Source organism: Variovorax raffinosi (assembly GCF_051216615.1).
Classification (GTDB): Bacteria; Pseudomonadota; Gammaproteobacteria; order Burkholderiales; family Burkholderiaceae_C; genus Variovorax.
The window spans coordinates 280,489-395,831 of the sequence record NZ_JBPJZR010000006.1 but is presented as its reverse complement, the minus strand read 5'-3'; the positions used below and the strand labels follow the sequence as shown (position 1 = coordinate 395,831).

The following is a 115,343-nucleotide window of genomic DNA, read 5'->3' as shown; positions in this document are numbered from 1 at the left end:
AGACCGCAAGCACTTCGGCCTTGCCACCGGCATGGACGTCGAAACCAACATCGCGCTGCCCAGCATGAAGCGCTTTGTGTCGATGGGCGTCTTTCTCGACCAGGCGGCCATCGAGGCGGCCGGCCAGCGCTATGTGAAGCAGCTCAACATCAAGACGCCTTCGGTGCACCAGCAGGTGCGGCTGCTCTCGGGCGGCAACCAGCAGAAGATCGTGATTGCCAAGTGGCTGCTGCGCGACTGCAGCGTGCTCTTCTTCGATGAGCCCACGCGCGGCATCGACGTGGGGGCCAAGGCAGAAATCTATCGCCTGCTCAACGCGCTGGCCGAGCAGGGCAAGGCCATCGTGATCATCTCGTCGGAGCTGCCCGAGATATTGCGCATGAGCCACCGCGTGCTGGTGATGTGCGAAGGCCGCATCACCGGCGAGCTGACGGGGCGCGAAGCCTCGCAGGAAAAGATCATGCAGCTCGCCACCCGTCGCGAAGCCGCCGCCGCCACCGCCCCCTGATGACGACTGGAGACACCCTTTGACGACCCCCACCGCCACCACCACCGCTGCATCGCCCGGCTTCTCGCTGAAGGCGCGGCTCTTTCGCCCGGCCACGCGACAGAAGATGCTGGCCTTTGCCAGCCTGATCGTGCTGATGGTGTTCTTCAGCCTCGCGTCACCACAGTTCCTGCAGGCCGACAACCTCGTGAGCATTCTTCAATCGACCGCAGTGAACGGCGTGCTGGCCATTGCCTGCACCTTCGTCATCATCACGGCGGGCATCGACCTGTCGGTGGGCACGCTGATGACCTTCTGCGCCGTCATGGCCGGCGTGGTGCTTACCTACATGGGCATGCCGCTCGCGCTCGGCATTGCGGCCGCGATTCTTTTCGGCGCGCTGGCCGGCTTCGTGTCGGGCGTGCTGATTGCCAAGCTGAAGATTCCGCCCTTCATCGCCACGCTCGGCATGATGATGTTGCTCAAGGGCCTGTCGCTGGTGATCTCGGGCACCAAGCCGATCTACTTCAACGACACGCCCAACTTTTCCGCCATCTCGCAAGAATCGCTGATCGGCTACTTCATTCCGTCGCTGCCGATTCCGAACGCGGTGCTCATCCTGTTCGTGGTGGCGATTGTGGCGAGCATCGTCCTCAACAAGACCATCCTCGGGCGCTACACCTTCGCGCTTGGCAGCAACGAAGAAGCGGTGCGCTTGTCGGGCGTCAACACCGACTTCTGGAAAGTCGTGGTCTACACGGTGAGCGGCGGCATCTGCGGCATTGCAGGTTTGCTCATCGCGTCGCGCCTGAACTCGGCGCAGCCCGCATTGGGGCAGGGCTACGAACTCGATGCGATTGCGGCGGTGGTCATCGGCGGCACCTCGCTCAGCGGCGGCACCGGCACCATCGTCGGCACGATCATCGGCGCCTTCATCATGAGCGTGCTCACCAACGGCCTGCGCATTCTCTCGGTGGCGCAGGAGTGGCAGACCGTGATCACCGGCGTGATCATCATTCTTGCCGTGTACGCAGACATCCTGCGCCGCCGCGGCAACAGCAAGCACTGAACCGATTTCCATAACCACAGGAGACATCGCATGATCCAGAGAAGAGCAGTCACCACCACCTTGGGTGCGGCCCTCATCGGCCTGTCGGGCTTTGCGGCGCACGCGCAGCAGGCGCAAGAGATCTACATTCCGCTCGTGTCCAAGGGCTTCCAGCATCAGTTCTGGCAGGCCGTGAAGTCGGGCGCCGAGCAGGCTGCCAAAGACTTCAAGGTCAAGGTCACCTTCGAAGGCCCCGAGACCGAAGCGATGGTCGACAAGCAGATCGACATGCTCTCCGCTGCGTTGGCCAAGAAGCCGCAGGCCATCGGCTTCGCGGCGCTCGACAGCCAGGCCGCCATTCCGCTGCTGAAGAAGGCGCAGGCCGCGAAGATTCCCGTGGTGGCGTTCGACTCGGGTGTGGACAGCGACATTCCCGTCACCACCACCACGACCGACAACAAGGCAGCCGCTGCACTGGCCGCCGACAAGATGGCCGAGCTGATCGGCAAGAGCGGCGAAGTCGCGCTGGTGGTGCACGACCAGACCAGCCGCACCGGCGTGGACCGGCGCGATGGTTTCGTCAACCGCATCAAGTCGACCTACCCGAACATCAAGATCGTGAGCGTGCAGTACGGCGGCGGCGACCAGCTCAAGTCGACCGAGATCACCAAGTCGATATTGCAGGCCTCGCCCAACCTCAAGGGCATCTTCGGTGCCAACGAAGGTTCCGCCATCGGCGTGGTCAACGGCGTGCGGGAGATGAAGCGCAACGGCAAGGTCGTGATCATCGGCTACGACTCTGGCAAGCAGCAGAAGAACGCGATTCTTGACGGCAGCATGGCCGGCGCCATCACGCAGAACCCCGTGGGCATGGGCTACAAGACCGTGGAGATGGCCGTGAAGGCGATCAAGGGCGAGAAGCTGCCCAAGATCGTCGACACCGGCTTCTTCTGGTACGACAAGACCAACATCGCCGACCCCAAGATCGCGGCCGTGCTGTACGACTGATTCTTTTCAGGAAGGCCCGAAGACCTCATGACCATCGTTCGATCGATGCGCGTCCTCGACGTGCGCTTTCCCACTTCGCAGCAGCTCGACGGCTCCGACGCGATGAACCCCGACCCGGATTACTCCGCGGCGTACGTCGTGCTCGAAACCGACCAGCCCGGCCTCGAAGGCCACGGCCTGACCTTCACCATCGGCCGTGGCAACGAGATCTGCTGCGCGGCCATCGAGGCCATGCGCCATCTGGTCGTGGGGCTCGATCTGCAATGGGTGGCGCAGGACATGGGCCGCTTCTGGCGACACATCACCTCCGACAGCCAGTTGCGATGGATCGGCCCCGACAAGGGCGCGATCCACCTGGCCACCGGTGCGGTCGTCAATGCGATGTGGGACCTGTGGGCCAAGTCCGAAAGCAAGCCCGTGTGGCAACTGGTGGCCGACATGAGCCCCGAAGCGCTGGTGCGCTGCATCGACTTTCGCTATATCACCGACTGCATCACGCCCGAAGAAGCGCTCGCGTTGTTGCGCGATGCGGCTGTCGGCAAGGCCGGGCGTGTTGCCACGCTGCAGGCCGAGGGCTACCCCTGCTACACCACCTCGGCCGGCTGGCTTGGCTACTCTGACGAGAAGCTGCGGCGGCTGGCGCAAGAAGCGGTCGATGCGGGCTTCAACCACATCAAGCTCAAGGTGGGGCGCGACCTGCAGGACGACATTCGCCGCCTGACCGTGGCGCGCGAAGTGCTCGGGCCCGATCGCCATTTGATGATCGATGCCAACCAGGTCTGGGAGGTCGACCAGGCCATCGACTGGGTGCGGCAACTGGCCTTTGCCAAGCCCTGGTTCATCGAAGAGCCGACCAGCCCCGATGACGTGGAAGGCCATCGCAAGATCCGCGAAGGCATTGCGCCCGTGGTGAAGGTGGCCACCGGCGAGATGTGCCAGAACCGCATCATGTTCAAGCAGTTCATCATGCGCGGCGCCATCGACGTGGTGCAGATCGATGCGTGCCGGCTCGGTGGGGTGAACGAGATTTTGGCGGTGATGCTCATGGCCGCGAAGTACAAGCTGCCCGTGTGCCCGCACGCCGGCGGCGTGGGCCTGTGCGAGTACGTGCAGCACCTGTCGATGATCGACTACCTCTGCATCAGCGGCACGCGCGAAGGCCGTGTGATCGAGTACGTCGATCACCTGCACGAACACTTCGTCGAGCCCTGCGAGATCCGCGGCGCGGCGTACATGCCGCCGAAGGGCGCGGGCTTTTCCATCACCATGAAACCCGAATCGCTCGAACGCTACCGCTTTCGGGGATGAACGGAACAGACAAAAAAAGGAAAGGCGCTGCGCAACCATGGACCTGCATCTGAAAGACAAGGTGGTGATCGTGACCGGCGGCGGCAGCGGCATCGGCGCGGCCATCTCGCTCACGCTGGCGCGCGAAGGGGCGGTGCCGGTGATCTTCGGCAAGAACCCGCTCGATGCGCCTTTTGAGGAAGAGCTGCGCGCACTGCAGCCGCGCGCGCTGTTCATCCAATTCGAGCTGATGGAAGAGGGCGCTTGCGCCAAGGCCATCGAAAATACCGTCGCCGAGTTCGGCCGCATCGACGGGCTCGTCAACAACGCGGGCGTGAACGACAGCGTGGGCCTCGAAGCGGGGCGCGAGGCTTTCGTCGCATCGCTCGAGCGCAACCTCGTGCATTGCTATGTGATGGCGCATTTCTGTTTGCCGCACCTGAAGGCCAGCAAGGGCGCCATCGTCAACATCTCGTCGAAGACCGCGGTGACGGGGCAGGGCAACACCAGCGGCTACACCGCCGCCAAGGGCGCGCAACTGTCGCTGACGCGCGAGTGGGCCGCGTCGCTGCTGGAAGATGGCGTGCGCGTCAACGCGGTGATTCCGGCCGAGGTGATGACGCCGCTGTACCAGCGCTGGATATCGGCTTTTGACGAACCCGACCGCAAGCTCGCAGCCATCACCGACAAGATTCCACTGGGGCGGCGGATGACGACGCCGCAGGAGATTGCGAACACGGTCGTGTTTCTGCTGTCGGAGCAGGCCTCGCATACGACGGGGCAGTGGGTGTTTGTCGATGGCGGGTACACGCATCTGGATCGGGCGTTGACCTGATCTTTCTTTTTCTTTTTCTTCTTCTTCTTCTTCTTCTTCTTCTTCTTCTTCTTCGCCCTTCTCACTGGAACGAACGAGCTGCCCATGCGCCACTGCCTTGCCCTGGACCTGAAGGATGACCCGAAGCTGATTGCGGAGTACGAGGCGTATCACCGCAACATCTGGCCCGAAGTGCGCGCGCATCTGCATGCGCATGGCGTGACGGGCATGGAGATCTATCGGCTCGGCACGCGGATGGTGATGCTGATGGAGACGGATGACGCGCGGTATGACGCGGAGGCGATGGCGCTTGCGTCACAGAGCGATCCGAAGATCCGGGAGTGGGAAGCGCTGATGTGGAAGTTTCAGGCGCCTACGCCTTGGACGCCTGAAGGGGAGAAGTGGGTGGCCATGGGGCGGATATTTGAGTTGTAGGTGTTGGTGGTTTTGACGGCTTGCTTGTGGCCGGCTGTGATCGCTGGACCTGCATGAAGGGTGATGCTTGGGCTGGGTGAGTTTCATCTCTGCAACGAATGCGCGGATGGAGCGCGTACTTCCCTACTCAGCTGCTCGTCGAAGTCTCTCTCGCCATTGATCTGGCGTTGTCTGTCCGCGGGCTTTCGGCTAATCTGAAACAACTTGTACGGAGTGCGCTGCTTGGCGGTGCGCGTCACCTGAGGGGGTGATTGGCTGATCAACTGGGGTGCTGCCGGAGGCGGCGGAGGAGAAAAGCATGGCGAAGTCGAACTTCAGGTTCGAGGTTCCGGATCGCGTGGCCTACTTTTATCGACTGGCTATCGCGTTCCGGTTGAAGCTCTCTAAGAGGGGGATTTTTTCCATTGCAAGAGTTCGGGGACTGTTCGAGCGAACAGCGTCCCTCCTCGGAATTGTCCTGTTGCTTGCGGGACCCTCGACGGCCGGAGCTACTGTTCCCCTAACTTATCAGTATCTAGGCTATTGGGAGCTTTTCAGCCGCTCTGAGCCCCGCTTCTCTAGCCCTGAGGAAGGCTGTCAGTGGTTGCAGAACCAATCGATTCCGGGAAGACCTTATGCATCTCTAACCCCGGTGGGCCCACTGCCTTGGCGCCCGTGGGCTCCAGGCATGAATTGTGGCCATTTCTTTTATGGTCCCGGGGGGCCGGCGGGTGGGCAGCTCATGATCGCCTACGAGACTCTGTATCCGGAGTATTCCGTCTTCTGCGCAGCGGGGACGACTCCCGTAGTTGGCGCTTGCGCTTGCAATCCTGGTTTCGTCGAGGACGCCTCCCGTACTTTCTGCACTTCAGCTCCGCCAGAGCCAATAGAGCCGCCCCTAACTCAGCCTGAGCAAATTTGTCGTTCAGACGGCGCGGCGGCCGCTAGTCCTGATGGATTGGAAACACCCAATCCTATTTTTCCGGCTACGGCTGAAAAACATCGTAGAGAGATAGATTGGGCCGATGATGGTCCTGCCGCGCTACGTCTGGTGCGCACGTACCGCAGCAATTGGGCGTATGACCTTACTCGATCTTCTCGGGGATTGGGTCAGAGTTGGAGCCACAACTACGGCACGGCACTCACCGCGTTTCCAAGCAGCGCTCCGCTATCTGTGACCATCGTGCTGTCGGATGGTTATCGCCGAACTTTCTCGAGGGCCAGCACGACCGTCCCGTGGAGTATTGAAGGCAGTGCCGACAAGCTTATATCCGCTGATGACGGTTCGTGGAGTTGGTCTCGCGCGGACGAAGGCCGAACATACAACTTCACTGCTGATGGAAAGCTACAGACCGCTGTAGCCCGCAACGGCTGGGCGGAGGCCTACACATACAACTCTTCGGGGCAACTGGCTACTGTCACCAATGCATTTGGTCGGGCACTCACTTTCGCCTACGCCAATGACAAGCTCGCTGCAGTCACGACACCCGACGGTCGAGTGATTGGCTATACCTACGACTCGTCTGGGCGCCTGTCGATGGTCATCTACCCCGACGGCAAGACGCGCAGTTTCCTCTACGAAAACCCTGGCTACACGCAGGCACTCACCGGCGTCGTCGATGAGACAGGAGGTCGATGGGGAACATTCAGTTATGACGATCAGGGCCGAGCCGTTGCCAGCGAACTGGCCGGCGGAGTCGCACGCTATCAGGTCACTTATCCGCGCAGTGGATGGCCAACTTATGGAGATCCTTCCGTCACGGATCCGCTGGGCACGGTTCGTACCTACCAATACTCCCGTATAGCAGAGAAGTTGGTGGTCATATCCAGTAGCCTACCTTCGGGTGAAGGTAAGCCAGATGCACGCGTCCGCGGGCAAGGCTCCGATGGCTCTCTCACGGACGAGACCGACTTCAAAGGCGTGATGACCAGAATAACCGTGGACACGGTTCGACATCTCCCGACTGTAGTTTGGCGCGGCGGTGGTGCCCCCGAGAGGCAATTCGTCACGACCCAGTGGCATCCCAGTTTTTCGCTGCCCATTCTCATCACTGAGGCCGGGCGTAGTACTGCTTACACCTACGACGCAGCTGGCAACGTATTGTCTAAGACCATCACCGACACCGCTGCCAACAAGGCACAGCTCTGGCAGTGGACCTACAACGCTCGGCAGCTCGTCGAGACTGCCACCGAGCCCAATGGCGCGATCACTAGCTACACCTACGACCCCCGAGGCAACGCTCTCACATCCACCAATGCCCTGGGCCACGTCACCAGCTACACCTATGACATCGCCAATCGCGTCGTCAGCACTACCGCTCCCAACGGCCTCCTCACCACCTACACCTACGATGCCCGTGATCGTCTGCTGACCCAGACCGTCGGCGGACAGACCACAACACTCACCTACAAGCCCTTCGGCACCGTCGAGACCGTGACGCTGCCCACTGGCCTTGTGCTGACCTACAACTACGACGCGGCCCACCGCCTAACAGGATGGAGCAACAACCGAGGTGAGAGCGACAGCTACACCCTCGACGGCATAGGCAACCGCACCGCTGAGCAGATCAAGGACAGCGCCGGCAATGTCGCCTGGAGTGTTGCTCGCACGGTCAACAACATTAATCGGTTGTCCTCCAAGACCGAAGGCCCGAATCGGACCAACAGCTTTGGCTACGACGCCAATGGCGACTTGATCACCCAGATCAACGGCCTCAACGAGAGCACTCAGTACGCTCTGGACGACCTGCGGCGGGTCAAGGCCGTGACCGATGCAGCCAACGCAACAGCCACGCTGAAGTACAACGCCCTGGACGCCGTCACCGAAGCCAAGGACTTCAAGGGCGTCACCACCGCCTACACCCGAGACGCCCAAGGCAACGCCACCACCGAAGCCAGTGCTGACGTGGGCAGCGCCAGCACCCAGTACGACAACCTGGGCCTGCCCAGCCAGATCACCGACGCCCTGGGCCAGGCCACGACCATCACCCGCGATGCACTGGGCCGCCCCACAAGCCTGGTCTTCGCCGACGGCAAGACCACCACCCTGCGCTACGACCTCGACGCCAACAGCAAGGGCTACCTCTCCGAGATCGTCGATCGCAGCGGCACCACCGAGTACTTGCGTGATACCTTCGGCCGCGTGATCCGCAAGCGCCAAACGCTGGCCAATGGCAGCGTGCAGCAGGTCAAGTACGAGTACAACGCCAACGGCACGATGGCGGCGCTCATCTACCCCAACGGCCCGACGCTCACTCATCAGTACGACAGCACGGGCCGACTCTCGGGCCTGAGCCTGAACGGCACGCCGCTCATCACCAACGTCGCCTGGAACCCGCTGGGCCAGCCCATCGCCTGGACTTGGGCCTTCGCGAGTCCGAGCCTCGCGGCCTATCGTGTCTACGACACCGCAGGTCGCCTGACCACCACCGAGTTCAGCAGCTACGTCTACGACGCCGCAGGCCGCATCACGAGCTTGACGCAGAACCTGTACCAGCCCGGAGACACCGACCCGACGCACAGCACCATCTCCCTGGCGCCGCAGACATGGAGCGTGGGCTACAACAACGTTGGGCGCATCACCAGCTTCAACGCCACGGGCAACACCGCAGGCTTCGGTTACGACACCAACGGCAACCGAAGCAGCAGCACCCGGGCCGTCAACGGACTGAGCACCAACCGCACGTACACGGTGGGCGCATCGAGCAACCAACTGACAGGCTTCACCCAGAGCATCAACGGCGCGAGCAACACCAGCGTCACCTACGGCTACAACGCCAACGGCGACCTCGTGAGCGATGGCCTGCGCAGCTACACCTACGACGCCGAAGGGCGCCTCGGTGCATCGACCACAGGCGCCACCGATGTCAGCCCAACCACGCGCTACGCGCACAACGCGCTGGGGCAGCGGGTGTTCAAGACCGAGCCACTGTATCCACCGAACCAGGGCAATACGGCCGATCCGGGGTTCATGCAGAGCCTGATTGCGTTCTTCACCAAGTTGTGGAGCCCGAGCACAAGCCAAGCTGAACAACTGGGCTACGCGTATGTGTACGACGAGCAGGGCACGTTGATCGCAGAGGTGGGCAGCGGGGGCACGAACAGTGCGGGGCAGAGCCAGTACATCTACCTGTCCACGGCCAACGGGCCGATGCCGATTGTGGCCATCGTCAACGGCAACACGTTTGCGGTGCACAGCGATCACCTGAACACGCCGCGCAAGCTGACGAATGCGGACGGGCAAGCGGTCTGGCAGTGGAGCTACAGCGCGTTCGGGGAAGACAAGCCGACGCTGGCGAGGAACCGGTTCGCAAATCCGGAGACGACACCGAATCCGGGCAGCACGAACCTATCGGAGGTGAAGTTCAACCTGAGGTATCCGGGGCAGTATGCGGATGAGGAGTCGGGGCTGTTCTACAACTACTTCCGTAGCTATGACGCGAGGACGGGGCGGTATAGCCAGCCGGATCCGATTGGGCTCGATGGAGGATGGAGTCGATTCGGGTATGTGAATGCAAATCCTCTCAGCCTTGCTGATTCCTATGGGCTTGCGACATTGACCCTGACTGGCGGGGGCTCACTGGTTCTAGGCGGAGGAGGTGAGGGCAGTTTGGGAATCTACGTTAGCAATAAGCCCTTCGATATTGGCATCGTGGTATCTGGTGGGATGGGAGCCGGTGCAAACGTCGGTCTGAGCGCTCAGTTGGGGTATGTGCCGGGGGATCTGTCCAACGTTTCTGGCAAGACCAAGAACTACAACGGCTCCTGCCTTATTGGGAGTGGGACCTGGATGACAGATCGCAAGACGGGAGAATTTTCTGGAGCTTCGGTTGGGCTTGCCGGCAGGCTTGGGGGCTCGCTGACTAATGCTCGGACGGGCACAGTGGGCCTTCGAGATGGGTTTGAGTGGTTGTTTAACAAAATCGGAGGAGTCAAGTGAGCTTGTCCCCGCGATCGAAGTTCGTCGTTGCGGCAACCGTTTTCGTCGCCGTCGGTTTGGGAATCGCCGTTGCCGCAGCTGAAACAAAATCTCAATTCCCGCTCATGATCTTGTTCTTCTTGTGGATCGTGATCGGGTCCTATGGACTTATGAAAATCTCTTGCCCTCGTTGCGGAACACCGGTGGTTTACCAAGGCAAGGTCGGGCGATTCTCGATCTATGCGGGATTCGTGCGACGCAGTTGCCAGAACTGCGGTCAGAATCTGAGTAGGGCTGAGTAACTCATCAACAGGCTGCAGCCTCTGAGATCTGAGGCCAAGCCGGAGGCCATGCTGTCCATCCAAGTTGACTGGGTCGCGACGGACGTCAATCCGGAGCAACACCGCCGTCACAGCGCAGCGTTCAAGGCGCAGGTTCTGACGACATGAGCCGAACCAGGCGCCTCGGTTCCGTTGTCGTTTGGGCTGAACGACAATCTCGTGCGTCAACGGCGTCGCCGCCGCAGGGCGAGGTTATTGCGAACGGTAGTATCGACGACAGTTGCCAAGCCTGTGACCTGCCCCCGATTTCTCCAAGACATTGATTTCTAGGAAGATGGCTCCCGCCCGAAGAAAGTCGGGGTCAGACTCTCGTTTGCTCCGACGACGGCAAAGAAGTCAAACCACTGATACAGAGAGAAAAAGCTGCTTCTGCCTTGGTCGTGATCGGTATGTCAGCCCTTCACGCGATACATGTGATGTCTATCCAGACTGGTTCCGTTCCGCTGGCGAGCACTGGGAGGCCGCTCAGCTGGAGCAGTCTGGATCGAATCACGGAATCAGGGGTTGCTGGCAAAAGTGCTGTCCTGGGAATCGATGCCCTCTTGATCGCGGTAGGAATCAAGCTTTTGATTGGGCGAAACACTCGTCGGCCAAAGTCGCTCAAGCGCTGAACAGAGATTCCCAAGATCGGGAAGAACGCGGCAGTGGCGGTATGCGCGTGGGGATGAGGAATAAGCGATGGCAATCATCTACCGCGCGTCTTCGCCCCTCTCAGTGCCCGCCAAACGCCGCGACCTTGCGAACGCCCTTTGAAACGCTCCACAAGGAAACACACCACCCATCACAGTCCTCCTCGACCAGCATGTCAGGCAAGTCCCCACCATCGAGATCGAAGTACTTCGCAGGCTTGGCCGGAATCATTCCCCGATAGGCGTACACCCCCTCTTCCTTCACAAAGACATAGTGGCGTTGCGCGTAGTACTGGCCGGGGTCATCCCGCACCACGTTGCCTGGCACGACGATGGTGGTTCGTCCTTCGTCCGAAGCAGAAACCGCCGTTGCCTCGGCAAGCTTCAACTGCTTCGCAGGCACGCGCAGGCGAGGCTTGTCCGCATCGATCAAGGCCTTCAGCGCCGCATGCTCTTCAGGCGTGATCGCTCTGGTGTTCCAGCGAGTGGTTCGCGTGGGCTTCAAGGAAAACACGCCGAACCGCAGTGCGTTCGACTTCGGGACCGGGCCTTTCACGGTGACTTCGGCCGTTCTCCAACTGTCCGGACTGTCGGCCGCAGGCGGCGCTACCTTGCAGGTGAACCGGGCGTTCTGCGGAAAGCTGTAGACGGGCAGCCCGCTCTTGCAATGCTCGGTCAACCGGCGAGCGTCTGCGCGCTTGTCGAAGTTGACGACGACCGGTTCGCTTTCGTCCGTGGACGAGAGCCATGCAAAGAACAGATCCGGGCGGCTGCTTGAACTCTCCATGGCGCCCCCGGCGATGGCTGACGCGGACGCGAGAACGAGCGCTGCACTGAGGGCATGGCGAAGAAGAGCTTTCATCGCAATAGTCTCCTTGGGCGCCAACGACTGGTCAACTCGTTCGAGCTGATTCGACGACTGCTCGCCCGCGTTTCATTGCGCACCGCTTTCACCAAGCACCACAAGCAACGACTGAATCGTGGCATCGACCATTTCGATCCGCCGCTGCAGTTCCTCATTCACCAGCCGCACCAGCGCACCGAGTTCAGTGCGCGTCGGGCAGACCTCTTCCGTGTCGTTCACGTGCTGCGGAGCGATGAGCTTTTCGAGGCACGCGTATGCACGCCGCACAACGTGAAGGCTGTCGATGTCATCGCAAGCCTGCAGCGCGAGCGATTCGGCGCTGGCGGCTTCAGAAGATTCGAGGAGCGAGGGGACGTGCGCGGACGCGCGAGCGGCTTTGGTCATGAATGACCTCCAAGGGTTTCGGTTTGCAGAAACCGCCGCACCCAACGCCAATTGAGGGCGGCAGCTCGACGGGTTGGCGTACCGGGAAACCACTTGCGTGAAACCGGCCGGGCTCGCGCCCGCCCATCGAGCCGCCAAAAAAATGGTGGCACGAACGACAAAGCCGCAGACCCTGCGGGGTGGCTGCGGCTTGCGTCGCAGTGATTTCAACGGGACGCCAATCCCGATCACGCGTTGGCGTGACGGGCGCAGTATAGCCACGCGGATACCTGCGATTCAACAAGCAGGCATGAGCACAGCACCGTCGCCTTCAATGATCGTGATGCAAGTAACTCGCCTGCCTCGGCAGCCGCAAGCTCACCAGGAACGCGATCACCATCATCCCGCTCACGTACCAGAAGAACACCGACTCGTGCCCCAGTGACTTGAGCCCCAGCGCCACGTATTCCGCCGAACCGCCGAAGATCGCATTCGCCACTGCGTACGCGAGGCCCACGCCCAGCGCGCGCACTTCGGGCGGAAACATCTCGGCCTTCACGATGCCGCTGATCGAGGTGTAGAAGCTCACGATGGCCAGCGCGACGATGATGAGCACGAAGGCCATCACCGGGCTCGTCGTGTACTGCAGCGCGGTCAAAATCGGCACGGTCGCCAGCGTGCCGAGCCCACCGAACAGCAGCATGTTGTTGCGCCGCCCGATGCGGTCCGACAGTGCGCCGAACACCGGCTGCATGCACATGTACACGAACAGCGCGCCGGTCATCACGTAGCTGGCGGTCTTGATCGGCAGGTGCACGGTGTTCACCAGGTACTTCTGCATGTAGGTGGTGAAGGTGTAGAAGATCAGCGAGCCGCCGGCGGTGTAGCCGAGCACCGTCAGAAAGGCGGGCGTGTGGTGCTTGAACAGGCCGGCCATGCTGCCGGCTTCTTTGTTGGCCTTGGCTTCGGCGCTTTGGGTTTCATGCAGCGTGCGGCGCAGCAGCAGCGCGACCACGGCGGCGATGGCGCCGATCACGAAGGGAATGCGCCAGCCCCAGGCCTTGAGTTCGGCCTCGGTAAGGAGCTGTTCGAGCGCCACGATGACGAGCACTGCGAGCAGTTGTCCGCCGATCAGCGTGACGTACTGGAACGACGAGAAGAAGCCGCGTTGGCCCTTCAGCGCCACCTCGCTCATGTAGGTGGCGGTGGTGCCGTATTCGCCACCGACCGACAGGCCCTGGAAGAGCCGGCACACCAGCAGCAAGAAGGGCGCCCACGCACCGATCTGCGCGTAGGTCGGCAGGCAGGCGATGACGAGGGAGCCGCCGCACATCATGGTGACGGAGATCAGCATCGAGGTCTTGCGCCCGAGCCGGTCGGCCACGCGGCCGAAGAGCCAGCCGCCGATGGGTCGCATGAGGAAGCCGGCCGCGAACACGCCGGCGGTGTTGAGCAGCTGCGCGGTGGGGTCCGACTTGGGAAAGAACGCCGGCGCGAAGTACAGCGCCGAGAAGGCATACACGTAGAAGTCGAACCACTCGACCAGGTTGCCTGAAGAGGCCGCCATGATCGCGAAGACACGGTGGCGCTTTTCTTCGGCCGTGTAGTGCGGTGGGGACGAAGAAGAGGAAGCCGTCGGGCCTCCATGGGTAGGCGTGACTGCGCTCATGGTGCCTTTGCCGCCGTGCAGGCGATGTTGTTGTTGCCAAAACATTCTGCGCCTGCACGTGGCCGCGCCGTGTCAGCCGGCGCCGCATCAGCCTACCCCCGAAGGGGCCTTGTCTGCCTGTGCCCGTTGGCTTAGAAGGTGCCCGGCAGCAGGATGCTCGAATCGACGGTGTCGATGTTCGTGTGGCCGCAGAAGGCCATCGTGATGTCCAGCTCTTTGTGGATGAGCTGCAGCGCGCGCGTCACGCCCTCTTGCCCGTGGGCGCCCAGGCCGTAGAGAAAGCTGCGGCCGATCATGGTGCCGCGTGCGCCCAGTGCGCGGGCCTTGAGCACGTCTTGCCCGCTGCGGATGCCGCCGTCCATCCACACTTCGATCTCGCTGCCGACGGCTTCGGCGATGGCGGGCAGGGCCGCGATGGAAGAGGGCGCGCCGTCGAGCTGGCGGCCGCCGTGGTTGGACACGATGAGCGCATCGGCACCGCTGGACGCGGCCAGGCGCGCGTCTTCCACGTCCATGATGCCCTTGAGGATGAGCTTGCCGCCCCAGAGCTTCTTGATCCATTCCACGTCGGCCCAGCTCAGGGCCGGGTCGAACTGCTCGGCCGTCCACGACGACAGCGACGACAGGTCTTTCACGCCTTTGGCATGGCCCGCGATGTTGCCGAAGGTGCGGCGCTTGGTGCCCAGCATGCCCATGCACCAGCGCGGCTTGGTCGCCAGGTTGATGAGGTTCTTCAGAGTGGGCTTGGGCGGCGCGGTCAGGCCGTTCTTGATGTCCTTGTGGCGCTGGCCAAGGATCTGCAGGTCGAGCGTGAGCTGCAGGGCGGTGACGTTGGCGGCCTTGGCGCGTTCGATCAGGCGCTCGATGAAGTCGCGGTCCTTCATCACGTAGAGCTGGAACCAGAAGGGGTGGCGGTCGGTGTTCTCGGCGATGTCTTCGAGCGAGCAGATGCTCATGGTCGAGAGCGTGAACGGAATGCCGAAGGCTTTGGCTGCGCGGGCGCCGAGGATCTCGCCGTCGGCGTGCTGCATGCCGGTGAGGCCCGTGGGCGCGATGGCCACGGGCATGGCGGTTTCCTGGCCGACCATGGTGGTGCGGGTGGAGCGGCCTTCCATGTTCACGGCCACGCGCTGGCGCAGCTTGATCTTCTGGAAGTCGCTCTCGTTGGCGCGGTAGGTGCCCTCGGTCCATGCGCCGGAGTCGGCGTAGTCGTAGAACATCTTGGGCACACGCCGCTTGGCGATCACCCGCAGGTCTTCGATGCTGGTGATCTTGGAAAGGTCGGACACGGGGAGTCTCCTTGGTTGTCTTTGTGGGTTGGCGCGGGGCAACCGGTCATTATCGGCAGGCGTTTCGCGGCGCGATCTGAAAAGACCTGCGCTCGCATCTGAAAATAATTCAGGCCGGGCGTGTGCGCCGCGTTCGGCTCAGTCGCGCAGGGCCAGGCGCAGCCACTCGACGAAGGTGGCGCATTCCCAGCGCTCCATCGCGCCCGGTCGCCAGCAAAGAAAGTAGGCGTTGGGCGAGGGCACGCTGCGCGGCGACAGCCGCACGAGGCGCCCGCTGTCCAGCCAGGCGCTGCCCAGCCGCAGGTGCATCAGCACCACGCCGAAGTCTTCGGCCGCCGCATCGAGCGCCAGCCCGAGGTCGTTGAACTGGTGGCCGGTGGCGGGTTCCGGCAGGCCCACGCCGCAGGCCTTGAACCAGGTGCGCCACGACTCCAGCGGCGTGCGCAGCAGTTGCGCGCGCGAGACCTCGGCGTCGGTGGCAAAGCCGTCGAAGGGGCCGTGGCGTTGCAGGTAGGCGGGGCTGCAGACGGGCGAGACCTCATCGGCCAGCAACTGGAAAGACTCGCGGTCGTGAAAGGGGCCGGTGCCGAAGCGCAGCTCGATGTCGGCCTCTTCGACCGTGGTGTTGCGCACCGGTGCGGTCACCTGCAGCATCAGCTCGATGTTCGGGTAGGCATCGCGAAAGCGGGCCAGCCGGGGCAGCAGCATCTGGCGCGAGAAGGTGGGTGTGACGGCTACGCGCAGCCGCCGCACCTGCGATTCGGGTTCGCGGCCGGGCACTTGCTGCAGTGCCGCAATGGCTTCGCGCACGCGGGCCAGGTAGGCCATGCCGTCGGTGCTCAGGCTGAAGTCGCTGCCGGTGAAGAACTTCAGCGCCAGTTGCGATTCGAGCTGGCGGATGCGGTGGCTGACCGCGCTGGGCGTCACGTTCAGCTCTTCGGCCGCAAGGTTCACGCTGCGCAGCCGAGCGACCGCCTCGAAGGCCTGCAGGCCCTGGGTCGAGGGGAGACGCGGAGAAACCATCTGTTGCTGTCGATGAAAGTAGCGGGGGTCGATGGTATCGAACGCTCCTGGTTGCTCTCTGCTGAATCCGAGCCGCTCAGGCTGACGGTCGTGAAGCGACGACGCTGGTGCCCAGCGCCTGAAGCAACCGGCGCAGGTCGTCGACGGCTTCGCGTGCCAGCGTTGCATCGCCCATCTGCGCCTTGACGATGGCGCCGTCGACGCCGAGCGCGGCCGTCTGTGCCAGCGCCATGCGGGCGGGTGTGGCGGCGGGCAGCAGGCCCGCGATGACTTCCACCATCTCGCGCTTGTGCTCGCGTGCGCGTTGCGCGGCGCCTTCCACGCTGGCACCGATCTCGGCTGTCGAGTTGATGAACGCGCAGCCGCGGAATGCAGGGTCGGCGAACCACTCGGCCATGACGTCGGCAAGCAGCAGCAGGGCGCTTTTGTCGCCGCTGCGTTCATGCGCGCCGCGACGTCCCAGCGCATCGACGAACCACGCCATCCACAGGCCGTGCCGATGGTCGAGGAAGGCACGCACCAGATCGTCCTTCGAGGGGAAGTGCCGGTAGAAGGTGACCTTGGTAACGCCCGATGCGGCGATCACGCGGTCGATGCCGGTGGCGCGGATGCCGTCGGCATAGAAGAGGTCGTGCGCGGTGAGCAGGATGCGCTCGCGTGCGGGCAATGCGGAGATGTCCATGCGGCGATTGTAGGCATGTAGACAGGTCTGTCTACTCGTGGCACATTGCGGGCCTTCACCACTTCATCCCTTGCAGAAAGACCGCCATGGAATCCCGCCCGCCGCTGCCGCCCTTCACCCTTGAATCCGCCACGAAGAAAGTCCAGGCGGCCGAAGATGCCTGGAACACGCGCGACCCGGTGCGCGTGAGCCTGGCCTACACGCCCGATACCGAATGGCGCAATCGTTCTGACTTCGTCAACGGCCGCGAGCAGGTGGTGGCGTTCCTTGCGCGCAAGTGGGAGCGCGAGCACGACTACCGGTTGAAGAAGCAGTTGTGGGCCTTCATGGGCAACCGCATCGCGGTGCGCTTCGAGTACGAATGGCACGACGCGGCGGGGCAGTGGTTTCGCAGCCATGGCAACGAGAACTGGGAGTTTGCGGAGAACGGGTTGATGCAGAAGCGGTTTGCGAGCATCAATGACCAGGCTATCGCGGAGGCCGAGCGCAAGTTCCGCTGGGAACGCTGACACCCTGTCTTGCTCCTTCCCCTTCCGGGGGAAGGCTGGGATGGGGGCACGCGGCCTTCGCAAAGCTGCTGCGGTTGATGCGCCGCTAGCCCCCACCCCAACCCTCCCCCAGAAGGGGAGGGAGCAATGCAACGGGCATGCCTGTTGCTTGCCCGTCTGCATCCATCCATCTCAAGGAATCCGCCGCATGAACCGCAACGACGTCACCGAAAAAATCATCACCGTGAAAGTGTCCAAGGGCATCCAGTGGGCCGACGTGGCCAAGAAGGTCGGCCTCTCCAAAGAATGGACCACCGCCGCCTGCCTGGGCCAGATGACGCTCGACGCGAAGCAGGCGAAGGTCATCGGCAAAATTTTCGACCTCACGCCCGAAGAGCAGAAGTGGCTGCAGGTCGTGCCCTACAAGGGCTCGCTGCCCACGCCGGTGCCGACCGATCCGCTCATCTACCGCTGGTACGAGGTGGTGAGCGTGTACGGCACCACCATCAAGGAGCTGATCCACGAAGAGTTCGGCGACGGGATCATGAGCGCCATCGACTTCAGCATGGACATCCAGCGCCAGCCCGACCCGAAGGGCGACCGCGTCAACGTGGTGCTGTCGGGCAAGTTCCTGCCCTACAGGAGCTACTGACGCGGCCGCGGGGCCGGAGACGCCGATCACCACGCGTGCGCGGTCGACCGTGGCCTTGCGGCGGGGCGCCGCGCCATTCCCGCAATGCCGTAGCCCTCGATCGCCCCGGCGATCGAACGTGCAACGGCGTCGGCAGGCTCCGCAAGGCGCCGCCGCGTGCGCATGCGCTCCATGGAGTAGCTGGCCGCGAGCCGCTCGGCCAGCGGGTCGCTGGCACCGGCCACGTCGGGGCTCACCACCGTGACATGCAGGCGCCCTTCGTGCTCTTGCCGCAGCCCTTCGGAGATCGCGTTCACCGCGTACTGCGTGCCGTGGTACACGGCCGAGTCCGCCGACAGGCCTTGCACTGCTACCGGCGCCACATTGACGATGTGGCCCCAGCCCTGCTCCTGCATCGCCGGCAGCACGGCCGCAATGCCGAGCAGCACGCCGCGCAGGTTCACGTCGATCATGAGTTCCCACTCTTCGATCTTGCGGTTCCACAGCGGCGACAGCGGCATCACGCCCGCGGCGTTGACCAGCACGTCGATGTGGTCGTGCGTCTCGAGTGCGAACTCGGCGAAGGCTTCCATGTCGGGCCGGTGCGTCACGTCGAGCCGCTGAAAGCTCGCTGTGCCGCCGGTGGCGTTGATCTCGGCCGCGAGTGCTTCGAGCCGGTCGGTGCGCCGCGCACCGAGCACCACGCTGGCGCCGCGCCGCGCCAGCAGCCGCGCGGTGGCTTCGCCGATGCCGCTGCTCGCGCCGGTGATGAGGACGACTGTTTCCTTGATTGCGTTCATACAAAACTCCTCGTGCGGGTCGGTGAACCATGGCGCAAGGGGCGCGCCGGGCATGGAGAGAAGTTTCGTGCCGATGGGGCTCGGGGCGGTATCCGGATCGAACAAGGTTCTTGCCTGATCCTGCGAATACGCGGAATCGATGGTCACGGGGTTGTCGTACTTTCGGGGTAGAGCGGGCGTGCTCGGGCCCGGCGGGCCGCAAAGTTTCTTGCCTGTTTCTGGGCGGGCCGTCCCCGTTTCGGTCCCAGGAAGAGGGGGCGGCAGGCCCCGTCTAGAATGCGAGTAATTCTCATCTTGCACTCAGGTTCCATGTCTCCCCCCGCTGCGGCTGCCCCGATCGACGCGCTTTACCGCGAGCACCGCGGCTGGCTGCAGGGCTGGTTGCGCCGCCGTCTCGGCGACGGCCACACGGCCGCGGACCTGACGCAGGACACCTTCGTGCGCGTCATCACCGGTGGCCAGGCCGAGGCCATCCAGGAGCCGCGTGCCTACCTGACCACGCTGGCGCAGCGCGTGCTCTACAACTTCTGGCGCCGGCGCGAGTTGGAGCGCGCGTGGCTCGATGCGCTCGCGGCCCAGCCGGATGAACTGGCGCCTTCCGCTGAAACCTACGCGCTGGTGCGCGAGGCCATCGAAACGCTCGACCGGTGGCTCGACGGCCTGCAGCCCAAGGTGCGCGAAGCCTTCCTGCTGCGGCGCCTCGAAGGGCTGGCGCATGGCGAGATCGCCTTGCGCATGGGTGTCTCGGTCACCTCGGTCGAGCGCTACATCAAGCAGGCCATCGTGCACCTGTACACCTGCCCGGCGCAGCCGGACGCCTGAGATGCAGCCGCACAACGCGGCCCTGCCGATCGATGCCGTCACCGAGCAGGCGATCGATTGGCTGGTCCGGCTCGATTCGGACCGCAGCAACGACGCCGACCATCAGGCCTTTGCCCGCTGGCTTGCCGCTTCCCCCGCCCACGCCGCCGCATGGACGACGCTGCAGCAGCGGCTGAACCAGCGGATCGCGCCGGCGCTGAGCCAGTTGCAGGCCGATGGTCATGCCTTGCCCGGCGTGCGCGCGCTCAGCGCGCCGCCCGACCATCGCGCACGTCGCCGCGCGCTGCTGGGCGGTGCCTCGGTGGCGTTGTTGACCGCCGCGGGCGGCGGGCTCTGGGCCGACCGGCGCGCACCGCTCATGGCGTGGTCCGCCGACCTGCGTACCGGTACTGCCGAACGACGGCGCTTTGCGCTGGAAGATGGCAGCGACCTGCTGCTCAATGCGCGCTCGGCGGTCGATCTGGATTTCAGCCGAACGCAGCGTCTGGTGAAGCTGCGTGCGGGCGCGCTGATCGTCAACGTGGCGGCCGACGATGCACGCCGGCCCTTCGTCGTGCAGAGCGCGCAGGGCACCGTGCGGGCGCTGGGCACGCGCTTCATGGTGCAGCAGGAAGAGGGGCGCACGCTGGTCTCGGTGCTGGCGCACAGCGTGCGCCTGAGCACGCAGCATGAAGGTCCCTCCACCGATCTGCGCGAAGGCGCCAGCGCGTGGATGCAGGCCGACCGCATCGAGTCCGTCTCCATCGCGCACGTCGATCCGAGCGCATGGGGCACGGGCGTGCTGGAAGTGCACGACCAGCCGCTGTCCGACGTGCTCGATGCCCTGCGGCCCTACACGCCCGCCATCCTGCGGGCCAGCCCCGAGGCTGCGCGCGTCGGCGTGTATGGCGTCTATCCGCTGGACCGGCCCATGGATGCGCTGCAGGCCCTGGTGGACACCCTGCCGCTGCGCGTGCGCCGTTGGGGCGACTGGGTGGTGTACGTGGACGTTCGCGCCACGTGAAGCAGATGAAGCAGAGACAGGCACGCATCGACTGACGGGTTTTCGCTTCCTCGCGGGACATACAGGGTTGAACGCTCCGATCAACCAGAACCGACGAGAAATTCCGACGTGACGCTGTCCCTTCTTTCCCCCGCCCGTCCATCGGCCGGCAAGTGCCTGCCCACGCGCAGGAACACATTGGCGCTGGCCGCCTTGCTCGCATGCGCCACCGCGCCGTTTGCGCAGACCGCCCCCGCCGCATCGTCCGTCGCCGCTGCTGCTGCCGATGGCGCGCTCGAATGGAACCTGCCGGCCGATGAACTCGGCATCGTCCTGGCCCGCATCGCCCGTCAGGGCGGCCGCACGATCAGCGCGGCGCCCGCGCTCGTGGCCGGACGGCGCGCCCATGCCGTGCAGGGGCGTTTCACCGTGCTGCAGGCGGCGCAGCAGGCGCTGGCGGGCAGCGGGCTGGCGCTGGCGCAGACGAGCGGCGGCACGCTGACCGTCGTCGGGTCCGCGAGTGGCAACAGCGGCAGCCCGTCGGCCGCAGGCACCTCCGAGTCGGACGCGACGCTGGCTGAAGTGCGCGTGACCGCCACGGCCGACCGTTCGGCCACTACGGAAGGAACCGGCGCCTACACCGCCCGGGGACCGGGCAGCGTGGCCACCGGCCTCGGCTTGAGCCTGAAGGACACGCCGCAGTCGATCAGCGTGATGACGCAGCAGCGCATGGAGGACGAGAACCTCACCAGCATCAGCCAGGTGCTGGCGCGCACGCCGGGCCTTGCCATCAACGTGCTCGGTACCGAGCGCTCCAGCGCCAGCGCGCGCGGCTACGCGATCTCCAACTACCAGCTCGACGGGGTCAACACCCACACCGAGTTCCTGGGGCTGGACGCGCTGCCTTCGCAAAGCATCGCCGACATGGCGCTGTACGACCGCATCGAAGTGCTGCGCGGCGCCTCGGGCCTGACCACGGGCGCGGGCGATCCTTCGGGCATCGTCAACATGGTGCGCAAGAAGCCCACGGCCGCCTTCCAGGGCGTGGTCGAAGCCAGCGTGGGTTCGTGGGGCGACCGGCGCGCGATGCTCGACCTCTCGACGCCGCTCAATGCTTCGGGCAGCGTGCGTGGCCGGCTGGTTGCCGTTCACCAGGACGGCGACAGCTACATCGACTACTACAGCAAGAAGAAGGACGTGTTCTATGGCGTGGTCGAGGCCGACCTGACCTCCTCGCTCAAGCTCACCGCCGGCATCGACCACCAGGAGAACCGGTCGCGCGGGTCGCTGTCGTACCTGGGCTATCCGCTGTTCAACAGCGACGGCGAGCAGACCGACTTTCCCGTGTCCTTCAGCGGTGCCAGCCGCAACAACCGCTTCAACACCAACTCCACCAGCGGCTTTCTCACGCTGGAGCAATCGTTCGCCAACGACTGGAAGCTCAAGCTCTCGGCCAACTACCTGCGCTCGCAGCAGCGGGAAGACTCGGTCTACATGGCCGTCAACGCCGGCCTCTTCGACAAGTTCACCGGCGACGGGCTGCGGCTCAATGGCGAACGCCGCGACTACCGGCTGCGCAACAAGACGGTGGACCTGAAACTGGGTGGGCCGTTCAGCCTGTTCGGTCGCCAGCACGAGGCCGTGTTCGGTGCCGACTACACCGACTTCCGCAGCCTGACCGATGGCAGCTTCGACAAGTCGGGCGTCAACGGCGCGCCCGTCAATGTCTACCGCTGGAACAACAGCGGCGTGCCCGTCTTCGGCGACCGCTTCGTCACCTTCGACAGCACGCGCCGCCAGACCAGCCTGTATGCCGCCGGCCGCTTCCAGCTGGCCGACCGGCTCAAGCTCATCGTCGGCGGCAAGCTGCTGAACTACGACAGCAACTACATCACCAAGACCACGGCCGGCTACAACGAGAAGTCGCCTTCTTCCGAGCGGCGCGTGTTCACGCCCTACGGCGGGCTGGTGTTCGACCTCGACGCCAACCACACGCTGTACGGCAGCTTTGCCACCATCTACAACCCGCAGTCATCGCTCGACCGGCGCGGCGTGCTTCTGGACCCGCAGAAGGGCAACACCTTCGAGGCCGGCATCAAGAGCGCCTTTCTCGACGGCCGCGTGACGACCAGCGCCGCCGTCTACCAGATCAGGCAGGACAACCTGGCGGAGCCGGACCCGGGCCAGTTCGTTCCGGGCACCACCAACACCGCCTCGCGCCCCATCAAGGGCGCGAAGACCCGGGGCATCGACCTCGAACTCAACGGCACGCTGGCGCGCGGCTGGAACCTGAGCGCGTCGTACAACTACAGCAGCTCGCATGACGCGAGCGGCAAGCGCGTCAACACCACCTTCCCGCGCCAGATGGCCCGCATCTGGACGACCTACCGCCTGCCCGGCGACTGGCACCGGCTCACGCTGGGCGGCGGCGTCGAGTGGAACAGCGGCATCTACTACACGGGCGACGCCTGGCAGATCGATCGCAGCGTCACCGCGCGCCAGCGCGCCTATGCCGTGGCCAGCCTGATGGCACGCTACGACGTCAACGACCAGCTCTCGATCACGCTCAACGTGCAGAACCTCTTCGACCGCAAGTACATCGCCTCCATGTCGGGCTGGTGGTATTCGGGCACGTACGGGGCGCCGCGCAATGCACAGCTGATTGCCCGCTACAAGTTCTGAGTGCGCACGCACCGGGGCCCGGGAAGAACCGGGCTCGCGCTCAGCTCAGGTGGCCGAAGCCCTGAAGTCCTGCGGCGACATGTCGTACGCGCGGCGAAACGCCCGCGTGAAATCCGATGGGCTCTTGAATCCGACGCCATAGGCCACGTCGGTCACCATCAGGTGCGGATAACGGACCAGGTCGTCGGCCGCATGCCGCAGCCGCAGATGGCGGATGTACGCACCCAGGCCGCCTTCGTGCTGGAACATGCGGTACAGCGTCGGGCGCGGCATGCGCAGCGCCGTCAGCACGCTCTCGGGCGACAGGTCGGCCCGATGCAGGTTGGCCTGAACATAGCGCCGCACCTGGCCGAACATGGCCGCGCGCGCGGCGGCACGTGCACCGCCGCTCAGTCGGGCCTGCTTGCCGAAGCCCGCGATCAGCAGTTGCGCGCCCGCGCGCACAGCGTCTTGCGCCGCCGGGGCGTTCAGGGTGGCGATGTCCTGGCCGACGGCGGCGATGTGCGACATGGCCAGCCGGGTGATCGGCGTGTCGCCCTGCATCGTGCGGCCGTGGATGGCTTCGGGGTCGGGGAAGATTTCCGCCACCAGCGTGCCCGGCACGAAGAAGGTGAGCACGCGGCACGCGTTGCGGCGCATGCGCACCGGCTGGCCCAGGTCGAGCGCCAGGATCTTCGCGGCGGGCGGTGCGTCCTGGCGCGTTGCCGAGCGGCGCACCGTGACGCCCTCGACATCGCCTTCGAGGAACACATGGAAAGCGTAGTCGCGCACCGTGTCGGTCGAGATGCGGGCGAGCGAACGCTCGAGCACCATCGCGTCGGACCGGCAGTCGGTGAAGACGATGTCGCCGACGCTGTAGCGGTCGATGGCCGCGCGGAACGGCATTTCGATTTCACGCGGGGAGGGCAGCACATCGATCACGTGGCCCACGCGTTCGCGCCAGGCCAGCAGTTGCCGCTGCGGCGGTTCTGCCTGCACGCTGAAGTGGCTGTGGGGCACGCCGTTCTGGAGCGCGGAACGGGCGCCGGTTTCGAGGTCGTGCAGGCGCATCGAAGAGCTTGGGATCTGGCGCGAGGCCGTCAGAACCTAAAAATACGACAAAAGTGCAAATAAATACCGAACTTTGGGCGGATTTTCTCAAGAACTGAGACGCACGGTCAAGCCTGCGGGGGACGAGCGCGCAACCTCATGGCTGACGCGGCCCGAGAGCCGGGCATGCGGCGCCGCTCCATCGGCGGCATCTCCACATCCTTTTTCTTGAGTGAGCGGCTGAACCATGTCCCAAGGAAAAATCATCCAAGGCGCCGCCACCCTCAAAGGCGGCAATGCTGGTGTGGCGCGCTGGCCCCGTGGCGATCGCTTCAGGGTGGAACGCACGGCAGGCCCGCAGTACTGGATTGCGCTTCCCCAGCCGTCTGACGCGGCGACCGACGGCGCCGCTGCGTGGTCCGCAACGCCTGTGTCCCGGGTTTTCCTGCAGCCCGAAGAGCCCATGGAATGGACCATGGCCGACGACCATGAGCTGCTTGCGGATTCCGCAGCGGCCGCGGGCGCCGTCGGCTTGCTCTTCGCTGAGGCGAACGAGGGCGAGCTTGCTTTTCTGATGCGTTTGATCGCGCAGGGCGAAACGGTCATGGCGTCGCGGCTCGCGCGGCGCATCCTGGCATCGAAGATCGCGCCGGAGAGCCCGGCGCCTGTGCCTGCGCCGGCCAAGGCGGTGCGCACGCGCAATGCCTTGTCTTCCGGTGCGCAGCGGTCACGGGTATCGCTGTCGCCGCGAGAGATCAAGGTGCTGCGCATGATTTCGCAAGGCCTGAGCAACCGGCAGATCGCCGAGACCAGCCATCGATCGCTTCACACGGTCGATACCCAGGTGAAGAACATCTACCGCAAGCTGGCCGTCAAGTCGCGGACCCAGGCGGTTCGCGAAGGCATGCAGAAGGGGCTGCTCGAGCCGGAGACCTGCGGCTGACCTGCACCTGCAAGGCAGTGCGAGAGGAAGCGGTGCCCGCTGCTACTTCTTGCAGTCGCCGCCGACGGACACCGTGCCGTCCCTGCACTCGGTGAGCATCGGCGCGGCGGTCGGGCGCGCAGCGGATGGCGCTGCGGTGGAGCCCGGCCCGACATCGCGCTCGTACATCACCTTCTTGCTGCCGAGTTCGCAACTGCCCACCGTCTGGCCGTTCGCCGATGCGTTGGCATCGACGATGGTCACGGTGAAGCGCGTCACGCCGGCCGCGGCAATGCTCGATTCGATCCGGGTGCGCAGGTCTTCGCAGTTTTCGGCGCTGTGGGCCGCGCCGGCGAGGGCCGCCAGCGCAATGGAAACCAGCCAGAGTTTCATGATGTGCCTGCCTCACGCAGCGAATGTGTGGAGCAAGAGTCTAGTTGTGAGTCTCGGCAGTTCAAATCCCGCAGTCCGTGTAACGGACGTGGAGACTTATTGCTTCAGCCCAATACCTGGCGACGTGGTCGTGATTGGTTCGGTGCATTGCCGATGGGTTGGCCGGACGCCGGCACGGCTCGTTCGCGGCCCCAGGCACGGATGCTCTCGATCTGCTCCGGTGCGGTCTTGGACAAAGGCACCACGTTCACGAAGCTGCGGCGGAACAGGTCGGGCGTTACCGCCGCGTCGCCATTGAGATAGGCCTCCTTGACCACTTCGCGCACGGCCGACTCCAGGTCGGAACCGGCAAAACCGTCCGACAAGGCAACCAGTTCTTCCATCAGCTCCTCGGGTGGCGTCTGCTTGAGACCGCGACGTGTGTAGATGTCGATGATCTCGCGGCGCTCCTGCGGCGTGGGCAAGTCGACGAAGAACAGCTCGTCGAAGCGGCCCCGGCGCAGCAACTCGGGCGGCAGCTTGGAGACGTCGTTGGCGGTGGCAACAACGAAGACGCGCGCCCGCGCCTCTTGCAGCCAGTACAGGAACTGCCCGACCAGGCGCGTGGAAGTACCGCCGTCGCCGCTTCCCTGTGCGCCCGCCAAGCCCTTTTCGATTTCGTCGATCCACAGAACGCAGGGTGAGACGTGGTCCGCCGTCGCCAGCGCGTCCTTCAGTCGCGACTCGCTCTGGCCAAGATATTGGCCGTGAATGGTGGACAGGTCCAGCCGGTACAGCGGCAGGCTCCAGTTGGCCGCGATGGCCTTGGCCGAGAGTGACTTGCCGCACCCGGGCACGCCCACCAGCAGCACGCCGCGGGGGGGGCGAATGCCTCGTTCGCGCAGATCGGCAGTGAGCAGCGGGCGTTCCTTGTCCAGCCATGCCTTGAGGCCGCCCAGTCCACCCACATTCAGTTCGGTGCCTCGAACGGTTACACGCTCGATGCCTGAAATGTCCGCAAAGATACGATCCTTGGCGTGCATCAGTTCCACCATGTCGGCTTTGGCGATCCGGCCGTTGGCCAGCAACGTTGCGATGATGTTCTCGGCCTCTATGCGCGAAATACCGGCAAGGATGGCCGCGGCCCGGCGCTCGTCATCGGCATCCCATTCGATGGGAAAGTGGCCACGGTAGGCATCGAGGTTCTCGCGGATGATCGCGAACATTTCGTCTTCGCTGGGAGCGGACAGCGTCAGCGACATGCCGGCGCGCTGCAGTTGTCCCCACACGGGCTTGGTCGTGATGACGACCACCACGCCGCTGTGCTCCGCGGCGAGCATGACCACGTCGAGCAACTGGCGTGCGGATGCCGTGTCGTCCTCGATGTCGGACACCTCGGTCAGCACCATCGACAGGTTCTGGCGCTGGGCGAATTGCTGGCTGGCAAAGTCCACGGCCCCGGCTGCCGAACGGTCTTCGTTGACCGAACGTCCCGTTGCCAGTTCACGCGTGCCCTGCGAGAGGGTGTGCACGAACACCGGAGCGTTCAGCGTGGCGCCCACCTCGCGCAGCAAGTCGAGCACGCGTGCCCTTTCCGCGCTGCGGATCGAGATGAACGGAATGCGCGCCTTGAGGTAGCGCGTGAGGGTGGCCTTGAACTCGTTGGTGTCGCTCATCGGAACTCTTCAGGTCAGGATGTTTCGCCGCCGTACGGCGGGGGAAGGGAAGGTCGGCGCGGTCAAGGCGGAAGCAGGCGCTACGCCCGGGGCTTGCTGCGCAGGAGGCGAGAGCGTGTCGTAGCGCAGCAGATTGTTGTTCTGGAGCAGCAAGCGCAAGCGTCCGCTGCGGTCTGCCTGGGCCGAGTCTTCAAGCGATTGCTGGGAGCGTTCGGCGAACTTGCGCACCTCGCCCTTGAGATGCGTGCGCAACGTTTCGGCAAAGGCGGGAACCAGCGTCAGTCGATGCAGGAAGAAAAGCGATTGGCGCGCGTTGAGAATTGCCCGCACAACGGTGCCTTCATCCGAGCCGGAACGCAAGTCCCGGGTCAGGTGCTCCGAGCAGCGAGTCAGCCGTGCATTGAACTCGTCGGCCAGGCGCTGCGCGAACAATGGACCCACGCCGCCGCTCCACGAGAGCTGGCCTCTGCCCATGTGTTCAAGGCAAGCCTCATCCTGCGTGCCCGAAGCCAGGCGGTCGAGGCACTGGCTCCACTGCGCGTAGCTTTGAGGCCCCTCGGAAGGCGCGTCCATGAACTACTTGACGCGACGGACGAACGGCGTTGCCGGCAGAAGATCCCATGCGGGCAAAGCACCCGCCAAGGCATCGGGTGCCTCGGTCGGCGAGGGCGGCGCTGCCGGCACGGTCTTCGTCAGGGTGAGGGCCGGGTCGACACCCGGTGCGGTGTCGGAGGGCGCGTCGGTGCCAGAGATGATTGCGCGGCTCATGTGCGGCGTTCCTTAGCTGTTGACCATGACGCGGCGCACCGTGTCATGCGATGAGAGGATGTGCTGTTCGGGGCTGATGCTTTCCAGCAGCGTTGTCACGTCGGCCGACACGGCGTCGCGCTTGGCAATGTCGCGGCGCAGTTCGACCACTTCCGCCATGCAGGCACGCAGGGCCTGGGCAGATTGCTCCTGCAGCGTGGCGAAGTCGGCCTTGATTCTGGCGCGTGCCTTGTCCAACTGGCGATACGCGAGAAACACCCACGTGAGGCAGGCGGCGCCCATCACGAAAGGGATCGGGCCGCTGCCGAAAGCCATGAACACCAGGATCACGCCGAACACAAGGCCTGCCCAATGAAGCGCCTTGAGCTTGACCTGCGCCAGCGTGTCCGCCTCGCGCTTGGCAATGCTCGCTTGCAAGGCGCCGAGCAGTTCGGTCTCGTTGTCGCCTTGGGCGGTGGTGCCTTTCCAGTCCTCGATGACGATGTCGATCTGGGTCGGAATCGCCATCCGTGCCTTGGCTGTGACGTCTGCATGGGCGTCAAGGATCCAGTCGCGCGAGTGGGCAATCGCAAAACGCTGCGTGGCGCGCGTGACGTGCGAGGTCTCCGGGTGCATGGCCGCATTGGTCAGCAACTGGGTGAAGTCCACCTGCTCGTCAAGCGCCGAGCTTTGCAGGTCGTAGCGCTTGCGGGCGGCGTGCTTGTCGCCGTTCTCTTCGATGATGAAGCGGCACAGTTCTTCCTGGCGGCGCAGTGGCAGCTCTTCATCGTCGAAGCGTGTCACGAGCTTGCTCAGCAGATCGTCCACGGCGGTCAGCACGCTTGCGGCGGGTTTGATCTCTCCCTTGAAGATGCCGTCGAAATGCGACAGCACGCACTGGTGCATGGCCACGCCGTTGAGCGCGTCATTGATGGTTTTCCACGAAGGGCTGAAACGCTGCAGATGGCTGTAGCGGCCAGCGTGGTCGTCGGTCGGTGTCTTGGAAACAAGACCCTTGCCCCATTGGACGCGCTGCGCTTCCACGAAGCCTGCCTGCTGGGACAACTCATCGATCCATGCAGTGATGCGCTTGCTGCAATACATGCTCACGTCGGCGCCGAACACGCCGTTGGCCATGGCATCGATCATGACGACCGTCTGGCGGTCGAGGTGATAAGGATCCTGCAAGCCAAAGTAGCGGTCCAGCCAGGTGCGGTTGGCGACCATGCGGCCGGCGCGACGGGCGATGAGGGCGAAGAACAGCGAGGTCTTCTCATCGTCGCGGCGTACCGCCTCGGCCAGCGCGCGCGTTGCCAGATCGCGGTTGTCGCCCAGCCAGGCCGACAGCGCCACCAGCGCAGGCGCCAGCCAGTAGCGCGGGGCTGAAATCATCAGCTCTTCGGTGGCGCTGCGCAGCGTTTCCTTGCGTACCAGCTGGACGTCCGAGGCCTGGAGGATGCCGGTGGCCTGGCGGCGCACCACCCCGTAATAGCCGAAGGTGCTTTCGAGTTCTTGGCGCACCTTGATCTGCCGGGTCTCGGCCAGCGACAGTTCCTTGGCCTTGAGGTCGGATTCCACGAAGTCGGCAAAGGCCTGTTCGAGTCGCGACAACTCGGCGCGCGTCTGGGACAGGTCTTGTCCGACGGATTCGACCTGGCCGGAAACGGTGCTGATGTCGCCGTGCAGGCTGCGCAGTGATCCGAGGATCATGCTCAGATCGGCGAGCTGGATGATGCGTTCTGAACTCATGGGTGCTCTCCTCAAATTTCGATGATGGCGGTCTGCCCGGACGCACTCACGGTGACCAACCGGGTGGAGTACACCTCGATGAAGGCGTAGCTGGGGTGCTGGGCCAGGGATCGGGCGCGCTCCATCAACTGGGGCAAGGCCTCACCTGTCTTGAAGTGATGGATGATGCCGCCGGCGCAATCCAGCGTGTGCACCTCGTAGGGTGGGCCCAGATGGCACTTGGCAACGATGCCCAGAGGCAACGCGTCCACCGATACGTCCGGCAGTTCCTGGCGGATGGCCGCCTGAAGATCCTGGCTGGCTTGGGCGCCGTGGTTATGCGTGCCTGCATCGAGCCGCGTCATGGCTTCGATGTATTGCATGGAGCGCTTCTGGCGCAGTCGTGCCTGAAGCGCCGTGCCGCTCAATGTCGTGCGGCTTTTGCTCTGGATGTCAGCCGTGCGCAGGGACACTTGCGGCGCGGCTTCTGCGGGCTTCACGCCCAGAATGGAACGTGCCATTCCCTCCCCCTCATTTTTTGTCTTTTTACATATGCGCATCGCAACGGCGGCTGGCCTCCTGTCACCAGCCGCCGTTGCGTTCCGTCTCTGGCGCGCCCGCAAGGCGCGCGGCTGCAATCAGCCTTGCGCCAGCGCGGCGTTGAGCGTTGCGCTCGGGCGCATCACCGCCTCGAACTTCTTCGGGTCGGCCAGGTAATAGCCGCCGATGTCCACCGGCTTGCCCTGCACGGCCGCGAGTTCGTCGACGATCTTCTTCTCGTTGGCGCTGAGCGTCTCGGCCAGCTTCTTGAACTTGGCTTGCAGTTCCTTGTCGTCGGTCTGCGCGGCCAGTTCCTGGGCCCAGTACATGGCCAGGTAGAACTGGCTGCCGCGGTTGTCCAACTGACCCGTCTTGGGGGACGGGTTCTTGTTGTTGTCCAGCAGCTTGCCGGTGGCGGTGTCCAGCGTCTTGGCCAGGATCTTGGCTTGCGCGTTGCCGGTCTTCAGGCCCAGGTCTTCCAGGCTGACGGCCAGCGCGAGGAATTCGCCCAGCGAATCCCAGCGCAGGTGGTTTTCTTCCACCAGCTGCTGCACATGCTTGGGGGCCGAGCCGCCCGCGCCGGTTTCGTAGAGGCCGCCGCCGGCCATCAGGGGCACGATCGACAGCATCTTGGCCGAGGTGCCCAGTTCCATGATGGGGAACAGGTCGGTCAGGTAGTCGCGCAGGATGTTGCCGGTGGCGCTGATGGTGTCCAGGCCGCGCACGACGCGCTCCAGCGTGTAGCGCATGGCGCGCACCTGGCTCATGATCTGGATGTCCAGGCCCGAGGTGTTGTGCTCGTGCAGGTACATCTTGACCTTGGTGATCAGCTGCGCTTCGTGCGGGCGGTAGGCGTCGAGCCAGAACACCACCGGCATGCCGGAGTTGCGCGCACGCGTGACGGCCAGCTTGACCCAGTCGCGGATCGCGGCGTCCTTGACCTGGCACATGCGCCAGATGTCGCCCTGCTCGACGTCTTCGCTCATCAGCACTTCGCCGGTGTCCAGGTCGGTGATGTTGGCGACGCCGTCTTCGGCGATCTCGAAGGTCTTGTCGTGCGAGCCGTACTCTTCGGCCTTCTGGGCCATCAGGCCGACGTTGGGCACCGTGCCCATGGTCTTGGGATCGAAGGCGCCGTGCCACTTGCAGAAGTTGATGATCTCCTGGTAGATGCGGGCGAAGGTCGATTCAGGCATCACGGCCTTGACGTCCTTCAGGCGGCCGTCGGCGCCCCACATCTTGCCGCCGTTGCGGATCATCGCGGGCATCGAAGCGTCCACGATCACGTCGTTGGGCGAATGGAAGTTGGTGATGCCCTTGGCCGAGTCGACCATGGCCAGTTCGGGGCGGTGCTCGTGGCAGGCGTGCAGGTCGCGCTTGATCTCGTCCTGCGTGCTCTGGGGCAGCGTGGCGATCTTGTTGTACAGGTCGACCATGCCGTTGTTGACGTTGATGCCCAGCTCGTCGAACAGCTTGCCGTGTTTCTCGAAGGCTTCCTTGTAGAAGATCTTCACGCAGTGGCCGAACACGATGGGGTGCGAGACCTTCATCATGGTGGCCTTGACGTGCAGCGAGAACATCACGCCGGTCTTGTGCGCGTCCTCGATCTCCTTTTCATAGAAGTCCAGCAGCGCCTTCTTGCTCATGAACATCGAGTCGATGACTTCGCGGTCCAGCAGCGCGACCTTGGGCTTGAGCACGATGGTCTTGCCGCTCTTGGTGATCAGCTCCATCTTGACGTTGCGCGCGCGGTCCAGGGTCATGGACTTTTCGCCGTGATAGAAGTCGCCGCCGTGCATGTGCGAGACGTGCGAGCGCGAGGCCTGGCTCCAGTCGGCCATGCTGTGCGGGTTCTTGCGCGCGTATTCCTTCACCGCGTTGGGCGCGCGGCGGTCGGAGTTGCCTTCGCGCAGCACGGGGTTCACCGCGCTGCCGGTGCACTTGTTGTAGCGCGCGCGGATGTCCTTGGCTTCGTCCGTGGTCGGGTTCTCGGGGTAGTCGGGGATCTTGTAGCCCTTGTCCTGCAGTTCCTTGATGGCCGACTTGAGCTGGGACACCGAGGCGCTGATGTTGGGCAGCTTGATGATGTTGGCTTCGGGCTTGAGCGTGAGCTTGCCCAGTTCGGAGAGGTTGTCAGGCACCTTCTGGTCGTCGCCGAGGAATTCGGGGAACTCGCCCAGGATGCGGGCCGCGACGGAGATGTCGCTGGTGGTCACGTCGATGCCGGCCGGGTGGGTGAAGGCGCGGATGATGGGCAAAAACGCGTAGGTCGCCAGCAGGGGCGCCTCGTCGGTCAGGGTGTAGACGATGGTGGGTTGCTTCGAGCTCATGCGCTTGCTTCCGTAATGCTGTGTTGTCGGGTGGCAGGGAGTTCAGGCGGGATCTGACCGCCGGAACCGCCGATTGTCGCCGGGCGCGCGGGTGAGATGGCATTTCACGGCCGGATCACCCCGCGACGGCCTGTGTCAATGCAGTGGCAAGTCGATGGAAGCCGCCAGCGGGACCGTGTCGATGCGCGCGGCGCTGGCGACCAGCACGGCCTGCGCGGTTTGCCCGGAAAAGCCGGCGAGCGTGGCCCACAGGCAGCGGATCGAGGCGGCATCCAGCCCGGCCGTGGGCTCGTCCAGCAGGAGCAGCGGACGCCCCGACGCCAGCCCGGCCGCCATCCAGACCTTGCGCTTCGAACCCGTCGAGAGCATGTACATCTTCTTGTCCAGGTGCGGCGCCAGGGCGAAGCCTTCGACCAGGGCCTGCCATTTTTCTTCGCTGAAATGCGGGTTGCCCTTGTTCAGGGTGGCCGTGCATTCCCGGGGCGTGACCTCGTTGAACCGGTCCGTCGTCGGGTCGACGAAGAACACGTTCTGGCGATAGGCCTCGGGTGCGTTGTCCAGGCGCGCGCCGGCCGCCGTCAACCGGCCGGTGGCGGGCAGCGTCCCCGCGATCACCTGGAGCAGCGCGGACTTGCCGGTGCCGGTGTCGCCGTACAAGAGCGTGACACCCGGGCCGATGGCGGCGTTCCAGCCGGCGGCGAGTGCGGGTTGACCCGGATAGGCGAAGCCGAGGTCCTGGATCTGGAGAAGGGGGAGGGGAGAGGCGGTCGTATTCACGCGCCGGTTTTAACCCATCGGGCTGAGGCGGCTGGCTACCATTCGCGCATGAAAAAACTCCTCACCATCGGCGCCGGCACATGGCTCGTCGCCCTGGGGCTCGCGGGCCCCGCCGTGGCCGCGCCTTCGGCGCAGGTCTTCGTCGCGGTCAAGGCGCCGGAGTCTGTCGATGCCGACTGGCGCGCCCATCTGTGCGCCTTGCTGCCCCAGCCCTGCGACGCCAAGGCGCTGACGCTGCACCGGCCGCGCGGTGGCGCGAGCGACGACTACATGGTCATTTCGGAAAAGCCCCTGGCCATGGCGCGCCTGAAGCGCGACGCCGCCAACGCCACCTGGCAGCTCGATCGCCTGCACGACTTCTCGACCTACGTGGGCTCGCTGCAGCAGGACCGCAAGAGTGGTGACCCCGAGGTGTATCTCACGCTCGCGCCGGCGCTGTATCCGCTGGCCGAAGGCCGATGGGCCGTGGCCGTGACGCAGCGCCAGTCCGAGAGCTATTCGGGCGGTGGTGCTTCGTATGTCACCGCCGATTTCGTGCCGCTCGACACACCCGCCGGGCAGCCGGCCAAGGCCGCGCACGAAGGTATTCCGTACTGGTGCTCGCAGTCGATCCGAGCCTGCTTCAGCGAGAAGGAATACAAGACATCGAAGCACTGCCAGGACGAAAGCCGGGGCAGCCTGCGCATCGCCTACGACGAGCCCGCCAAGGCCGGCGGGCCTTATGTGTGGCGCTACACATGGCTGCAAAGCGACTGGCCCGCGCACACCGGCCCCAGCGCGAACAAGCGCACCACCGTCAGCTTCACCGACGACTCGACCGAGAAGCCCGGCTTCTGCGGCGGCGGTCTGCAGTAGTTTTTTTCGACGTACTACCCAGCCCGAGTGGCACGCAAACTGCTTAGAGAAACTGATCCAGGAGAAATGCCGGCTCGATGCTTCGAGTTAGTGCATTACCGAAGGCGATAGCCCAGAACGCTCAGGTCCCAAGACTGGATTTTTTCTAACGCTGGAGAGCGTTGCCCGGCGCCGTTCAAGGTGCCGAGGGCAGCCGCCGAAGGGGCAAGCCATGTGCGATGTGCGCGCATGGTGAATCTCTCAGGCCAAAGGACAGCAGGGGCACCCCGCGCCAACGCGCGGCGTGTCCTTGTTCGCTTCCGGAGCCTGTGTCCATGACTTCCATCCGAGCGCCTCGCGCGTCCCTGCCATCGGCCTTGCCGTGGCGGTGGCCCGCGCGTGGCCGAAGCCTTTTCACGTTCACACCTTCCCCATTTCTTTCACCGGAGAACTGAAGCATGCTGTCTAGAAAATCCCTGATGACAACGATCCTTGCGGGCGCGCTGTTCGCCGCCGCTTCGGCGAGCAGCTTCGCGCAGGACGCGGGCAAGGTGCTGCGCCTGGTGCCGCAGTCCGACCTGAAGATCCTCGACCCGATCTGGACCACCGCCTTCGTCACGCGCAACCACGGCTACATGGTCTACGACACGCTCTTCGGCGTGGACGAACGCGGCAAGGTGCTCCCGCAGATGGTCGACAAGTACACCACCAGCGCCGACGGCAAGACCTGGAACTTCACGCTGCGCAAGGGCCTCGCCTTCCATGACGGCAAGCCGGTCACCTCCGACGACGTGCTCGCCTCGCTCAAGCGATGGGGCCAGCGCGACGGCCTGGGCCAGAAGATGTTCGCCGCCATGGACAAGACCGAGGCGGTCGATGCCAACAGCTTCAGGTTCGTCTTCAAGGAGCCCTTCGGCATGGTGCTCGATGCGCTGAGCAAGCCTTCGTCGAACCCGCCCTTCATCATGCCGGCGCGCGTGGCCGCCACGCCGGCCGACAAGCAGATCGACGACGCCACCGGCTCCGGCCCCTACATCTTCAAGAAGGACGAATACCGCCCCGGCGAAAAGATCGTCTACCTGAAGAACACCAAATACGTGCCGCGCGCCGAGGCGCCTTCCGGCACGGCCGGCGGCAAGAACGTGTACGTCGATCGCATGGAATGGATCGTCCTGAAGGACGCACAGACCCAGGCCAATGCGCTGGCCAACGGCGAGGTCGACATGATCGAGTGGGTGCCGTCCGAGCAGTACACCGCGCTCAAGAACAACCCCGCCATCACGCTCGACAGCCCCGTGTCGAAGGGCTCGTTCGCGCTGCACCTGAACCACCTGATCCCGCCTTTCGACAACCCGAAGATCGCGCAGGCCGCCTTCATGGCCATCAACCAGGAGGCGCTGATGCGCGCCCAGCTCGTGCACAAGGAGCTGTACAACAGCTGCGCTTCCATCTACCCCTGCGGCTCGGCCTTCGCGTCCGACAAGACCGGCTACTTCACCGGCAAGCCGCAGTTCGAGAAAGCCAAGGCGCTGCTCAAGGAAGCGGGCTATGACGGCAAGCCCGTGGTGCTGATGTACCCGGCCGACTTCGCGGTGCTCAACAAGTTTCCGCCGGTGATGGCGCAACTGCTCAAGCAGGCCGGCTTCAACGTCGACATGCAGTCGATGGACTGGCCCACGCTGGTCACGCGCCGCGCCAAGAAAGACCCGGTGGCCAATGGCGGCTGGAACCTCTTCATCACCGGCTGGGGCATTGCCGACAACATGAACCCGATGTTCTTCGCGCCGCTCACGGGCAATGGCGAAAAAGGCTGGTTCGGCTGGGCCACCGACGACAAGCTGGAGCAGCTCAAGTCCGACTTCCTCGCCAGCAGTGAGGAACCCAAGCGCAAGGAACTGGCCACCGCCATCCAGCAGCGCGTGTACGACACCGGCATCTACGCGCCCATCGGCGAATACAAGCCGCTCACGGCCTACCGCAAGGGCGTGGTGAGCGGCGTGGTGCGTTCGCCGGTGGCCGTGTTCTGGAACCTGAAGAAGAACTGACGCGGCTCGAATCAGGGAGTCACCCATGCTGCTCTTTCTTGCACGCCGCATTCTCTCGACCGTGCCGGTGCTCGTCATCGTCGCGCTCATCGTGTTCCTGATGCTGCGGCTCGCGCCCGGCGACCCGGCCGCCGCCATCGTGGGCGACAGCGGCACCAGCGAGAACATCGCCCGGGTGCGCGAGCAGCTGGGGCTCAACCAGTCGCTGCCGGTGCAGTTCTTCCACTGGAGCGCGCAACTGCTGCAGGGCAACCTGGGCGAGTCGTACTTCATGAAGAAGACGGTGGTGGAGCTGATCGGCCAGCGCATCGAGGCCACGGTGTCGCTCGCGGCCGTGACGCTGGTGGCGACCATCCTCATCGCGGTGCCGCTCGGCGTGATCGCCGCATGGCGCCACGGCGGCTGGCTCGACCGCATGCTCATGGGCTTCTCGGTCATGGGCTTTTCGATACCCGCGTTCGTGATCGGCTACGTGCTCATCTGGATCTTCGCGCTGCACCTGCAGTGGCTGCCGGTGCAGGGCTACCAGCGGCTGAGCCAGGGGCCCTGGCTGTGGATCAAGCACCTGATCCTGCCGTCGGTCACGCTGTCGATCATCTACGTGGCGCTGATCGCGCGCGTCACGCGCGCGGCTGTGGCCGAGGCGATGACCGAGGACTACATCCGCACCGCGCGCGCCAAGGGCATCTCCGAGACGCGGCTGCTGATGCGCCACGCGCTCGCCAACGCGGCCATTCCCATCGTCACGGTCATTGGCATCGGCATCGCGTTGCTGATCGGCGGCGTGGTGGTCACCGAAACGGTGTTCGCCATTCCGGGGCTCGGGCAGCTCACGGTCGATGCGGTGCTGTCGCGCGACTTTCCGCTGATCCAGGGCATCACGCTGTTCTTTTCCGTCATCTATGTGCTCATCAATCTGCTGATCGATGTGAGCTACCTGGTGTTCGACCCCCGCATCCGCTACTGAACGACGTGAACGGAAACACCATGACCGATTCGACCCTTCCCCTTGCCGCGGCGCCAGACATCGCCATCGAAGCGCTCGCGCCACCGCAACGGCGCTCGCTGTTCAAGCGCATCCTGGCCGACTGGTCGGTGCGCGCGGGCGGCAGCGTGTTGCTGCTGCTCGTGCTGATGTCGCTGGCCGCGCCGTGGCTCGGCACCATCGACCCGACGGCCATCGACCCCGGCAGCGGCAACCTCATGCCCGGCACGCGCGGCGAGTTCAACAGCCTGGCCGGCGACACCTTCGAGCACCTGTTCGTGATGGGCACCGACAGCCTCGGGCGCGACATCTGGAGCCGCACGCTGTATGGCGCGCGCGTGTCGCTCACGGTGGGCATTGCCGTGGCCGCGCTCGCCATGGTGTTCGGCATGCTCGTGGGCCTGCTGGGCGGCTACTTCCGGCGCATCGACGGCGTGATCATGCGGCTGATGGACGGCGTCATGGCCATCCCCGGCATCCTGTTCGCGATCAGCCTCGTGGCGCTGTTCGGCGGCACGCTGCTCACCGTGGTGGTGGCCATCGCGGTGCCCGAGATTCCGCGCGTGGCGCGGCTGGTGCGCTCGGTGGTGCTCACGGTGCGCGAAGAGCCGTATGTGGAAGCCGCGATTGCGCTCGACACGCCGACCTGGAAGATCCTCGTGCGGCACATCCTGCCGAATGCGATTGCGCCGCTGATCATCCAGGCCACCTATGTGTGCGCCTCGGCGATCCTGGTGGAGGCCATCCTGTCCTTCCTCGGCGTGGGCCTGCCGGCGGACATGGCGACCTGGGGAAACATCATGGCGGAGGGCCGCGCGCAGTTCAACCAGTACCCGCACAACGTGCTGTTTCCGGGCATCTTCCTGGCGCTCACGGTGCTGGCCGTGAACATCCTGGGCGACGGGCTGCGCGACACGCTCGACCCCAAGTTCAACAAGCGCGGAGGCTGAGCCATGACGCCACAAGCCCCCGTGCTTTCCGTGCGCGACCTCGCCATCGCATTGCCGCGCGGCGGCGACCGGCCGCATGCGGTCGACAAGGTTTCCTTCGACGTGCCACCCGGCAAGATCGTCTGCCTGCTCGGCGAATCGGGCTCGGGCAAGTCGGTCATTGCCAATGCGGTGATGGGCCTGCTGCCATCGGGCCTCGTGCCGGTGCGCGGCACCATCGAATTGCAGGACGAGAACCTGCTCGCCGCGCCGGCCTCGCGCCTGCGCCAGTTGCGCGGCCCGTCGATGGCGATGGTGTTCCAGGAGCCGATGACCGCGCTCAACCCCGTCATGACCTGCGGCGCGCAGATCGACGAAATGCTGGCGCAGCACGTGCACATGGGCGCGGCCGAGCGGCGGCAGAAGATCCTGGCGATCATGGCGCGCGTGCGGCTGCCGGAGCCCGAGCGCATCTTCGCGTCGTACCCGCACCAGCTCTCGGGCGGGCAGCGCCAGCGCATCGTGATCGCGATGGCGCTGATCCTCAAGCCCGCGCTGCTGATCTGCGACGAGCCGACCACCGCGCTCGACGTGACGACGCAGGCCGAGATCCTCAAGCTCATCCTCGAGCTGCAGACCGAGAACGGCACGGCCGTGCTCTTCATCACGCACGATTTCGGCGTGGTGGCAGAGATTGCCGACGAGGTGGTGGTGCTGCAGCTCGGCGCCATGATCGAGAAGGGCGACAAGATGGCGGTGCTCACGGCGCCGCGCGAGCCCTACACAAAGATGCTGCTCGATGCGGTGCCCGAGCTGTGCGCGCACAAGCGCCCGCCGGTCGCGGATGCCTACCCGCTGCTCAACGCCGTGAACATCTGCAAGACCTACGTCACGGGCGCATGGCCCGGCAAGCGCCGCACGGTGAAGGCGGCGCGCGACGTTTCGCTGGCGGTGCGGCCCGGCGAAACCGTGGGCATCGTGGGCGAATCGGGCTCGGGCAAGTCGACGGTGGCGCGCTGCATCGCGCGGCTGATCGACCCGACCTCGGGCGACATCTTTGCCGATGGCCGCTCGGTGGCGCATGCCAGGGGGCGCGCGCTGTCGCCGTTTCGCCGCACGGTGCAGGTGATCTTTCAAGACCCGTACCGCTCGCTCAATCCGAGGCAGACCGTGGGCGCGTCCATCGTCGAAGGGCCGGTCAACTTCGGCATGCCGCACGACAAGGCCTGGGCGCGCGCCGAAGAGCTGATGCGGCTGGTGCGGCTGTCGCCCGACGCGTTGCGCCGCTACCCGAGCGAATTCTCGGGCGGGCAGCGCCAGCGCATCTCGATTGCGCGCGCACTGGCCTGCGACCCGCAGGTGCTGATTGCCGACGAGGCCGTGTCGGCGCTCGACGTGTCGGTGCAGGCGCAGATCCTGCGGCTGCTCGACGAGATTCAGCAGCGGCTGAAGATCGGCATTCTCTTCATCACCCACGACCTGCGCGTGGCCAGTCAGATCTGCGACAGCGTGATCGTGATGAGCCAGGGTGAAATCGTCGAGCGCGGCGAAGTGCGCGACGTGTTCTTCGCACCCCAACACGAATACACGCGCAAACTGCTGGCTGCCGCGCCCGGTCGCGACTTCGCCTTTGCGCGCAGCTGAAATTTCTTCGTTCCCACGCCAATGAAAAAAAGGATGCCATGAAAGTCTTCATCGCCGGTTTCCAGCACGAGACCAACACCTTCGCGCCCAGCAAGGCCGATTGGGCCGCGTTCAACGCGGGCTCGAGCTTTCCGCCGTACCGGCGCGGTGCCGCCATCGTCGAGGCCTACGCGGGCAGGAACATTCCCGTCGGCGGCTTCATCGACGCGGCGCGCGAGAAGGGCTGGTCGCTGGTGCCCTCGGCCTGGGCCGGCGCCACGCCCTCGGCGCACGTGACCGAAGACGCCTTCGAGCGCATCTCGGCCGCCATCATCGAAGACCTGGCCGCCGCGCTGGCCGACGGCGGCATCGACGCGGTCTACCTCGACCTGCACGGCGCGGCCGTGACCGAGCACCTGGAAGACCCCGAAGGCGAACTGATCGCGCGCATCCGCATGCACGTCGGGCCCGACGTGCCCATCGTCGCGAGCCTGGACCTGCACGGCAACATCACCGCACAGATGCTGGCCGAGGCCGATGCGCTGGCCACCTACCGCACCTACCCGCACATCGACATGGCCGACACCGGCCGGCTCGCCGCGACGCTGCTGGAGCGCCGCGTGGCGCGCGGTTCGCGCGAGCCGCTGCATGCGCGGCGGCTCAGCTTCCTGCTGCCGCTGAACGTGCAGTCGACCATGATCGAGCCGGCCGCATCGGTGTACGGACTGTTGAAGGAACTCGACGCGCAGCACGACGCGGTGCTGAGCTTTGCCACCGGCTTTCCGGCCGCCGACATTGCCGAGTGCGGCCCGGTGGTGTGGGGCTATGGCGATGACGCCGGCGCGGCCGTGGCCACGCTGTATGAGCGCATCGACCAGCCGCGCTCGCAATGGCGGCTCGACGTGCTGGCGCCGCGCGTGGCGGTGGCACGGGCGCTGGAACTGGCGGAGGGTGCTAGCCGCCCGGTCGTCATTGCCGACACGCAGGACAACCCCGGCGCGGGCGCCGACAGCAACACCACCGGCATGCTGCATGCGCTGCTGGCCGAAGGCGCGGGCAAGCGCTTTCCGGGGAAGGTGGCGCTGGGGCTGATGTTCGACCCGGCCGCCGCGGCCGCCGCGCATGAAGCCGGCGTGGGCGCGCAGATCCGCATCGCGCTCGGCACCTCGGTGCCCACCTGGGGCGGCCAGTTCAGCGACGCGCCGGTCGAAGGCCTGTTCACCGTGACCGCGCTCAGCGACGGGCAGGTGCAGGGCAAGGGGCCGATGTCGCGCGGCGGCGTGGTGTCGCTCGGCCCGAGCGCCTGCCTGGAGATCGACGGTGTGCGGATCGCCGTGGCCAGCGGCAAGAGCCAGATGCTCGACCGCGAGTTCTTCCGCTACCTGGGCATCGAGCCCGAGGCGATGAAGCTGCTGGTCAACAAAAGCTCGGTGCACTTTCGCGCCGACTTCGCGCCCATTGCCAGCAGCATCCTGGTCGCCAAGGCGCCGGGCCCGATGGCCGCCGATCCGGCCGACCTGCCTTGGACGCGGCTGCCCGCCACGATGGCGCTGCAACCCTGATTGATCGACAGATTCTTCCCCTCCCACCTCAGAGAACACGATGCCGCAGAACGCACAGCACTATCTTGAGTACATGAGAAAGAACGCCGCTGAGTTCGTCACGGTGCGCCAGCAGATCCACCAGAACCCCGAGCTTGGCTTCGAAGAGTTCGGCACCAGCGACCTGGTGGCCGAGCGCCTTGCGGCCTGGGGCTACGAGGTCGAGCGCGGGCTCGGCGTGACGGGCCTGGTCGGGCGCCTGAAGCGCGGCGGCGGAACGCGCGCCATCGGCATCCGCGCCGACATGGACGCGCTGCCCATCGAAGAGAAAACCGGCCTGGCCTACCGCAGCGGAAGGCCCGGCATCATGCACGCCTGCGGCCACGACGGCCACACCGCGATGCTGCTGGGCGCCGCCAAGTACCTTGCGCAGCACGGCGAGTTCTCGGGCACGCTCAACCTGATCTTCCAGCCGGCCGAAGAGGGCATGGGCGGGGCAGTGAAGATGATCGAAGACGGCCTGTTCGAGAAGTACCCCTGCGACGCGGTCTACGCCATGCACAACTCGCCGGGGCGGCGGCAGGGCGATCTCGTCTTTCGCGAAGGCGCGGCCATGGCCTCGTCGGACTACGCCACCGTCACGCTCACCGGCGTGGGCGGGCACGGCGCCATGCCGCACCGCTCGGCCGATCCGATCGTGGCCGCGTCGAGCATCGTGATGGCGCTGCAGACCATCGTCTCGCGCAACGCCGATCCGCAGGAGATGGCCATCGTCACCGTCGGCGCCATCCATGCCGGCAAGGCGAACAACGTGATTCCCGAGACCTGCGTGCTGGAGATCAGCGTGCGCTCGCTCAATCGCGAGATGCGCGAGCTGCTCGAAAAACGCCTGAAGGCCATCGTGAACGCGCAGGCCGATAGCTTCGGCGTGAAGGCGCATATCGACTACCGCAAGGGTTATGCGGTGCTGGTGAACACGCCCGAAGAAACCGAGTTCGCGCGGCGCATCGGCCGCGAGCTGGTGGGCACCGAGCATGTGGAGCCGCAGGGCCCGGCCGTGACCGGCAGCGAAGACTTCGCGTTCATGCTGGAGAAAAGGCCCGGCTGTTATCTCTTCATCGGCAACGGCGCGCCGGGCCAGCACGGCGGTTGCATGGTGCACAACCCCGGCTACGACTTCAACGACAGCAACCTGCCGATCGGCGCGGCCTACTGGGCGCTGCTCGCGGAAAGCTACCTGCAGTAGGCGCGTCGTGGCGAGGTGCTCAGTGCCTGGGCACCGTCACCGCGCCCACATGCCGCGTGCGCCCCGCGCCGAGGCCCGCGATCACCAGCGCGATGCCCAGCCCGACGAAGAGCCAGGCCGATGCGCGGAAGCTGCCGGTCCATCCGTGCAGCAGGCCGGCCACCAGCGGGCCGAAGGCCGCCACCATGTAGCCCACGCCCTGTGCCATGCCCGACAGGTGCGCGGCCACATGCGAATCGGGTGAGCGCAGCACGATCATCGTGAGGGCCAGCGCGAAGGTGCCGCCCTGCGCAATGCCGAGCATCACAGCCCAGAACCACACGCCGCCCAGCGGCGCGAACAGCATCGCCAGCATGGCCGTGACCGTGAGCATGGCCAGCACCACGCCAAGGCCGCGCTGGTTGCGCAGCTTCACGGCGAGCGCCGGCACCACGAGGCAGGTCACCACCTGCGTCATGACCGACAGCGACACCACGTAGCCGGCGGTCTCGCTGCCGAGCCCGCGCTCGCGCAGGATCGGCGCGAGCCAGCCCATCACGATGTAGGCCAGGGCCGATTGCAGTCCCATGAAGAACGTGACCTGCCACGCCAGCTTGTCGCGCCAGAGCCCGCGCACGGTAAAGCCCGACTCGCTCGCCACCGGCTTCAGCGGCAGCGCCTGCGGCGCCCAGATCAGCGTGACCAGCGCGGCCGGCAGCGCCCACATCGCAAGCGCCATCGTCCAGCCGCCACCCAATGCATGTTCGATCGGCACCGTCAGGCCCGCCGCGCTGGCGGCGCCGCCGCACACGGCCATGGTGTACAGGCCCATCATCAGCGCCGCCTGCTTGGCGAAGTCGCGCTTGACCAGCCCCGACAGCAGCACGTTCGACACCGCGATGCCGCTGCCCGCGATGGCCGAGGCCAGGAACAGCAGCGGGATGTTGCCGGTGCCGCGCAGCACCGTGCCCAGAAGAATCAGCACCATGCAGCCGAGCAGCGTGCGCTCGGTGCCGAAGCGGCGACCCAGCCACGGCGCGAGCGGTGCGAACACGCCCAGGCAGACGATCGGCAAGGTGGTCAACAAGCTCGCGGCAGTGGCCGAGAGGCCGGTGGCCTTGATGATTTCCGGCAGCACCACCGACAGGCTGGCAAACACCGGTCGCAGGTTGAACGCGATCAGCACCACGCTGGCGCCGAGCAGGATGCGTCGGCCGGTGCTCGGCGTGGGCGTGGGACGCGGCGGGGGCTGGCTGTCGACCTCGGCGTCGATCAGCAGTTCTTCGGTGGTGCCCGGGGGCGTGGGGTGCGCGGGCTGGGTGCGTTGCTGCCTCGATGCCGAGCCGGGAGCGAGCGTGATCGACGAACTCATGCGTTGCCCAGCGACAGCGCGTTGATCATCGGCGCCATGAAGGCGCGCACCGCGGCGGCGGCGGTGTCGGGGTCGCCGCTGGCAATGCCTTCGACGATGGAGCGGTGCGCGGCCTCGTCTGGCTCGGGCAGGCTGCTGGCCATCGTGCTGGCGATGGTTTCCTTGATGTAGCCGGTGACGAAGCGGCAGGTCTCGGCCAGCGCGAGGTTGCCCGACACATCGACGATGGCCAGGTGAAAGGCGAGGTCGCGCTCGATGAAAGCGGCACCGTTGTCACCCGCATCGGGCACGCCGCGCTTGTCGAGCAAGGTGTTCAGCCGGCGCAGGTCCTTCGCCGTGTGGCGCACCGCGGCCAGCCGGGCGGCTTCGACTTCGAGCGCGCGGCGCACCTCGAACTGGTCGCGCAGGCTGGCGCGGCGCATCTTCTGCAGGCTGGACGAGGGATCGAAGCCCGAGCGCACATAGGTGCCCGAACCCTGGCGCACTTCGAGCAGGCCGCGCGACACCAGCGTCTTGACGGCTTCGCGCACCGTGCCGCGGCTCACGCCCAGCAGCAGCGCAAGCTGCGGCTCGATCGGGATGCGGCTGCCAACCGCCCAGCGGCCGGCGGAAATTTCGGTGCGGATGCTGTTGGCGGCGGAGTCCGCCAGGGAGGTGCGAGGCGCTTGGGCAAGCATCAGGTGAGCCTATTCATTCAATGATTGGACGAATTTTGACGCCAAAGCAAAGTCCGCGATGCACGCGCGGTGGTTGCCACCCCACGGCCCCTGCCAAGGTTCTGCACCCTTGTTCGCAGGATTCTGCAAGGTGGATTCGCAGATTTATAGCCAAACAGTGAACTTTTCCCGGCATTTGGGAAACGTTGCACCAATTGTTACCAATCATCAACTCGATGGCTGAGAATGAAACTAAAGGTCACTTATGAATCAGTAGGTTGCCTTTGGTCCTGCATTGTGGCCCTGCGCCCCAGCTCGCAGGCGCGTTCAGGGAGAAAACAAAAACGGATCTCGCCGGGCTGAAATGAAGGATTTTTCTTTGTCGGACGTGCGGCTTTTCACGAAAGCCGCCCAGCTTGGAGGATTGACTCCCGCTGCCGACGTACTCAACGTGCCCAAGGCCTCCGCGTCGCGCCAGCTCCAGAGGCTGGAAGCCACGGTGGGGCACCTGCTGTTACATCGCGGCTCCGCCCGCTTCGCACTGACGGAAGAAGGCCGGGAATTTCTGGTGGCGGCCCAGCACGTGCTGACCATCCTGGACGACGTCATGCTGAACCTGTCCTCGGGCGGCGGCAGCGTGAACGGGCGGCTGCGCATCGCCGTGCCTCATTACTACGGCCGGGAACTGCTGATGAGCCACCTGCCGGCTTTCATGACGGCCTACCCGCAACTGGAAGTGGTGGTCGAGACCGGCAAGGACCGCGCGGACCTGTTCCGCGACGAGGCCGACCTGGCCATCCGGCGCGGCCGCGAAGGCTGCGACGAACTGGTCGCGCGCCACCTGAAGCACGAGCCGCTGACGCTGTGCGCCGCGCCGGCCTACCTGGCGCCGTTTCCGCGCATCGAGAACCTGTCGGACCTGGCCTCGCACTTCTTCCTGACCACCGATGCCGAGGGGCGCAAGCGCGAAATCAGCCTGGCGACTGTTGAAAAGACCCATCGGGTGCGGGTGGAAAGCGTATTCCAGTCGGACGATCTTGAATTGATCCTGCAATTGGCCCTGTCGGGCCGGGGCATTGCATTGGTTCCCGTATCGCTGGCCCGGGTGCAGATTGGAAACGGCCTGCTGGTGCCGGTGCTGCCATCTCTTAATTTGAAACCGCAGGAAATCAACCTGGTTTATTTGCCGTCTCGAAGGAATTCCCCAAAGATCAAGACATTCGTGGATTACGTGCTCAGTATTTTCAAATCATCCTGAACCCACCAACGGCCATCGACTGTCAAGTGTCGAGCGGCCCGTATTTCCCGTTTTTCTGAATCTCGCTGCAAGAAACGCAGCGGGAGCACCCCTGCCCGGATCTTTGCCGCCGTCGCGCGACAGAGGGAAGAGGCGCGTTTGAAGCCGCCGGTTGTCGAAACCGGAACCTTAATTCCGAATCGTGGGTTGTCGGATCTGAGGGGTGCAAAACGGCGCTTTCGAATATACATTCCGTCACTCCAAAAATAAAAGTTAACAAATGTTGACGGGACCCTGACTGCGACTGAGAAATCGCAGCAGGCCGGCAACCAGCGCCTGCTTCGGAGCCATTCGAGCGCAAGCGACTGCCGTTCTCTCCAATGCCAGCCCATGCAAGGCCGGCATTTCCCATTGCGGCCCGAGCCGCTTATTTCACGCCCGGTATTTGCCGGGGGTGGACTCCTGTGTGTCTTGAATTCGGAGCAACCATGTCCATTAAAAAACTGACTCAATTCGCTTGCCGCCGCGGCATCTCCCATTTCGCTGCCCGCATGGGCGCCGGCGCGATCGTCGTTGCCAGCCTGAGTGGCCTGGCCGGCACCGCCATGGCCCAGTCCGCCACCGCCGCCACCGAGGCCGCGCAGAAGACGCAGAACAAGGCCGTCGCCGTCGTGCTGACCCAGCACAAGGTGGTGAAGGACGCGCAGGGCAAGGAGCAACTGCTCGACGCTGGCTCGGTGAAGCCCGGCGACGTGGTCGAGTACCAGGCCACCTACACCAACAACACCGGCAAGCCGGTCACCGGCCTGGTGGCCGACCTGCCGATTCCCGAAGGCCTGGCCTACCTGCCGCGCAGCGCCAAGCCGGGCGCCACGCTCGTGCAGGCCGCAACCAAGGACGCCGTGTTCGGCCCCGAGCCGCTGACGCGCAAGGTGGCCGGCAACAAGACCGAACCCGTGCCCTACGCCGACTACCGCGCGCTGCGCTGGAGCCTGGGCCAGTTGCCCGCCAACGGCAGCGCCGCCGTGAGCGCGCGCGCCAAGGTCGAGACGGTCGTGCCGCTTGCACCGCCGGCCGTGGTGGGCGCCGCGCGCTGAGCCACTCCATCCGCTTTTCTTGTTCCCGTTCTTTGACAACCGAGGAGAAATCACGTGATTCCCACCCTGCCAACCCGGCGCGGCAACGGCTTCATGCCGGCTGCGTCGTGGGTCGGCGCCGCAGCGTTGACGCTGGGCTTCCTGTTCGGAAGCCCGGCCTCTCTTGCTGCCGCACCGCCCGCCAACACCGTCATCGGTAACCAGGCCTCCGCCACTTACTCGGATACGGCCGGCACCACGCAACTGGCCACATCCAACCTGGTCCAGACCACGGTGCTGCAGGTGGGCTCGTTCACGCTCGACAACGTCGGCAGTGCCGCGCTGCCGCTCACCGTCATCAACACCAAGATCGGCGCCGTCGGCTCCACGGTCTATGCACCGCACACGCTGACCAACACCGGCAACGGCAACGACACCTTCTCGATCAAGGTCGACGCCGACACGGACAAGTTCTCCAAGGTCGAGGTCTACGCGGACGCCAACGGCGACGGCGTGCCCGACAGCACCACCAACCTGTGTACCGCTTCGGGCGCCGGAACCTGCGACATCGCGGCGCTGCCGGTGGCCGGCAACAACGGCGTGTTCCGCTTCGTCGTGGCCTACACGATTCCCGGCACGGCCAGCGGCGCGGGCACCGTCCCCGCCACCTTCGACACGGCGACCCTCACGGTCACGCCCGGCACGCCGGCGCTGTACACCGCACCGAACACCTCGGCGGCCGTCAAGGACGACATCCAGCTGACAACGGCTGCGGCGTTCAACGTCACCAAGACGATCGGCGCGCCGTCCGTGTCCGCTCCTGGTGGCGGTGCATGGCCCACGGCTGCCAACGGCGGCCAGCGTTCGTCCTCGGCAAGCTGCGCGACGACGTGGTCGGCTGGCCTGGCTTCCAGCGCGAGCTGCCAGTACACCGTCTACACGCTCACCTTCAACAACACGGGTGGCGCGCCCGGCAGGTTCGCGATGTCCGACACGCTGCCCAGCGGCATGACCTACGTCGCGGGTTCCGCGGTGTGGAGCAGTGTTCCCGGCACGGCACTGGGCGACGGCGCGGGTGGCGATCCGACCGGCATCGACTTCCAGGTCATCGGCAACACGCTGAACACCGTGGTCGCATCGCTCGGCCAGAACGTCACGCAGACGGTCAGCTTCGTGGTGCTGGTGAACAGCACCGCCGCCATCGGCACCTCGACCACCACCAACGTGGCGAAGTTCGAGCCGACCACCGTTCCCTCGACGATCACCGCGGGGTCCATCGGCACGCCGGGCTCGAGCACCAATCCGTCGGCGTACACGGTCCTTGCCAACTACGGCGTCGTCGTCGGTGCCAACGGCTCGACCGCCGCCAACGCCGTCGACACCACGCCCGGCACGCCCAACGGCACCGCGAACGACCAGACCACGCGTGCGTCGGTCGTCGCCGGCGGCAGCGTGAAGTTCACCCAGACCGTGTTCAACGCCGGCACAGGCAGCGACACCGTGAACCTCTCGGTGTCGTCGAACACCTTCCCGGCCGGCACCACCTTCCTGTTCTTCGCAGCCGACGGCGCCACGCCGCTGCTCGACACCAGCGGCGACGGCGTGCCCGACACCGGCCCGATCGCGGCTGGCAGCAGCATCGGCATCGTGGTGCAGGCCAACGTGCCTTCCGCCACGGCGGTGGGTACGGGTCCGTTCTCGGCCACGGTGCTGGGGCGTTCCGTGGGTGACAACACGAAGATCGACGCCACGCTCGACACGGTCACCATCGTCGTGGGCTCGCTGGTCGACCTGACCAACACCGCTGCCGGCACGGGCTCCGGCTCGGTCGGTGGCGGCGACCTGGGCCCCGGCCCGAGCCCGAACCCGACCACGACCAACTCGACCGCGGCCGGCACCGGCACGGTGTTCGCGCTGTTCGTCAAGAACAACGACACGAAGAACAACAGCTACAGCCTGGCGGCCAGCCAGTCGACCAGCTTTCCCGGCTCCCTGCCGGCGGGCTGGACGGTGAAGTTCGTGGCCTCGGGCGGCAACTGCTCGTCCACGGCGATCACGTCCGTGGCCGCCAACGCCGGCGTGCAGGTGCAGGTTGCTGCGTGCGTGACGCCACCCGCGACGCAAGCGCCGATCACTGCACAGAAGATCTACTTCCAGGTGCAGTCCACCGCCACCGCTTCGACCGGCGTGATCGTGACCGACACGAAGACCGATGCAGTGACCGTGACCGTGCCGGTGACGTACAGCGCCACGCTCTCGCCGAACAACAGCGGCCAGGTCGCACCGGGCGGCACCGTGGTGTACCCGCACACGCTGAGCAGCACCGGCAGCCAGAGTTGCGGCGCGTACACGCTGACGGCAACCGTGCCGTCGGCCGACGCCTCGCTCGGCTGGACCACCGCGATCTACCTCGACGTGAACGGTGACGGCCAGATCGACGCCAACGACACGCTGGTGACCCCCTCGAGCGCTCTGACGCTGGCAGCGAACGGTTCGCAGAAGCTGCTGGTGCGCGTGTTCGCACCGGGCGGTGCGACGGCAGGCGCCACCGACACGGTGAGCGTGACCGCGACCTTCACGGCCAACTGCGGCGCGCCGACGGCGACCGACATCAGCACCGTGATCACCGGCCAGATCCGCGTCGTCAAGACGCAGGCTGCCAGCGCCGCGTGCAACGGCGTGGCCGACACCGCGTTCGCTGCGGCCCCGCTGCAACTGAAGCCGGGCCAGTGCATCGTCTACAAGGTGGTTGCCACCAACGAAGGCACGGCATCGGTCACCAACATCGCCATCAACGATGCGGTGCCCGCGTACACCGCGCTGAGCGCGACGCAGCCCGCTGCGCTGACGCAATGCACCTCGACCGGTGTGAGCGGCACGGCACTGGCCTATGCGCAGACCGCCACCGCAGTGAGCTGCGGTAGCGCGGCCAACACCGTGGCCCCCAGCGGCACGGCCACGCTGCTCTTCTCCGTGAAGATCAACCAGTAACGACAAGGGTTTGAGTCGCCGGTGGGCCTCGGGGTCCGCCGGCTTTCGCGAGGCGCCGCCTTGGCTGCGCCTCGCCTTTTTCCCTTGCCGCTTTTGCACGGCAGCAGCCTGCGTTGTTGTTGCTGCCGCTGCAGCAGCACGCGAGCGCGCCTGTCCCCCAGGCGGCAGAGGAAAGAGTTCTTTCTTTCGATTTGTGATGAGGTCCGCCCGCCACGCGCGCGTGGACCGACGGAAGGTGTGTCGCGTGCAATTTCTTGTCGAGTCTCCGAGCATCCGCTCGCACCGGTGGCGAGGCGGCATGGCCGTCGCCACCGTGGCGGCGTTTGTCCTGGGCCTCGTCCTGAGCAGCACCGGCGCGCATGCTGCGCCGGCCCCCGGTGGCACCGTCATCCGCAACGTGGCCACCGCCACCTACGTGCCGGCCGGCCTGCTGCAGACCGAGACATCGAGCTCCAACGGCGTCAGCGCCAACGTGATGGCGGTCGAGTCGCTGCTGCTCACGCAGGACCAGGCGATCAGCCGGCCGCCGGCCAGCATCGTCACGCTGAGCCACGTGCTCACCAACACCGGCAATGTGCCGTCGAACTACACGCTGGGCCTGGCCAACAACGGCGCGGGCTGTCCGGCCGACACGCTCGACCTGTCGTCGCTGCGCGTGGTGCGCGACGGCAACAACAACGGCGTGGTCGATGCGGCCGATCCGGTGCTGCCGCTGGGCGTCGGCGGCGCCCTGGCGCTGCAGCCGGGGCAAAGCGTCGCGCTGCTGGTGCAGGGCACCATTCCGGCCGTGGCGATGGGCAGCGCCTGCGTGGCGCTGACGGCCACCACCGCGCTGCAGAACGTCAGCGCGGTGAACCGCGACACCGTCAACGTCGGTGACGTCGCGGTGCTTGCGCTCACCAAGTCGGCGAGCTATCCGGGCATTGTCGAGCCGGGCAGCACGCGCATCGACTTCAGCGTGTCGGGCACCAACATCGGCGGACGCGACGCGCAGCCCGTCAACACCGCCGCGCCCGCCGGCACGCGGGTGCTGGTGAATGGCACGTCTACGGCCCTGGTGCTGTTGCGCGACGTCGTGCCTGATGGAACGAGCTACATCGCGGGCACGCTGCAAAGCGCGGCGGCCGGCGCGGTGCGCCTGTTCCGCCTGCAGGGCGATGCCGAGTTCAGCTACCGCACGGCGGAAGATGCCTCGGCCATCGAAGTGGCGATCGGCGTGCCGGCACCGCTGGTGCGCAATGCATCGATCGCCATGCAGTTCGGGGTGCAGGTCAAGGCTGACCAGAGCGGCGAGATCCGCAACACCGCGCAGGGCTTCTACAACGACGGCGCGGCACCGGCGGTGGCGCCGTCGAACACCGTGCTCATCACCACGAGCCAGAGCCGCATCGGCGTGGCCAAGGCCGCGTCCGCGCCCCGCATGAACCGCGGCAGCGACGGCCAGCCCGACGGCACGGCGACCGTGACCTTCGACGTCAACGTGCGCAACTACGGCAGCCTGTGGCTCTACGGCGTGCAGTTGCCCGACGTGATGGAAGGCGGTGCGGCCACGCAGTTCGGCAACTACACCACGGCCGCCGTGCCGGCCGCGAACCAGTACACCATCGTGCCTGGCACGCTGGCCATTGCCGCCAACCAGGGCAACGGCACCGCGGTGGCGGTCAACAACGCCTTCAACGGCACGGCCTCGGGGCAGAACCTGCTGGCACCGGGCGCGGTGCTGCCGGTGGGCGGGCAGTTCACCGTGCGCTTCGACGTGCGCTTCAACGTCGCGGGCCGTGCCTCCACGCTCTACAACGCCGTGCGCGTGCAGGCGGCGCTGGCGGTGGGGGCGCTGCCGACCGTCTTCGACGATTCGGTCAACGGCAGCAACCCCGATGCGGACGGCGACGGCAACCCGAACAACGACGCCTCGCCCACGCCGGTGTCCACGCAGTTGCCCACGCTCTCGCTGGTCAAGACGGTGTCGCCGCCGCGCCGCATTGCGCAGGGCGTGTTCGAGCTGGACTACGTGCTCAAGGTCAGCAACACCGGCATTGCGCCGGCGCCGAACGTGCGGTTGATCGACAACCTCAACTGCACCTTCGACATGGACAAGCCCGAGACCCACGTTGCCACGTGGGAACTCACCGCCGCGCCCAAGGCGCGCAACGGCCTGCTCGATGTGGCGGGTGGCTTCACCGGCCGCGCCGCCTGTAACCGCGAGACGCTGACCAGCACCGACCCGTTCAAGCTGCCGACCGAAGCCGCGCTGAGCCTGACCGACGGCGCCCGCGCGCTCGCGCCGGGGCAGAGCGAAGAGCTGTCGTTCACCGTGCGCATCACGCAGAAGGCCGACGCGATCGGCGCCCGCCTGGCGCTCACCAACAAGGCATGGGCGGCGGCGTTCGACCAGAACACCGTGAACGTCACGCCGGCGATGCTGGTGGTGGCCAGCGCGAGCACGGCGCAGTCGCTGGTGGCCGACCCGGAAGGCACGGTCTACAACTCGCTCACGCGCGAGCCGGTGGCCGGCGCGGTCGTCACCTTCGCGCGGCAGTCGTGCCGCAGCGGGCCGGTCACGCCGGTCACGCCGGACGACCTGTTTGGCGGCTCGTCGGGCGTGTACACCTTCCATGCCAACGGCAGCGCGTCGATGACCACCGGCGCCGATGGCGGCTACCAGTTCTTCCTGCAGTCGCCTCCGGTCACGGGCTCGTGCACCTACACGCTGGACGTGACGCCGCCGGCCGGCAGCGGCTATGCATTCCCGTCGCAACTGATCACGGTGACGCCGGGCACGCTGGACCGCTGCGGCGCCATCGTGCCCAACGGCGGCCCGCCGAAGGGCTCGGACCCGACCACCCACTACTTCTCGCTGAACGCGGGCTTCGATGCTTCGGGCGCGGCCTGCGACGTGGTGCACAACCACATTCCGCTGGACCGGGGCAACGTGCTCGGGCTGGTGCTGCGCAAGGAAGGCAGCAAGCGCGAGGTCGAGTTCGGCGACTTCATGGACTACGCGCTGGTCGTCACCAACAAGACCGGCTTTCCGTTCACCGGCGTGAGCCTGTCCGACAACCTGCCGCCGGGCTTTGCCTACGTGGCGAACAGCGCGCGGCTGAACGGCGCGGTCACCGCCAACCCGGTCGGCGGCGCGGGGCCGCAACTGCTGTTCAACCTCCCGGCGCTGACCCTGGCCGCCGACCAGTCGGCGGTGCTGCGCTACCGCGTGCGCATCGGCGTGGGCGCGCCCACCAACGGCGACGCCATCAACCGCGCCCGCGCCAACTCGGGCCGGATGCAGTCGAACCTGGCGAGCTGGACCGTGCGCGTGACCGGTGGCGTGTTCTCCGACGACGCCTTCCTGTTCGGCAAGGTCTACATGGACTGCAAGCGCGACGGCCGGCAAGAGGGCTCCGACGAGATCGGCGTGCCCGGCGTGCGCCTGTACATGGAAGACGGCACGCACGTCATCACCGACGTCGAAGGCAAGTGGAGCCTGTATGGCCTGAAGCCCGTCACGCACGTGCTGCGCGTGGACCAGACGACCTTGCCTCTGGGTGCGCGGCTCGAACTGCTCGACAACCGCAACGCCGGCCGTCCCGAGAGCCGCTTCGTCGACCTGAAGAAGGGCGAGTTCCACAAGGCCAACTTCATCATCGGCAACTGTGACGCGCCGGACGTGATGAAGGACGTGATCGCGCGGCGCGCGGCCATCGCCGCCATTCCCGACACCGAAGCCGAGGCGCAGGTGCGCATGCGCCTGGACCCCGAAGGCCGCATCGTGCCGGTGGGCGATGTGCGCTCGCTGCCCGCCAGCGGCCAGGCCCTGTCCACCGGCAGCACCGGCGCCAGCACGCTCGCCACTTCGGCCCCGCTGATCGCGATGCCTTCGGCGCCCGCCGGCGCGAGCGGCTTCGTCAACGGCGCATCGGGCACCATGGGCGGCACGCTCGGCGCCAGCGCCGCACCGCCGTCCACGCCCGCGGGCAGCCTGTTCGCCGCGCTGAACGGCCTGCCCACCAACGCACAGGGCGCATCGGCCACCGGTGGCGGCGCGGCCGGCGTGGGTGCCTTCGCCAGCCGGCCGGTCAACACGAACACCGCGATGCTCGAGCCGCGCAGCGCGCCATTGCTGCCGCAGGCCGTGCCCAGCCCCGTCGAACTCGAAGCGCTGCTGCCGCAGGTCGAGGACAACGCCCTCGGCTTCATCGGCCTGAAGGATGGCGACACGCTGCCCGGCCTGCTGGTCAACGTGCGCGTCAAGGGCGAGGACGGACTGGCGCTGCGCCTGAGCGTCAACGGCAAGGCCATCGAGGAACGGCGCGTCGGCAAGAAGACGCAACTGCCTGCCAAGAAGCTCGGCGCCTGGGAATACATCGGCGTGGTGCTGCAGCCCGGCAGCAATCAACTGCGGCTCGAAGGCGTGGACCCCTTCGGCAACGTACGCGGCACCGCGCAGCAGATCAGCGTGATCGCGCCCGACAAGCTCGGCGCCATCCAGATCGACCTGCCCGCATCGGCGCAGGCCGACCTGCGCACGCCCGTCATCGTGAAGGTGCGCCTGACCGACGCGGCCGGCGTGCCCGTGACCGCGCGCACCCAGCTCACGCTGGAGGTCGACCGTGGCCGCTGGCTCGACGAAGACCTGAACCCGGCCGAACCCGGCACGCAGGTCTTCATGGACGGCGGCGTGGCCGAGTTCCGCCTGCTGCCGCCCGGCGAGCCCGGCGACGCGCGCATCCGCGTGAGCGCCGGCAGCTTTGTAAAAGAAGTGCGCCTGGCGCTGTTGCCCGAGATGCGCCCGATGATCGCGGTCGGCATCGTCGAAGGCGTGCTCGACTTCACCAAGCGCGGCGGCGTGCCGCTGGGCGCCATGCCGGCCGGCGCGGCCTTCGAGTCCGAGCTCACCGGCCTGGCCGACGAGAGCAACAAGAACAGCCGCGCCTCGGCCCGCGCCGCCTTCTTCCTCAAGGGCACGGTCAAGGGCGAGTACCTGCTGACCGCCGCCTACGACTCGAACAAGACGCGCAACGACCGCCTGTTCCGCGACATCCGCCCCGACGAGTTCTACCCCGTGTACGGCGATTCATCGGTCAAGGGCTTCGACGCGCAGAGCACGCAGAAGCTGTATGTGCGCATCGACAAGAACCGCTCGTACTTGCTGTACGGCGACTTCACCACCGCCAGCAGCACCGAGGTGCGCAACCTGAGCCAGAGCAACCGCGCGCTCACGGGCCTCAAGCACGTCTATGACGACGGCAACGTGCGCGCCACCAGCTTCTTCTCGCGCACCGCGCAGACGCAGCAGGTGGAAGAGTTCCGCGCCGTCGGCACCTCGGGCCCGTACTACCTGAGCGCGCAGGGCGGCGAGTTCGTCGACAACAGCGAGCAGGTCGAGATCGTGGTGCGCGACCGCAACCAGCCCAACCTCGTGCTGCAGCGCACGACCGTGGCGCGCTTCGTCGACTACACCATCGAGCCGCTCACGCGCCGCCTGCTGTTCACGCACGCGATTGCCTCGGCCGATGCCAACCTCAATCCGCAGTCGATTCGCGTGACCTATGAGGTCGACGCGGGCGGCCCCAAGTTCAACGTGGCCGGCACCGACGTGCAGGTGAAGGTCGGCAACAACCTGCAACTGGGCGTGGTCGCCAGCACCGACGAAAACCCCGAGAACCGCCGCAAGCTCGGCGCCGTCACCGCCGTGGCGCGCGTCGGCGACAACACCACCATGGCCGGCGAGTGGGTGCGCACCGAGTCCGACAAGAACGGCAAGGGCAACGGCGGGCGCATCGAGCTGCGCCACCAGACCGCCGACCTGGCCGTGGTCGCGCTCGCAAGCAAGACCAGCACCGGCTTCGACAACCCGGGCGCCAGCTTCTCGGCCGGCCGCACCGAAGCCTCGGCGCGCGCCGAGTACCGCATCGACAGCAGCACCGCGCTGCGCGGTGAAGCCATCTACAGCCAGGACGCATTGCTCGAAGGCAGCCGCCGCGGCTTCACCGCCAGCGTGCAGAAGAAGTTCGGCGAACAACTGGTGGGCGAAGTGGGCCTGCGCCACGGCCAGAGCGGCGCGGGGCTGGGCAGCAGCTCGGGCTTCGACTACGGCCAGATCTCGACCTACAGCGGCAACCTGGGCAGCGGTGTCGGCGCCGGCAATGTCACCGCGCTGGGCAACGCGGCCAATGCCAACGCGAATGCCGAAGAGCTGACCACCATTCGCGCGCGCGTCTCGGCCCAGGTGCCGGGGCTGCCGCAGGCCAATGTGTTCGTCGAAGGCGAGCAGGACATTCGCAAGTCGGATCGCCATGTGCTGGCCGTGGGCGGCAACTACGCGGTGACCGACAAGACGCGTATCTACGGCCGCTACGAGCTGGTCTCCAGCCTCTATGGCCCGGACGAACTCACCTCGAGTTCGTCGAACAACGTCGGCATCTTCGGCATCGAGAGCAGCTACATGGAGGGCGGTCGCGTGTACAGCGAATACCGCCTGGCCGACAGCCTGGACGGCCGCGCCGCGCAGGCGGCCATGGGCGTGCGCAACACCTTCAAGATCAGCGAAGGCCTGAGCGCGACGGCCGGCATCGAGCACACGCGGCAGCTCGGCGCGTACCGCAACAGCGGCAACAGCGGCACCGGTTATTCGGGTGGCCTGGGCCAGTCGACGGCCATCACCGGCGGGCTGGAATACATCACCGAGCGCATGAAGACCAGCGGCGTGCTCGAAGCGCGGCAGGGCGACGACGCCAATACGCGCCTGTTCAGCGCCGGCTTCGGCTACAAGCTCGACCGCTCATGGAGCCTGCTGGCGCGCAGCGTGATGAGCGACAGCGAAGGGCAGGGCAGCAATGCCGGCAACGAGCGCCACCTGTCGCGCCACCAGATCGGCCTGGCGTACCGCCCGGTGGATACAGATAGCTGGAACGCGCTGATGCGCTACGAGCGCCGCAGCGAGCGCGTGGTGGGCAGCGGCAGCTCGACCGGCGCGCTCGACGGCGGCAGCGTGTTCGGCTCGGGCTACGGCAACGCCAGCCTGCCGGGCGCCACCAGCGCCGACATCGTGTCGGCCCACTTCAACTACAACCCGCGCCCCGGCGCCGTCATCAACGGACGCTACGCGGCCAAGTGGTCGCGCGCCGACGACGGCCTGCTCAAGAGCACCTACTGGGCGCACCTGCTGCAGGCGCGCTACACGCAGGACATCAACAAGGACTGGGACATCGGCGTGCAGGCCGGCCTGCTCTACGGCAAGGACGGCGCGCTGCAGAAGACGGTGGGCGTCGAAGTGGGCTACCAGGTCATGAAGGACCTGTGGGTCTCGGCCGGCTACAACTTCGTGGGCCTGAAGGACCGCGACCTCACGGCCAACGAATACACCAGCAAGGGCGCCTACATCCGCCTGCGCTTCAAGTTCGACGAGACGGGGCTCGGCTTCCCCTCGGCCGGCGCATCGCGCACGGCGAAGGACCGGGCCGCCGAAGCGGCGCCGGTGACTGCAGATGACAAGAAATGATTCGGCCTTCAAGGCGGAACAGATGACTCAAATTCCAACTTCGCACCGAGGCTCGCGAGGGCGTGGCCTGTGCCGCATTCGTTGGCTGTGGGCCGGTGCGCTGGCGCTGCCGGCCCTGCTCCTGTCGGCACCGGCGACGGCCGGCCAGGTGGCCTGTACGCCGGACCCGGGCTACAACACCTGCACGCAGATTACCTACTCCGGCGCCAACCAGACCTTCACCGTGCCGAGCGGCGTGAGCGCGGTGTTCATCAAGGCCTGGGGCGCGGGTGGCGGCGGACCGAACACCAGCTACTACACGGCGCAGCGGGGCGGCGGCGGTGGCGGCTTTGCTTCCGGCACGCTGACGGTGACGGCGGGTTCGTCGCTGGGCGTGCGCGTCGGGCAGGGCGGGCGGGTCAACGACACCGGCAATCCCTACGGCGGTGGCGGTGCGGGCGGCAATGGCGCGAACATCAGCCGTGGCGCGAGCGGCGGTGGCCTGTCGGGCGTGTTCACCAGCACGACGAGCTACACGCAGGGCAACGCCCGCCTCATCGCCGGCGCGGGTGGCGGTTCGTCCCCGGGGGCGGACGTGGGCACGCCGAGCGGTGCGGGCGGCGGCGGCCTCGTCGGCGGCAGCGACGGCACCACGGCCAGCGGCAAGGGCGGCACCCAATCCGCCGGCGGCGCGGCGGGCAGCGGCGGCTCGTGCAACGTGGCCGTCGCAACGGCGGGCACCGCGCTGCAGGGCGGCCGGGGCGCCTCGACCAACCAGAACCAGAACGAAGGCGGCGGCGGCGGCGGCGCGGGCTACTACGGCGGCGGTGGCGGCATCTGCCAGGGCTCCGACCCCAACGGCATGGGCGGCGGCGGCTCCAGCTTCCTGGCGTCGGCACTGTCCGGCTCGAGCACCGAGGGCGGATCGAATTCGCCGTCCAACAACACCGGCGGCGCGGCGGCCAACACCGACGACCCGCAATACGTCCCCGGCATCGCCGTCGGCGGCGGTGGCGATGCCAGCGGCGGCAACGGGCTCGTGGTGCTGCAGTACAACGTGCCCGCGCCGGTGCTCGCACTGAGCAAGACGGCGCAGGCAACGGTGACGCCGGGGGGCGCCATCACCTACACCCTGAGCCTGACCAACAACGGCACGGCCGCCACCGGCACCTCGGTGATCGTTCGCGACCAGTTGCCGCCCGGCGTGATCGCCACGGCGGCCACGCGCGGCACGAACGTCTCGGCCCTCAGTTGCGGCACGCTGCCCAGCACGGCCGGCGCCTTGCTGACCTGCACGATGACGCTGCCCACCGGCGGCATCCCCATCGGTATGACGCGCAGCTTCACGCTCACGGCCACCGCGCCCACGCTGGCCGGCACGCTGATCACCAACTACGCGAGCACCAACACGGCCGGCAGCGGAGCGCCCGGCACCAACCCCGGCACGGACTGCAAGTCGAGCGCCACGGTCAGTTGCGACAGCGCCGACACCACCGTGGTGGCCGGCCCGGCCGCCGCCGCGCAGTCGGGTGTGCGCGTGGTCACCGACAACCAGCCGGCCAACGGCGCCGCGCAGGACGTGCTCGAAGTCTTCGTGCGCGACGCCAGCGGCAACCCGGTGGGCGCTGGCGCGGTCGTGAACTTCGCCGCCACGCCCAACGTGGCCTTCAATGGCGCCGCGGTGGGCGCGGCGGGCAGTTGCACCACCACCGCCGCGAGCCTGTGCCAGACAACGGCCACCAGCACCGTCGCCGTGACCTACGCGAGCACCGCGGTCACGCTGGGCGGCACGGCGCTGGGCGGCAACTTCACGGCCGGCGGCAACGCCTACCTGCCCAGCCCGAGGCCCTACAAGTTCGCGCCGCTGCCGACGACGGTGACGATCAGCAAGGTCTCGCTCAACAACACCGGCGCGTTCGGTTTCACGGGCAGCAACGGGGTGGCGACGCAGACACTGACCACGGTCACCGCCGGCACAGCCGTCACGGGCACGACCCAGACGCTCACCGCGTCGGGCGTGGCCACCACCATTACCGAATCCGTGCCACCGGCCAACTACGCGCTCACCGGCGTGAGCTGTACCGGCCTGGGCGCGGGCGGCGCTGCGACACCCGACCTGCCCAACCGCAAGGTCACGCTCGACGCGGCCGCCACGTCGGCGGGCAGCAACATCGCCTGCACCTTCACCAACACCTACACGCCGCCGTACCCCAAGGTGCGGATCGTGAAGACCACGACCAGCGGCAGCGGCAGCAACGTGTTCGGCTTTGCGCTCAGCGGGCTTTCAGCGTCCACCGACAGCATCACCGTCACCGGCGTGGGCACAGCGAGCGGCGCCGCCAACCTCACGGGCACCGCCGGCCTGGAAGCGTCGATCCGCGAAAGCGCGCCCGCCGGCTGGCCCGCCAATCCGATCAGCGCGAGTTGCGTCGACGCGGCCAGCGCGACACCCAATGCGCAGTTCGGCACGCTGGTGGGCAACCGGCTCACGCTGCCCGCGGCCAACATGGTGGCCGGCGCCAACATCAGCTGTACTTTCGTCAACGGCTTCGGCTACAGCGTGTCGGGGCGCGTGTTTCTCGACAACGGCACCGGCACGGGCGGCATCGCGAACGATGGGCTGATCAACGGCACCGAGGGCGGCATTGCCGGCGCGCCCGTGCGGCTGACCAACTGCAGCGCCACCGTGATCTCGACCGCCACCACCGACGGCGGCGGCAGCTACGCGCTCGACGTGCCCTTCGGCACCGCCGCGAACGCGCCGCTGTGCGTGGAGCAGACCAACACCGCGTCGCGCCTGTCGACCGGCGCCTCGTTCGGCAGCGTCAGGCTGCCTTCGGGCTCGGCGGTGGCGAGCGGCGGCACCAGCTACACCTACACGCGCGCCGGCACGCCCGACCGCATCGCATTCACCTGGAACGGCAGCGGCCATGCGGGCCTGAACTTCGGCGACGTGGAGCGCAACACGCTGGCCGCCGATGGCGCCAAGAGCGGCTTGCCGGGCAGCACGGTGAGCTATGCGCACACCTTCATCGCGCGCACCGGCGGCACGGTGAGCTTCAGCATTTCGAGTTCGGTGGATACGCCGGCCATCGGCGGCTGGAGCGGCAAGATATTTGCCGACACGGGTTGCACGGGTTCATTGCAGTCCGGCGCGGCCTTGCTCTATCCGCCCTCGGCGCCGGTCACCATGGTGGCGGGGCAGAACGTGTGCCTGCTGATGCAGGAGTTCATTCCGGCCAGCGCGGGCAACGGCAACAGCAACCGCAGCACCGTGCAGGCCAGCTTCGACTTCACCAATGCAGGCCCGGCGCTGAGCGCGAGCTACACGGTGCTCGACATCACCACGGTGTCGAACAGCGCGCTGGAGCTGAAGAAGGAAGTGCGCAACGTCACGCAGGGCGGCAGCTTCGGCGTCAACAACCAGGCCAAGTCGGGCGAGACGTTGGAGTACCGCGTCACCTACACCAACAACGGCATGACGCCGATCACCGGCATGACGGTGAACGACGCGACGCCGCAGTACACCGCCTTCGTCGCTGCGCAGGCCGGCACCACGCCGGCATCGCTGACCGGCTGCAGCAAGAACACGCCGGCCAATGCTGTGCCCGCAGCGGCGGTGGCCTGTGCCGTTGCGCAGACGGCGGGTGGCACGGGTGGGTTGCGCTGGGCGTTCGGTGGCTCGCTGGCACCGGGCGGCACGGGCGAGGTGCTGTTCAGCGTGAAAGTGGATTGAGCTGCAGCGGGCGGATTACCAACTGCCCGACGCACCGCCGCCGCTGCTGGAGCCACCACCCGACGACGAAGAAGAGCTGTCCGACGAGCTGCTGCTGCTGCTCGAAGAGCTGCTCGACGAACTGCTGCTGCTCCACCCGCTGTCCCGATCGTCGTCATCGCCGCCATGGCCCCGGCGGCCGTTGGTGGGGAAGAAGCCGAACACCAGCGCGATGAAGCTCACCAGCGCCATGCCGATCCAGGTTTCATCGGGGTCCGGGCCCGGCTGCAGCTTGATGAACGCGAAGCCGATGACACCGACCACCAGCGCGAGCCGCACCATGAACCAGGGCACGCTGCGCTGCCAGTGGGTGCGCGCGCCGACCACGACCACCCCGACGCCGATGCCGACGAAGCAGGTGACAAACACGCCCGCGATGACCCACGGCAGCTTGTCCGCGCCCAGGTAGAACCCGAGGACGATGAGCGCCGCGATCGCCAGCGCGATGCAGATGAACACGTAGCGCGCCGTTCTGGACCGGCCCGACAGGTAGCCGACGCCGTACATGAAGCTGACTGGCATGAAAAGCATGAGCGGCATCGCGAAGTTCATCAACGCCAGCGCCGCGGCCACCGGGCCGGCCGCGAGCAGGCCCAGCACCATCGGCCAGCGCCGCGGTTGGGTCGCTGGCGCCTGTGTCTGCAGGTCGGCCCACAGTGCGGCGTCGCGCTGCGCTTCATGTTCGGCCAGCCGCTGGCCCTTGCGGCCCCGCTTGCCCGTGGCGCGCGACACCACGCGCGGCTCCGACGGCGGGCGCGGCCGGCTTCCGTGCCACGCACCCACGCCGATGGTCCAGAGCAGCACGGCGAGCAAGGCCAGGTTGATCTTCGACTGGCTGGAATCCGTCGAGAACATGTCGATCAGGCGGCGCAGCAGCGACGGCTTGCGTTCTTCCTGCGCGGGCGGTTGTTCTTCCAGCGCCGTCACCGCCGGCGGTGGCGACAGAAGCTGCGACAGCGACTGCACCGCGGCCCGCATGCCGCCGGCCATGTCGCCGTCGCGAAAGCGCGGCTTCATCTCGTTGTCGATGATGCGGGCGGCCTGGATGTCGGTGATGCGGCCTTCCAGCCCCGTGCCCACCTCGATGCGCATGCGGCGGTCTTTCAGCGCCACCAGCAGCAGCACGCCGTCGTCTTCGCCCTTGCGCCCGAGCTTCCATTGCGCGAAGACGCGCGTGGCGAACTGCTCGATGGATTCCTCGCCCGTGGTGGGCACGATCAGCACCGCGAGCTGCGCCTGCGTGCCCTGCTCGATCTCGGCGATGTCATGGCGCAGCGCGCCGGCATCGTCTGCGTTCAGCGTCTTCGCGAGGTCGACCACGCGCGATGTCATCGCTGGCACAGCGGGCGTCTTGGCTTGCGCGGGGGCGCAGAGCACGCCCATCGCCATGGCCAACGCGACCAGCCAAAGCCAGGCCCAGGCCGCCATCGGTCTTGCGCGAGATTCCATCGGATTCGATCCTCCTGTGACGGTGCAGGGTGCGAAGCCCTTCATCCTCATTTGCGCGCGCTCTTGGTCACCACGCCCGCGCCGCGCACTTCGACCTTGCGCTGGTCGACCACCTTGCCGCTGGCGTCCACCAGCTCGATCACATGGCGTCCGGGCCAGGGCAGCCATTGCGCGGTGTTGCCGCGCGCGAAATGCTTGCCGTCGATGCGCCACTGCACGCCACGGCCTTCGGCCTCGAAGCGCACGCGCTGGCGCAGCGGCGGGATGTCGGGGTCGAGCGCGAGGATGGTGCCATCGGCCGGCGAGGTGATGCGCGCGGAGGGGCCGTCCGTCGACGTGCCCGCGCCGGTGTCGAGCGCGAACAGCGGCTGCTCGGTGCCCTGCAAAAACCATTCGCTGCGCGCCGCTTCGAGCGCGTTGCCGTCTGCGCCGGGGCCGAACTCGATGTGCGTCTCGACCAACCCGGTGGGCGGCACCGGCGCGCGGCTGGGCTCGCGCGCGTGCAGGAAGCGCATGACCTCGGCCCACACCGGCGCGGCGCCGCTGGTGCCGCTCACGTCCCACATCGACGCGCCGCTGGCGTTGCCGACCCACACGCCGACGGTGTAGCGCTGCGACCAGCCCACCGCCCAGTTGTCGCGCATGTCCTTGCTGGTGCCGGTCTTCACTGCGGTCCAGAAGCGGGTCGAGAGGATGCTGTCGAGGCCGAAGGTGCGCGTGCGCGCATTCGGGTCGGAGAGGATGTCGCCGACGATGAAGGCCGCGCGCGGGTCCATCAGCGGTGGCGTGGACGCGGCCTTGGTCTTGTCGACGGCGGGAGCGGGCGGCCGCGCGGTGAGCGTGGTGGTGCCGTAGCGCCCACCGTTGGCCAGCATGCGGTAGGCGTTGGTGAGCGACAGCAGCGACACCTCGGCGCTGCCGAGTGCCAGGCTGTAGCCGTAGTAGTCGCCGCTCTCGCGCAGCGGCAGGCCGGCGGCGCGCAGCTCGCGCGCGAAGGATTCGGGCGACACCATCACCAGCGTGCGCACGGCCGGCACGTTGAGCGAAGCGGCCAGCGCGGTGCGCGCCGACACCGGGCCCTTGAACTGGCGGTCGTAGTTCTGCGGAATGTAGAGGCCGTTCGCGGTGTTGATCTGTGCCGACGAGTCGTCGATCAGCGAGGCGGCGGTGAGCCGCCTCTCGGCAATCGCCTGGCCGTAGAGCAATGGCTTGAGCGTGGAGCCCGGCTGGCGCAGCGCGGTCACGCCATCGACCTCGGCGGCCTGGCTCAAGGGGCCGGAGGAGCCGACCCAGGCCAGCACTTCGCCGGTCGCGTTGTCGAGCACCACGAGCGCGCCGTCTTCGACATGGCGGCCACGCAGTTCGCGCAAGTGGCGTTGGAGCGAGTCGAGCGCAAAGCGTTGCAGCGGCGCGCGCAAGGTGGTCCTCACGCTGGCCTCCTTGTCTTTCTCCTTCCCCCTCTGGGGGAGGGCAGGGGTGGGGGCTGCCCCCGCATTCGCATCCCGCATCTCACGCAGCACGCGCCGCGCCGCATGCGACGCAATTCCCTCATTGGCATCGAAGGCCCGCCGCTGCACCGCCGCGCTCGTGAACATGTCGAGCGCATCGCAATCGACCTTCTGCCCGGCCTCCATCACGCGCAGCACCTCGCAGGCGCGCTGCGCCACCACGGCCGGCTTGGCATTGGGCGCACGCACCAGCGCGGCGGCCACGGCGGCTTCGCGCGCATCCAGCCCGCTCGGCGCCTTGCTGAACAGCGTGCGCGAGAGCGCATCGATGCCCACGATCTCGCCACGGAACGGCACGGTGTTCAGGTACGCCTCGAGGATCTGGTCCTTGCGCCAGCTGCGCTCCAGTTGCGCGGCGGCCACCGTCTGGCCGATCTTCTGCGTGAAGCTGCGCCCGCCGGCGGCGCGGCGCAGGTCGTCGTCAAGCAGGCCCGAGAGCTGCATCGTGATGGTCGATGCGCCGCGCGTGCGCGTGTTCCACAGGTTGCCCCAGGCGGCGGCCGACACGGCGCGCCAGTCGATGCCGCTGTGTTCGTAGAAGCGCTTGTCCTCGCTCAACACCATGGCCGTGCGCAATGCGGGCGACACGTCGGCCAGCGCGGTCCACTGGCCGCGCCGCACGGTGGCGTCGGTGCGCACGCGCTGCAGCAGTTCGCCGTTGCGGTCGAGCACGGCGGTGTCGGACGAACGGAAGTCGCGCTTGACCTCGTCGAAGCTGACCAGTGCCCAGGCCGGATGCGCGCAGGCCGCCAGCAAGGCTGCGGTGGCAAGGGCCTTGCGGCGAAAGCTGAGGGACGTGGGCTGCTGCATGAAGGGCACGGGAGATCTCGAAGGGCGATCTTCGGCATTCTCTGCGATGCGAAGCGCGCCTTGGCCTGCCTTGAGGACGACGGGAAGTGCACCTACTCCGCGACGGGGCCGTGGCCGCCGCGTTGCCATGGGGCATGCGGCCAGAGTGAACCGCATCCGGCGCAAGGCCCACACACACCCACATCCGGTAACGAACTTCACCTGCGGGCCTCAGAGAAGCAACCTGCGCGTGACCGGCGTGGCCTTCAATGGTCGCACCGGCTCGCAGGAGGCGAGCCCGGCTTCACAAATCACTCCAAGGAGAAACGCATCATGACGAAGACATTGGCGATTTTGCTGGCCGCATCGGCCATCCTGGCCGGCTGCGTGGTCGCACCCTACGACCGCCCGCCACCGCCGCGTGGCCATCAGTACGGTGACCGCGACCGTGACGGCGACGGTGTACCCAACCGCTACGACCGCGCCCCGAACAACCCGTACCGCAACTGAGCGATGAATGAAGAACGGCCGCGAAGCATTGCGCTTCGCGGCCGTTTGTTCGTGGGCGTTTCGGTTGCCCGCGTGCCTTACCCCGGTCGGCGCGCCATCAGCGCCCAGATGCCCGCCGCGCTCAGCAGCGAACCGCCTGCGAAGTTGAAGCGCCGCTGCGCGCGCGGCGAAGAAAGCAGCTTGCGCGCCGAGCCCGCGAACACCGCATAGAGCGTGGCATTGGTCGCGGCCAGCACCACGAAGGTGACGGCGAGCACCCAGAGCTGACGGGTCACGTCGGCCGTGGGGCTGATGAACTGCGGCAGGAAGGCCACGAAGAACACGATGCCCTTGGGGTTCAGCGCCGTCACGAGGTAGGTGTTGGCGAACAGGCGCAGGCGCGAGGCGGGCGCGGCCGGCGCGGCGATCTCGGTCGACGTGATGCCGGCGCGCAGCAGCCTGATGCCCAGGTACAGCAGGTACAGCCCGCCCGCCCACTTCACGGCCGTGAACCAGAAGGCCGAGGTGGCGAGCAGCGCGCCCAGCCCCAGCAGCGAGACCACCAGCGCGGTCGAATCACCGAGCGCCACTGCTGCCACCAGCGGCACGTTCGCGCGGCGGCCGTGCGACATGGAATAGCTGATCACCGTGAGGATGGTCGGCCCTGGAATGATCAGCATGACGGCCGAAGCCGCGACGAAGGCGAGCCAGAGTTCGATGGGCATTAAGTTGTCTCCTGAGGGTGGTGTTGTTGTGTGTGGGTGTGTGGAAAGCGATGCGCTGCGTCAGCTTCGTCAACTTCCGATGGCCGTGCGCGCCACATGCCAGGTGCCGCGATGCCCGTCCACGTAGCTGATCGGCGAGTTGGCAAGGTCGTCGAGTTCCGCGTCGTCCAGGCAGGTCACGTTCACGCCGTAGGCGCTCTCGCCGGTCTCGGGCGAATGGCCCACGCCGAAGGAGCGCACGCGGCAGTGCCTGCAGACGATGTAGTGGCTGTTGCGGGTGTCGAGCATCTGCTCGCTGAGTTCGGATTCGCCTTCGAGCAGACGGAAGGCATCGGTCGCGACGATGGCCGGCCAGAAGCGCGTTTGCGTGCAGATGGCGCAGTTGCACCGCAGGGTGCCCAGGCTCAGGTCGATGTCGGCTTCGAATCGCACGGCGCCGCAGTGGCAGCCACCGGTGTAAGTCTTTTTCATGTGCTTGTTTGCTGTTTCCGATCGATGGAGCCAGCCGGCAAACACCATATCAAATGCCGTGCCCGCGGGCTGCGGCGGGGTTTTTCTTCAGTGGGGCGCCGTGCTGCCGAAGCGGGCGGCCGACCGGGCCTTGGCGCGTTCAGCCTCGATCGCGCGGTCCTTGGGCTCGGCCGTGGTGACCATCGATTCGATCAGGCGGGCGGCCGTTGCGGCCACCTCATCGACCGCGCGCTCGAAGGCTTCCTCGTTCGCTTTCGACGGCACGCTGAAGCCGCTGAGCTTGCGCACGAACTGCAGCGCGGCGGCGCGAATCTCCTGCTCGGTGGCGGGGGGCTCGAAGTTGTAGAGGGTCTTGATGCTGCGACACATGGGCGCTTTCCAGTCGGCGGGTGGGTGGGCGATTGAGCTGCGTCAAAGATCAGGATTTTTGCATCTGCTGCTGGAAGGTGATCTCGATGAACTCGGCCGGGCGGCTGAGCGCGACCAGCACGGTCACCCGAAGAATGCCTTCGAGAACGTCCTCGGGCGTCATGGTTTCGTTCAGGCCGACGATGACGCTGAACGCATCCTCCGGCTTGGCGCCGGCCAGGCCGCCGCGCTTCCAGATGCCGGTCAGGAAGTTGCTCGCCATGCTCCTGATGGTGACCCAGGTGTTGGCGACGTTGGGCTCGAACACATAGGCCTTGGTCGCCAGGCGCAGGGATTCTTCGAGCATGAGCATGGTGCGACGCACGCTGATGTAGCGCCAGTCCAGGCTGTTGCCGTCCAGCGTGCGCGCGCCCCACACCAGCGTGCCTTCGCCGATGAAGGTGCGGATGGCGTTGATCGACTTGCCGGTCGGGGTGATGTTCAGGTCACTCTGCTCGTCGCTCGTGATGGCGACCGCCGGCGACACCACCGAGTTCAGGCCGACGTTGGCCGGCGCCTTCCACACGCCACGCGAGTTGTCGACCAGGGTGTAGACCCCGGCCATTGCAGCCGCCGGTGGCAGCAGGTTCAGCTTGCGCTGGATGGCCTGCAGGATGCTGGCGTAGGTCGGGCTGACCGAGAGCAGGGCCTTGTGCAGCGCGTCGTCCGACAGGTAGGTCTTTGCCTTCGGATCGCGCGCGTCATCGCCGACCTGCGCCAGGATGTCCTGCAGCGCCTTGGGTGCAGCGCTGCCACCGGCTTCGGCCAGCAGCAGTGCCTTGACCTTGGCCATGTCCACGAAGCTGGTGAAGCCGAGGTCGGTGGCCTGCACGATCGAGGTGTTCAGCCACGGGTAGTAGGCGGCTGAATATTGGAGAAAATTGGTACCCACGCCATCGCGAAAGGCCGCAATGCAATCGCCACGCGGATCGGTGCGCTCGCGGTAGCCGTCGCTGATGTCGAGGATGGCAAAGCGGCTCTTCGTCTGCGAGCCGCAGTGCGCGAGGGCGTGTTGCTGCAGCGCGATGCAGTCCGCCTGCGGCAGCGTCATCGCATCGGGAATCACCACCATGGTCGGCTCCTGCTCCGTGAGCAGCAGGTCGATGCCGCCCTGCAAAGGCGCCACCTGCACGCCCGAGTCGGTGTAGCCGCCGACCGAAACGACGTAGCACGGGCCACCGCCGTTCTGGAAGAACAACCGCATGCAGTGATGCAGGTAGTAGCGAGAGGTGTCAGGCTTGCCGTTCTCGCGCTGGAGCACATAGCCGTCGCCGGCGCTGCTGAAGTCGCTCGGTGCGGTGGCATTGGCGTTCTTCACGAACTCGAACTGGTCCTCAGGTGGTCCGCCGTAACAACTGACGAACTCCGACATCGAAGTGACGCGCCAAGGCTTGCCGGTCAGCGAACCGCCCTTGTTGTCAGCGATCTGGGTATAGCCGATGAACGCGGGAACGGCAGTCGCAACTTCGACCACCGAATTCGGAAACGCATTCTTCTCGACGATATAGACACCGGGGGTTTTGTATGCGCCAGCCATGCGTTTGCTTTCTTTGAAAATTATCGAAGCAGGGCCATCGCGTGGGCATCGTGATAGACGCCATCGATCAGGCTTGCTCGGCGCACGATGCCTTCGTGCTTGAAGCCCAGCCGCTCGTACAGCGCCTTGGCATGGAGGTTGTCCGCGCGCACGTCCAGCGCGATGCGGGTCAGCCCGCGAGACCATGATTTGTCGATGGCCGCCTGCAGCAGCCTCGCCCCCAGACCGTGGCCGCGCGCCTCGGGAAGAAGCGCGATGCCCAGCACGCCGATGTGCGCCCGCGAATGCCCGAACACCGGCGACACGTCGCACCAGCCGACCACCTTGTCTCCATCCACCGCCACGAAGTGCGGGAAGTCGCTGGCGATCAGGTCCCGGTAGAAGGCGATCGATTGCGCCAGCGGCGGGGCCTCGGTCAGCGCCAGATACTTCTGCTCGCGCGCGACGACGTCGAGCGCGCGGTGCAGGCTCTCGAAATGCGATTCGGCTGTAGGTACGACGATGACAGGGCTCATGGCCTGGGTTCTTCCGATGCGCGAAGCCGCTCCTCCAGCCGCGCCTTCACCTCCAGCCACTCGTCATCAATGATGCTGAAGCGCACCGAGTTGCGCTTGCGGCCGTCCGGCATGATCCGCTCGTTCCGCACGATGCCTTCCTGCTTGGCACCCAGCCGCAGGATGGCCGCACGCGATTTCGCGTTGATCTCGTCGGTGGTGAGCTGCACGCGCACGCAGGCCATCTCTTCGAAGGCGTGCCGCAGCATCAGGTACTTGGCCTCGGTGTTGACGAAGGTCTTCTGCCACGAGGCCGCAATCCATGTGCTGCCGATTTCCAGCTTGCGGTTGTTGCGGTCGATCTTCCAGAAGCGCGTGGAGCCGATCACGCGGCCGGTGTCGCGGATCACGGTGGCGAACGGCATCACGGTGCCCACGGCGCGGCCGTCGAGCGCGGTGCGCAGATAAGCCTCGACCGTGGCGGCCGAGGGCACGACGGTGAAGGGCAGGTTCCAGAGTTCGCCGTCGGCAGCCGCATCGACAAGGGCGGGTGCGTCGGATGCGAGCAGCGGGCGAAGAAGAATCCGGGGGCCGGTCAGGGACGGTTGTTGGCGCGACATGCGCCAAACGATAGCCGAAGCGGGACTGCGCCACCGGTACAGCCCCGCCGGATGCTGCCGCGTTCAGCCGAATTGCAGCGCGGCTTCCACGGCCAGCGCCACCGCCGCCAGCCGCGCATCGTCACCGCGCACCGACGACAGCATCAGTCCCACCGGCAGTTCGCCCGGTGCATGGCAAGGCAGGCTGAAGGCGCAGCCGTCGAGCAGGTTGATGGCGAAGGTGTTGCGCAGCAGCAGGCCGTTGGCCTGGAAGAAGGCCGCGTCTTCGGCCAGTGCCTCGATGGGCGGCGCGACGATGGGCACGGTCGGGCAGAGCAGTGCGTCGAAGCCTTCGAGCGCGTGTTCGACGCGGCCGATCCAGTCGCGCCGACGGTCCTGCATCGCGATGTAGTCGGCGGCGCGCACTTCGGTGCCGAGCGCGATGCGCGCGGCCACGCGGGTGTCGAAGCCTTCACGGCGTGCGGCGAAGCGCTCGCGATGCACGGCCGAGGCCTCGACCGGCGAAAAGCCGCCGGGCGCGTTGACGGTCGCGATTTCGGCGAGTTCGGCGAGCGTGATGTCGACGATCTGCGCACCCGCTTTCGACAGCGCATGCAAGGCACGCTCGAAAGCGCGCGCCACCGTGGGCTCGATGGCATCGAACATCAGCGTGGCCGGCACTGCGAGGCGCAGGCCTTGCAGTGGACGCCTGCGCACGGCCAGCGGTGCATCGGCAATGGCCGCGTCCACGGTCAGGCAGTCTTCCACCGAGCGCGCCATCGCGCAGACGGTGTCGAGCGAGCGTGCCAACTCGAAGGCACCGGTGCGCGGCACGCGCGACTGCGTGCTCTTGAAACCCACGAGCCCGCACAGCGCGGCCGGAATGCGGATCGAGCCGCCCGTGTCCGACCCGAGGCCGGCCACTGCCAGACCAAGCGCCACCGACACCGCTGCGCCCGACGAAGAGCCGCCCGGAATGCGCGGCGTTTCCGCATCGGCCGGGTTGCGCGGCGTGCCATGGTGCGGGTTGATGCCCACGCCGGAGAACGCGAACTCGGTCATGTTGGTCTTGCCGACGATGGCCGCGCCCTGCGTGCGCAACCGCGACACGGCCTGCGCATCGCGCACGGCAGGCGGTTCGCCTTCGCAGACGGCGGACCCGGCCATGGTGGTTTCACCCGCGACGTCGTAGAGGTCCTTGATCGACACGGGCAGGCCGGCGAGCGGGCCGAGCTGCACGCCGGCCTTGTGCGCCGCATCGGCATGCCGGGCCGCGGCACGCGCGGCGTCGGCGTACAGGCGCGTGAACACATGCTGCGCGGCGGGCAGCGTGGCCGCTTCGAGCACCTGCTCGATCAGCGCTTCATGGGACAGCGCGCCTTGCGCGATGCGCTCGCGCAGGGCGGTGATGGTGAGGTGGCCGTTCGCCATCACGCCACCACCGGCAGTGCTTCGACCGCATAGCGATGCACGATGCGCCGCTGCAAACGCGCATCGTGCAGTTCGATCTCCATCTGCGCGGCGGGGCGGATGCCTTCGCCCTTCGCATTGGGCAACGCGCCCAGCGTGCCGCAAGTCATGAACAGGCCTTCGGGCGCGGCACCGGCGCCGGGCATGCCGTCGCGCAGCGCAGCCAGTGGCCGGATCGACGCGAGCGTGCCGCGCTGGTAGTCCACCCAGCGGCCATCCTCGAAGATGCGCGAGTGCAGTTCGATCTCGTCCTGATGGGCCTGCAGGTCGCGCCAGCGCCATGCGACCTCGGCCACGGGCTTGGCGCACATCTGCTTGGAGACGGCGACGGAGTAGCTCTCGACATGGCGGTCGGTGTGGTCCGAGGCCACGCTCAGCCACCACTCGCCCTGCGAGAAGAAGAACACGGGCTCGGCCTCGCCGGAGCTCTGGTCGCCCAGCGCCTCGATGGCCGGCGATTGGGTCAGCAACTGGGCCGCGACGCGGTAGTACAGGGGCACGCTCGACGGGCGCGGCACGCCGAGCGCGGCCAGTTCCTCGATGTGGTGTTCGATGGCCGCGGTGTCGCGGCCGGTCCATCCCGCCACCACCAGCGCAGTGGGTTCGATGGAGCGCAATTCGATGGACCGTGCGCCGTCGGCGCTCACGGTTTCGCAGGCAAAACGCAATGGCATGGCGGTCTCAGGCTTCCAGCGGTTTCTTGGCGGTCTCGCGCGCTACGAAGAGCGCGACCAGCGTGACGCACAGCGCGCCCGCCACATACAGCGACACGGCCACCGTGCTGCCCCACGACTTGAACAGGCTGGCGATGATCAGCGGCGCGAAGCCGCCGCCCAGGATGCCCGCCAGCGTGTAGGCCAGCGATGAGCCGGCATAGCGCACGCGGCCCGGGAACTGCTCGGTCACGAAGGCGGCCTGCGGGCCGTACATCATCGCGTGGATGATCAGGCCGACCACCACCGCCGCGCAGATGGCCACGGGGTGCGCGCTGTTCATCAGCACGAAGAAGACGAAGGCCCAGACGATGCCCAGCAAGGCGCCGGCAATGTAGACCGGCCGGCGGCCGATGCGGTCCGACAGGCTGCCGAACCACGGCACCGCAATCGCGTTGCAGGCGGCGCCGATCATCGTGGCGGTAAGCGCCAGCGGCCGCGACAGGTGCAGCACCGTCGTCACGTAGGTCAGCGTGAACACCACCACCAGCGCGTACAGCACGTCGGAGCCGATGCGCGAGCCGCCGGCCACCAGCAGGCGGCGCCAGTGCTGCGTGAGCACTTCCTTGATCGGCGTCTTGGCGGTGGTCTTCTTTTCTTCCATCTCGCGGAACACGGGCGTTTCCTCGACGCCGCTGCGCAGCCACAGGCCGAAGATGACCAGCGCCACGCTGGAGATGAACGGAATGCGCCAGCCCCAGGTCTGGAAGTCTTCGGGGCTGAGCCAGGCCGACACGATGGCGATGAAGCCGGTGCCGATCAGCGTGCCGCACGACGGGCCGACCTGCGTGAACGAGGCGTTGCGGCCGCGCTCGTCGGGCTTGCCGTGCTCCATCGACAGCAGCACCGCGCCGGCCCATTCGCCGCCGAGCGCCACGCCCTGCACGAAGCGCAGCGCGACCAGCGCCACCGGCGCCCAGATGCCCCAGGTGGCATAGGTCGGCAGCAGACCCATGAGCCCGGTCGATACACCCATGATGACCAGCGTGGCCACCAGCACGAAGCGCCGGCCGAGCCGGTCGCCCAGGTGGCCGAACACCACGCCGCCCAGCGGGCGCGAGATGTAGCCGACCGCATAGGTCGAGAAGGCGAGGATGGTGCCCGTCAGCGGATCGAAGGACGGGAAGAACACCGCGTTGAAGACCAGTGCGGCCATGATGTTGTAGACGGTGAAGTCGTACCACTCCAGTGTGGTGCCGATGGAGCTGGCCATGGCCAGCCGGCCCATCTTGGCCGGGGCGCCGGTGGGGACGGCCGCCGTTGCGGGAAGCACATGTTCGGTCATGGAAATACCTTGTTCGGTGAAGACATCGGGATCGGTTCGGTTCAGCTCAGCGCAGTTCGGCCGCCGTCAGCTTCCAGCCGAGGGCGAGCAGCCAGCCGGTGGCGGGGTCGGCGTCGAAGGCTGCGGCGGCGAAGGTGCGTGCGCTGCGCGCGGCATCGGCGCTGCTGGCTTCCACCACCAGCATCGGCTGCAGCACGCGGCCTTCGGTGGCTTCGCGCGGCAGCGGCGTGCTCAGGGCGGTGTCGGGCATCAGCAGGTACGACTGCACGAAGCCTGCCTGCTCCGACAACTGGCGGCCGACGCTGGCGGCCCGCGCCACCAGCGCCTGCGCATCGGCGGCCACGGGCAGTGGCAACACGACCACGTGGCTGCCGCTGCCGAAGCCCGTGACCGCGCGCACGGCGCACACGCGGCGAATCGGCTGGCGCATGCGGTCGAGGTTGACGATGGACCACGGCGTCTGCTTCTCGAACGCGGCGCGGTAGCCGGGCGAGCCGAACACGGCCAGCGATTCGGTGCGGTACAGCCCGAGGTACTTGCGCCCGCCTTCGAGCGAGAAGTAGCGCGCGCCCGACAGAAAGCCCGGAATGCGCGCGCGCTCTTCGACATGCTCTTTGTCGTACCAGCGATTGAAGTCGGCGTCGTCGGCGGCATCGACATCGGAGGCGACGAACAGCAGGCCGTTCGCGTTCGCCGCGGCGGTGTCAGGGGAAGATGAAAAGGCGGAAGTGGTCATGGCGGCGGAAGAGCGGGCGGGCCTTCGAAAAATGAAGGCGCGATCTTCCGTCGCAGGGTGGTGCTGTCACAAACGAGTTTTTCTGGGCGACAGCCACAAGAATTACTGGCCCCTTTGTGGGGCCCGGATGCGCCATTTCGAGGGTTATCCCTCTGCTGCGGCGCTCCAGGTTGGTGCCATGGCAGAGGTCGTGAACTGGTCGGACGCGAGGCAGGCCAGCTCGGCCACGAGGCGGATCGCGTCGGAGTCGGCCGCCTCCAGGTGGCTCACCACGATGCGCTGCGGCGAGATGAGCGCGTCGCACTCGATGATCCGCACGTCGCCGCTGGCCACGTATTCATAGCAGGGCGGCAGCGGCACCAGCGCGTTGCCGAAGCCCGCCTTCACCAGCCGCGCCAGCGCCGAGATCGAGCTGACGCAGTGCACCTTGCCCAGCGGAATACCGGCCGCGCGGTACAGGTTCTTGAGCGCCTCGTGCGGCTGCGAGCTGGGGCTCATGGTTAGCACGGGCTGGCGCAGCAACTGTTCGACGGTCTGCGTGCCCTCGGCGCCGACCGGTCCGACCCAGCCCATCGGCATCGGCAGGCAGGGCGTGCTCACGATGCCCGCGCCGGCGATGTGGTCGGTCTGCAGGGCAATGTCGAGCGCGCCTTCGCGCAGGCCGCGATGCAATGCGCGCGTGGTCTCCGACGTGAGCTGCACCTCGATGCCGGGGTAGGTGGAGCGCAGGTTGGTAAGAAAGCCCAGCAGCCAGGTGTGGACCACCGTCTCGATGGCGCCGATGCGCACCAGCCCCAGGATGTCGCCGCGCGGGCGGCCCAGAGAGACGATCTCGCGGCGCAGCTCCAGCAGGCGCTCGCCGTAGTCCATCAGCCGCACGCCCACGGGCGTGAGCCGCAGCTCGCGCGCATCGCGCTCGAAGAGGCGCGCGCCGATGTCTTCTTCGAGCGAGGCCACGCGGTTGGACACGGCCGCCTGCGTGATGTGGAGCCGGTCGCTCGCCGCGCGGAAGCTGCCGAGCCGCGCGGCCCACAGGAAGGCTTCGACAAATCTTGTATTCATGAGGGCACCTGCGCGGCATTTTGCCGCTATTCGCCGGCGCAGGGCCCGCGTGGCTATTTGCGCCTGCGTGCGGTGGCGGGCGGCACGGTGATGTCGTCCACCATCCGCACCGCCGCGGCCGATGCGTTGCTGGCCACCATCACCGCCGCATCCTGCGTGCTCGGGTCGAACACCAGCAGCGCGCGGTAGCCGCCGGTCTGGCCGGTGTGGAAGTAGGTGCGGTGCGCCACCGGTCCGCGCATGCGGATGGCATAGCCCAGTTCGTACTTGTCGTCATGGCCCAGCGGCGTGAGCGCGCGTTCGGCCGCCGCGCCCAGCGGGCCCTTGCGCCCCGCCATGAGCGCACGCGCAAACACCAGCAGGTCGGCGGCCGTCGAGCGCAACGCACCGGCGCCCGCGAGCGCGCCGAAGTCCCAGGGCGTGCGCGGCGACTTGTCGTCGTAGCCCGGTGCAAGGCGCACGGCGTCGGGGCCGAGGTACTGCAGCGTGTCCTTCATGCCCAGCGGCGCGGCGATGTTCTCGTGCACCAGCATGTCCCAGGGCTTGCCGTAGTGGTCGGCGAGCAACTGGCCGAGCAGGCCCAGCCCGAGGCTGCTGTAGGGGCCGCTGCAGGGTGGCTTGCGGTCGAGCTTGAGCGTCGACAGGCCGGTGAGCAACTGCGCGCGGTCGGTGCGCGCGAACGGGTTGCCGTCGCTCAGTGGCGGCGCATCCGGCAGCATGCCGGGCAGGCAGGCGCTGTGCGTGACCAGCCGGCGCAGCGTGATGGCCGCGATGTCCGGCGGCAGTGTGACCTGGCCGGCCAGCAACCGGCCCACCGTGTCGTCGAGCGACAGGTCGCCGCGCTCCACCGCCTGCGCGAGCAGCACGCCGGTGAAGAGCTTGCTGATGGAGCCCACCTCGAAGATCGGCTGCCCGTCGGCGCCGATCTCCTGCACGGGGCCGGGTTGCACCAGGCCATTGCGCTGCATCGCGAACTGCGCCCGGCCCTGGCGCGAGACGCCGACCACGATGCTGCCCGGCGCGTTGTTCATCACGCGCGCCGCGATCTCTGCCGGTGGCGTGGCAAAGCCGAGCGGGTCGGCGTGAACGAAGGGGGCAGCGAGCAGGAGCGCGGCCAGCGTCCATGCCGTCGCATGCCTGTTCAAGAGCGCACCTGGCCCGCTTCGGCCGGAAGAATGCCCATCTGCGCGAGCAGCGTGCGGGCCAGCGGAATGCGCTTGGCGAGATCGGCCTGGCCGTGCATGTCGATGTTCAGCGCGAAGCTCTTCACGCTGCCGTCCGCGAGCGCCACCCAGCCCACCCACCAGCCGAGCGACAGGCTCGGCGCTTCGTACCAGCCGGTCTTTGCATGCAGGTCGTAGGCGGGCGTCTGCTCGATCCGCGTGATCTCGTGCACCATGTCCTGGCTGCGCGCGGACATCGGCAGCGCGCGCTGCGCAAGCCGCATCAGAAAACGCGTCTGCTCCACCGCCGAGATCTGCAGCGAGTTGTTGACCCAGAAGCGGTCGACCTGCGTGCCCAGCGTCTCGTTGCCGTAGTGCAGCTTCGCGATCCATTCATTCATGCGCGCCAGGCCAATGCGGCGCGCCACCCCGCGGTAGAGCGGAAAGTTGGAGACGCGGATCGCTTCGCGCAGGTTCATGTCCCGCTCCCATTCCTTGCGGGGCAGCGGCTTGCCGTCGTAGGGAAAGATTTCGTCGATGTCCTTCACCGCGCCGGTCTCCAGCGCGATCAGGCTGTTGGGAATCTTGTAGGTCGATGCGGGGCTGTAGCGGCGTTCGGCGCGCTGGCGGTCGACCACCGTGAGCTTCGAGGTGGTGCTGTCGAGCACCGCCCATGTGCCCACTACGCCGGCCTGCTTGAAGTACTTGGCGAGGTCCGGGCGTTCTTCGACATGGGCGAGGGGTGTGGTGGGCGTGGCTGCGTCGGCGAAGCGGGTGCCGAGCAGCGCGGCCAGCAGGCCGCTGCTGCTGTGTGCGAGGAAGCTGCGGCGGCGTTGGGGGCGAATCATTCGATCTCCTGATGGTTGTTGCGAGGCCCGAGGCAGGCATGGGCATGCAAGGGCGATGGCCGGAATCATCCGGGGCATGTGGCACGGCAACAAGCAAGGCCGCCGGCGGCCTCGTCACTGCCGTAACCGCCGTAACGTGACGCTCGTTACGCAAGAGACGCATGCGGGGCGCGCGTTGCATCTCTACGATGCGTGCCGTTGTCTTGTCTTGTTCGAGCGTTCATTCACCGGTCCGTTGCCATGTCCCTGATTTCATTCACCCGCCGCGCGGGCATCGCGTCCTGCTGCGTGGCCGCGATCACTTTCTTCATCGGCGCCGCCGCGCAGGCGGACACGCGGCCCGCTGCTGTGCAGACCTTGCAGGTCGGCGGCGCGTCGCGCAGCTATCTGCTGTCCGACGATGACAAGCCGCGCCAGCCGCGCCCGCTGATCGTCGCCCTGCACGGTGGCGGCTCGAACGCGGACCTGCTCATTGCGGCCACCGGCCTGTCGGAGGCCGCGCGCAAGGCAGGCTTTCTCGTGGCTTATCCGAACGGCAGCGGGGCCAACGCGGATGCCTACACGTGGAACTCCGGCGCCTGCTGCGGCTACGCGAAGGCGAACAACGTGGACGACGTGGCCTGGCTGCAGGCACTGGTCGCGCGCCTGGTCAAGGAGGGGCGGGCCGATCCGAAGCGCGTGTTCGCGGTCGGCTTTTCCAACGGCGGAATGATGGCCTACCGTTGGGCTGTGGAGGCACCCGGCAGCCTGCGCGCGGTGGCGGCGGTATCGGCCACGCTCGACATCGCTCCCGCGCGGGTGCGCCAAGGGCTGCCCGTGCTGCACATCCACGGCACGGACGACCCCTACGTGCCCTATGCCGGCGGCATCGGCCGCAAGGCGACGACCGGTGTGCCGCGCCTGTCGGTCGAGAAGACCATCGAGCGCTGGGCCGCTGCGATGAACGCCCGTGCGCAGCCCGCGGAACGGCTTCGTCCGTCAGCCGGCGATGACGGAACCTCGGTCACGCGCGTGCGCCATGCCACGGCGACCGATCCGCAAGCCGTGGTGCTGTACCGCATCGAGGGCGGCGGCCACACGTGGCCCGGCAGTGCGCTGGCGTCGATGCCGGACAACCGCGTGTCGCGTCAGCTCGATGCGAGCGAGACCATCGTGGCCTTCTTCAAGGCGCACGCGAAGCCGTGACGGCCGTAGCGAGGTGCCGGACCACTGCCGCAAGAAATTCCCGGCATGCCGCTTCGGGGCTCCTGTTGTCGAGGATGTCCCTGACCTGTTGCGTCGGCTGCCTGAGTTCCAGTTCGATTTCTTCGATGAACAGGGCCAGCTCTTCAGGCGTGCGGTCTTGCCGCAGCACGTCGGCGATGCGCTGCGCCTCCGCAAGCGGTTCCGTCGTGAACAAAACGCCGTAGAGCGCCAGGCTGATCGGGTGGCCCCACCGGTACGTCAGCGGGCCACCGGCCTCTTGCGCGTAGTGGCGCAGGCAGGCCGGGCATTGCAGGAAGGCGATGGTCTGCGTGGGTTTGCCGGGAAGCAGGCGCAGTGCCGTCGAGGGGCAGCGCAGGCAGTTCTTCTGCTCGCTGCCTTGCGGCATGCCTTGCATGCGAGGCTCAGGCACCACCGGAATAGAAGAACTCCTCCCGCACGATCTTGCCGTCCTTGACCGTGTAGAGGCCCATCTCTTCCATCGTGAGGCGCTGGCCGGTGGGTTTGACCGTCACGTCGAAGCGGAAGCCGACGATGAAGCGGTCGTCGTGCGGCCACGGGCCGGCGATCTGCATCGAGTGGACTTCGTGGTTGGCGCTCCACCATTCGCCCTTGGCCTGGATCGCTGCCAGGCCCACGGCTTCACGCTGCGCGCCGGGCGGGGCGCTGGCCTCGACGCTCGTTGCCTCGGGTGCGTAGAGCACCTTGGCATCCTGAAACTTCCCTTGCTTGCACAGCGCCACGAGTTTGCTGGCGATTTCCGTCGTGTTCATGCGGTTTCTCCTGAAGAAGAGAGAGGGGATGGGCGGGAGCGCGAGTGTAGGCCGGTGCGGCTGCCGGCGTGCGTCAGTGTGTGTCTGGTGCGCTTTGCGGGACGTTGAGCGTTCGCATGGCTTCGATGGGTTCCTGCGAAACCCACAGCAGCGTGTTCAGGTAGGTCTCGATGCGATCGACGAGCGCGCTGCGCGGGCCTTCGCGCCATTCGGGCGAGCCGTAGAAGGCGCCTTGCTCAGCCTCCAGTGCCTCGCGGTTCTCGTAGGCGCGCACGAGGTGGTAGGTCTCTTCCTCGTGATCGCAGCGGCCGTAGGTGACGACGTCCATGCCCTTGCTGCGCAGCATCGGCACGGCGCGCGTGTGCATGGCTTCATGAAAGGCGGGCAGGGTGCCGGGCTTGAGCCGGTAGGTGCGGATTTCGATGAGACGCTTCATGAATGGATCTCCCGATTGAAAAGACGGGCCGGCAGGGCTACGAATAGATGGCACCGACCACCAGGAAATAGATCAGCAGCAGCACGGCCATGAAGCCCTTGACGTTCTTCGTCGCGAAGCTGACGTAGCCCGCAATGGCCTCGTCGCTCAGCCGCGATTGCAGCGCGTGATCCCGCGGCAGGATGGCGCGCAACAGGTAGCTGCCGAAGAAGACGGCGCCGACAAGGACGACCATGAACAGCACGGGAAGCAGGATCTGCATGTGAGTCGAAGGTGAATCGATGAGTGTTGGGTGACGTTGGCGTGCTGTGACAAGGCTCACGCGGGAATGCGCGGCGCTTCCACGTCGTACAGGTGCGCGGCAAAGTCGTACTTGTATTCGTAGTCGCCCGCATAGGCCAGCGCGATCTTGCCGGTCCACGTGATGTTGAAGCGGTCGGTGCCCGCGATGCGGTCGAAGCGGATGCGGTGGTGGGCGGCAGCGTCGTGGCCCAGCAGGTAGATGTGGAAGGCGTTGTCTTCCGTGTCTTCGGGCGGCGGCTCGTCCACGCGGGCTTCGAGGCCGTCGATCCGCGAGAGGCTGAAGTCGGAGAGCGCGCACACCGCGAAGCCGTTGCCATCGCCCCAGTTCGTCGATGACAGCGTGCAGCGGTGGTAGTTGTTCCAGACGTTGGGTGCTTCCCAGTCCGAGGGGTAGTCGATCTCCTCGTCTTCGGGCTCGTCGATCTCGCGCTCGGCGTCGTAGTCCGCGCTGCGCAGGTGCAGGTCGAACCACACCATGCCGTCCCTGACGGAGGCCGTCCAGCGAAACTGCGCGACGGGGTGGCCTTCGGGCCAGGGGTTGCCGGTGAAATGAATGCGGTCTTGAGGCGTCGTCATGTGGCGGGTGTGAATCGATGCAATGGGCACGGACGCCACACAGTGTCCGCGACAACCCGCTCGCCGGCTACTCCTGCATGGCGGCACTCCAGCGGCGCTGCATCTCCTCGGGGCTGACTTCCTCCAGGCGCGTGGCAAGGTGCCAGCGGTGTCCGAAGGGGTCGAGCAGCAAGCCCGCTCTGTCGCCGAAGAACTCCTCCTTGGCGGCGCGCAATACCGTGGCGCCGGCTTCCTCGGCAAGCGCGATCGTGGCGTCGACGTCCGCGACGTACAAGTGGATCGACACCGGCGTGCCGCCGACGCGCGCGGGGCCCAGCGCGCCGAAGTCGGGGTACTCGTCGGCCAGCAGCAGCTTGGCATCGCCGATGCGCAGCTCGGCGTGCCCGACCTTGCCGCCGGGTTCCGAGAGCCGGAACAGTTCTTCGGCACCGAACGCGTGAATGTAGAAGTCGATCGCACGGGGGGCGTCGGCAACAATGAGGTAAGGCGCAAGGCATTGCGCCGGAACGGGACGGGGAGTGCGCATGGGATGGTCCTTGTGCAGGTTTAGAATTTAATTACGTTACGCATCGTTCCATAAATGAAACCAGTTGTCAAAGACGCTTTGCAGGCCCCGCTTCCCGCCGCACGCGGCCGGCCGCGCAACCTGCAATTGCGGCAGGCTGTGCTCGATGCGGCGCGCGAACTGCTGGCGCAGGTCGGCCCGTCGGGCGTGACGATGGAGGCAGTGGCAGCGAAGGCGGGCGTGGGCAAGCCCACGGTCTACCGGTGGTGGCCGAACCGGCATGCGGTGACCATGGACGCGCTGATGACTTCGACCGCGCAAGAGAAGAAAAAGAAGCCGCAGCGCGCCGCGGCCTCGGCGCTGCTTGCGCTGTCGCGGCAACTGGACATGGTGGTGCGCACGCTGTCGTCGCCCATGGGGCGCAATGTCACGACCCTCATTGCGGCCGCCGATCCCGACACCGAGTTGTCGAAGGCCTTTCGCAATCACTTCATCCTGTCGCGCCGCGACGAGGGGCGGGTGCTCTTGCAGCAGGCGGCCGAGGCGGGTGAGATCCGGGCGGATGCCGACCTGGAGATCGCGCTCGACCAGATCTACGGTGCGCTGTTTTTTCGCCTGCTCATGGGGCATGCACCGCTCGACGAGGGCTTCGTCAAGGCACTGATCGCGAGCCTGCTCGCGGGGCTTGGTGCGAACCCCGTCACGAACGCGGCCAGCCTCAGGCGCAAGCCTGCGGCGCCTGACGCTTCACCGCGCGGGTCGCGAGAAAAGTCGGCATGAACCGGTCGACCACGAAGCGCGGATGGGGCTGCGCGTCCTCGTAGAAGCCGTCGATGGAAAAGCCGGCTGCGATCTGCCCGCCGATCAGGTCGGTCAGCGAATGACCGAACACCACCGCTTCCGCGTTCTGCCGCTTCTTTTCGAGCACGTCCTGCGGCAGATCCTTCAGGTCGGAATACGGCAGCTTGTACAGCGGGCGCACCAGCCCTTGGGCCAGCAGCGCCGGGTCGCGGTCGCCGATGAAGACCACCGGGTTGTAGAAGCTCGCGAGCAGGGCGCCGCCGGTCTTCAGCACGCGATGGCATTCGCGCCATACAGGGCGCACGTCTGGCACATAGAGGTTGGAGATCGGGTGGAAGACGATGTCGAACTGCGCATTGGCGAACGCGCCCAGGTTGCGCATGTCGCCTTGCACTGTCGCGAGGTCGAGGTCGTCGCGTTCGGCGACCCGGCGGTCCTGCTGGAGCTGTTCGTCCGACAGGTCGAACACTGTGACCTGCGCACCGGCCGCCGCGAGCACGGGCGCCTGCTGACCGCCCGCCGAAGCGAGGCAAAGAATGCGCCGGCCCCGCACGTCGCCCAGCCAGTCGGCCGGCAGCGGCTGCGGCGTGAGGTGCACGCGCCAGTCGCCGTTGCGCGCCGCGGCAATCAGCTCGCTGCTGACGGGTCGCGACCACTCGCGTTCCTCGGTGGCCTGGCGATCCCAGGCGGCGCGGTTGTGGGAGAGAAAGTCGTCGATGCTGTCGTTGCTGCTCATGCGTCGTTCGGTTGCAGAAGGTCCCAGCGGTTGCCGCAAAGGTCGAGAAAGACCGCGACGGTGCCATGCGGCTCGTGGCGCGGCGCTTCGAGAAAGCGCACGCCGTGGGATGTCATGTGTTCGTGGTCGGATTCGAAGTCGGTGGTGTGCAGGAACAGGAAGACGCGTCCGCCCGCCTGCTTGCCGATGCTGGCCGCCTGCTCGTCGGTCACGGCCTTGGCCAGCAGCAGCGCGGCGCCACCGGCGTGCCGGCCGGGCGCGACCACCACCCAGCGCTTGCCCGGCCCGCGCGGCGTGTCTTCGACCAGCTCGAAGCGCAGCGCCTCGGTGAAAAAGCGGATGGCCTCGTCGTAGTCGTGGACGAGGAGGGTGACGGTGGCGAGATGGCGGGACATGGGCGTAGGGCTGGTGAGCTGCGGATTGTCTTGCGCGATGGCGATGCAGCGATCCTGCAAGGCAGCGGCATGCATCTGCTCCTGCGTGTCCGTCCAGAACACGTTCTTGCGGCAATCGCTGCAATAGCGGACATCGGGCGAGGATGTCTCTTCGAGCGCATCCCATCGCTTGGGGCACGACAGGGCTGCTTCTTCGTGAGGCACTGCCGTCTGCGCGGCGGCTGGATGAGCGGGTGCGCGGCCGATGCGGATGGATTTCTTCATCGTCATGGCCTCGGGGTCCGTCAAGCGATCGGGCAGACCGCTCTCAGGAAAAGACGATCGCCGTCTTGTGCGCAATGCTCAGCCGCGCCGATTCGTAGAGCCGCAGCCACGCCGCGTATTCCCGATGCAGGCCTTCGTCGAGATCGATCAGGCGATCGATTCGTGCGGCTTCCTCGTCCGACAGTTGGCCGTCGACAAGGGTGATGCCGAGCGCGGGCGCCACCAGCACCAGCTCGTCGCGCAGCCGGTAGGAAGAGCCGAGCATGCCGCCGGCCACTTGCTTTTCATCGTCCGGGCTGGAATACAGCACCTCTTCAAAATCGACCGGCACATAGAAGCCCTCTGCATCCGAGTGGCGGATCAGGTGGCTTTCCGAGTCGAAGAGCGCGTCTTCGACCACCGGGTCGTCCGTGGGATCGACACCGTCCGCCAGCGGCGTTGCCATCCATTCGGGCGACGCCGCGCGGTATGCGTAGGCCAGGCGCAGGTAGTGGATGAACGAGTACGGAAAACTGCCCAGCGACGCACGCGAGTGCAACGGCGGCAGTTCCCGGGGCTCGGCATGCGGCGGAAGGCCCGCCGATGCCAGCAGCTTGTTCGCCACCGCCAGTTCTTCCTGGCGCCATCCGGCGCCTTCGGTGTCGTTCTCCAGCAAGTAGGCAAGCGTGCCGACGCCGATAGCGAGGCCCATGATGTTTCTCCCTTTTTCCCGTCAGTCAGTCAGTGGGTCGATCAGTCGGTTGCGATGCGGTTTACTTCGCCGCCTTCACCTTCACCCGCGCGTTCGGCGACTCGCCGAACATCTCGGGCGCGTACATCGCCTCGACGCGGCTCGGCGGCAGCGCGAAGTCGCCGACGTTGTTCAGGCGCACGGTGTATTCCATCTTCACCACGCCCTTGGGCATGTACTCGTAGTAGCTGCGGAAGGCCTCGAAGCTACGCTCTTCAAAAGCAGCCCAGCCGGAGCCCGACTTCTTCTCGCCTTGCGTGGCGATCTGCGAGTCGCGGCCCAGGCCGCCGCCCAGGATGGTCGCGCCGCCCGGGATCGGGTCGCTGATGACGACCCAGGTCATGTCGGCACTGGCGTTCACTTCGAGGGTGACGCGCAGCACGTCGCCGCGCGTGTACTTGCCCGCGGTGGCCTGCTCGACCGGCGTGATGGTCTTCTTGATCGCATAGCCGGCAGCGAACGGAGCCTTCAGCTGCACGGCGGCAATCGACTGCAGCGTGAGCCACGGCTTGCCGGTGCCTTGCTGGGTGACCAGCAGCGTGTCGCGCACCGGTGCGCCGGAAGGCGAGGCGGCCCAGGGCAGGAACATGCTGTTGTTCTTCAGGTTGCCCGGCGAGGCGGGTGCGCCGAAGAAGGTGGTCTGGTTCGGTGCACCGGCAGCGTCGGTCGTCTTGATGCGCTCGACCTTGCTCCAGTCGACCTGCGCCTTCACGGCACCCAGCGTGGCGGCGGTCACGCCCGACACCGGGGTGCTCTCGAACACCTTGCTGAATTTCTCCAGCGCCAGTCCGCCCCACAGGTTGGCGGTGGTGGTGTGCCATGCGCCGTTCTGCTGGCGGCCGATGAAGCCGTTGGCGAGCTTGCCGATGTCGTCCTTCCAGGCCGGGTCGTCCATCACGCTGAGCAGCAGGCGGGCGGTGTTGACGTCGCCGTTGGTCATCAGCCACCACCAGTAGTCGTCCTGCTCGGTGCTGAAGATCAGCTTGGTGCCTTGGTAAGACAGGCGGGCCTTCAGCACGTTGTTGGCTTCGTCCAGGCGCTGCTGGCGCTGCGGCACGTCGTTCACGCGCTTCAGGATATTGAGCCAGTCGATCACCGCGCTGGTGGGCCACTGGTTCGGCGCGATGGTGATGCTGCCGACCATGCTGCCCTTCGCCTTGCCGTAGCGCGAGAGCGCTTCGAGCGCGGCGAGCTTGCGAACGTCCAGGTCCTTGCGCGGGCTCCAGAACTCGCGCGTGATGCGGCCTTCGACAAAGGCGATCAGGCCCGATTCCATCGGCGCGCGCACGTCGTCCGCCAGCGCAAAGGCCGGGTTGAGCTGCGAGGCTTCGTTCGTCGCTGCGAGCAGGTACGAGGTGAGGATGTCGCTGCCGCGATTGGCTTCGCCATCGCGCGGCGGGAAGTAGTTGGCCAGGCCGTCGCTGTCCAGATAGGTGGGCAGCGTTGCCAGCACGCCTTGCCACATCTTCGCGTCGCGCAGGCCGACCGATTTGCTGGTCTTCTGTTCGAGGCAGATGAAGGGGTAGTTCGCGAACCAGTCGCGCACGCCCGGCAGGCCTTCGGCGAGCTTGGGTTGCAACGACAGCTTCAGGCCGCCACGGCCGGGCAGGGCGTCAGCCGGTGGTGCGACGTCGAGCGTGAACGGCCCATCGAGCTGCACCAGCGTCGCCTGCTGCACCGTGAGCGGCACCGAAGGCACGATGCGCTGGCGCACCTTGAGCGCGTCGCGCGCGCCGCCGATGGTGTCCTTCGCTTCGATCTCCCACAGGATGGCTTCGGCGCGCGTCTGCGCGAGCTGCGCGGGCGCGGTCACGGTCCATGCGACCTCGCGCGCTTCGCCGGCCGGGATGTCCACGGTCTGCGGCTCCAGCGTGAGCAGCGTGGCACGCGGCGTGGCCTCGACCTTCATCGGCTTTTGCGTGGTGTTGCGCAGCGTGATCTGGGCGCGGAACTGGTCGTCCTCGCGCACCAGTGGCGGCAGGCCGCTGATGATCTGCAGGTCCTGCGTGGCCTGGATGCTCATCTGGCCGGTGCCGAACAGGTTGGCGCCGGAGTCGGCCACGGCCACGATCTTGAAGGTGGTGAGCGCATCGTTGAGCGGCACCGTCACCACGGCCTGGCCGTTGGCATCGAGCACCACCTTCGGGTTCCACACCAGCAGGGTGTCGAGCAGCTCACGCGTCTGGCCCTTGCCGCCGCCGCCGCCCGCGGGCACGGCCTTGCGCCCGTAGTGGCGCCGGCCGACGATTTCCATTTGCGCGGTGGAGGTGCTCACGCCCCAGCTGCGTCGCTGCAGCATCGCGTTGAGCAGGTCCCAACTGTCGTTGGGCATCAGCTCCAGCAGGGCCTGGTCGACCGCGGCCAGTGCCACTTCGGCGCCCGCCGCGGGCTTGCCGTCGGGCAGCTTGGCGGAGATGGTGATCTGCGCCTTGCTGCGGATCGGGTAGCTGGGCTTGTCGCTGGTGACGGTCACGTCGAGCTGGTGCGCGCGCGTGCCGACGCGGATCTCGGCCATGCCCAGGCGATAGGCAGGCTTGCTCAGGTCGACCATCGCGGTGGGCGCGACGTATTCCTTGCCTTCGTACCAGAAGGCGGTCCACCACTCGCGCGGTGCCTTGAAGCCCCAGGTGAAGAAGCTGTACCACGGCACTTCGCGCAAGCGGCCGCGCAATGCAAGCACGCTGACGTAGGCGTTCGGGCCCCATTCAGGCTTGACCTCCAGGGTGACCGTCGGGTCCTTGCCGTCGAGCTGCACCACGTGCGTCTCGATGATGCCTTCGCGTTCCACGGCGACCAGCGCGGTGGCAAAACGGAACGGGCTGCGCACCTGGAACTTGGCGATCTCGCCGGGCTGGTAGCTCTTCTTCTCGGGCAGCACGTCGATGCGGTCGTTGTCTTCGCCGCCGAACCAGAGTTCGCCCTGCTTGGTCACGTAGACGGAGCTGACGGCCTTGCTGTCGCGGCCGTCGCTGTCGGTGGCGCTGGCCACGAGTTCGACTTCGCCGGCTTCCTTCAGCTCCGACTCGCACAGCAGCAGGCCGCGCGAATCGCTCTTGCCGCTGCAGACGGTGCCGATGTCCTTGGTCTCGGTCTTGTTGTCGTAGGTGTAGAAGCCGCCCACCATGCGCTTGCGGCTGGTGGTGGTGATGCGGGCCACGGCGCGCACGTTGAGCGTCACGCCGGCCTGGGGCTTGCCCGTGAGGTCGAGCGCGAGCGCCTGGAACTTCAGCTTCTGGGCGGTGGAGACCCAGCCCTCGGTCTTGATGCCGGCGATGACCGAAGCCGGCCACAGCGTCTGCGTACTGCGGATGGTCTGCACTTCGCCGTTCGGATCAGCGTAGGTGGCTTCGAGCAGCAGCTCGCGCGGGGCCTTGACCTTGGGCACCTTGTCGATGGTGACCTTGCCGGCGCCGTCCTTGTTCAGCGTCACGGGCAGCTTGTCGGCGATCACGCGGGTGTCGCTGGTGCTGTTGATGTCTTCCTCGCCCGAACCCGTGTCGGCGGAGGCGGCCTGCGTGCCGTCGGCCTGCTCCGCGCGCGGCGGGTTGAAGCTGAAGGCGTCGTAGTCGGAGAAGCTCAGGCTCTTGCCGCGCACCATGGCCGACACGCGCACCGGCAGGTTGGCGGCGCCACCGCCGGCCACGTAGTTGATCTGCACGTCGGTGGGCACCGTGGTGGCTGCCACCAGCGGCTTCTTGTCGGTGGGCGCGATGCGGCCTTCGAGCACGGGCAGGCGGAATTCCTCGACGCGGAACATGCCAGTGCTGAAGCTGCGGCGGCCGCCGCCTTCGTCGTTGTCATCGCCTTCACCGTCGCCATTGGTGGCCTTGGCGCCGCCGGTGCGCAGCTCCACCTGGTACGCGCCGAGCTTGGCGGCCGGCGGAATGGGGAAGGTGTTCTCCGCGCTCAGGCCGCCGGTGGCGGTCTTGCGCCAGTTCAGCGGCTGCGTGAAGCGCTGGCCGCTGCCCGTATGGGTAATGACGAGCGTGTCGGGCCGGCTCTCGGGCAGGCCGAAACCCTTGCTGGTCTGCGTGCGGATCAGGCTCTTCATCGACACCGTTTCGCCGGCGCGCAGCAGCGTGCGGTCGAAGATGGTGTGGGCGATCTGGTCGGGTTCGGGCTGCAGGTTGGTGGGTACGTTGAAGCGCCAGGGCTCGATGCCGCGCTGCCAGTCGCTCCAGGTGAAGGCCAGGTCTTCAATGCCCTTGTCGTCCTTGGCGCGGGCGCTCACGAACCATGCGCCGCCGTCGTATTCGTTGGGGCCGTTGCATGACGGCGCCTGCGGCGAGATGCCGTTGAGCATGACGATGCCGCTCGCGTCGGTGGTGCCGGTGGCCACGGCCTTGCCGTCGCAACTGGACACGCGCACCTCGGCGCCCGCCACCACCTTGCCCTTGTCGAGCGTGGTGACCCAGGCCATCGAGTTCTCGCGGCCCAGCTTGAAGTGCACCGCCAGGTTGGTGGCCAGCGCGGTGGTGCGCACGTACATCGTGCGGCCGGCGTTGTAGCGTTCGTCGAGCAGCGCTTCGCCCAGTTTTTGCGAGGCGATCTCCAGCACGTGGAAGCCCGGCGTGAGCGGGATGCCGATGACTTCGAACGGGCGCGGATCGGCACCGTCGGACTTGGGCATGTCGAGCGCCTTCACGCCCGGCTGGCCCGCCAGCAGCGACAGCATGCGGGTCTGCAGCGAGGTGCGGTCGTCCTTGTCGATGACCGGGGGCAGCGGGCCCTTGATGTTGTCCTTGCGCGCCTGTTCGCGTGTGACGCTGTAGCTGTCGTAGCGGCGCACCTTGCGGAACCACGCGATGATTTCCGCGTCGGTCTTCGGGTTCATGTCGCTCACCTTGCCGGGCGTGAGCGCATTCACCATCAGTTGCGGCTCCACGCGGCGCACCGTCACCGGCATCATGGCCGGGGTGTCGGGCTCGGCCAGGCGCTCGATCACGCCGAAGGGCGAGGCGGCGAACTTGGCCAGCGGCGGCATGGCGCCCGTGGCGACCTTCATCGGGAAGTTGCCGGGCGTGGCCAGCGGGCGGCCCGAGGCATCCTCGAACTTGGAGGGCAGCTCGATGCTGTATTGCGCGCTCTCGGTCAGCGGCGGCTCGAAGCTCACGCCGTTGACCACGTCGTCGTCGCTCTGCGTGCCGCCGTCGTTGTCGAGCTTGGCCTTGATGGTCTTGTCGCCCTTGAGCTGGATCTGCGAAGCCAGCTTGCGCGTGACCGGCGCATTGAACTGCAGTTGCATCGGGCGCAGCGGCAGGCAGGCGGCCTGCGCGTTCTCGCGCTCGCAGGTGAACGAAACAGCGAAGGGCTCGCGCACCTGGTAGTCGAAGCGGCGCTCCACGTTGTTGGCAACGCCCGACGGCGTGGCCACGCCCTTGCCGTAGACGATCTGCACCTTGGCGCCGGGCGTCAGCGTGCGGTTGCACTGCATCGTGATGAAGCGCAGCGGGTCCTTGGCGGCTTCCTTCTCGCGGCTGAAGGCCTTGAGCAGGCCGGTGCGCTGTTCGCCGTCGAGCAGCTTGACGGGAACGCGTTCGCCCACGCCGTCGGCCGAGCACCAGACATTCCTTTGCACGCTGTCGAGCGTGGCCGCGCCGTTGAGTTCGAGCATGAACATCTGCTGTTCATCGATGCGCGCGTAGGTGCCGGGCATGTAGCTGCGCACGAACGGGCCGCCGGTGTTGAACTGGTAGCGCTCGGGGCCCGTCAGCTCGCCGTTGGCGGGCTTGAAGGTGGGGATGCGGGTGACCGTGCAGCGCACGCCGGGCGGCAGGTCGTTCTCGAAGTCGTAGACCCAGGCCTTGGCGTCGGTCCATCGGCCGGTGCCCTTGCCGGCCTGCGCATCGGTGCAACTCACCGAGAGCGGGGCGGGGGCCTTGGGGTCGCCGAAGTTGACGGCGGGCTGGTCGAACTTGGCGACGATCTGGCGCACGCGCGCGACCTCGCCTTGCGGGGACAGACTGGTGATCTGGAGGGCAAAGCCCGGGCCGGCCATGAGGACGCCACCGGCCAGGAGCAATGTTGGAAAGAAACGGTTCACTTATATCTCCACCTGAAGGCAGCGCGCAGCGTAGCCGATTTGCGAGGCAGTTCGGCAGTGCCAAGGGTCATATGTCGTCGGCCTAGCCGCTTTGTTTTAAGCGCCTTGGGGTGTTCTGGTGTTGCTGCTGTTCGGGGCGACGCTCACGCCGACACGGTGCTCTTTTTCGCGAATGTCCCCCGCTTCGCTCCTCCTTTATTTCGCGAAAAAGAGCCCCGTATCGGCGTGAGCGCTCAGAGCACTTGTTGATCGGGCGCAAACGCAGAGCGTGCCCTGTGCGAATGACACCAGGTGCTCCCCGCAGCGAAATAAAGGAGGAGCGAAGCGGGGGACATTCGCGGAGGGGAGCACCTGGTGTCATTCGCACTCGTCCCGAATGAACCCGCACCCGCCCCCGCCCCCGCCCCGAATGAACCCGTACCCCAACGCAGCAAGAGGTACGCCGCCCTTCTTACAATCCGTACCGTCTTGCGTGCGCCGCGCAGGCCGCCACCAAGACCTCGCCGCCGACCGATGAAACGCTACTGGGAAATAGACGCCTTGCGCGGGCTGATGCTCGTGCTGATGACCGTCACCCATCTCCCCACGCGGCTCACCGATCCGCTGGGTCAGCCTTTTGGTTTCGTTTCGGCGGCTGAAGGTTTTGTGCTGCTGTCGGCGTTCGTGGCAGGGCTGGTCTACAGCCGCATCGGCTACCTGCGCGGGGTGGACTCGATGCGCACCGCCTTCTGGCGGCGCGTGCTCAAGGTCTACCTGTGCCAGGCGGCGATTCTTCTGTTCCTGTTCACGGTGATCGCCGCGCTGGGGCTGCACATCGACCAGCCGGCAGTGAAGAACCTGGTGTCCTACTACCTGGCCGAGCCGCGCGACGGCTTCCTGTACGGGCTGCTGCTGATCTACGAACCCGCGCTGCTCGACATCCTGCCGATGTACATCTTTTTCATGCTGATGAGCCCGTGGGTGCTGGCCTTTGCCATGCGCCACGGCTGGACGCTGGTGATGGTGGTCAGCGTCAGCGTGTGGGCGGCGGCGCAGTTCGGCTTGAGCGAATGGGTCTACGGGCTGGCCGTGCGCTACCTGGGCGTGCCGGTGCCCTTCCATGAGATGGGCGCCTTCAACACCTATGCCTGGCAGTTCCTGTGGTTCGCGGGGCTGTGCATCGGCGCCACCCGCAGCGGGCCTGCCGCGCGGCCGCTGCGCTTTCCGGCGTGGCTGCTGGTGCTGGCGGCCGGCATCGCGCTGTACGGGCTTTACTGGCGCCACACCGGCATCAACGGACAGGCGCCGTTCGGCGGCGATGTGGAGCTGAACCTGCTGTTCGACAAATGGCAGCTCGGGCCGCTGCGGCTCGTCAACCTCGTGGCGCTGGGCATCCTGGCCGTGCGCTTCGGGCCATGGCTGATGCGCAGGATTCCGCGGATGCACTGGCTGGAGGCAATGGGTTCGGCCTCGCTGCCGGTGTTCTGCGCGCACCTCGTGGCGGTGCTGCTGGTGTTGACCTTCTATGGCGACAGCCAGACCGCGCGGCCCTGGTGGGGCGACGGCCTGCTGCTGCTGGCGGTGTTCGCGGGGATGTACTTCGTGGCGCGCTTCACACGCGGCGCGGACCTGCCGCCGCCGGCGGACGACGTGCCTTCGGGGCCCGCGCCGGCCTGAGCCGCGCGGTCGCCACCAGCATCAGGGCAACGAGGTCGCGACCGGCGCTGGCGGAATGCTCGGCAGGTGCGGCGCGATCACCGAATGCCACAGCCGGTAGCCCTCATCCGTCATGTGCAGTTTGTCGCTGCGAAACAGCTCGGGGCGCGGCCGGCCATCGGCGCCGATCATCGGCGTGTAGATGTCGATGTACTCGCTGTTGGGCAACAGGTTGAGGTAGGCCGAGATCACGTGGTTGGTCTCGCGGATCTGCGGCATGAGCTGCTCGCGCGACGGGCTGGGCTTGACCGAGATGAAGCTGATGCGCGCATTGGGCAGCTCGGCGCGCACCGCGTTGGCAAAGCGCGCGAAGCTGTCGAGCACCTGCAGCGGCGTGCGGCCTTCGGCCAGGTCGTTGTCGCCGGCATAGACGACCACCTGCCGGGGCTTGTAGCGCACCACGAGGTCGCGCGCGAACAGGCTGCAGTCGAACAGCGTCGAGCCGCCGAAGCCGCGGTTGACGATGCCGCCAGGCACCCGGGCAAAGTCCTGCTGCATGCGGGTCCACATGCGCACCGTGGAGCTGCCGACGAACACCACGCCGCCGGGCGCGGGAAAGCGCTCCTGGTCGGCGCGGGCAAAGGCCGCGAGCTCGTTGTGCCAGCGTTCCTTGGCGGCCAGGTAGTCGCGCGCGGACGCGGCCTCGGCGGCGGCCGTCTCGGATTCCTGGGGGAAGAAGGCAGGCTGGGCGTGCGTGGCGAGCGCAGCCGTCAGCAGCGCGACCGCGGCCAGCGCGGTTTTCATCGAAGACATGGGAAAGACTGGCAACAACAGGTCAGATGGTTTTTTCGATCAGGGCGCCCTTGAAGACCACGGGGCCCTTGGGTCCGCTGCCTGGCGGGACGCCGCCCTTGGCTTCCAAGGTAACGGCCAAGGTAGGCACGGCGTGCACATCGGATTCCGATGCCGCCAGCCGCAGGCCCGGCGCATTGTCGAGCACGCCGAGCGAGCGCGGCGCGCCGCCCGGCGGCAAAGCCCACAGTTGCAGCGACTTGTCGCCGGCTTCGGCGTAGTTGCCTACACGTTGCAGCACGAGCTGCTTTTTCTTCGGGTCGAAGGTCACGAGCATCGAGGCGGCCGATTGGTCGTCGGACAGCACGGCCACGTACTGCACCGCCGGTGCATTGTTCAACTGGTCGCGCAGGTTGAGCCCGACCACCACGGCCAGCACGGTGGCCAGCGCGCCGGCCGCCGTGGCGCCGCGCCAGAGCGCGAGGCTGCGCAGCCAGCCGCCCGGCTGCGGCTTGGTCGCGCTTGCGGCGGCATTGGCCGCATCGCGCTGCAGTTCGATGGCGTGCTGCGTCTTCTCGGCGTCGATGATGTTGCGGATGCGGGTCCACACGGCCGCATCGGGAACGATCGGGCTCTGCAGCTCGGTCATGCTTGCGAGCCGGCCTTGCCAGACCAGCGCCGCGGCGCGCACCGGCGCCTGTTCGCGGGCCATGGCCTCGAAACGGCGGCGGGCGCCGCCGCGCAGGGTGCCCAGGGCGTGGCTTGCCGCCAGCAGTTCGAGCAGTTCGGGGTGTGCGATGAGATTCATAGGGCCGCCTTCTTCGTCATCGCCTTCATGCAAAGCGTCCCATGCAGACGCGCAGTTTTTCCAGTCCGCGCCGGATCCATGTCTTGACCGTGCCGAGCGGCAGCTTGAGCTGTTCGGCCAGCTCGCCGTGGCTCATTTCGCGCAGGTAGGCCAGGCTGACCACCTCGCGCTGCCGGCCTTCCAGCTGGCCCAGGCACTGGTGCAACGCCCAGGCCTGCTCGCTCGCATCGGCGGTGTCCGCCGGGTTGGGCGCGTCCGATTCGAGGGTGTCGGCCATCAGCTCGTCGAATTCCTGGGTGAGCTGGGCGCGGTCGGCGGTGCGCCGCCGCAGCAGGTCGAGCGCGCGGCTGCGAACGATCAGCCCCAGCCACGCCAGCGGCGGACTGAGCGAGGACCGATAGTCGCCAGCGACTCGCCAGACGGTCAAGAAGGCTTCCTGCAGAACGTCTTCCGCCCATTCGCGCTGCCGCACGACGCGCATCGCCAGGCCCATCAGCTTGGGCGAGGTGCGGTCGTAGAGCTGCCGCAGGGCGGCTTCGTCGCGATGGCCGATGCGATCGATCAAGGCCATCAATTCGGCGTCCGGGCTGGGTGCTGTCATTCGCGGATTGTGGGCCATCGTTGCGCATGCCTGATATACGGCCCGCGCGGCCGCTCGGATTCAGGCGGCGCAGCGGCTCAAAAGCTGGATCCGGACACCGTTGCAAACGGCCTGGAATGCGCTTCCGTTCGTCGTCGATTGGAAACATTTGTTAACGTATACTGCCCCGAAAAATGGAGAGGGGCCGCGTGCGCGGGGGGAAGCATGAAGCAAATTGCGATCGTGATTGCGCTCTGCGTGGGCGCGTGGTTCTTCTTTGTCGGCGGCCGCAAGCTCGACGAGAACAAGGTGCGTGACTACTACCAGAAGGAAGCCCACGCCATCTACTCGCGCGATCCCGATGCGCTGTGCAAGCTGCTCAGCCGCAAGGCCCGGGTCGAGAGCAAGACCACGGTCATGGGGAAGGTGGTGGAGCGCTCCCACGACCGCGACGAAGCCTGCAAGTCGAACCGCGACGCCTTCGAGACCTTCAGCCGGGTCGGCGAACGGATGGGCGGCATCCTCACCATCGAATTCGACTACCACCTGGACGACATCGAGGTGGCCGTCGACCGCAAGAGCGCCGTCATCAAGGGCACCAGCCTGCTGAAGATGGGCGACGCGCTGCTGCAGTACAAGACCAGCTTCACCCAGCGCCTGGAGCGCGAACTCGGCCAGGTGCGCCTCGTGCATTCGGACGAGGTCACCGTGATGCGCATGGGCGGCCCCGGCGCCATGAGCCAGAGCGACTTCTTCAAATAGGCACCGCCATGATCGTCGTCAGGGATTCGCTTCCGCCGCCACCGCCGTTCTGGCACCGGCTCAACAGCTTCTTCGCCTTTCCGCTGCAGATGCGGCCGCTGGCCTATGGCCTGCTGCTGTCGTTCTGCAGCCTGCTCTTCGATGCAATCTTCTTCCTGCCCGATGCCCTGGCCTTCGTGGTCATCGAGGTCGGCATCATGCTGGCGGCCAGCCGCTACGGCTTCAAGATCATCGCGCTCGGCGCGCGCGGCATGCGCGACTCGGCCAACTTCGGCCGCGAGTCCAGCGACGACTGGACCTACCTGCCCTGGAAGCTGTTCGCCATCTCCGTGGTGCAGGCCTTCCTGATCGGCTGGCTGGCCTGGTACGAGCCGGTGCTGGGCACGGTCGGGTTGTTCGTCATGTCCTTCACCTTTCCGGCGGCGGTGATCGTGCTGGTGCAGTCGGGCAGCTTTTTCCAGGCGATGAACCCCGGCCATGTGATGGACGCGATGCGCATCATCGGCTGGCCCTATGCGCTGCTGTGCTTCTTTTTGTTCCTGCTGAGCACGGGCGCGCAGATCGCCATTTCGATGGTGCTGCCGGTGTTCGACGGCCGCATCGTCCTGCCGATCGTCAACTTCGCTTTCATCTATTTCGGCTGGGTCATGGCGAGCCTGCTGGGCTACGTGATGTTCCAGCACCACGAGGCCTTCGGCATCGACGCCGTGCCCGGCAGCGAACTGCGCGACGGCGCCCCGGTGGACCGCCGCACGCCCGAGCAGATCGCCGCGCAGCGCACCGATGCCGAAGTGGCGCAACTGATCACCGACGGCGACCTGGCCGCCGCGCTCGGCACCGCCTACGAGGCGCAACGCACGGCCGCGTCGGACGACCTTGCCGCGCAGCGCCGCTACCACCGCGTGCTGACGATGCTGCCCGACAAGCAGGCCACGATGCTCGACCAGGCGCGGCGCTTCATTGCGCTGCTGATGCGGCGCGACCTGGGGTCCGAGGCGCTCAAGGTTTTCAAGCTGTGCCGCGAGCGCGACAAGACTTTTTCGCTCGAAGACCCCGCGATGGTGATTGCGATGGCGCGCGCCGAATGGCGCAACGGTGATGCGCACGCCACGCTGGCGCTGCTGTCGGGCTTCGACCGGCGCTTTCGCGGGAACGAGGCGATTCCGCAGGCGTATGAGTTGGCGGCCCGTGCGCTGGTGCAGGGGCTGGGCCGTGCCGACATGGCGCAGCCGATTCTGACGACGCTGGAGTCGCGCTATCCGGACAGCGAGCAGACGCGGGAAGTGCGTTGGTTGCTGCGGCCGGCTGCGCCGGCGGCATAGGGGCGGGTGCAGGCTTTCGGCCTGCAGGATTGTTTACCTGACGAGGCACTTCGGCGGCCAAGACTGGCCATGAGGGCTGCTTCTCTGGCGCCTGCCATTTCGAAAAAACCACAAATCACGCGTCGATGTAATTCGTATGAATTACATCGACGATAACTTTTTATGCACAGTTTTGATTTGTGAATAAGTACCTCGTAAGCAAAGGTTTCCATTCTGCATAATCGCCTCCCGTTCGGAGCGTCTTGTCACAGATCGCGTCGCGAACAGACAACTATCAGGGAGCGCCAGAAACATGAATCGCCATTTGCATCGCATCGTCTTCAATGCCGCGAGAGGCATGCGCATGGTGGTTCAGGAAACGGCCACGAGCACGGGCAAGGGGGCGTCCAGGGCAACGAGCGGTGGAGGGGCGGCGTCCTCGGCGTCCGCAGTGGTCGCATCGGCGCTGGCAACAGCCGCACTGTTCGGGCTCCTGGCGGCGATGCCGAGCCAGGCCCAGATCGTCGGCGCCCCCAACGTTCCCGGCAACCTTCGTCCCACCGTGCTGGTCGCGCCCAACGGCGTGCCGCTGATCAACGTGCAGACGCCGTCCGCCGCGGGCGTTTCGCGCAATGTCTACAACCAGTTCAGCGTGGGCCCCAACGGGGTGATCCTGAACAACAGCAGAACGAATGTGCAGACCCAATTGGGGGGCTGGACGCAAGGCAATCCCAATCTGGCAGGTGGCTCGGCGCGCATCATCCTCAACGAAGTCAACGGCGGCATTCCAAGCCAGCTTCGCGGGTACATCGAGGTCGGTGGCCAACGCGCTGAAGTGATCATTGCCAACCCGGCCGGCATCAGCGTCGACGGCGGTGGCTTCATCAACGCGAGCCGTGCCACGTTGACCACCGGCACGCCGCAGTTCAGCCCAGCAGGAAGCCTCGACAGCTTTCTTGTGCGCGGCGGGACGATCACCATCGACGGCGCGGGCCTCGATGCCCGCACGACCGACTACGCCGCCATCCTGGCGCGGGCCGTGCAGGCCAATGCCGGCATCTGGGCGAGTGAACTCAAGGTGGTGACCGGTGCGAACCAGATCAGCGCCGACCACAGCCAGATCACGCCCACATCGGGCACCGGTGTCGTGCCGACCTTTTCGCTGGACGTCGCCGCGTTGGGCGGTATGTACGCGAACAAGATTTCGCTGGTCGGGACAGAGGCTGGGCTGGGCGTGCGTAACGCCGGGAACATCGGCGCAGGTGTCGGCGGGCTCATCGTCACCGCCGCGGGCCGTCTCGAGAACATCGGAACCCTGGAAGGGCAGCGCGTTGAACTGACGACGCCCGGAGACATCGACAACCGCGGCGGCACGATCCGCCAGACCAGCACGGTCGGCCTGACCATTGCCTCGCCAGTCTTGAGCAATACCAATGGTGGCGTGATCGGTGCTGAACCTGTGAGTGCCGCAGCAGGCAGTGCAGGCACGGGTGGTGGTGCGGCGAACCCGGGAAGCACGACGCCAACCAGTGGCGGCGGCACGACGACGCCATCTGCAACGGACGGCGGCGGCGCCAGTGCGGGCGGCACATCCACGCCCGCCACGTACACACCGCCTGCGCCCGGCGTCATCACCGCAGGCGGCACCATCTCCAACGACGGTGGACGCATCCATGCGGGTGGCCCCATCGCGCTGAACACGCCGCAGGTCAACAACGCAGGCGGCTCGCTGTCGGTGGCCAGCATGGCCGTTTCGGGCCCAAGCTTCAGCAACGCGGGCGGGACCCTGAGCGCCAGCAACAGCTTCAGCGCCAATGTGGGCCAACTGGACAACAGCGGCGGCAAGCTGAACGCAGGCAACCTGAACATCGTCACCAGTGGCGACCTGGTCAATGTCGATGGAACGCTGACCAGCGCCACCGATGCCAGGCTCACGGTCGGCGGCAAGGCTGACAACACGCGCGGCGTGATCTCGGCCACAGGTGCGCTGACCGCGGGTGTCACAGGGGCAGTGAACAACACGTCGGGCACCCTGATTGCCAACAACAATGTCATGCTCATGGCTGCATCGCTGGACAACGGCAAGGGCAGCATCCAATCGGTCAATACGAACGCTCGGCTCACTGTCGGTAACCAGCTGAGCAATGCTGGTGGAGCGATTGGCGCGGGTACGGACGTGTCCGTGCAGGCCGGCTCGCTGAGCAACAGCGGTGCCATTCGCGGCACGAACGATACGACGCTCAATGTCTCAGGGACGCTGGCCAACAGCGGCAGCATCACTGCAGGTCGCAACACCGCAATCACAGCCGGCAGTTTGACATCGGGGCGCGGCAGCGTGTTCGGCGCCGGCGTACAGAACGACGGCAAGCTTGGCGGTGTTGGTGATCTGCGCGTAACGAGTATTGGCGCATTGGTCGCCAACGGCACAAACCTCGCAACCGGCGATGCCACGTTGCAAGGCGCAGGTGTCGATCTTTCGGGCAGCCAGACCAGCGCGGCCAATATTGCGATCACCGCGACCCAGGGCAACGTGCTCACCGGCAGCAAGGCCACTGTTGTGACGCTCGGCACCTTGAGCATTACTGCCAAGGCCCAGCTCGACCAGCGTCTGGTGAACGACGCCGGCCAACTCAATGCCGGGCAACTGAAGCTGAACGCCTCAAACATCGACAACACGAATGGCGGCGAGATCGTGCAGACCGGCACGGGCGTGGCCACCATTGCCGCCACAGGCACCTTGAACAACGACGGTGGACGCATTGCCAGCAACGGCCAGGACCTGACCCTGCAGGCCGGATCCATCACGAACACCAGCGGCAAGATCGAACACGCTGGCGCAGGCACGCTGAAGATAGAAGGTGATAGCTATAGCGGCGCTGGCGGCCGCATCATCACCAACAGCGCACTGTCGGTCGCCATGTCGGGCACCTTTGCCCAGGACAGCGGCGAAGCCACCGCCAAGCGGATCACCGTCGAGGCAGGCTCTTTGAGCAATCGCGGTGGCCAGATCATTCAGACCGGCACGGACGCTACACGCATCACCGTCGTCGGTGCCGTGGACAACACACTCGGCACCCTCGCGAGCAACGGCAACACGAACATTGCGGCTGGCAGCCTTTTGAACCAAGGCGGCTCGATCCGTGCGGCCGGCACATCGAACCTCGATGTCAGCGCAGTCGATCTGCTGGACAACGGGACGCACAAGGGCAGTGACAGCAAGGACAAGACAGGTGAAATCGGTGCGGGCGGCAATGCCACCATCACCGTCAAGACCGGTGACCTCAAGAATGGCGCTGGACGCATCACCGCTGTGGGCGACCTGAGCGCCACTGTGGGCGGCGCGGTCTTGAACAAGGGCGGCACGCTGGCCAGCAACGGCAGCACCACGCTGATTGCGGACACCCTCGACAACGCGACCGGGGGGCGCGTGGCAGCCGTCGGGGGTGACCTGAGCGTCAAGACCACAGGCGCCACCACGAACGACGCCGGCTTCCTCCAGGCCGAAAAAAAGACCACCCTCTTCTCCACAGGGCTGAGCAACCAGGGCGGTACGGTCTTCGGCAATGACTTGTTGGTCGACACGAACGGCAAGACCCTGGACAACAGTGCCAAGGGGCTGATGGCTGCGACCACGACGGCCAAAATCAATTCGGCAACCTTGGTCAACAACACCGGCACCATCCAGTCCGACGGCACCTTGAACCTGACCAGCGGTGATTTACAGAACGCGGGCGGATTTGTCGGCACCAAGGGAGCGCTGACGGCAACCACCGGTCAGCTGACCAACGATGGCAAGGGCTTGATCTTCAGTGAGAGCACGCTCGATCTCACGGCCACCGGTCTGACCAACAGCGGCGGCCAGATTCAATCGAAGGGCGACCTGACCTTGAAGGCTGGCACGGGGAAGCTCGACAACACCAAGGGCCTGATCCGCTCGAATGGCGACGTGATCGCGAGCGGTGCGAGTGTCGTCAACAACGACACCAACGACAGCGACCACGGCATCGAAGGCGTGAACGTTGCCATCACGGCCGGGTTGATTACCAACCGGGCGGGGGCCGTTCGGGCCGATCAGAAGCTTGCTCTCGCGAGCAGCGAGCAGATCGACAACACCTCGGGCCTCGCATCGGCCGGGGACACACTGGCCATTATGGGAACCGCCACGTCCGCGGGCGCGAAGAACCTGTCCGTCATCAATACCGGGGGCACCCTGGTCGCGGGCAAGACCGTCACCGTGGACGCGGGCTCGGTGACATGGGACGGCAAACTCCTGTCGCGCGGCGACATGACGCTCTCGGTGAGCCAAGACATCACGTTCGGCGCTGGCAGTCAGACCGTGGCCAACAACAATCTGACGCTCACGACCACTGGCAATATCAAGAACAGCGGCCGCTTGGCGGCGGGCAACGACCTCACGCTCAACGCGACGAATATCGACAACACCGCCACTGGTGACATCCAGGGCAAGACCACCACGCTCAATGCCTCGGACACGCTCACCAATCGCGGCGTGATCGATGGGGTCACGACGCGCATCAATGCCGGTACGCTGAAAAATACGGGCACTGGCCGCATCTATGGCAACCGGGTCGCCATCGAGGTCACTACGCTCAACAACGACACCGAGACGGTCCTGAATGTGGCATCCGCAGGGACGATTGCGGCCCGAGAGCGCCTGGACATCGGTGCAGGCACGCTCAACAACAGCAATGGGGCATTGATCTTCAGCGGTGGCGATCTTTCTATCGGTGGCAAGCTGGTGAATGGCGAGGCAAGCGAGACTGCCGGAAGCGTGAACAACCATGCGGCAACCATCGAAGCCACGGACAACGTCAAGATCAAAACGGGCGTCCTGAACAACACCAATGGTGGGGTGACATGGACGATGCAGTCGGGTCAAGTGCGCGCGGTCGTGGAATACGCGCTAGGCGGCAGCACCCAACGCTACACGCCTGAGCAGGTGCGCTATGTGCAAAACGTCGGTGGCCTCGGCATCAATGACATGAACACCTGGCCGAGCTTCAGCACCTCGCCCGCCGACATGCCCGTGTTGCCCGGCGCCAGCAGTTGGACGCGATTGCTTGTTCCATCGGACAGATACCCGCTGTCGCGCTTTGGCGCCTATTACGGCAAGTCGCCCGCTCACAGCTCCGACCGGAACGAGATCCGCTACATCAGCATTGACTTCAGCGAAACCGTCACGCTTCCTGGCGCGTACTACCCGGCCTCCGATCCCATCTGGGCCACCTTCGGCGTCAGGCCGCCCCCGGTCATCCCTGCAAACCATCCCGCACGCATCGACCCGAATATTGTTGTGGGACAGGACAGCTACGGCGTGCAAAGGCCTGTCGGCATAGATGGACAGACGGTCACGGACAAAGTCCCCTTCGACCACCCTGTGACCCAGGCCGAATACGACCAGTGGCAGAGCTACCTGCAGGCACACCAAAACATCGATACGGCCACGCGCGCCTTCATCAAAGATGTGCGCGAGCACAGCTACGATGCATGGAACTACTGGGGCTACACCGAGCAGAGCCACACGCCGGTGCTGCAAAGCTCCGCGCCTGCCAGGATCATCGCTGGCAAGGCCATGAACATCGCGGTGAGCAGCGGCACCAATGACACGAGCCAAATTCTGGCTGGTGGCAATCTCACGGTCACGGGCGGCCAGATCGCCAACAAGAACGTCGAAGTCGCTGGCGATAAGACGCAAACCGGCGCAAGTGGATTCAGCCGACCCGATGGCGACAACCGCAGCTTTCTGTCGGTGCCGTTCACGCTCTCCATCCCAACCACTGTCACGCTGGCGGCCGCACGCCAGGAGGGCAACGTGGCGGTCGGCGGCAGTGGCGCCGGTACCGGCAACCTGGCCGTCGGTCAGACAAGCCAGGGTGTGGCCAGCGCAAGCGGCGTCAACGCGACCGGGCATGCAGGGGGCGGTGGAGCGGGGACAGGCGTTAACGCGCCGGGGGGCGCCAACGGGAACGCAACCGGTCCTGTCGTCCATCCCATCGTCGAGGTCCGGTTGCCGTCATCCAAGGACGGCATCGGGCAGGTCGTGCGCACCACGATGCCGGGCGTGACCGCGCCTACGGCCAGCTTGTTCCGCACCCGTGCGGAGGCATCGAGCCACTACCTGATCGAGACCGATCCCCGCTTTGCGAGCTACCGCAACTGGCTCAGCAGCGACTACCTGTTGAGCAACCTGGGGCAAGACCCCAACAACGTCCTGAAGCGCCTGGGCGACGGGTTCTACGAACAGCGCCTTGTTCGCGAGCAGGTCGCTCAACTCACGGGCCAACGCTACCTTGATGGTTACGACAGCGACGACAAGCAGTACGCGGCGTTGATGGATGCGGGGGCGACCTTTGCGCGGCAGTACGGTCTGCGCCCTGGCATTGCGCTCAGCGATGCCCAGATGGCGCAATTGACCAGCGATATCGTGTGGCTGGTCGAGCAGACCGTCACCTTGCCTGATGGCAGCACCCAGCGCGTGCTTGTACCGCAGGTTTATGTCAAGGTGCGGGAAGGCGACATCGATGGCTCGGGAGCCTTGCTGGCCGGCAAGGAGGTCAACATCAAGCTCGACGGCGACTTCGTCAACAGCGGCACCGTGGCCGGACGCAAGACTGTCAGCATCACCGCCGAGAACATCCAGAACCTCAACGGCCGCATCTCCGGCGACAGTGTCGGACTCAACGCCAGGGTCGATCTGAACAACATCGGCGGCACCATCGATGCCGCCAACCGACTGGAGGTCACGGCGGGGCGCGACATCAATGTGCGCACGACCACCAGCAGCGCCACGTCCATCAACTTGGCGCCCACGAGTCTGCTACCCGGTGCCGCGAGCATGAAGAGCGCCACGATCATCGACCGCGTCGCGGGCCTGTACGTGAGCAATCCGGGCGGAACGCTGGTGGCTTCGGCCGGTCGGGATGTCAACCTGATCGGCGCGATTGTTGCCAACAGCGGCAAGGATGGAAGCGTCGAAGTGGGTGCCGGACGCGATGTGAATCTGGGCACAGTGACCATCGGCGACCAGCAAATGGCCCTCACGGACCCGCGCAACTTCCGCGCGGACACGCGCACGCAGGAGATTGGCACACGCATCGAGAGCCAGGGCGACATCAGCCTGCACGCCAAGCGGGATGTGAGCGTGCGTGCTGGCACCATCAACAGCGCCGATGGTGCGCTGGACGTATATGCCAGGCGTGACATCAACATTGTCGAGGGGCAGTCCACCGTGGGCCTGGGCGAGATGCGCTTCCATTCCGAAAGCAGCATCTTCGGCAGCGAGAGCACCCTGTCGCAAGGCGCTGCCGCAGGCACCAAGGTCATCGGCAGCAGCCTGGGCGGCAAGACGGTCATCCTCGACGCAGGCCGTGACATCCTCGTTCGAGGGTCCAATGTCGTGAGCGACACGGGCACCGAGTTGTGGGCCGGCAACAATGTCACCATTGAAGCCGCCACGCAATCGCAGGCAAGCAAGTTCGCCCGCGAGGACCACAGCAGCGGTGTCTTCGACTCCAACATGGGCCTGACCTGGGGGCGTCAGGATCAGACCGGGAGCCGCAACGGCGTACAGAGCACGGCAGTGGGCAGCACCGTCGGCGCCATCTCGGGTGATGTGACCATCACGGCTGGCAACCAGTACCGTCAGGTCGGCAGCGACGTGACGGCTCCTGGCGGCAACATCGACATTCAGGCCAAAAACATTGAGATCGTCGAGGCCCGAGAAACCAGCCGCACGGACACCAAAGAGACCTTCTCCCAAAGCGGCCTCTCGCTGGGCGTGAAGTCGCCACTGTTGAGCACCTTGCAAAGCGCCATCAACACGACCGAAGCCATGGGAGATACCAAGGACGGCCGCATGCGCACGCTGGGCGCGGCCAGCCTCGCGGCGAGCGGCTACTCCACCTACCAAGGTATCAGCAACGATGCCGCGCGCGTGGCGGCCGGCCAGGCGCCTCAATCGGTGGGCGGTGGTGCCACCCTGACCCTTGGTGGCAGCTCGAGCGAAACCACCAGCACCCAGAGCAGCGACACCGCGCTCGGCTCGCACCTGCGAGCCGGCGGCAACGTCACGCTCACCGCCACCGGCGGTGGTCGGGACTCCAACATCCTTGTGCGCGGCAGCGAAATCAGCGCAGGCAAGAACGTCAATCTCTCGGCGGACAACAACATCACGCTCGAAGCCGCGGCCAACAGCAACAGCCAGAGCTCGACCAGTCGAAGCAGCAGCGGCAGTATTGGTGTGGGTCTGGGTGTTGGGCAAGCCACGGGCATGACCATCGAAATTGCCGCAGGCAGCCAGCGTGGACGCGACAACGGCACCGACGGCACCTGGACGCCGAGCACGGTCAGCGCGGGGCAGCAGGTCAATATCGCCAGCGGCGGGGACACCACCCTGCGCGGCGCGACCGTCTCCGGCAGGCGCATCAATGCCGACGTAGGCGGCAATCTGCGCGTCGAGACGCTGCAAGACGCCAGCACCTATCACAGCCAGAACAGTGGAGGCGGCTTCAACGCCACCATCTGCGTCTGGTACTGCTATGGGGAAAGCAGCGTCAGCGCATACGCACACAACACGCGCGGCGATGGCAGCTTCGCGAGTGCGACCCAGCAAAGCGGGTTCCTGGCCGGCGATGGTGGCTTTGGTGTGAAGGTGGCGGGGAACACGAGCCTTGTGGGCGGTGTCATCAGCAGCACGGATGCGGCCGTGAACAACGGCAGGAACAGCTTCTCCACCGGCAGCCTGACCATGACCGATCTGGTCAACCACGATGTCTTCCGAGGCAGCGGGTACAGCGTCAGTGCCAGCGCGAGCACATCGCAGGCGAACGGCACGAACGTGGGCTCACCGAACGTTGGCATTGGCAGCAAGAACGTCAATCAGTCGAGCATCACCCAAAGCGGTATCTCGGGCATTGCGGGCAACACGGGTGTGCGCACTGGTGTAGACACCACCAATGGATTGCGGATGACCGACCGCGAGCGCGCCATGCGCGAGATCGGGGCGCAGGTGACGATCACCAACACCGCTTCGGGTCAGGTGATCCAGTTGGGGCCGCTGGCCGTACAAGCGGTGCTCAATGCGCTGGGGGGATTCTTTGCGCCTGCGCCGGCTGTACCAGGCGCACCACCGTTGACGCCGGCGCAGCAGGCGCACAACGAGATTGCACAACTTCGCAATGACCCCTCCCTGACGCCAGAGCAGCGCGCGGACCTGCAAAGGCTGGAAAGCTTCCTCAATGGTGCAGAGGCGGTGTACGCGCAGCGCCGCGCCGCGGCCGTCACTGGAGACCAGGTCGTGGGAAATGGCGACCCGAATGCGCAGCAAATGCAATTCTTCTTTCCGGTGAATCCGGTCACTGGTGTTGCTGGAGGGGCAGCTGCCGGATCAGCCGCTGCGGCGGGTGGTCTGCAGCGCGACCCCAACACCGGACTGCTGATTCCGCCGAAACTGGAGAACATTGAGGCTCTGATCGCCCGCAGTCCGGCGTTGTCGTTGCTTTATGGGGCTTACCTGCTCGTGCAGACGGCGGTGGACACGACGGTCGGTGGTTTCGGTGCAGGGCAGCAGCCGAGCCCCGGTGGGCCGATGGTCAATGTGCCGATTGCGCCGGATCGCAGCGGTGGTAACACCAGCAGCCCGACAACGGACCCGAGCCCCGATGGTCATATCGCGGGTGGGGGGTATGGTTCGGGAGCCGTGCCGAACTATGGTGGGTCGACGAGCGTGCCAAACAATGGGTCGAACGCCGGTCCGTTGGGATGGATCATCACGAACAGCCAGGGGGCCAATGGTGCTCCAGGCAGTGGCTCTACGCCGCAGAGCATCGGAGATATCACGGGCACCACGGTGTTTACACAGCCGTCGCAGGGGCAGCGAATTTCTGGAGAAAACGCTGGCGTGCGCTTAGGGGCGTGGGGCGAAGGGCCGAATCTGGCTGGTGGCCTGCTCAATCAGTTGTCGCCGGGTGGAAGGTCGATTCAAAACGCCAGTGGCAATGGTGCTGACTACATTGGCGGCACCATCGATCACGTGGGTATGACAATTCCTGGGTTCGAAGTCAAGGCAACCGATACGGGAAATAGGCAGCCAGTGGGAAATTTGCCGGTGCGGATGAAAGACTGGATCGACGAGGCTGCGAATTTTCAGACCGTTGCAGGCAAACCAATCAGTGCTTCAGATCAAGCCTACGCAATCTATTTGAGCGGTCTCCTCCAACAGGGTTATACGATCAAACCGTACGTGGTGGAGGTAGCCGTGCCTGCACAGGGCCAAACGGGTCGACCGACGATCCAGGTTACACCTTGGCCTGTGCCCAGAGGAACCTCGCGTCCGCGCATTGCGCCTTGAGCAGAAGATAGACATGTTGCGTGCACAAGAATCAACCATTGCGAAGATCAAGATGAATTCCACCCTCCCTTCGATTGCACCACTCGGATCCTGGCCTACCTTAAAGCGTTACCTGGCACGCGAGACTGAGTGGCAGCATATGGGTTTGGAAGCGCACAAAAAGACGCTTGTGGAATATGCCGCGACAGGGCAAATCGTCTATGTATCGCCAGAAACGGGAATGGAAGTTCTCGTAGATCGGCCTTCACGGTCTGTGTACCTAAGTGCCCCCTTGGCGATGCTTGCTAAATCCAATGTGATCGATGGCAGTCGACTCGCAGTTTCGGGGGCGAGCGCGCAGAAGGTATTGGCGAGTGCCGTCGTCTGCAGAGAGCTTGGTCTTCTTCAGAACTTCCTGGTTGAATCGGAATTTCCAACCCTGCATGGACGCAAGCTGAGCATGTTCAGTGCGCGAGAAATGGGGTGGGTGGGTTTGGCGGCGGCAGTGGGGGCAATAGAGGTTGCCGCCCGGTTGGCTCCTTTGCTGATCGCAGCCACCCAAGAGGGGTATCTGATCAGTTCAAATTCCCTTGGCATGCAGCACTGGATTCTTCGCCTGTGGTGCAAGGTAAATGGACTGGACTACCCGAACACTGGCTATCCGCGCTATGACGTTGCTGAAGGCGTCCTGGAGATGTGGGACACAGAGGACACTGAGTTGCTCGGAGCTTGGCTGGTGCAACTATGCAATCTGCATACCCGCTTAACGGCACAGCGAGACAACATGGATTTCGCCAACGTATTCAGCCATTTCCCCGTTGAGGTGTTGCTGCTATTTCGCCTTCGAGAGCAAGCGGGCCTCGCAAATCCACAGGTCGATCACCCAATCATGAAATTTCCTTGGTCTCACTTGTGGCCTGTCGCACCTGCCGAGCCCGATGAGTTACTGGCCGGCGTGTATCGGAGGCTCAAGACGGATGAAGGCATCACGGTACAGGGTTTGTACGCGCAACTTCTTCCTACATGAAGAAGTTGCGCGCTGCCCAGAATTTATCTGCAATGAAATTTCGAACCCCCTGCCTTGTGATTCTGGCGTGCATCGCTCTCGCCGCTTGCCGAACCGCACCGTTGTACGAGTCCAGTCGCCGCGCATTGGTGGCGGCAGAAGAGGACGAAGAGCGCACCGTAGTCAGCCAGCCTGTGCCGGGTACCGCCATCGCGCAACTCCACGCTGGGATGACCTACGCGGAGGCCATCAAAATCATGGGCAAGCCGAATGCCGAAACGGTGAACAACACAGGCAAGGCTTGGATACCAACCTATAGCGGAACGGACCGGTGGCGTCACTACCTCGCCTACAAGGGGCAAGGCGTGCTGGTCTTCGCTGGAGCGGCAGGCGGGGAGATCGCCGAAATCTCGCGCACCAAGTCCTACACGCCCGACATGCTGATTCAGATCGTGCACAACCCCCGGGACACTGGCAAGTTCTGACGGCGCAGTCCAAGCAACGCGTGTTTCGCTGAAGTTGCGGAACTTCAGTGCGTGGCGAAGCCGATAAGAAAGATATTGAGGGAGAGAAATTGAAAAAAAACTCGCGTGCCATGCTGGCCGGCGTACTGTTGGGTGGCCCCCTGTGGGCTCAAGCCCAGGTTCCAAGCACCCCGCAACCCTTCGTCGAGCAGCAGCGCCAGCAGGAGCGCGAACGCGCTTTGCGCGAGCAGAACGAGCGCACTGTTGATCAGCGTCCGCAGGCTGCGCCACCAGCGCCAAACCAGCGCATCCCCGAATCCGAGTCCCCGTGCTTTCGCATCGACCGTGTGCTGCTTGTCGGTGAACAGTCCGAGTCCTTCCAGTGGGCCGTCTCCGATCTGTCGGGGCCTGATGGCAACGATTCGCCCATCGGCCGATGCCTCGGCACCTCCGGTGTCAACGTCGTCCTCGCACGTGCCCAGCAAGCCGCCATCGCCCGCGGCTACGTCACAACCCGCGTTCTCGCCGCACCACAGGATCTTTCGACCGGCACCTTGACGCTGTCGCTCGTGCCAGGCCGCATCGCCGCCATTCGCACGACGCCCGACTCCTCATCGACATTGCTCGGCAGCTCAGCCTTGCTTGCCACAGCCATCCCCGCCCGCCCCGGCGACCTGCTGAACCTGCGCGACATCGAGCAAGGCCTGGAAAACCTCAAGCGTTCCCCCACCGCCGAAGCCGACATCCAGATCGAACCCTCCACCGCCGCGAACGCCAAGCCCGGCGACAGCGACCTCGTCGTCAAGTACGTCCAATCCAAGAAGTGGCGCGTCACCCTGAGCCTGGACGACAGCGGCACTGAAGCCACGGGCCGCTACCAATCCGGCGCCACCGTTTCACTGGACAACCCCTTCGGCCTGAACGACCTGCTCTACGTCAGCGCCAACCACAGCATCAACAACCACGTCTTCGGTGATCCGAAGAAGGGCACTGAAGGCCAGACCGTCCACTACTCGCTGCCTTACGGCTACTGGCTCCTGGGCTTCACCGCCTCCAACAGCCAGTACCACCAGAGTGTGGCCGGCCTGAACCAGGACTACGTCTACGCCGGCAAGAGCAACAACGCCGAGATCAAGCTCTCTCGCCTGATCTACCGCAACCAGCAGCGCAAGACCACGTTGGCCGTCAAGGGCTGGCGCCGCGAGTCGCGCAACTTCGTGGACGACACCGAGGTCGAGGTGCAGCACCGCGTGGTCGGGGGCCTGGAGTTCAGCCTGAACCACAAGGAGTTCATCGGCGATGCGACGCTCGAAGGCACGCTGGCCTACAAGCGCGGCACCGGTGGCTTCGGTTCGCGCGCCGCGCCGGAAGAAGAGTTCGGCGAGGGCACCTCGCGCCTGAAGCTCTACACCGCCGACATCAGCCTGAATGCGCCGTTCAAGCTCGGTGAGCAGAAGCTGCGCTACTCAGGCCTGATCCGGGCGCAGTGGAACCGCACGCCGCTGACGCCGCAAGACCGTTTCTCCATCGGCGGGCGCTACACGGTGCGAGGCTTCGATGGCGAGACGAGCCTGATGGGTGAGCGCGGCTGGCTGCTGCGCAATGACATCGGTTGGGCCATACCTTGGAGTGCAGGGCAGAGCGGGGCGGAGCTCTACGTGGGCATGGACTACGGCCATGTCGGCGGCCGCTCCACGGTCGATCTTCTGGGGCGCAGCCTGGCAGGTGCCGTCATCGGCGTGCGGGGCCAGTGGACCAAGCTGAGCTACGACTTCTTCGTCGGCGCGCCCATCCGCAAGCCGGAGGGCTATCGCACGGCGAAGGTCACGCTGGGCTTCAATCTCAACGCAAGTTTCTAACCAAGGAGGAAATAGTAAAAATGAAGAAACAAACACTTGTCACGGCAGCAGCTTTGCTCGCGCTGGGAACACTTCATGGATGTGGCGGCGGTGGTGGAGGTGGCGGCACGTTCTTGCCGCTCGCTGCTGCACCAGCCCCTGCGCCTGCAGCGCAACCGCCAGCCCCAGCCCCTGCGCCAGAGCCGGTAGCCTCCATCGATCCAACCGCTTGCATCACCGCCGCGCAACCCGGTTCAACAGCGGATATCGGTAACGGATTTGAAGGTGTCTGGGAGCGCAAACTTCCTGCAGACAACTTCACAAGCGGGCTCATCGTCATCGACAGTGCCGCGAACATGAATGGCTACACGATTGCCCCCAAGACAATCGGGTCCACAACTTTTCTGTCGACTGATGCCCAGTTCTTCGGGAGTCTCACTTTCAGCACAACCGATTCAACCTGGCAAGTCAAATCCGGTTCTGGCAGTCTTGACCTGAGCAGTGTCTGGGAGTCTCTTGCGGGCAACGGGACTTTCAGTGCCAAGAGCGCCCTGAGTGGCAGCTACACCGTTGGAGCGTCCCCATCCAGAAGTTTGGGGCCGTGGACCTATGCACTCGCCAACTCTCTGACCGTGAACTCAACGGTGCTGGCAAGAAGCTGGGGCGATGTTCAAGCGCAAAGCATCGGCTCCATCAAGGTGGCATCTGATGGATCGTTCACCGGATCGACGGCTCCGAACATAGCAACCGCGTACGGGGCGTGCTCGCTCACGGGGCGCATCCAACACGCAGATAGCGATACCTTGAAAAACAACTTGGTCATCAGTCTTTCGGCCACCGATGTAGCGAAAGCTGGCGAGCGCGCTTGCAACCTCGTGCAATTCACATCCGCGACTGGCTACGTTGACGTCACCCAAGAGACCAAAGATGGCGTGTGCAAGCGCACGATGAGTCTGCAAGTCAGTTTCAAGGACGCCACTGGAAAGCCGCAAGGAAGCATCAGCTTTCCCAACCCCTAGCCCAGAACGGACCACGGCGCCTCGTCAGCGCGCCTATCTCCGAAGTCGACCGCTATTCAGCGGACTTGAGCTGAAAAGAGGGCCTCAGCCCTCCTTCCACCCTCCACCCAACGCCTTGTAGATCGTCAGCCGATTGGTCTGCTCCATAAGCTGTAACCCAATCAGCGTCTGCTGCGCCGCGTAGTACGCGCGCTGCGCATCGAGCACGTCGAGATAACTGCTCGCACCGCTCTTGAACAGCGACTGCGACAACTCGAAGCTGCGAGATGTCGCACCCAGCAGCGAGCGTTGCGCATCGAGCCGCTCGGCCAGCGTGCGGCGTTCAGCTAGCGCATCGGCCACTTCGCGGAATGCGGTCTGCACGGTCTTCTCATAGGTCGCGAGCTGGATCTTCTGCTGCGTCTCGGCCACGAGCAGGTTCGCGCGGTTGGCGCCGCCGTCGAAGATCGGCACGCTGATCGAGGGCGCGAAGCTCCATGCCTTGCTGCCGCCCGCGAACAGGCCCGACAGATTGCTGCTGGCCGTGCCGGCCGATGCGGTGAGCGCGATGCGCGGAAAGAACGCAGCGCGCGCCGCGCCGATGTCGGCATTGCTGGCACGCAGCGCGTGTTCGGCGGCACGCACATCTGGGCGCTGCTGGAGCACGTCCGACGACAGGCCGGCAGGCGGCACGAGCAGTTGCGCGGCAGTGGCCGCAGCCGCCGTCGATGCGACCGCCACCGGCAGCAACTCGGCCGGCGGCGTGGCCCCGACCAGCAAGGCCAGCGCATTGCGGGCCTGCTCGACTTGGCTGTCGAATGCCGCAGCATCCGCGCGCGCGGCATCGACGGTGCTCTGCGACTGCGCCAGCGCCAGGCCGGACTGCGAGCCCAGCGCGTGGCTGCGCTGGATCAGCTCGAAGGACTTGCGCTGGCTGTCGAGCGTGCTGCGCGCGAGCTGCAGTCGCTGCTCGTCGGCGGCCAGTTGAAGCCATGCGGTGGCCACGGCCGCCACCAAGCTGATCTGCGTGCTGTGCCGTGTCTCCTCAGTCTGGAAGTAGCTCTGCAGCGCGGATTCGCTCAGGTTGCGCACGCGCCCGAACAGGTCGAGTTCGTAGCTCGTCAGGCCGAGGTCGGCGCTGTACTGCGTGGTGTAGCGCGCTTCACCGCTGGTCGACACACTGCCCGGCGTGCGCGAGCGGCTGCCACCGGCGCTGGCGTCGACAGTGGGGAACAGGCTGGCACGCGCAATGCCGTACTGGGCCCGCGCGCGTTCGATGTTGAGCGCGGCCACGCGCAGGTCGCGGTTGTTGGCGAGCGCGAGTTCGATCACGCCCCGCAGGCGCGGATCGACGAAGAAGTCGCGCCATGCAAGGTCGAGCGGTGTGGCCGCCTCGACACCGGCGGAGGGCAGGGCTTGCGGCACCGGAGCGACGGGTTTCTCATACGCGGGCGCAAGGTTGACGCAGCCCGCGAGCACGGCCGACGCCATGGCCGCGCAGGCGAGTGCGCGCAGGGGAAATCGGGAAAAGGATTGGCGCCGCATCAGTGGCCTCCCTGTTCAGCAGCGGCCGGAGCAGCGGGCAGCGATCCATTCGCCTTGTTGTCATCAGGCACGACAGGCTTGCGTCGCCCCTGCAGCCATCCGCGAATCAACGCAAAGAACAGCGGCACGAAGAAGATGCCGAGCGCGGTGCCGACCACCATGCCGCCGAGCACCGCGGTGCCGATCGACTGGCGGCCACCCGCGCCGGCACCGGTGCCGATGGCCAGCGGCAGTACGCCGAAGCCGAAGGCCAGCGAGGTCATCAGGATGGGCCGCAGGCGCAGCCGCACCGCCATCAGCGTGGCCTCGATCACGCTCTTGCCTTGCTCCTGCAACTGCTTGGCGAACTCGACGATCAGGATGGCGTTCTTCGACGACAGCCCCACGGTGGTGAGCAGGCCGACCTGAAAGTACACGTCATTGCTCAGGCCCCGGAAGCTGGTGAACATCAGCGCACCGACGATGCCCAGCGGTACCACCAGGATCACCGAGAACGGCACGGACCAGCTCTCGTACAGGGCCGCAAGGCACAGGAACACGAACAGGATCGAGATGGCATACAGCACCGGTGCCTGCGCACCCGACAGCCGCTCCTGGAACGATGCGCCGGTCCATTCGTAGCCGATGCCGGGGGGCATCTGCTTCATCACTTCGTCCACCGCAGCCATGGCGTCGCCCGAACTCACGCCCGGCGCTGCATCGCCCACGAACTCGTAGCTCGGGCTGCCGTTGTAGCGCTGCAGCTGCGGCGAGCCATACGTCCAGCGCGAGCTGGAGAAGGCCGGGAACGACACCATCTGGCCGAGGCTGTTGCGCACGCTCCAGCGGTCGATGTCGGTGGGCAGCATGCGAAAGGCGGTATCGCCCTGCATGTACACGCGCTTCACGCGCCCGTTGTCCAGGAAGTCGTTGATGTAGGTGCCGCCCATCGCGCTCGACAGCGTGCTGTCGATGTCGGCCGTGGCCAGGCTCGCCGCCCCGGCGCGCGCGTCGTCGATGTCGACTGCAAACTGTGGCGTGTCGTCCAGGTTGTTGCTGCGCACGTTCGCCACCTCGGGCCGCTTGGACAGCAGGTCGATGAGCTGGTCGCGCGCCTTCACCAGCGCATCGTGGCCCAGCCCGTTGATGTCCTTCAGGTGAAAGTTGAAGCCCGCGTTGGCGCCGAGCCCGCGCACCGCCGGTGGCAGCAGCACGAAGATGCGCGCGTCGCGGATGGTCGACAGCTCCTTGTTGGCGCGCCGTGCCAGCGCCGCGGCCGACTGTCCGTCGCCTTCGCGTTCGGCCCAGTCCTTGAGCTTGACGAAGGCGCGTGCCGAACTCTGGTCGCCGTTTTGGCCAGTGATGACGTTCACGCTCAGCACTTCGGGTTGCTTGGTGAAGTAGTCCTGCATCTGCGTGACCACCGGCTGCAGCCGCGCGTCCGATGCGCCCGGCGGCAGCGTCACCTGCACCTGCAGAAAGGCCTGGTCTTCATCGGGCAGGAACGAGGTCGGCAACCGCATGAACAGCAGCGCCATCACCGCCGCGATCAGCAGGTACACCACGATGCTGCGTTTGCCGCGCCGGATGATGCCGCCCACCACGCCCTGGTAGCGGTCGGCGCCCTTGTCGAAGTTGCGGTTGAAGCCCGCGAAGAAACGGTCGACCGCACCGAGCACGCCACGGCGAGCCACTGCATGCTGACCCTTGGCAACGGGCTTGAGCAGCGTCGCGCACAGCGCCGGTGTGAGCGTGAGCGCCACGAACACCGACAGCGCCATGGCCGAGACGATGGTGATCGAGAACTGCCGGTAGATCACGCCGGTCGATCCACCGAAGAAGGCCATCGGCACGAACACCGCCGACAGCACCAGCGCAATGCCGACCAGCGCCGGCGTGATCTCGGCCATCGACTTGCGCGTGGCCTCCTTGGGCGAGAGGCCTTCCTCATGCATCACGCGCTCGACGTTCTCCACCACCACGATGGCGTCGTCCACCAGGAGGCCGATGGCCAGCACCATGCCGAACATGGTGAGCGTGTTGATCGAGTAGCCCGCGATCGACAGCACGCCGAAGGTGCCCAGCAGCACCACCGGCACTGCAATGGCCGGGATCAGCGTCGCGCGGAAGTTCTGCAGAAAGACGTACATCACCAGCACGACCAGCAGCATGGCCTCGGCCAGCGCCTTCACCACTTCGTCGATGGACGCGCTCACGAAGGGCGTGGTGTCGTAGCTCACGAAGGTCTGCAGCTGGTTCGGAAAGAGCGGCTGCAGCTCGGCCACCTTGGCCTTGACGGCTTCGGCCACCTGCACCGCGTTGGCGCCGTCGGCCAGCACCACGCCCAGGCCGGCGCCGGGGCGACCGCCCAGTTGCGAGCGCACCGTGAGGTTCTCGGCACCGAGTTCGACGCGGGCCACGTCCTTCAGGCGCACCACGGCACCGTCGGGCGTGGCGCGCAGCACCACGTTCTCGAACTGCTCGGCCGTCTGCAGCTTGCTGCGCGCGGTGATGGTGGCGTTGAGCTGCTGCTGCGCACCGGCCGGCAACGCGCCGAGCTGGCCGGCCGACACCTGCGCGTTCTGCGCGGTGATGGCGTTGCCCACGTCCGAGGGCATCAGCGCGTACTTGCGCAGCTTGTCGGGGTCGAGCCACAGGCGCATGGCGTAGCCGGTGCCCAGCGTCTGCACTTCGCCCACGCCGTCGATGCGGCTGATGACGTCCACGAGATTGCTGCTGATGTAGTCACCCACGTCCACGGCCGACGCACTGCCGTCGCCCGAGTACATCGAGACGATCATCAGGAAGTCGTTGCCGCCCTTGGTGACGGTGACGCCGCGGCTTTGCACCTGCTGCGGCAGGCGCGACATGGCCTGCTGCAGCTTGTTCTGCACCTGCATCTGGGCCACGTCGATGTTGGTGCCCGCGTTGAAGGTGAGCGACAGGCGCGCCACGCCCGACGAGTTGCTGGTCGACTGCATGTAGAGCAGGTTGTCCAGCCCCTTCATCTGCTGCTCGATGACCTGCGTGACCGAGTCTTCGACCGTCTTGGCCGAGGCGCCGGTGTAGGTGGCGTTGATGGACACGCGCGGCGGCGCGATGTCGGGGTACTGCTCCAGCGGCAGCGTGCGGATGGCCATCAGCCCGGCGAGCATGACGACGATGGAGAGCACCCACGCGAAGATGGGGCGGTCGATGAAGAACTGGGCCATGGGCGGGCCTCAGCGTGCGATGGTGGTGGAGGCGGCGTCGGGCTCGGCGCTGGCCAACGGCTGCGCGCCGAGGTCGACCACCTTCACCTTGTCGCCCACCTTCACGCGCTGCGAGCCTTCCATCATCACGCGGTCGCCAGCGGCCAGCCCGTCGATCACCTGCCAGCGTGTGCCGACCGCGCGGCCGATGTTGATCGGGCGCTTCGCAACCTTGTCGTCCGCACCGATCACCAATGCCGAAGCGCTGCCGTCGGGCGCGCGCGTCACGGCCTGTTGCGGCACCAGCAGCGCGGCCGTGTTCACGCCTTCCTGCAGCACGGCGCGCACGTACATGCCGGGCATCAGCAGCTTGTCGGGGTTGGGCACCACCGCGCGCAAGGTGACGCTGCCGGTGCCTGCATCGACCGTCACGCCGCTGAAGGTGAGGCGGCCGGC

At 66.2% G+C, this 115,343-nt stretch carries 85 protein-coding genes and 1 riboswitch (2 of these 86 only partly in view); of the genes, 36 read left to right on the top strand and 49 right to left on the bottom strand.

Translation table 11 applies throughout. The features are described 5' to 3' along the window. The 7 genes from ACSFB7_RS20340 to ACSFB7_RS20310 all read left to right on the top strand — a co-directional run. Positions 1 to 508: the 3' end of a sugar ABC transporter ATP-binding protein gene (locus ACSFB7_RS20340; RefSeq protein WP_435473312.1), read on the top strand. The gene continues 1,010 nt to the left of window position 1, outside the view; 508 of the gene's 1,518 nt are visible here — the last part of the coding sequence; the start codon falls outside the window, past its left edge; the stop codon is at positions 506 to 508. Positions 509 to 527: 19 nt separating this feature from the next. Then, positions 528 to 1,556: an ABC transporter permease gene (locus ACSFB7_RS20335; protein ID WP_435473310.1), complete on the top strand. Its 1,029-nt coding sequence runs from the start codon at positions 528 to 530 to the stop codon at positions 1,554 to 1,556. Positions 1,557 to 1,586: 30 nt separating this feature from the next. Beyond that, positions 1,587 to 2,543, top strand: a complete 957-nt coding sequence (locus ACSFB7_RS20330) for an ABC transporter substrate-binding protein (protein WP_435473308.1) — start codon at positions 1,587 to 1,589, stop codon at positions 2,541 to 2,543. Positions 2,544 to 2,570: 27 nt separating this feature from the next. Beyond that, a complete protein-coding gene (locus ACSFB7_RS20325; protein WP_435473306.1) occupies positions 2,571 to 3,851 on the top strand; it encodes an L-fuconate dehydratase in 1,281 nt (426 codons plus the stop codon). Between the two features lie 37 nt (positions 3,852 to 3,888). Then, on the top strand, positions 3,889 to 4,665 hold the full coding sequence (locus tag ACSFB7_RS20320; RefSeq protein WP_435473304.1) for an SDR family oxidoreductase: 777 nt from the start codon (positions 3,889 to 3,891) through the stop codon (positions 4,663 to 4,665). An 84-nt stretch (positions 4,666 to 4,749) separates the two neighbouring features. After that, a complete protein-coding gene (locus tag ACSFB7_RS20315) occupies positions 4,750 to 5,079 on the top strand; it encodes an L-rhamnose mutarotase (protein WP_435473302.1) in 330 nt (109 codons plus the stop codon). Positions 5,080 to 5,377: 298 nt separating this feature from the next. Beyond that, on the top strand, positions 5,378 to 9,997 hold the full coding sequence (locus ACSFB7_RS20310; protein ID WP_435473300.1) for an RHS repeat-associated core domain-containing protein: 4,620 nt from the start codon (positions 5,378 to 5,380) through the stop codon (positions 9,995 to 9,997). A 1,031-nt stretch (positions 9,998 to 11,028) separates the two neighbouring features. Here the strand turns inward: ACSFB7_RS20310 and ACSFB7_RS20305 are convergent. The 6 genes from ACSFB7_RS20305 to ACSFB7_RS20280 form a co-directional block, all read right to left on the bottom strand. Further along, positions 11,029 to 11,808, bottom strand: a complete 780-nt coding sequence (locus ACSFB7_RS20305; RefSeq protein ID WP_435473298.1) for a hypothetical protein — start codon at positions 11,806 to 11,808, stop codon at positions 11,029 to 11,031. Between the two features lie 72 nt (positions 11,809 to 11,880). Continuing rightward, positions 11,881 to 12,195, bottom strand: a complete 315-nt coding sequence (locus ACSFB7_RS20300; protein WP_435473296.1) for a hypothetical protein — start codon at positions 12,193 to 12,195, stop codon at positions 11,881 to 11,883. A gap of 310 nt (positions 12,196 to 12,505) precedes the next feature. Further along, positions 12,506 to 13,843 (bottom strand): MFS family transporter, encoded by a 1,338-nt coding sequence (locus ACSFB7_RS20295; RefSeq protein ID WP_435473294.1) that lies wholly within the window; start codon positions 13,841 to 13,843, stop codon positions 12,506 to 12,508. Positions 13,844 to 13,974: 131 nt separating this feature from the next. Further along, a complete protein-coding gene (locus tag ACSFB7_RS20290) occupies positions 13,975 to 15,132 on the bottom strand; it encodes an alpha-hydroxy acid oxidase (RefSeq protein ID WP_435473292.1) in 1,158 nt (385 codons plus the stop codon). Between the two features lie 138 nt (positions 15,133 to 15,270). Beyond that, positions 15,271 to 16,155, bottom strand: a complete 885-nt coding sequence (locus tag ACSFB7_RS20285; RefSeq protein WP_435473290.1) for a LysR substrate-binding domain-containing protein — start codon at positions 16,153 to 16,155, stop codon at positions 15,271 to 15,273. Positions 16,156 to 16,231: 76 nt separating this feature from the next. After that, positions 16,232 to 16,837, bottom strand: a complete 606-nt coding sequence (locus tag ACSFB7_RS20280; RefSeq protein ID WP_435473288.1) for a TetR/AcrR family transcriptional regulator — start codon at positions 16,835 to 16,837, stop codon at positions 16,232 to 16,234. An 86-nt stretch (positions 16,838 to 16,923) separates the two neighbouring features. Between ACSFB7_RS20280 and ACSFB7_RS20275 the strand changes: the two genes are divergently transcribed. Beyond that, a complete protein-coding gene (locus ACSFB7_RS20275; protein ID WP_435473286.1) occupies positions 16,924 to 17,346 on the top strand; it encodes a nuclear transport factor 2 family protein in 423 nt (140 codons plus the stop codon). A gap of 187 nt (positions 17,347 to 17,533) precedes the next feature. Next, positions 17,534 to 17,977 carry a cyanase gene (cynS, locus tag ACSFB7_RS20270; RefSeq protein WP_435473284.1) on the top strand — a complete coding sequence of 148 codons (444 nt, stop codon included), beginning with the start codon at positions 17,534 to 17,536 and terminating at the stop codon, positions 17,975 to 17,977. 26 nt (positions 17,978 to 18,003) lie between these two features. Here cynS and ACSFB7_RS20265 read toward each other — a convergent pair whose 3' ends face one another. After that, positions 18,004 to 18,756 carry an SDR family oxidoreductase gene (locus ACSFB7_RS20265; RefSeq protein WP_435473281.1) on the bottom strand — a complete coding sequence of 251 codons (753 nt, stop codon included), beginning with the start codon at positions 18,754 to 18,756 and terminating at the stop codon, positions 18,004 to 18,006. Positions 18,757 to 19,065: 309 nt separating this feature from the next. On the opposite strand from ACSFB7_RS20265, the gene ACSFB7_RS20260 reads away from it, so the two are divergent. The 3 genes from ACSFB7_RS20260 (at position 19,066) to ACSFB7_RS20250 (ending at position 23,242) form a co-directional block, all read left to right on the top strand. After that, positions 19,066 to 19,578, top strand: a complete 513-nt coding sequence (locus ACSFB7_RS20260; protein WP_435473279.1) for a sigma-70 family RNA polymerase sigma factor — start codon at positions 19,066 to 19,068, stop codon at positions 19,576 to 19,578. A gap of 1 nt (position 19,579) precedes the next feature. Then, on the top strand, positions 19,580 to 20,581 hold the full coding sequence (locus ACSFB7_RS20255; protein WP_435473277.1) for a FecR family protein: 1,002 nt from the start codon (positions 19,580 to 19,582) through the stop codon (positions 20,579 to 20,581). Positions 20,582 to 20,689: 108 nt separating this feature from the next. Continuing rightward, positions 20,690 to 23,242: a TonB-dependent siderophore receptor gene (locus ACSFB7_RS20250; protein ID WP_435473275.1), complete on the top strand. Its 2,553-nt coding sequence runs from the start codon at positions 20,690 to 20,692 to the stop codon at positions 23,240 to 23,242. 45 nt (positions 23,243 to 23,287) lie between these two features. On the opposite strand, the gene ACSFB7_RS20245 is transcribed toward ACSFB7_RS20250, so the two are convergent. Continuing rightward, positions 23,288 to 24,292 (bottom strand): AraC family transcriptional regulator, encoded by a 1,005-nt coding sequence (locus tag ACSFB7_RS20245; RefSeq protein WP_435473273.1) that lies wholly within the window; start codon positions 24,290 to 24,292, stop codon positions 23,288 to 23,290. A 454-nt stretch (positions 24,293 to 24,746) separates the two neighbouring features. Between ACSFB7_RS20245 and ACSFB7_RS20240 the strand changes: the two genes are divergently transcribed. Then, the gene (locus tag ACSFB7_RS20240) at positions 24,747 to 25,214 is read left to right on the top strand and encodes a helix-turn-helix transcriptional regulator (RefSeq protein ID WP_435473271.1); all 468 of its coding nucleotides are present in this window, start codon (positions 24,747 to 24,749) and stop codon (positions 25,212 to 25,214) included. Between the two features lie 42 nt (positions 25,215 to 25,256). On the opposite strand, the gene ACSFB7_RS20235 is transcribed toward ACSFB7_RS20240, so the two are convergent. The 8 genes from ACSFB7_RS20235 to ACSFB7_RS20200 form a co-directional block, all read right to left on the bottom strand. Further along, complete coding sequence (locus tag ACSFB7_RS20235) at positions 25,257 to 25,586, bottom strand: DUF1161 domain-containing protein (RefSeq protein ID WP_435473269.1); 330 nt, start codon at positions 25,584 to 25,586, stop codon at positions 25,257 to 25,259. A 104-nt stretch (positions 25,587 to 25,690) separates the two neighbouring features. Further along, entirely contained in the window at positions 25,691 to 27,241 is a 1,551-nt protein-coding gene (locus ACSFB7_RS20230) for an AAA family ATPase (protein WP_435473268.1), read from the bottom strand. Positions 27,242 to 27,250: 9 nt separating this feature from the next. After that, the gene (locus tag ACSFB7_RS20225) at positions 27,251 to 27,814 is read right to left on the bottom strand and encodes a hypothetical protein (RefSeq protein ID WP_435473266.1); all 564 of its coding nucleotides are present in this window, start codon (positions 27,812 to 27,814) and stop codon (positions 27,251 to 27,253) included. Between the two features lie 3 nt (positions 27,815 to 27,817). Beyond that, complete coding sequence (locus ACSFB7_RS20220) at positions 27,818 to 28,009, bottom strand: hypothetical protein (RefSeq protein ID WP_435473264.1); 192 nt, start codon at positions 28,007 to 28,009, stop codon at positions 27,818 to 27,820. Positions 28,010 to 28,021: 12 nt separating this feature from the next. Beyond that, complete coding sequence (locus ACSFB7_RS20215) at positions 28,022 to 29,737, bottom strand: hypothetical protein (RefSeq protein ID WP_435473262.1); 1,716 nt, start codon at positions 29,735 to 29,737, stop codon at positions 28,022 to 28,024. An 11-nt stretch (positions 29,738 to 29,748) separates the two neighbouring features. Beyond that, positions 29,749 to 30,237 (bottom strand): hypothetical protein, encoded by a 489-nt coding sequence (locus tag ACSFB7_RS20210; protein WP_435473260.1) that lies wholly within the window; start codon positions 30,235 to 30,237, stop codon positions 29,749 to 29,751. Between the two features lie 117 nt (positions 30,238 to 30,354). Further along, positions 30,355 to 32,586: an NADP-dependent isocitrate dehydrogenase gene (locus ACSFB7_RS20205; RefSeq protein ID WP_435473258.1), complete on the bottom strand. Its 2,232-nt coding sequence runs from the start codon at positions 32,584 to 32,586 to the stop codon at positions 30,355 to 30,357. A 135-nt stretch (positions 32,587 to 32,721) separates the two neighbouring features. After that, positions 32,722 to 33,363, bottom strand: coding sequence for an ABC transporter ATP-binding protein (locus ACSFB7_RS20200; RefSeq protein ID WP_435473257.1), 642 nt, complete (start codon positions 33,361 to 33,363; stop codon positions 32,722 to 32,724). Between the two features lie 48 nt (positions 33,364 to 33,411). On the opposite strand from ACSFB7_RS20200, the gene ACSFB7_RS20195 reads away from it, so the two are divergent. From ACSFB7_RS20195 to ACSFB7_RS20165, 7 genes are all read left to right on the top strand, one after another. Further along, positions 33,412 to 34,218 carry a hypothetical protein gene (locus ACSFB7_RS20195; RefSeq protein WP_435473255.1) on the top strand — a complete coding sequence of 269 codons (807 nt, stop codon included), beginning with the start codon at positions 33,412 to 33,414 and terminating at the stop codon, positions 34,216 to 34,218. Between the two features lie 141 nt (positions 34,219 to 34,359). Then, positions 34,360 to 34,484: riboswitch (glycine riboswitch) on the top strand. Positions 34,485 to 34,676: 192 nt separating this feature from the next. Next, a complete protein-coding gene (locus ACSFB7_RS20190; RefSeq protein ID WP_435473253.1) occupies positions 34,677 to 36,242 on the top strand; it encodes an ABC transporter substrate-binding protein in 1,566 nt (521 codons plus the stop codon). 25 nt (positions 36,243 to 36,267) lie between these two features. Then, the gene (locus ACSFB7_RS20185) at positions 36,268 to 37,209 is read left to right on the top strand and encodes an ABC transporter permease (RefSeq protein ID WP_435473251.1); all 942 of its coding nucleotides are present in this window, start codon (positions 36,268 to 36,270) and stop codon (positions 37,207 to 37,209) included. Between the two features lie 20 nt (positions 37,210 to 37,229). Next, on the top strand, positions 37,230 to 38,177 hold the full coding sequence (locus tag ACSFB7_RS20180) for an ABC transporter permease (RefSeq protein WP_435473249.1): 948 nt from the start codon (positions 37,230 to 37,232) through the stop codon (positions 38,175 to 38,177). A gap of 3 nt (positions 38,178 to 38,180) precedes the next feature. Beyond that, complete coding sequence (locus tag ACSFB7_RS20175) at positions 38,181 to 39,800, top strand: dipeptide ABC transporter ATP-binding protein (RefSeq protein WP_435473247.1); 1,620 nt, start codon at positions 38,181 to 38,183, stop codon at positions 39,798 to 39,800. 38 nt (positions 39,801 to 39,838) lie between these two features. Then, a complete protein-coding gene (locus tag ACSFB7_RS20170) occupies positions 39,839 to 41,341 on the top strand; it encodes a M81 family metallopeptidase (protein ID WP_435473245.1) in 1,503 nt (500 codons plus the stop codon). Between the two features lie 73 nt (positions 41,342 to 41,414). After that, positions 41,415 to 42,566: a M20 aminoacylase family protein gene (locus tag ACSFB7_RS20165; RefSeq protein ID WP_435473408.1), complete on the top strand. Its 1,152-nt coding sequence runs from the start codon at positions 41,415 to 41,417 to the stop codon at positions 42,564 to 42,566. A 19-nt stretch (positions 42,567 to 42,585) separates the two neighbouring features. On the opposite strand, the gene ACSFB7_RS20160 is transcribed toward ACSFB7_RS20165, so the two are convergent. Beyond that, entirely contained in the window at positions 42,586 to 43,917 is a 1,332-nt protein-coding gene (locus ACSFB7_RS20160) for a CynX/NimT family MFS transporter (protein ID WP_435473243.1), read from the bottom strand. Beyond that, positions 43,914 to 44,594 (bottom strand): FadR/GntR family transcriptional regulator, encoded by a 681-nt coding sequence (locus tag ACSFB7_RS20155; protein ID WP_435473241.1) that lies wholly within the window; start codon positions 44,592 to 44,594, stop codon positions 43,914 to 43,916. Before ACSFB7_RS20155 ends, ACSFB7_RS20160 begins: the two co-directional genes overlap by 4 nt. A gap of 343 nt (positions 44,595 to 44,937) precedes the next feature. On the opposite strand from ACSFB7_RS20155, the gene ACSFB7_RS20150 reads away from it, so the two are divergent. The 5 genes from ACSFB7_RS20150 to ACSFB7_RS20130 all read left to right on the top strand — a co-directional run bounded on the left by ACSFB7_RS20150 (position 44,938) and on the right by ACSFB7_RS20130 (position 61,090). Further along, positions 44,938 to 45,831: a LysR family transcriptional regulator gene (locus ACSFB7_RS20150; RefSeq protein WP_435473239.1), complete on the top strand. Its 894-nt coding sequence runs from the start codon at positions 44,938 to 44,940 to the stop codon at positions 45,829 to 45,831. A 467-nt stretch (positions 45,832 to 46,298) separates the two neighbouring features. Then, positions 46,299 to 46,907, top strand: a complete 609-nt coding sequence (locus tag ACSFB7_RS20145; RefSeq protein ID WP_435473238.1) for a hypothetical protein — start codon at positions 46,299 to 46,301, stop codon at positions 46,905 to 46,907. 54 nt (positions 46,908 to 46,961) lie between these two features. Beyond that, positions 46,962 to 49,877 (top strand): beta strand repeat-containing protein, encoded by a 2,916-nt coding sequence (locus ACSFB7_RS20140; RefSeq protein ID WP_435473236.1) that lies wholly within the window; start codon positions 46,962 to 46,964, stop codon positions 49,875 to 49,877. 298 nt (positions 49,878 to 50,175) lie between these two features. Further along, positions 50,176 to 57,375 (top strand): hypothetical protein, encoded by a 7,200-nt coding sequence (locus ACSFB7_RS20135; RefSeq protein WP_435473235.1) that lies wholly within the window; start codon positions 50,176 to 50,178, stop codon positions 57,373 to 57,375. 22 nt (positions 57,376 to 57,397) lie between these two features. Beyond that, positions 57,398 to 61,090, top strand: coding sequence for a prealbumin-like fold domain-containing protein (locus tag ACSFB7_RS20130; RefSeq protein ID WP_435473234.1), 3,693 nt, complete (start codon positions 57,398 to 57,400; stop codon positions 61,088 to 61,090). Positions 61,091 to 61,105: 15 nt separating this feature from the next. Here ACSFB7_RS20130 and ACSFB7_RS20125 read toward each other — a convergent pair whose 3' ends face one another. Both ACSFB7_RS20125 and pbpC read right to left on the bottom strand, forming a co-directional pair. Then, positions 61,106 to 62,578, bottom strand: coding sequence for a TPM domain-containing protein (locus ACSFB7_RS20125; protein ID WP_435473233.1), 1,473 nt, complete (start codon positions 62,576 to 62,578; stop codon positions 61,106 to 61,108). Between the two features lie 47 nt (positions 62,579 to 62,625). Beyond that, on the bottom strand, positions 62,626 to 64,896 hold the full coding sequence (gene pbpC / locus ACSFB7_RS20120) for a penicillin-binding protein 1C (RefSeq protein ID WP_435473231.1): 2,271 nt from the start codon (positions 64,894 to 64,896) through the stop codon (positions 62,626 to 62,628). Between the two features lie 312 nt (positions 64,897 to 65,208). Here pbpC and ACSFB7_RS20115 point away from each other — a divergent pair, with 312 nt between their 5' ends. Next, positions 65,209 to 65,385: a hypothetical protein gene (locus ACSFB7_RS20115; protein WP_435473229.1), complete on the top strand. Its 177-nt coding sequence runs from the start codon at positions 65,209 to 65,211 to the stop codon at positions 65,383 to 65,385. 77 nt (positions 65,386 to 65,462) lie between these two features. Here ACSFB7_RS20115 and ACSFB7_RS20110 read toward each other — a convergent pair whose 3' ends face one another. The 13 genes from ACSFB7_RS20110 to blaOXA form a co-directional block, all read right to left on the bottom strand. Beyond that, entirely contained in the window at positions 65,463 to 66,089 is a 627-nt protein-coding gene (locus tag ACSFB7_RS20110) for a LysE family translocator (RefSeq protein WP_435473227.1), read from the bottom strand. A 69-nt stretch (positions 66,090 to 66,158) separates the two neighbouring features. Continuing rightward, on the bottom strand, positions 66,159 to 66,560 hold the full coding sequence (locus ACSFB7_RS20105; RefSeq protein ID WP_435473225.1) for a GFA family protein: 402 nt from the start codon (positions 66,558 to 66,560) through the stop codon (positions 66,159 to 66,161). 87 nt (positions 66,561 to 66,647) lie between these two features. Continuing rightward, positions 66,648 to 66,929, bottom strand: coding sequence for a DUF2277 domain-containing protein (locus tag ACSFB7_RS20100; RefSeq protein ID WP_435473223.1), 282 nt, complete (start codon positions 66,927 to 66,929; stop codon positions 66,648 to 66,650). A gap of 49 nt (positions 66,930 to 66,978) precedes the next feature. Beyond that, complete coding sequence (locus ACSFB7_RS20095) at positions 66,979 to 68,505, bottom strand: phage tail sheath family protein (protein ID WP_435473221.1); 1,527 nt, start codon at positions 68,503 to 68,505, stop codon at positions 66,979 to 66,981. A 20-nt stretch (positions 68,506 to 68,525) separates the two neighbouring features. Then, on the bottom strand, positions 68,526 to 69,020 hold the full coding sequence (locus tag ACSFB7_RS20090; RefSeq protein ID WP_435473219.1) for a GNAT family N-acetyltransferase: 495 nt from the start codon (positions 69,018 to 69,020) through the stop codon (positions 68,526 to 68,528). Beyond that, entirely contained in the window at positions 69,017 to 69,619 is a 603-nt protein-coding gene (locus tag ACSFB7_RS20085; protein WP_435473217.1) for a GNAT family N-acetyltransferase, read from the bottom strand. The genes ACSFB7_RS20090 and ACSFB7_RS20085 overlap by 4 nt, the downstream gene beginning before the upstream one ends. 63 nt (positions 69,620 to 69,682) lie before the next feature. Beyond that, positions 69,683 to 71,029, bottom strand: coding sequence for an amidase (locus ACSFB7_RS20080; protein WP_435473215.1), 1,347 nt, complete (start codon positions 71,027 to 71,029; stop codon positions 69,683 to 69,685). Further along, on the bottom strand, positions 71,029 to 71,742 hold the full coding sequence (locus tag ACSFB7_RS20075) for a DUF2848 domain-containing protein (RefSeq protein WP_394485204.1): 714 nt from the start codon (positions 71,740 to 71,742) through the stop codon (positions 71,029 to 71,031). The genes ACSFB7_RS20080 and ACSFB7_RS20075 overlap by 1 nt, the downstream gene beginning before the upstream one ends. A 7-nt stretch (positions 71,743 to 71,749) precedes the next feature. After that, positions 71,750 to 73,066: an MFS transporter gene (locus ACSFB7_RS20070; protein WP_435473213.1), complete on the bottom strand. Its 1,317-nt coding sequence runs from the start codon at positions 73,064 to 73,066 to the stop codon at positions 71,750 to 71,752. Between the two features lie 46 nt (positions 73,067 to 73,112). Beyond that, positions 73,113 to 73,802: a hypothetical protein gene (locus ACSFB7_RS20065; RefSeq protein ID WP_435473211.1), complete on the bottom strand. Its 690-nt coding sequence runs from the start codon at positions 73,800 to 73,802 to the stop codon at positions 73,113 to 73,115. Positions 73,803 to 73,946: 144 nt separating this feature from the next. After that, on the bottom strand, positions 73,947 to 74,864 hold the full coding sequence (locus ACSFB7_RS20060; protein WP_435473209.1) for a LysR family transcriptional regulator: 918 nt from the start codon (positions 74,862 to 74,864) through the stop codon (positions 73,947 to 73,949). Between the two features lie 53 nt (positions 74,865 to 74,917). Next, entirely contained in the window at positions 74,918 to 76,009 is a 1,092-nt protein-coding gene (locus ACSFB7_RS20055; protein ID WP_435473208.1) for a serine hydrolase domain-containing protein, read from the bottom strand. Continuing rightward, the gene (gene blaOXA, locus ACSFB7_RS20050; protein WP_435473206.1) at positions 76,006 to 76,875 is read right to left on the bottom strand and encodes a class D beta-lactamase; all 870 of its coding nucleotides are present in this window, start codon (positions 76,873 to 76,875) and stop codon (positions 76,006 to 76,008) included. The genes ACSFB7_RS20055 and blaOXA overlap by 4 nt, the downstream gene beginning before the upstream one ends. A gap of 240 nt (positions 76,876 to 77,115) precedes the next feature. Here blaOXA and ACSFB7_RS20045 point away from each other — a divergent pair, with 240 nt between their 5' ends. Continuing rightward, the gene (locus tag ACSFB7_RS20045; protein ID WP_435473204.1) at positions 77,116 to 78,060 is read left to right on the top strand and encodes a CE1 family esterase; all 945 of its coding nucleotides are present in this window, start codon (positions 77,116 to 77,118) and stop codon (positions 78,058 to 78,060) included. On the opposite strand, the gene ACSFB7_RS20040 is transcribed toward ACSFB7_RS20045, so the two are convergent. From ACSFB7_RS20040 to ACSFB7_RS20015, 6 genes are all read right to left on the bottom strand, one after another. Then, positions 78,038 to 78,475, bottom strand: coding sequence for a hypothetical protein (locus ACSFB7_RS20040; protein WP_435473202.1), 438 nt, complete (start codon positions 78,473 to 78,475; stop codon positions 78,038 to 78,040). The two genes, ACSFB7_RS20045 and ACSFB7_RS20040, sit on opposite strands and share 23 nt — an antisense overlap. Before the next feature lie 7 nt (positions 78,476 to 78,482). After that, positions 78,483 to 78,851: a SnoaL-like domain-containing protein gene (locus tag ACSFB7_RS20035; RefSeq protein WP_435473200.1), complete on the bottom strand. Its 369-nt coding sequence runs from the start codon at positions 78,849 to 78,851 to the stop codon at positions 78,483 to 78,485. A gap of 73 nt (positions 78,852 to 78,924) precedes the next feature. Next, positions 78,925 to 79,287: an NIPSNAP family protein gene (locus ACSFB7_RS20030; protein WP_435473198.1), complete on the bottom strand. Its 363-nt coding sequence runs from the start codon at positions 79,285 to 79,287 to the stop codon at positions 78,925 to 78,927. Between the two features lie 37 nt (positions 79,288 to 79,324). Beyond that, entirely contained in the window at positions 79,325 to 79,549 is a 225-nt protein-coding gene (locus tag ACSFB7_RS20025) for a hypothetical protein (RefSeq protein WP_435473196.1), read from the bottom strand. A gap of 56 nt (positions 79,550 to 79,605) precedes the next feature. Next, positions 79,606 to 80,166: a hypothetical protein gene (locus ACSFB7_RS20020; protein ID WP_435473194.1), complete on the bottom strand. Its 561-nt coding sequence runs from the start codon at positions 80,164 to 80,166 to the stop codon at positions 79,606 to 79,608. Positions 80,167 to 80,233: 67 nt separating this feature from the next. Beyond that, positions 80,234 to 80,692: a VOC family protein gene (locus ACSFB7_RS20015; RefSeq protein ID WP_435473192.1), complete on the bottom strand. Its 459-nt coding sequence runs from the start codon at positions 80,690 to 80,692 to the stop codon at positions 80,234 to 80,236. 54 nt (positions 80,693 to 80,746) lie between these two features. Between ACSFB7_RS20015 and ACSFB7_RS20010 the strand changes: the two genes are divergently transcribed. Further along, a complete protein-coding gene (locus ACSFB7_RS20010) occupies positions 80,747 to 81,451 on the top strand; it encodes a TetR/AcrR family transcriptional regulator (protein ID WP_435473190.1) in 705 nt (234 codons plus the stop codon). Here ACSFB7_RS20010 and ACSFB7_RS20005 read toward each other — a convergent pair. The 4 genes from ACSFB7_RS20005 to ACSFB7_RS19990 all read right to left on the bottom strand — a co-directional run bounded on the left by ACSFB7_RS20005 (position 81,390) and on the right by ACSFB7_RS19990 (position 89,595). Then, positions 81,390 to 82,208 (bottom strand): class I SAM-dependent methyltransferase, encoded by an 819-nt coding sequence (locus ACSFB7_RS20005; protein WP_435473188.1) that lies wholly within the window; start codon positions 82,206 to 82,208, stop codon positions 81,390 to 81,392. The two genes, ACSFB7_RS20010 and ACSFB7_RS20005, sit on opposite strands and share 62 nt — an antisense overlap. Beyond that, positions 82,205 to 82,873, bottom strand: coding sequence for a VOC family protein (locus tag ACSFB7_RS20000; RefSeq protein WP_435473186.1), 669 nt, complete (start codon positions 82,871 to 82,873; stop codon positions 82,205 to 82,207). Before ACSFB7_RS20000 ends, ACSFB7_RS20005 begins: the two co-directional genes overlap by 4 nt. Positions 82,874 to 82,910: 37 nt before the next feature. After that, positions 82,911 to 83,558 carry a hypothetical protein gene (locus ACSFB7_RS19995; RefSeq protein ID WP_435473184.1) on the bottom strand — a complete coding sequence of 216 codons (648 nt, stop codon included), beginning with the start codon at positions 83,556 to 83,558 and terminating at the stop codon, positions 82,911 to 82,913. A gap of 61 nt (positions 83,559 to 83,619) precedes the next feature. Next, positions 83,620 to 89,595: an alpha-2-macroglobulin family protein gene (locus tag ACSFB7_RS19990; RefSeq protein ID WP_435473407.1), complete on the bottom strand. Its 5,976-nt coding sequence runs from the start codon at positions 89,593 to 89,595 to the stop codon at positions 83,620 to 83,622. Between the two features lie 558 nt (positions 89,596 to 90,153). Here ACSFB7_RS19990 and opgC point away from each other — a divergent pair. Then, the gene (gene opgC / locus ACSFB7_RS19985) at positions 90,154 to 91,296 is read left to right on the top strand and encodes an OpgC domain-containing protein (RefSeq protein ID WP_435473182.1); all 1,143 of its coding nucleotides are present in this window, start codon (positions 90,154 to 90,156) and stop codon (positions 91,294 to 91,296) included. A 21-nt stretch (positions 91,297 to 91,317) separates the two neighbouring features. Here the strand turns inward: opgC and ACSFB7_RS19980 are convergent, their stop codons facing one another. From ACSFB7_RS19980 to ACSFB7_RS19970, 3 genes are read right to left on the bottom strand one after another with little or no spacing between them, the layout of a single operon-like run. Beyond that, positions 91,318 to 92,079 carry an SGNH/GDSL hydrolase family protein gene (locus ACSFB7_RS19980; protein WP_435473405.1) on the bottom strand — a complete coding sequence of 254 codons (762 nt, stop codon included), beginning with the start codon at positions 92,077 to 92,079 and terminating at the stop codon, positions 91,318 to 91,320. A 31-nt stretch (positions 92,080 to 92,110) separates the two neighbouring features. Continuing rightward, a complete protein-coding gene (locus ACSFB7_RS19975) occupies positions 92,111 to 92,875 on the bottom strand; it encodes an anti-sigma factor (protein WP_435473181.1) in 765 nt (254 codons plus the stop codon). Positions 92,876 to 92,900: 25 nt separating this feature from the next. Beyond that, a complete protein-coding gene (locus ACSFB7_RS19970; protein WP_435473179.1) occupies positions 92,901 to 93,476 on the bottom strand; it encodes an RNA polymerase sigma factor in 576 nt (191 codons plus the stop codon). A 204-nt stretch (positions 93,477 to 93,680) separates the two neighbouring features. Between ACSFB7_RS19970 and ACSFB7_RS19965 the strand changes: the two genes are divergently transcribed. From ACSFB7_RS19965 to ACSFB7_RS19935, 7 genes are all read left to right on the top strand, one after another. Next, entirely contained in the window at positions 93,681 to 94,217 is a 537-nt protein-coding gene (locus ACSFB7_RS19965; protein ID WP_435473177.1) for a hypothetical protein, read from the top strand. 8 nt (positions 94,218 to 94,225) lie between these two features. Beyond that, positions 94,226 to 95,539: a tetratricopeptide repeat protein gene (locus ACSFB7_RS19960; RefSeq protein WP_435473175.1), complete on the top strand. Its 1,314-nt coding sequence runs from the start codon at positions 94,226 to 94,228 to the stop codon at positions 95,537 to 95,539. Positions 95,540 to 95,831: 292 nt separating this feature from the next. Further along, on the top strand, positions 95,832 to 105,887 hold the full coding sequence (locus ACSFB7_RS19955) for a hemagglutinin repeat-containing protein (RefSeq protein WP_435473173.1): 10,056 nt from the start codon (positions 95,832 to 95,834) through the stop codon (positions 105,885 to 105,887). A 13-nt stretch (positions 105,888 to 105,900) separates the two neighbouring features. Next, a complete protein-coding gene (locus tag ACSFB7_RS19950; RefSeq protein ID WP_435473171.1) occupies positions 105,901 to 106,893 on the top strand; it encodes a hypothetical protein in 993 nt (330 codons plus the stop codon). Then, on the top strand, positions 106,890 to 107,357 hold the full coding sequence (locus tag ACSFB7_RS19945; protein WP_435473169.1) for a hypothetical protein: 468 nt from the start codon (positions 106,890 to 106,892) through the stop codon (positions 107,355 to 107,357). Before ACSFB7_RS19950 ends, ACSFB7_RS19945 begins: the two co-directional genes overlap by 4 nt. Positions 107,358 to 107,467: 110 nt before the next feature. Continuing rightward, positions 107,468 to 109,195 (top strand): ShlB/FhaC/HecB family hemolysin secretion/activation protein, encoded by a 1,728-nt coding sequence (locus tag ACSFB7_RS19940; protein ID WP_435473403.1) that lies wholly within the window; start codon positions 107,468 to 107,470, stop codon positions 109,193 to 109,195. Between the two features lie 20 nt (positions 109,196 to 109,215). Then, a complete protein-coding gene (locus ACSFB7_RS19935) occupies positions 109,216 to 110,193 on the top strand; it encodes a hypothetical protein (protein ID WP_435473168.1) in 978 nt (325 codons plus the stop codon). Between the two features lie 84 nt (positions 110,194 to 110,277). Here ACSFB7_RS19935 and ACSFB7_RS19930 read toward each other — a convergent pair whose 3' ends face one another. The 3 genes in view from ACSFB7_RS19930 to ACSFB7_RS19920 are tightly spaced (at most 9 nt apart) and all read right to left on the bottom strand, a layout consistent with a single transcriptional unit that may run on beyond the window. Then, on the bottom strand, positions 110,278 to 111,717 hold the full coding sequence (locus tag ACSFB7_RS19930; RefSeq protein WP_435473166.1) for an efflux transporter outer membrane subunit: 1,440 nt from the start codon (positions 111,715 to 111,717) through the stop codon (positions 110,278 to 110,280). Beyond that, positions 111,717 to 114,908: an efflux RND transporter permease subunit gene (locus tag ACSFB7_RS19925; protein WP_435473165.1), complete on the bottom strand. Its 3,192-nt coding sequence runs from the start codon at positions 114,906 to 114,908 to the stop codon at positions 111,717 to 111,719. The genes ACSFB7_RS19930 and ACSFB7_RS19925 overlap by 1 nt, the downstream gene beginning before the upstream one ends. Positions 114,909 to 114,917: 9 nt before the next feature. Continuing rightward, on the bottom strand, positions 114,918 to 115,343 hold the final stretch of the coding sequence (locus ACSFB7_RS19920; RefSeq protein WP_435473163.1) for an efflux RND transporter periplasmic adaptor subunit. It continues 786 nt past the right edge of the window; only the last 426 of its 1,212 coding nucleotides appear in the window; the start codon falls outside the window, past its right edge — the gene reads right to left on this strand; its stop codon occupies positions 114,918 to 114,920.

Excerpts from the sequence above, each read along its gene's own strand:
- ACSFB7_RS20145 (WP_435473238.1), top strand. The coding sequence starts at position 46,299 with ATGTCCATTAAAAAACTGACTCAATTCGCTTGCCGCCGCGGCATCTCC.
- ACSFB7_RS20180 (WP_435473249.1), top strand. The coding sequence starts at position 37,230 with ATGACCGATTCGACCCTTCCCCTTGCCGCGGCGCCAGACATCGCCATC.
- ACSFB7_RS20060 (WP_435473209.1), bottom strand. The coding sequence starts at position 74,864 with ATGAATACAAGATTTGTCGAAGCCTTCCTGTGGGCCGCGCGGCTCGGC.
- ACSFB7_RS20105 (WP_435473225.1), bottom strand. The coding sequence starts at position 66,560 with ATGAAAAAGACTTACACCGGTGGCTGCCACTGCGGCGCCGTGCGATTC.
- ACSFB7_RS20000 (WP_435473186.1), bottom strand. The coding sequence starts at position 82,873 with ATGACGATGAAGAAATCCATCCGCATCGGCCGCGCACCCGCTCATCCA.
- ACSFB7_RS20090 (WP_435473219.1), bottom strand. The coding sequence starts at position 69,020 with ATGAGCCCTGTCATCGTCGTACCTACAGCCGAATCGCATTTCGAGAGC.
- ACSFB7_RS20085 (WP_435473217.1), bottom strand. The coding sequence starts at position 69,619 with ATGTCGCGCCAACAACCGTCCCTGACCGGCCCCCGGATTCTTCTTCGC.
- ACSFB7_RS20305 (WP_435473298.1), bottom strand. The coding sequence starts at position 11,808 with ATGAAAGCTCTTCTTCGCCATGCCCTCAGTGCAGCGCTCGTTCTCGCG.
- ACSFB7_RS20325 (WP_435473306.1), top strand. The coding sequence starts at position 2,571 with ATGACCATCGTTCGATCGATGCGCGTCCTCGACGTGCGCTTTCCCACT.
- ACSFB7_RS19960 (WP_435473175.1), top strand. The coding sequence starts at position 94,226 with ATGATCGTCGTCAGGGATTCGCTTCCGCCGCCACCGCCGTTCTGGCAC.
- ACSFB7_RS19940 (WP_435473403.1), top strand. The coding sequence starts at position 107,468 with ATGCTGGCCGGCGTACTGTTGGGTGGCCCCCTGTGGGCTCAAGCCCAG.
- ACSFB7_RS20135 (WP_435473235.1), top strand. The coding sequence starts at position 50,176 with ATGGCCGTCGCCACCGTGGCGGCGTTTGTCCTGGGCCTCGTCCTGAGC.
- ACSFB7_RS20005 (WP_435473188.1), bottom strand. The coding sequence starts at position 82,208 with ATGAGCAGCAACGACAGCATCGACGACTTTCTCTCCCACAACCGCGCC.
- ACSFB7_RS20320 (WP_435473304.1), top strand. The coding sequence starts at position 3,889 with ATGGACCTGCATCTGAAAGACAAGGTGGTGATCGTGACCGGCGGCGGC.
- ACSFB7_RS20125 (WP_435473233.1), bottom strand. The coding sequence starts at position 62,578 with ATGGAATCTCGCGCAAGACCGATGGCGGCCTGGGCCTGGCTTTGGCTG.
- ACSFB7_RS20190 (WP_435473253.1), top strand. The coding sequence starts at position 34,677 with ATGACAACGATCCTTGCGGGCGCGCTGTTCGCCGCCGCTTCGGCGAGC.
- ACSFB7_RS20065 (WP_435473211.1), bottom strand. The coding sequence starts at position 73,802 with ATGACCACTTCCGCCTTTTCATCTTCCCCTGACACCGCCGCGGCGAAC.
- ACSFB7_RS20265 (WP_435473281.1), bottom strand. The coding sequence starts at position 18,756 with ATGAACGCAATCAAGGAAACAGTCGTCCTCATCACCGGCGCGAGCAGC.
- ACSFB7_RS20330 (WP_435473308.1), top strand. The coding sequence starts at position 1,587 with ATGATCCAGAGAAGAGCAGTCACCACCACCTTGGGTGCGGCCCTCATC.
- ACSFB7_RS19995 (WP_435473184.1), bottom strand. The coding sequence starts at position 83,558 with ATGGGCCTCGCTATCGGCGTCGGCACGCTTGCCTACTTGCTGGAGAAC.
- ACSFB7_RS20070 (WP_435473213.1), bottom strand. The coding sequence starts at position 73,066 with ATGACCGAACATGTGCTTCCCGCAACGGCGGCCGTCCCCACCGGCGCC.
- ACSFB7_RS20310 (WP_435473300.1), top strand. The coding sequence starts at position 5,378 with ATGGCGAAGTCGAACTTCAGGTTCGAGGTTCCGGATCGCGTGGCCTAC.
- ACSFB7_RS20080 (WP_435473215.1), bottom strand. The coding sequence starts at position 71,029 with ATGGCGAACGGCCACCTCACCATCACCGCCCTGCGCGAGCGCATCGCG.
- ACSFB7_RS19975 (WP_435473181.1), bottom strand. The coding sequence starts at position 92,875 with ATGAATCTCATCGCACACCCCGAACTGCTCGAACTGCTGGCGGCAAGC.
- ACSFB7_RS20110 (WP_435473227.1), bottom strand. The coding sequence starts at position 66,089 with ATGCCCATCGAACTCTGGCTCGCCTTCGTCGCGGCTTCGGCCGTCATG.
- ACSFB7_RS20195 (WP_435473255.1), top strand. The coding sequence starts at position 33,412 with ATGAAAAAACTCCTCACCATCGGCGCCGGCACATGGCTCGTCGCCCTG.
- ACSFB7_RS20100 (WP_435473223.1), bottom strand. The coding sequence starts at position 66,929 with ATGTGTCGCAGCATCAAGACCCTCTACAACTTCGAGCCCCCCGCCACC.
- ACSFB7_RS19950 (WP_435473171.1), top strand. The coding sequence starts at position 105,901 with ATGTTGCGTGCACAAGAATCAACCATTGCGAAGATCAAGATGAATTCC.
- ACSFB7_RS20175 (WP_435473247.1), top strand. The coding sequence starts at position 38,181 with ATGACGCCACAAGCCCCCGTGCTTTCCGTGCGCGACCTCGCCATCGCA.
- ACSFB7_RS19965 (WP_435473177.1), top strand. The coding sequence starts at position 93,681 with ATGAAGCAAATTGCGATCGTGATTGCGCTCTGCGTGGGCGCGTGGTTC.
- ACSFB7_RS19990 (WP_435473407.1), bottom strand. The coding sequence starts at position 89,595 with ATGGCCGGCCCGGGCTTTGCCCTCCAGATCACCAGTCTGTCCCCGCAA.
- ACSFB7_RS19980 (WP_435473405.1), bottom strand. The coding sequence starts at position 92,079 with ATGAAAACCGCGCTGGCCGCGGTCGCGCTGCTGACGGCTGCGCTCGCC.
- ACSFB7_RS20130 (WP_435473234.1), top strand. The coding sequence starts at position 57,398 with ATGACTCAAATTCCAACTTCGCACCGAGGCTCGCGAGGGCGTGGCCTG.
- ACSFB7_RS20260 (WP_435473279.1), top strand. The coding sequence starts at position 19,066 with ATGTCTCCCCCCGCTGCGGCTGCCCCGATCGACGCGCTTTACCGCGAG.
- ACSFB7_RS19955 (WP_435473173.1), top strand. The coding sequence starts at position 95,832 with ATGAATCGCCATTTGCATCGCATCGTCTTCAATGCCGCGAGAGGCATG.
- ACSFB7_RS20010 (WP_435473190.1), top strand. The coding sequence starts at position 80,747 with ATGAAACCAGTTGTCAAAGACGCTTTGCAGGCCCCGCTTCCCGCCGCA.
- ACSFB7_RS20020 (WP_435473194.1), bottom strand. The coding sequence starts at position 80,166 with ATGACGACGCCTCAAGACCGCATTCATTTCACCGGCAACCCCTGGCCC.
- ACSFB7_RS20230 (WP_435473268.1), bottom strand. The coding sequence starts at position 27,241 with ATGAGCGACACCAACGAGTTCAAGGCCACCCTCACGCGCTACCTCAAG.
- opgC (WP_435473182.1), top strand. The coding sequence starts at position 90,154 with ATGAAACGCTACTGGGAAATAGACGCCTTGCGCGGGCTGATGCTCGTG.
- ACSFB7_RS20035 (WP_435473200.1), bottom strand. The coding sequence starts at position 78,851 with ATGAACACGACGGAAATCGCCAGCAAACTCGTGGCGCTGTGCAAGCAA.
- ACSFB7_RS20040 (WP_435473202.1), bottom strand. The coding sequence starts at position 78,475 with ATGCAAGGCATGCCGCAAGGCAGCGAGCAGAAGAACTGCCTGCGCTGC.
- ACSFB7_RS20215 (WP_435473262.1), bottom strand. The coding sequence starts at position 29,737 with ATGAGTTCAGAACGCATCATCCAGCTCGCCGATCTGAGCATGATCCTC.
- ACSFB7_RS20155 (WP_435473241.1), bottom strand. The coding sequence starts at position 44,594 with ATGCTTGCCCAAGCGCCTCGCACCTCCCTGGCGGACTCCGCCGCCAAC.
- ACSFB7_RS20220 (WP_435473264.1), bottom strand. The coding sequence starts at position 28,009 with ATGAGCCGCGCAATCATCTCTGGCACCGACGCGCCCTCCGACACCGCA.
- ACSFB7_RS20285 (WP_435473290.1), bottom strand. The coding sequence starts at position 16,155 with ATGGTTTCTCCGCGTCTCCCCTCGACCCAGGGCCTGCAGGCCTTCGAG.
- ACSFB7_RS20075 (WP_394485204.1), bottom strand. The coding sequence starts at position 71,742 with ATGCCATTGCGTTTTGCCTGCGAAACCGTGAGCGCCGACGGCGCACGG.
- ACSFB7_RS20025 (WP_435473196.1), bottom strand. The coding sequence starts at position 79,549 with ATGCAGATCCTGCTTCCCGTGCTGTTCATGGTCGTCCTTGTCGGCGCC.
- ACSFB7_RS20235 (WP_435473269.1), bottom strand. The coding sequence starts at position 25,586 with ATGAAACTCTGGCTGGTTTCCATTGCGCTGGCGGCCCTCGCCGGCGCG.
- pbpC (WP_435473231.1), bottom strand. The coding sequence starts at position 64,896 with ATGCAGCAGCCCACGTCCCTCAGCTTTCGCCGCAAGGCCCTTGCCACC.
- ACSFB7_RS20245 (WP_435473273.1), bottom strand. The coding sequence starts at position 24,292 with ATGCGCCTGCACGACCTCGAAACCGGCGCCCGTTCCGCGCTCCAGAAC.
- ACSFB7_RS20030 (WP_435473198.1), bottom strand. The coding sequence starts at position 79,287 with ATGAAGCGTCTCATCGAAATCCGCACCTACCGGCTCAAGCCCGGCACC.
- ACSFB7_RS20205 (WP_435473258.1), bottom strand. The coding sequence starts at position 32,586 with ATGAGCTCGAAGCAACCCACCATCGTCTACACCCTGACCGACGAGGCG.
- ACSFB7_RS20225 (WP_435473266.1), bottom strand. The coding sequence starts at position 27,814 with ATGGACGCGCCTTCCGAGGGGCCTCAAAGCTACGCGCAGTGGAGCCAG.
- ACSFB7_RS20160 (WP_435473243.1), bottom strand. The coding sequence starts at position 43,917 with ATGAGTTCGTCGATCACGCTCGCTCCCGGCTCGGCATCGAGGCAGCAA.
- ACSFB7_RS20255 (WP_435473277.1), top strand. The coding sequence starts at position 19,580 with ATGCAGCCGCACAACGCGGCCCTGCCGATCGATGCCGTCACCGAGCAG.
- ACSFB7_RS20275 (WP_435473286.1), top strand. The coding sequence starts at position 16,924 with ATGGAATCCCGCCCGCCGCTGCCGCCCTTCACCCTTGAATCCGCCACG.
- ACSFB7_RS20240 (WP_435473271.1), top strand. The coding sequence starts at position 24,747 with ATGGCCGACGACCATGAGCTGCTTGCGGATTCCGCAGCGGCCGCGGGC.
- ACSFB7_RS20045 (WP_435473204.1), top strand. The coding sequence starts at position 77,116 with ATGTCCCTGATTTCATTCACCCGCCGCGCGGGCATCGCGTCCTGCTGC.
- blaOXA (WP_435473206.1), bottom strand. The coding sequence starts at position 76,875 with ATGATTCGCCCCCAACGCCGCCGCAGCTTCCTCGCACACAGCAGCAGC.
- ACSFB7_RS20185 (WP_435473251.1), top strand. The coding sequence starts at position 36,268 with ATGCTGCTCTTTCTTGCACGCCGCATTCTCTCGACCGTGCCGGTGCTC.
- ACSFB7_RS20280 (WP_435473288.1), bottom strand. The coding sequence starts at position 16,837 with ATGGACATCTCCGCATTGCCCGCACGCGAGCGCATCCTGCTCACCGCG.
- ACSFB7_RS19935 (WP_435473168.1), top strand. The coding sequence starts at position 109,216 with ATGAAGAAACAAACACTTGTCACGGCAGCAGCTTTGCTCGCGCTGGGA.
- ACSFB7_RS20115 (WP_435473229.1), top strand. The coding sequence starts at position 65,209 with ATGACGAAGACATTGGCGATTTTGCTGGCCGCATCGGCCATCCTGGCC.
- ACSFB7_RS20300 (WP_435473296.1), bottom strand. The coding sequence starts at position 12,195 with ATGACCAAAGCCGCTCGCGCGTCCGCGCACGTCCCCTCGCTCCTCGAA.
- ACSFB7_RS19970 (WP_435473179.1), bottom strand. The coding sequence starts at position 93,476 with ATGACAGCACCCAGCCCGGACGCCGAATTGATGGCCTTGATCGATCGC.
- ACSFB7_RS20210 (WP_435473260.1), bottom strand. The coding sequence starts at position 30,237 with ATGGCACGTTCCATTCTGGGCGTGAAGCCCGCAGAAGCCGCGCCGCAA.
- ACSFB7_RS20170 (WP_435473245.1), top strand. The coding sequence starts at position 39,839 with ATGAAAGTCTTCATCGCCGGTTTCCAGCACGAGACCAACACCTTCGCG.
- ACSFB7_RS20165 (WP_435473408.1), top strand. The coding sequence starts at position 41,415 with ATGAGAAAGAACGCCGCTGAGTTCGTCACGGTGCGCCAGCAGATCCAC.
- ACSFB7_RS20315 (WP_435473302.1), top strand. The coding sequence starts at position 4,750 with ATGCGCCACTGCCTTGCCCTGGACCTGAAGGATGACCCGAAGCTGATT.
- ACSFB7_RS20295 (WP_435473294.1), bottom strand. The coding sequence starts at position 13,843 with ATGAGCGCAGTCACGCCTACCCATGGAGGCCCGACGGCTTCCTCTTCT.
- ACSFB7_RS19930 (WP_435473166.1), bottom strand. The coding sequence starts at position 111,717 with ATGCGGCGCCAATCCTTTTCCCGATTTCCCCTGCGCGCACTCGCCTGC.
- ACSFB7_RS20095 (WP_435473221.1), bottom strand. The coding sequence starts at position 68,505 with ATGGCTGGCGCATACAAAACCCCCGGTGTCTATATCGTCGAGAAGAAT.
- cynS (WP_435473284.1), top strand. The coding sequence starts at position 17,534 with ATGAACCGCAACGACGTCACCGAAAAAATCATCACCGTGAAAGTGTCC.
- ACSFB7_RS19925 (WP_435473165.1), bottom strand. The coding sequence starts at position 114,908 with ATGGCCCAGTTCTTCATCGACCGCCCCATCTTCGCGTGGGTGCTCTCC.
- ACSFB7_RS20015 (WP_435473192.1), bottom strand. The coding sequence starts at position 80,692 with ATGCGCACTCCCCGTCCCGTTCCGGCGCAATGCCTTGCGCCTTACCTC.
- ACSFB7_RS20150 (WP_435473239.1), top strand. The coding sequence starts at position 44,938 with ATGAAGGATTTTTCTTTGTCGGACGTGCGGCTTTTCACGAAAGCCGCC.
- ACSFB7_RS19945 (WP_435473169.1), top strand. The coding sequence starts at position 106,890 with ATGAAGAAGTTGCGCGCTGCCCAGAATTTATCTGCAATGAAATTTCGA.